98 protein-coding genes (1 of these 98 cut by a window edge) are annotated in these 115,343 nt (G+C 63.8%); 18 read left to right on the plus strand and 80 right to left on the minus strand.

All coding sequences use genetic code 11. The features are described from left to right. Window positions 1-17 precede the first annotated feature (17 nt). A complete protein-coding gene (locus tag DOM41_RS13840) occupies window positions 18-536 on the minus strand; it encodes an FKBP-type peptidyl-prolyl cis-trans isomerase (RefSeq protein ID WP_110687431.1) in 519 nt (172 codons plus the stop codon). A gap of 72 nt (window positions 537-608) precedes the next feature. Further along, on the minus strand, window positions 609-1,145 hold the full coding sequence (gene rfaH, locus DOM41_RS13845) for a transcription/translation regulatory transformer protein RfaH (RefSeq protein ID WP_110687432.1): 537 nt from the start codon (window positions 1,143-1,145) through the stop codon (window positions 609-611). A gap of 132 nt (window positions 1,146-1,277) precedes the next feature. Between rfaH and DOM41_RS13850 the strand changes: the two genes are divergently transcribed. Further along, window positions 1,278-2,669 carry an AmpG family muropeptide MFS transporter gene (locus DOM41_RS13850; RefSeq protein ID WP_110687433.1) on the plus strand — a complete coding sequence of 464 codons (1,392 nt, stop codon included), beginning with the start codon at window positions 1,278-1,280 and terminating at the stop codon, window positions 2,667-2,669. Here the strand turns inward: DOM41_RS13850 and DOM41_RS13855 are convergent. Continuing rightward, window positions 2,666-4,498, minus strand: a complete 1,833-nt coding sequence (locus tag DOM41_RS13855) for an SEC-C domain-containing protein (RefSeq protein ID WP_110687434.1) — start codon at window positions 4,496-4,498, stop codon at window positions 2,666-2,668. The two genes, DOM41_RS13850 and DOM41_RS13855, sit on opposite strands and share 4 nt — an antisense overlap. A gap of 120 nt (window positions 4,499-4,618) precedes the next feature. On the opposite strand from DOM41_RS13855, the gene DOM41_RS13860 reads away from it, so the two are divergent. Then, window positions 4,619-6,532, plus strand: a complete 1,914-nt coding sequence (locus tag DOM41_RS13860) for a hypothetical protein (RefSeq protein ID WP_110687435.1) — start codon at window positions 4,619-4,621, stop codon at window positions 6,530-6,532. A 12-nt stretch (window positions 6,533-6,544) separates the two neighbouring features. After that, window positions 6,545-8,593 (plus strand): DNA topoisomerase III, encoded by a 2,049-nt coding sequence (locus DOM41_RS13865; protein WP_110687436.1) that lies wholly within the window; start codon window positions 6,545-6,547, stop codon window positions 8,591-8,593. Between the two features lie 21 nt (window positions 8,594-8,614). Here the strand turns inward: DOM41_RS13865 and DOM41_RS13870 are convergent, their stop codons facing one another. The 6 genes from DOM41_RS13870 to cysM all read right to left on the minus strand — a co-directional run bounded on the left by DOM41_RS13870 (window position 8,615) and on the right by cysM (window position 17,718). Next, the gene (locus tag DOM41_RS13870; protein WP_110687437.1) at window positions 8,615-9,325 is read right to left on the minus strand and encodes a nucleoside/nucleotide kinase family protein; all 711 of its coding nucleotides are present in this window, start codon (window positions 9,323-9,325) and stop codon (window positions 8,615-8,617) included. Window positions 9,326-9,415: 90 nt separating this feature from the next. Then, the gene (gene ppc / locus DOM41_RS13875) at window positions 9,416-12,076 is read right to left on the minus strand and encodes a phosphoenolpyruvate carboxylase (RefSeq protein ID WP_110687438.1); all 2,661 of its coding nucleotides are present in this window, start codon (window positions 12,074-12,076) and stop codon (window positions 9,416-9,418) included. A gap of 112 nt (window positions 12,077-12,188) precedes the next feature. Continuing rightward, complete coding sequence (gene mazG, locus DOM41_RS13880) at window positions 12,189-13,061, minus strand: nucleoside triphosphate pyrophosphohydrolase (protein WP_110687439.1); 873 nt, start codon at window positions 13,059-13,061, stop codon at window positions 12,189-12,191. 72 nt (window positions 13,062-13,133) lie between these two features. Next, window positions 13,134-15,374, minus strand: a complete 2,241-nt coding sequence (gene relA / locus DOM41_RS13885; protein WP_110687440.1) for a GTP diphosphokinase — start codon at window positions 15,372-15,374, stop codon at window positions 13,134-13,136. Between the two features lie 2 nt (window positions 15,375-15,376). Continuing rightward, the gene (locus DOM41_RS13890; protein WP_110687441.1) at window positions 15,377-16,819 is read right to left on the minus strand and encodes a TRAM domain-containing protein; all 1,443 of its coding nucleotides are present in this window, start codon (window positions 16,817-16,819) and stop codon (window positions 15,377-15,379) included. 2 nt (window positions 16,820-16,821) lie between these two features. Beyond that, window positions 16,822-17,718, minus strand: coding sequence for a cysteine synthase CysM (gene cysM, locus DOM41_RS13895; protein ID WP_110687442.1), 897 nt, complete (start codon window positions 17,716-17,718; stop codon window positions 16,822-16,824). A 328-nt stretch (window positions 17,719-18,046) separates the two neighbouring features. Here cysM and DOM41_RS13900 point away from each other — a divergent pair, with 328 nt between their 5' ends. Then, window positions 18,047-20,572 (plus strand): Hpt domain-containing protein, encoded by a 2,526-nt coding sequence (locus DOM41_RS13900; protein ID WP_188112405.1) that lies wholly within the window; start codon window positions 18,047-18,049, stop codon window positions 20,570-20,572. A gap of 25 nt (window positions 20,573-20,597) precedes the next feature. Here DOM41_RS13900 and pdxJ read toward each other — a convergent pair whose 3' ends face one another. The 9 genes from pdxJ to rpoE all read right to left on the minus strand — a co-directional run bounded on the left by pdxJ (window position 20,598) and on the right by rpoE (window position 30,178). Further along, complete coding sequence (gene pdxJ, locus DOM41_RS13905) at window positions 20,598-21,446, minus strand: pyridoxine 5'-phosphate synthase (RefSeq protein ID WP_110687444.1); 849 nt, start codon at window positions 21,444-21,446, stop codon at window positions 20,598-20,600. Between the two features lie 58 nt (window positions 21,447-21,504). Then, window positions 21,505-22,218 carry a DNA repair protein RecO gene (gene recO, locus DOM41_RS13910; RefSeq protein ID WP_110687445.1) on the minus strand — a complete coding sequence of 238 codons (714 nt, stop codon included), beginning with the start codon at window positions 22,216-22,218 and terminating at the stop codon, window positions 21,505-21,507. An 18-nt stretch (window positions 22,219-22,236) separates the two neighbouring features. Then, a complete protein-coding gene (era, locus tag DOM41_RS13915) occupies window positions 22,237-23,136 on the minus strand; it encodes a GTPase Era (RefSeq protein WP_110687446.1) in 900 nt (299 codons plus the stop codon). Continuing rightward, window positions 23,133-23,828 carry a ribonuclease III gene (rnc, locus tag DOM41_RS13920; protein ID WP_110687447.1) on the minus strand — a complete coding sequence of 232 codons (696 nt, stop codon included), beginning with the start codon at window positions 23,826-23,828 and terminating at the stop codon, window positions 23,133-23,135. The genes era and rnc overlap by 4 nt, the downstream gene beginning before the upstream one ends. A 126-nt stretch (window positions 23,829-23,954) precedes the next feature. Further along, window positions 23,955-24,743, minus strand: coding sequence for a signal peptidase I (lepB, locus tag DOM41_RS13925; RefSeq protein WP_110687448.1), 789 nt, complete (start codon window positions 24,741-24,743; stop codon window positions 23,955-23,957). 10 nt (window positions 24,744-24,753) lie between these two features. Further along, on the minus strand, window positions 24,754-26,571 hold the full coding sequence (gene lepA / locus DOM41_RS13930) for a translation elongation factor 4 (protein ID WP_110687449.1): 1,818 nt from the start codon (window positions 26,569-26,571) through the stop codon (window positions 24,754-24,756). Between the two features lie 251 nt (window positions 26,572-26,822). Continuing rightward, the gene (locus DOM41_RS13935) at window positions 26,823-28,235 is read right to left on the minus strand and encodes a DegQ family serine endoprotease (protein ID WP_110687450.1); all 1,413 of its coding nucleotides are present in this window, start codon (window positions 28,233-28,235) and stop codon (window positions 26,823-26,825) included. Window positions 28,236-28,583: 348 nt separating this feature from the next. After that, a complete protein-coding gene (locus tag DOM41_RS13940; protein ID WP_110687451.1) occupies window positions 28,584-29,300 on the minus strand; it encodes a sigma-E factor negative regulatory protein in 717 nt (238 codons plus the stop codon). 272 nt (window positions 29,301-29,572) lie between these two features. After that, window positions 29,573-30,178, minus strand: a complete 606-nt coding sequence (rpoE, locus tag DOM41_RS13945) for an RNA polymerase sigma factor RpoE (RefSeq protein WP_110687452.1) — start codon at window positions 30,176-30,178, stop codon at window positions 29,573-29,575. A 335-nt stretch (window positions 30,179-30,513) separates the two neighbouring features. Between rpoE and DOM41_RS13950 the strand changes: the two genes are divergently transcribed. Then, window positions 30,514-31,596, plus strand: coding sequence for a 3-deoxy-7-phosphoheptulonate synthase (locus DOM41_RS13950; RefSeq protein ID WP_110687453.1), 1,083 nt, complete (start codon window positions 30,514-30,516; stop codon window positions 31,594-31,596). Window positions 31,597-31,695: 99 nt separating this feature from the next. Here the strand turns inward: DOM41_RS13950 and dinG are convergent, their stop codons facing one another. Further along, window positions 31,696-33,843, minus strand: a complete 2,148-nt coding sequence (gene dinG, locus DOM41_RS13955; protein WP_110687454.1) for an ATP-dependent DNA helicase DinG — start codon at window positions 33,841-33,843, stop codon at window positions 31,696-31,698. 72 nt (window positions 33,844-33,915) lie between these two features. Further along, window positions 33,916-35,217 (minus strand): DEAD/DEAH box helicase, encoded by a 1,302-nt coding sequence (locus tag DOM41_RS13960; protein ID WP_110687455.1) that lies wholly within the window; start codon window positions 35,215-35,217, stop codon window positions 33,916-33,918. A gap of 301 nt (window positions 35,218-35,518) precedes the next feature. Here DOM41_RS13960 and DOM41_RS13965 point away from each other — a divergent pair, with 301 nt between their 5' ends. Further along, the gene (locus tag DOM41_RS13965; protein ID WP_110687456.1) at window positions 35,519-35,755 is read left to right on the plus strand and encodes a hypothetical protein; all 237 of its coding nucleotides are present in this window, start codon (window positions 35,519-35,521) and stop codon (window positions 35,753-35,755) included. Then, complete coding sequence (gene xthA, locus DOM41_RS13970) at window positions 35,755-36,570, plus strand: exodeoxyribonuclease III (protein ID WP_110687457.1); 816 nt, start codon at window positions 35,755-35,757, stop codon at window positions 36,568-36,570. Before DOM41_RS13965 ends, xthA begins: the two co-directional genes overlap by 1 nt. A 154-nt stretch (window positions 36,571-36,724) precedes the next feature. On the opposite strand, the gene DOM41_RS13975 is transcribed toward xthA, so the two are convergent. The 8 genes from DOM41_RS13975 to DOM41_RS14010 all read right to left on the minus strand — a co-directional run bounded on the left by DOM41_RS13975 (window position 36,725) and on the right by DOM41_RS14010 (window position 43,890). Next, window positions 36,725-37,969, minus strand: coding sequence for a hypothetical protein (locus DOM41_RS13975; protein WP_110687458.1), 1,245 nt, complete (start codon window positions 37,967-37,969; stop codon window positions 36,725-36,727). Beyond that, a complete protein-coding gene (locus DOM41_RS13980; protein WP_110687459.1) occupies window positions 37,966-38,739 on the minus strand; it encodes a TonB family protein in 774 nt (257 codons plus the stop codon). Before DOM41_RS13980 ends, DOM41_RS13975 begins: the two co-directional genes overlap by 4 nt. Then, window positions 38,739-39,146, minus strand: a complete 408-nt coding sequence (locus DOM41_RS13985) for an ExbD/TolR family protein (RefSeq protein ID WP_110687460.1) — start codon at window positions 39,144-39,146, stop codon at window positions 38,739-38,741. Before DOM41_RS13985 ends, DOM41_RS13980 begins: the two co-directional genes overlap by 1 nt. Continuing rightward, window positions 39,139-39,681, minus strand: a complete 543-nt coding sequence (locus DOM41_RS13990; protein WP_110687653.1) for a MotA/TolQ/ExbB proton channel family protein — start codon at window positions 39,679-39,681, stop codon at window positions 39,139-39,141. The genes DOM41_RS13985 and DOM41_RS13990 overlap by 8 nt, the downstream gene beginning before the upstream one ends. Next, a complete protein-coding gene (locus DOM41_RS13995) occupies window positions 39,674-41,098 on the minus strand; it encodes a MotA/TolQ/ExbB proton channel family protein (RefSeq protein ID WP_245391853.1) in 1,425 nt (474 codons plus the stop codon). Before DOM41_RS13995 ends, DOM41_RS13990 begins: the two co-directional genes overlap by 8 nt. After that, complete coding sequence (locus DOM41_RS14000; protein ID WP_245391854.1) at window positions 41,095-41,952, minus strand: DUF3450 domain-containing protein; 858 nt, start codon at window positions 41,950-41,952, stop codon at window positions 41,095-41,097. Before DOM41_RS14000 ends, DOM41_RS13995 begins: the two co-directional genes overlap by 4 nt. Before the next feature lie 247 nt (window positions 41,953-42,199). After that, complete coding sequence (locus DOM41_RS14005) at window positions 42,200-43,126, minus strand: electron transfer flavoprotein subunit alpha/FixB family protein (RefSeq protein ID WP_110687462.1); 927 nt, start codon at window positions 43,124-43,126, stop codon at window positions 42,200-42,202. A gap of 14 nt (window positions 43,127-43,140) precedes the next feature. Beyond that, the gene (locus DOM41_RS14010; RefSeq protein WP_110687463.1) at window positions 43,141-43,890 is read right to left on the minus strand and encodes an electron transfer flavoprotein subunit beta/FixA family protein; all 750 of its coding nucleotides are present in this window, start codon (window positions 43,888-43,890) and stop codon (window positions 43,141-43,143) included. 425 nt (window positions 43,891-44,315) lie between these two features. Here DOM41_RS14010 and DOM41_RS14015 point away from each other — a divergent pair, with 425 nt between their 5' ends. Beyond that, the gene (locus tag DOM41_RS14015) at window positions 44,316-45,953 is read left to right on the plus strand and encodes an electron transfer flavoprotein-ubiquinone oxidoreductase (protein WP_110687655.1); all 1,638 of its coding nucleotides are present in this window, start codon (window positions 44,316-44,318) and stop codon (window positions 45,951-45,953) included. Window positions 45,954-46,069: 116 nt separating this feature from the next. On the opposite strand, the gene DOM41_RS14020 is transcribed toward DOM41_RS14015, so the two are convergent. From DOM41_RS14020 to DOM41_RS14095, 16 genes are all read right to left on the minus strand, one after another. Continuing rightward, window positions 46,070-46,882, minus strand: coding sequence for a sulfurtransferase (locus tag DOM41_RS14020; RefSeq protein WP_110687464.1), 813 nt, complete (start codon window positions 46,880-46,882; stop codon window positions 46,070-46,072). Between the two features lie 15 nt (window positions 46,883-46,897). Continuing rightward, window positions 46,898-49,198, minus strand: coding sequence for an ATP-dependent helicase (locus DOM41_RS14025; protein ID WP_110687465.1), 2,301 nt, complete (start codon window positions 49,196-49,198; stop codon window positions 46,898-46,900). 30 nt (window positions 49,199-49,228) lie between these two features. Next, window positions 49,229-49,759: a DUF1285 domain-containing protein gene (locus DOM41_RS14030; RefSeq protein ID WP_110687466.1), complete on the minus strand. Its 531-nt coding sequence runs from the start codon at window positions 49,757-49,759 to the stop codon at window positions 49,229-49,231. 24 nt (window positions 49,760-49,783) lie between these two features. Then, window positions 49,784-50,587: a TatD family hydrolase gene (locus DOM41_RS14035; RefSeq protein ID WP_110687467.1), complete on the minus strand. Its 804-nt coding sequence runs from the start codon at window positions 50,585-50,587 to the stop codon at window positions 49,784-49,786. A 218-nt stretch (window positions 50,588-50,805) separates the two neighbouring features. Further along, on the minus strand, window positions 50,806-51,141 hold the full coding sequence (locus DOM41_RS14040; protein WP_110687468.1) for a PilZ domain-containing protein: 336 nt from the start codon (window positions 51,139-51,141) through the stop codon (window positions 50,806-50,808). Between the two features lie 29 nt (window positions 51,142-51,170). Then, window positions 51,171-52,154, minus strand: coding sequence for a DNA polymerase III subunit delta' (locus DOM41_RS14045; RefSeq protein WP_110687469.1), 984 nt, complete (start codon window positions 52,152-52,154; stop codon window positions 51,171-51,173). Continuing rightward, a complete protein-coding gene (gene tmk, locus DOM41_RS14050) occupies window positions 52,145-52,801 on the minus strand; it encodes a dTMP kinase (protein ID WP_110687470.1) in 657 nt (218 codons plus the stop codon). The genes DOM41_RS14045 and tmk overlap by 10 nt, the downstream gene beginning before the upstream one ends. Window positions 52,802-52,873: 72 nt before the next feature. Continuing rightward, on the minus strand, window positions 52,874-53,878 hold the full coding sequence (mltG, locus tag DOM41_RS14055; protein ID WP_110687471.1) for an endolytic transglycosylase MltG: 1,005 nt from the start codon (window positions 53,876-53,878) through the stop codon (window positions 52,874-52,876). A 38-nt stretch (window positions 53,879-53,916) separates the two neighbouring features. Beyond that, window positions 53,917-54,711 (minus strand): aminodeoxychorismate lyase, encoded by a 795-nt coding sequence (pabC, locus tag DOM41_RS14060; protein WP_110687472.1) that lies wholly within the window; start codon window positions 54,709-54,711, stop codon window positions 53,917-53,919. Window positions 54,712-54,714: 3 nt separating this feature from the next. Further along, window positions 54,715-55,953, minus strand: coding sequence for a beta-ketoacyl-ACP synthase II (gene fabF / locus DOM41_RS14065; protein ID WP_110687473.1), 1,239 nt, complete (start codon window positions 55,951-55,953; stop codon window positions 54,715-54,717). Window positions 55,954-56,259: 306 nt separating this feature from the next. Continuing rightward, window positions 56,260-56,493, minus strand: coding sequence for an acyl carrier protein (gene acpP / locus DOM41_RS14070; protein ID WP_071233058.1), 234 nt, complete (start codon window positions 56,491-56,493; stop codon window positions 56,260-56,262). A gap of 96 nt (window positions 56,494-56,589) precedes the next feature. Continuing rightward, on the minus strand, window positions 56,590-57,333 hold the full coding sequence (gene fabG, locus DOM41_RS14075; protein ID WP_110687656.1) for a 3-oxoacyl-ACP reductase FabG: 744 nt from the start codon (window positions 57,331-57,333) through the stop codon (window positions 56,590-56,592). Window positions 57,334-57,340: 7 nt separating this feature from the next. After that, window positions 57,341-58,303: an ACP S-malonyltransferase gene (fabD, locus tag DOM41_RS14080; RefSeq protein WP_110687474.1), complete on the minus strand. Its 963-nt coding sequence runs from the start codon at window positions 58,301-58,303 to the stop codon at window positions 57,341-57,343. 5 nt (window positions 58,304-58,308) lie between these two features. After that, window positions 58,309-59,418, minus strand: coding sequence for a phosphate acyltransferase PlsX (plsX, locus tag DOM41_RS14085; RefSeq protein WP_110687475.1), 1,110 nt, complete (start codon window positions 59,416-59,418; stop codon window positions 58,309-58,311). A gap of 30 nt (window positions 59,419-59,448) precedes the next feature. Further along, window positions 59,449-59,619: a 50S ribosomal protein L32 gene (gene rpmF / locus DOM41_RS14090; RefSeq protein ID WP_110687476.1), complete on the minus strand. Its 171-nt coding sequence runs from the start codon at window positions 59,617-59,619 to the stop codon at window positions 59,449-59,451. Between the two features lie 28 nt (window positions 59,620-59,647). Continuing rightward, window positions 59,648-60,178 carry a YceD family protein gene (locus DOM41_RS14095; protein WP_110687477.1) on the minus strand — a complete coding sequence of 177 codons (531 nt, stop codon included), beginning with the start codon at window positions 60,176-60,178 and terminating at the stop codon, window positions 59,648-59,650. Window positions 60,179-60,545: 367 nt separating this feature from the next. Here DOM41_RS14095 and DOM41_RS14100 point away from each other — a divergent pair, with 367 nt between their 5' ends. Beyond that, complete coding sequence (locus DOM41_RS14100; RefSeq protein WP_110687478.1) at window positions 60,546-61,127, plus strand: Maf family protein; 582 nt, start codon at window positions 60,546-60,548, stop codon at window positions 61,125-61,127. 36 nt (window positions 61,128-61,163) lie between these two features. On the opposite strand, the gene sppA is transcribed toward DOM41_RS14100, so the two are convergent. Genes sppA through DOM41_RS14115 form a run of 3 tightly spaced genes read right to left on the minus strand, consistent with a single transcriptional unit; the run spans window position 61,164 to window position 63,919 of the window. Next, window positions 61,164-62,240, minus strand: coding sequence for a signal peptide peptidase SppA (sppA, locus tag DOM41_RS14105; protein ID WP_110687479.1), 1,077 nt, complete (start codon window positions 62,238-62,240; stop codon window positions 61,164-61,166). A 37-nt stretch (window positions 62,241-62,277) separates the two neighbouring features. After that, window positions 62,278-62,982: an HAD family hydrolase gene (locus DOM41_RS14110; protein WP_280951229.1), complete on the minus strand. Its 705-nt coding sequence runs from the start codon at window positions 62,980-62,982 to the stop codon at window positions 62,278-62,280. Then, window positions 62,975-63,919: an RluA family pseudouridine synthase gene (locus tag DOM41_RS14115; protein ID WP_110687480.1), complete on the minus strand. Its 945-nt coding sequence runs from the start codon at window positions 63,917-63,919 to the stop codon at window positions 62,975-62,977. Before DOM41_RS14115 ends, DOM41_RS14110 begins: the two co-directional genes overlap by 8 nt. Before the next feature lie 815 nt (window positions 63,920-64,734). On the opposite strand from DOM41_RS14115, the gene rne reads away from it, so the two are divergent. Next, window positions 64,735-68,622 (plus strand): ribonuclease E, encoded by a 3,888-nt coding sequence (rne, locus tag DOM41_RS14120; protein WP_188112406.1) that lies wholly within the window; start codon window positions 64,735-64,737, stop codon window positions 68,620-68,622. Between the two features lie 109 nt (window positions 68,623-68,731). Here rne and murB read toward each other — a convergent pair whose 3' ends face one another. The 7 genes from murB to DOM41_RS14155 form a co-directional block, all read right to left on the minus strand. After that, window positions 68,732-69,886, minus strand: a complete 1,155-nt coding sequence (gene murB, locus DOM41_RS14125) for a UDP-N-acetylmuramate dehydrogenase (protein ID WP_110687482.1) — start codon at window positions 69,884-69,886, stop codon at window positions 68,732-68,734. Further along, the gene (locus DOM41_RS14130) at window positions 69,879-70,379 is read right to left on the minus strand and encodes a low molecular weight protein-tyrosine-phosphatase (protein ID WP_110687483.1); all 501 of its coding nucleotides are present in this window, start codon (window positions 70,377-70,379) and stop codon (window positions 69,879-69,881) included. Before DOM41_RS14130 ends, murB begins: the two co-directional genes overlap by 8 nt. Window positions 70,380-70,456: 77 nt before the next feature. After that, a complete protein-coding gene (kdsB, locus tag DOM41_RS14135; protein WP_110687484.1) occupies window positions 70,457-71,215 on the minus strand; it encodes a 3-deoxy-manno-octulosonate cytidylyltransferase in 759 nt (252 codons plus the stop codon). Further along, a complete protein-coding gene (locus DOM41_RS14140) occupies window positions 71,212-71,412 on the minus strand; it encodes a Trm112 family protein (protein ID WP_110687485.1) in 201 nt (66 codons plus the stop codon). The genes kdsB and DOM41_RS14140 overlap by 4 nt, the downstream gene beginning before the upstream one ends. A gap of 64 nt (window positions 71,413-71,476) precedes the next feature. Then, window positions 71,477-72,487, minus strand: coding sequence for a tetraacyldisaccharide 4'-kinase (gene lpxK / locus DOM41_RS14145; RefSeq protein ID WP_110687486.1), 1,011 nt, complete (start codon window positions 72,485-72,487; stop codon window positions 71,477-71,479). Beyond that, on the minus strand, window positions 72,484-74,223 hold the full coding sequence (gene msbA, locus DOM41_RS14150) for a lipid A export permease/ATP-binding protein MsbA (RefSeq protein WP_110687487.1): 1,740 nt from the start codon (window positions 74,221-74,223) through the stop codon (window positions 72,484-72,486). Before msbA ends, lpxK begins: the two co-directional genes overlap by 4 nt. A gap of 98 nt (window positions 74,224-74,321) precedes the next feature. Then, window positions 74,322-76,724 carry a DNA internalization-related competence protein ComEC/Rec2 gene (locus tag DOM41_RS14155; protein ID WP_110687488.1) on the minus strand — a complete coding sequence of 801 codons (2,403 nt, stop codon included), beginning with the start codon at window positions 76,722-76,724 and terminating at the stop codon, window positions 74,322-74,324. A gap of 56 nt (window positions 76,725-76,780) precedes the next feature. Here DOM41_RS14155 and DOM41_RS14160 point away from each other — a divergent pair, with 56 nt between their 5' ends. Further along, complete coding sequence (locus tag DOM41_RS14160; protein ID WP_110687489.1) at window positions 76,781-77,311, plus strand: DUF2062 domain-containing protein; 531 nt, start codon at window positions 76,781-76,783, stop codon at window positions 77,309-77,311. A 158-nt stretch (window positions 77,312-77,469) separates the two neighbouring features. Here DOM41_RS14160 and DOM41_RS14165 read toward each other — a convergent pair whose 3' ends face one another. Next, the gene (locus tag DOM41_RS14165) at window positions 77,470-78,186 is read right to left on the minus strand and encodes an ABC transporter ATP-binding protein (RefSeq protein ID WP_110687490.1); all 717 of its coding nucleotides are present in this window, start codon (window positions 78,184-78,186) and stop codon (window positions 77,470-77,472) included. Further along, window positions 78,179-79,420: a lipoprotein-releasing ABC transporter permease subunit gene (locus tag DOM41_RS14170; RefSeq protein ID WP_110687491.1), complete on the minus strand. Its 1,242-nt coding sequence runs from the start codon at window positions 79,418-79,420 to the stop codon at window positions 78,179-78,181. The genes DOM41_RS14165 and DOM41_RS14170 overlap by 8 nt, the downstream gene beginning before the upstream one ends. A 274-nt stretch (window positions 79,421-79,694) precedes the next feature. Here DOM41_RS14170 and DOM41_RS14175 point away from each other — a divergent pair, with 274 nt between their 5' ends. The 3 genes from DOM41_RS14175 to DOM41_RS14185 all read left to right on the plus strand — a co-directional run bounded on the left by DOM41_RS14175 (window position 79,695) and on the right by DOM41_RS14185 (window position 83,028). Beyond that, window positions 79,695-80,771: an agmatine deiminase family protein gene (locus DOM41_RS14175; RefSeq protein WP_110687492.1), complete on the plus strand. Its 1,077-nt coding sequence runs from the start codon at window positions 79,695-79,697 to the stop codon at window positions 80,769-80,771. Window positions 80,772-80,945: 174 nt separating this feature from the next. Continuing rightward, window positions 80,946-81,845, plus strand: coding sequence for a carbon-nitrogen hydrolase (locus DOM41_RS14180; RefSeq protein WP_110687493.1), 900 nt, complete (start codon window positions 80,946-80,948; stop codon window positions 81,843-81,845). Between the two features lie 253 nt (window positions 81,846-82,098). Next, entirely contained in the window at window positions 82,099-83,028 is a 930-nt protein-coding gene (locus DOM41_RS14185) for a DNA replication terminus site-binding protein (RefSeq protein ID WP_245391855.1), read from the plus strand. An 89-nt stretch (window positions 83,029-83,117) separates the two neighbouring features. On the opposite strand, the gene sthA is transcribed toward DOM41_RS14185, so the two are convergent. The 10 genes from sthA to DOM41_RS14235 form a co-directional block, all read right to left on the minus strand. Further along, complete coding sequence (gene sthA, locus DOM41_RS14190) at window positions 83,118-84,509, minus strand: Si-specific NAD(P)(+) transhydrogenase (protein ID WP_110687494.1); 1,392 nt, start codon at window positions 84,507-84,509, stop codon at window positions 83,118-83,120. Between the two features lie 66 nt (window positions 84,510-84,575). Beyond that, window positions 84,576-84,833, minus strand: a complete 258-nt coding sequence (gene nqrM / locus DOM41_RS14195; RefSeq protein ID WP_110687495.1) for a (Na+)-NQR maturation NqrM — start codon at window positions 84,831-84,833, stop codon at window positions 84,576-84,578. A gap of 58 nt (window positions 84,834-84,891) precedes the next feature. Beyond that, the gene (locus tag DOM41_RS14200; RefSeq protein WP_110687496.1) at window positions 84,892-85,932 is read right to left on the minus strand and encodes an FAD:protein FMN transferase; all 1,041 of its coding nucleotides are present in this window, start codon (window positions 85,930-85,932) and stop codon (window positions 84,892-84,894) included. Continuing rightward, a complete protein-coding gene (gene nqrF / locus DOM41_RS14205) occupies window positions 85,929-87,161 on the minus strand; it encodes an NADH:ubiquinone reductase (Na(+)-transporting) subunit F (RefSeq protein WP_110687497.1) in 1,233 nt (410 codons plus the stop codon). The genes DOM41_RS14200 and nqrF overlap by 4 nt, the downstream gene beginning before the upstream one ends. A 33-nt stretch (window positions 87,162-87,194) precedes the next feature. Then, window positions 87,195-87,815 carry an NADH:ubiquinone reductase (Na(+)-transporting) subunit E gene (nqrE, locus tag DOM41_RS14210; RefSeq protein WP_110687498.1) on the minus strand — a complete coding sequence of 207 codons (621 nt, stop codon included), beginning with the start codon at window positions 87,813-87,815 and terminating at the stop codon, window positions 87,195-87,197. Beyond that, window positions 87,808-88,488 (minus strand): NADH:ubiquinone reductase (Na(+)-transporting) subunit D, encoded by a 681-nt coding sequence (locus DOM41_RS14215; RefSeq protein ID WP_110687499.1) that lies wholly within the window; start codon window positions 88,486-88,488, stop codon window positions 87,808-87,810. Before DOM41_RS14215 ends, nqrE begins: the two co-directional genes overlap by 8 nt. Window positions 88,489-88,490: 2 nt before the next feature. Then, complete coding sequence (locus DOM41_RS14220) at window positions 88,491-89,270, minus strand: Na(+)-translocating NADH-quinone reductase subunit C (RefSeq protein ID WP_110687500.1); 780 nt, start codon at window positions 89,268-89,270, stop codon at window positions 88,491-88,493. Then, complete coding sequence (locus tag DOM41_RS14225) at window positions 89,267-90,499, minus strand: NADH:ubiquinone reductase (Na(+)-transporting) subunit B (protein ID WP_110687501.1); 1,233 nt, start codon at window positions 90,497-90,499, stop codon at window positions 89,267-89,269. Before DOM41_RS14225 ends, DOM41_RS14220 begins: the two co-directional genes overlap by 4 nt. A gap of 2 nt (window positions 90,500-90,501) precedes the next feature. Continuing rightward, a complete protein-coding gene (locus DOM41_RS14230; protein ID WP_110687502.1) occupies window positions 90,502-91,851 on the minus strand; it encodes a Na(+)-translocating NADH-quinone reductase subunit A in 1,350 nt (449 codons plus the stop codon). A 377-nt stretch (window positions 91,852-92,228) separates the two neighbouring features. Further along, entirely contained in the window at window positions 92,229-93,680 is a 1,452-nt protein-coding gene (locus DOM41_RS14235; protein ID WP_110687658.1) for a glyceraldehyde-3-phosphate dehydrogenase, read from the minus strand. 289 nt (window positions 93,681-93,969) lie between these two features. On the opposite strand from DOM41_RS14235, the gene mfd reads away from it, so the two are divergent. Continuing rightward, window positions 93,970-97,431 (plus strand): transcription-repair coupling factor, encoded by a 3,462-nt coding sequence (gene mfd / locus DOM41_RS14240; protein ID WP_110687503.1) that lies wholly within the window; start codon window positions 93,970-93,972, stop codon window positions 97,429-97,431. Between the two features lie 112 nt (window positions 97,432-97,543). Here the strand turns inward: mfd and DOM41_RS14245 are convergent, their stop codons facing one another. Then, the gene (locus DOM41_RS14245) at window positions 97,544-98,662 is read right to left on the minus strand and encodes a metallophosphoesterase (protein ID WP_110687504.1); all 1,119 of its coding nucleotides are present in this window, start codon (window positions 98,660-98,662) and stop codon (window positions 97,544-97,546) included. A 172-nt stretch (window positions 98,663-98,834) separates the two neighbouring features. Here DOM41_RS14245 and DOM41_RS17535 point away from each other — a divergent pair, with 172 nt between their 5' ends. Further along, window positions 98,835-99,002: a hypothetical protein gene (locus DOM41_RS17535; RefSeq protein ID WP_157956939.1), complete on the plus strand. Its 168-nt coding sequence runs from the start codon at window positions 98,835-98,837 to the stop codon at window positions 99,000-99,002. Window positions 99,003-99,100: 98 nt separating this feature from the next. Here DOM41_RS17535 and DOM41_RS14250 read toward each other — a convergent pair whose 3' ends face one another. The 3 genes from DOM41_RS14250 to topA all read right to left on the minus strand — a co-directional run bounded on the left by DOM41_RS14250 (window position 99,101) and on the right by topA (window position 102,583). Then, window positions 99,101-99,343, minus strand: coding sequence for a hypothetical protein (locus DOM41_RS14250; protein WP_110687505.1), 243 nt, complete (start codon window positions 99,341-99,343; stop codon window positions 99,101-99,103). Window positions 99,344-99,506: 163 nt separating this feature from the next. Next, window positions 99,507-99,965: a DUF6586 family protein gene (locus tag DOM41_RS14255; protein WP_110687506.1), complete on the minus strand. Its 459-nt coding sequence runs from the start codon at window positions 99,963-99,965 to the stop codon at window positions 99,507-99,509. Next, window positions 99,962-102,583 (minus strand): type I DNA topoisomerase, encoded by a 2,622-nt coding sequence (topA, locus tag DOM41_RS14260; RefSeq protein ID WP_110687507.1) that lies wholly within the window; start codon window positions 102,581-102,583, stop codon window positions 99,962-99,964. Before topA ends, DOM41_RS14255 begins: the two co-directional genes overlap by 4 nt. Before the next feature lie 553 nt (window positions 102,584-103,136). On the opposite strand from topA, the gene pyk reads away from it, so the two are divergent. Further along, complete coding sequence (pyk, locus tag DOM41_RS14265) at window positions 103,137-104,600, plus strand: pyruvate kinase (RefSeq protein WP_110687508.1); 1,464 nt, start codon at window positions 103,137-103,139, stop codon at window positions 104,598-104,600. 113 nt (window positions 104,601-104,713) lie between these two features. Here pyk and oadA read toward each other — a convergent pair whose 3' ends face one another. After that, a complete protein-coding gene (oadA, locus tag DOM41_RS14270) occupies window positions 104,714-106,531 on the minus strand; it encodes a sodium-extruding oxaloacetate decarboxylase subunit alpha (protein ID WP_110687509.1) in 1,818 nt (605 codons plus the stop codon). A gap of 33 nt (window positions 106,532-106,564) precedes the next feature. Next, window positions 106,565-107,980: an acetyl-CoA carboxylase biotin carboxylase subunit gene (locus DOM41_RS14275; protein WP_110687510.1), complete on the minus strand. Its 1,416-nt coding sequence runs from the start codon at window positions 107,978-107,980 to the stop codon at window positions 106,565-106,567. 208 nt (window positions 107,981-108,188) lie between these two features. Here DOM41_RS14275 and DOM41_RS14280 point away from each other — a divergent pair, with 208 nt between their 5' ends. Beyond that, a complete protein-coding gene (locus DOM41_RS14280; protein ID WP_110687511.1) occupies window positions 108,189-109,181 on the plus strand; it encodes a LysR family transcriptional regulator in 993 nt (330 codons plus the stop codon). A gap of 115 nt (window positions 109,182-109,296) precedes the next feature. On the opposite strand, the gene DOM41_RS14285 is transcribed toward DOM41_RS14280, so the two are convergent. From DOM41_RS14285 to rodA, 8 genes are all read right to left on the minus strand, one after another. Beyond that, window positions 109,297-109,809, minus strand: a complete 513-nt coding sequence (locus DOM41_RS14285; RefSeq protein ID WP_110687512.1) for a GAF domain-containing protein — start codon at window positions 109,807-109,809, stop codon at window positions 109,297-109,299. Between the two features lie 194 nt (window positions 109,810-110,003). After that, window positions 110,004-111,005, minus strand: a complete 1,002-nt coding sequence (gene lipA, locus DOM41_RS14290) for a lipoyl synthase (RefSeq protein ID WP_110687659.1) — start codon at window positions 111,003-111,005, stop codon at window positions 110,004-110,006. Between the two features lie 49 nt (window positions 111,006-111,054). After that, the gene (gene lipB / locus DOM41_RS14295; RefSeq protein ID WP_110687513.1) at window positions 111,055-111,720 is read right to left on the minus strand and encodes a lipoyl(octanoyl) transferase LipB; all 666 of its coding nucleotides are present in this window, start codon (window positions 111,718-111,720) and stop codon (window positions 111,055-111,057) included. Window positions 111,721-111,725: 5 nt separating this feature from the next. Further along, a complete protein-coding gene (locus tag DOM41_RS14300) occupies window positions 111,726-112,013 on the minus strand; it encodes an HP0495 family protein (RefSeq protein WP_110687514.1) in 288 nt (95 codons plus the stop codon). Window positions 112,014-112,132: 119 nt separating this feature from the next. Next, on the minus strand, window positions 112,133-113,350 hold the full coding sequence (locus DOM41_RS14305; RefSeq protein WP_110687515.1) for a D-alanyl-D-alanine carboxypeptidase family protein: 1,218 nt from the start codon (window positions 113,348-113,350) through the stop codon (window positions 112,133-112,135). A 27-nt stretch (window positions 113,351-113,377) separates the two neighbouring features. After that, the gene (locus tag DOM41_RS14310; protein WP_110687516.1) at window positions 113,378-114,286 is read right to left on the minus strand and encodes a septal ring lytic transglycosylase RlpA family protein; all 909 of its coding nucleotides are present in this window, start codon (window positions 114,284-114,286) and stop codon (window positions 113,378-113,380) included. Further along, a complete protein-coding gene (gene mltB / locus DOM41_RS14315) occupies window positions 114,283-115,302 on the minus strand; it encodes a lytic murein transglycosylase B (protein WP_110687517.1) in 1,020 nt (339 codons plus the stop codon). Before mltB ends, DOM41_RS14310 begins: the two co-directional genes overlap by 4 nt. A gap of 32 nt (window positions 115,303-115,334) precedes the next feature. Beyond that, window positions 115,335-115,343 carry the 3' portion of a rod shape-determining protein RodA gene (gene rodA / locus DOM41_RS14320; protein WP_110687518.1) on the minus strand. Its footprint extends 1,134 nt past the window's final position, so only the last 9 of its 1,143 coding nucleotides appear in the window; its start codon lies off the right edge, out of view; the stop codon is at window positions 115,335-115,337.

Here is a 115,343-nt window from a genome sequence, read left to right on the forward strand (position 1 = left end):
CGAAGGGCCAGGCAACATCAGCTCTGTTTGCGGTCCTCGACCTCAGTGTGGGACGTCCCGGGCGGGAGCGGATGCCCCTTGGCGAGCTCGGCGCGAGTGGCCTCGCGCACTTCCTCTATCTCCAGCGCGTAGCTGAGTTCCTTCCCCGCCAACGGATGGTTGGCGTCGACGACGACATGGGAATCCGCCACCGAGACCAAGGTCACCGTTCGCGGCCCTTCCGGTCCCTGCGCCTGAAAGCGATGCCCCGGCTCCAGCGGGGTATCCCCGCCGAACGCACTTCGCGGTGACTCGCTGACCAGCGCTTCATCTCGCTCCCCGTAGGCCTCAGCGGCTGCCAGCGTCGCCGTCACTCGCTCGCCGGGCTCGGCGCCGAGCATTGCCGCCTCCAGCGCGGGGAAAAGATTGCCATGACCGTGAAGGTAATCCAGCGGTTGACGGCGTGACTTGGAATCGTCGAGGGTGCGCCCACTCGCGTCAGTGAGCGTGTAGTGCAGCGTAACGACCCGCGAGGGGGCGACGACGGGGTTATCCATGATGAGCTCCCAGCAAGCACAGCGGTTGTATCAGTCAATAATGAAGAGACGACTCAGCGACTTCGGGCCGCGCTAATCGTCGCGTCGATTCAAAGCGGCGATCGGCACGTTGAGGCGCTGGGTCTGTTGAAGCAGATTGAGCAGCACGATGGCCCGTTCCTCGCCCTGCTGGGCGTCGAACACCGCCTGAAGAGAGCGAAACGGCCCTTCGGTAATCTCGACCAGGTCGCCCTGGCGATAGTAGACGTTGGCGCGTTCGCCTCGGCTATCGGCGGCCTGACCCTCGCGAAGCGTGGTGATCAGATCGTTTGCCACGGCCACGGGCTCATGTCCGAAACTGACCAGCCTCAGAACGCCCCGGGTCGAGCGTATCGGCCGCCAGTTGCTCGCCACGCGATCGAGACGAATGAACAGGTAATGCGGGAAGAGTGGCTCCGCCACCCAGACCAGTTTCCCCCGGCGACTGCGCTGGACTTCGAGTACCGGGTGGAACACCTCGTAACCCTGATTGTCGAGATGTTCGCTGGCACGAAATGACTCCCCCCCCTTGCACTGAATCACGTACCAGCGCGGCGCGGCGTCGATCTCGGGTATCGGCTGTGAGGTCATCGGTGAACTGCCTATCTAATCGCGGTGACGATCGCGTGTTGCCGGCGCGGGCCAGGCGCAACGCGATCGATTAGAGTAGCATTTTCGCCCCGCGGCGTCCGCCGACGCCGGGGCTAGACATAGGGAGGTGCAATGCAATCCGAGCCACGCGATTGGCTGACATCCGCGCGCGTCTACTTCAGCGCACCGGTCATGACGCTACTGTTTCTCGGCTTTTCCGCCGGCCTGCCCTACCTACTGGTCTTTTCCACGCTGACCGCCTGGCTCGAGGATAGCGGCGTCGATGTCGCCGCCATCGGCTTTTTCAGCTGGGTGGGTATGCTGTACTCGGTCAAGCTCTTCTGGGCACCGATCGTCGATCGCGTTCGTCTGCCCTTGCTGGGTCGCCTGCTCGGCCAGCGGCGCAGCTGGATGCTGCTGGGCCAACTGTTGATTGCGGCCGGGCTATTCGCACTCTCCGGCCTCGACCCGGCCGGGCATTTGCCGGCGGTGGCGATGTTCGCCTTATTGACAGCCTTTGGCGCGGCGACCCAGGACATCGTCATCGATGCCTATCGCATCGAGACCGGGGAACCCGACATCCAGGCGGCAATGGCCTCGACCTATATCATCGGTTATCGCATCGGCATCGTCATGGCTGGCGCGGGTGCGCTCTATATCGCTGACGCCGCCTCGTGGTCGCTCGCCTACCTCAGCATGGCGGCCCTGGTTGGTGTTGGCATGCTGACCGTGCTGATCCGGCCCGAGCCGCCGCGCCGGCAGAGCGTCAATCGGGTACTTTACTCCGCGCGCGTCAGACAGTTCCTCACGAAAAGCCGCCAGCGGCCGCACTGGCAGCGACGCAGCGGTGCCTGGCTGATGGCTGCCGTGGTCTGCCCGATCGGCGATTTCTTTCAGCGCTACGGCAAGCTGGCCCTGGCGCTCTTGCTGTTCATTGGTATCTATCGGATCAGTGACATCGCCATGGCGGCGATGGCCAACCCGCTCTATCTGAGCCTCGGTTTCACCAAGAGCGACATCGCCAGCGTCACCAAGGTCTTCGGCGTGCTGATGACCATTGGTGGCGGATTGCTGGGGGGGCTGCTGGTCGTACGCTACGGTCTAGGGAAGATGCTGGTGGTCGGGGCGCTGGGCGTGGCACTGACCAACTTGCTCTTCGCGTTGCTGGCGCTCAGCGGTGACGAGCTGTGGCTGCTGATCGTGGCCATCACGGGCGATAACCTGGCCAATGGGCTCGCCAGCACCGTCTTCATCGCCTTCCTGTCGAGTCTGACTTCCCGGGCTTACACCGCGACCCAATACGCGCTGTTCTCTTCGCTGATGACACTGCCGGGCAAGTTTATCGGCGGGTTCTCCGGCATCGTCGTGGCGGACTTCGGCTACGCCAGCTTTTTCGTCGTCAGCGCCCTGCTGGGCGTGCCAGCCGTGGCTCTGGCACTTTGGCTTCGGCGCCGTCTGGCGGCCCTGGATACCGACGCCATCGCCAGTGAGAAGAACGAACTTGAAGGACGCTCGCCCGGTTAGGCCGGGCGGCTGGAGGCGACACAGGACTGGCGAGAGAGCCATGCCAGCGCCCCAGGCGACGCTAGCCACTGGTCGCGCATCAGCTGACGATACTGCCAAGCTTCCGCGCGGCTCCCTGACTCCGGCATGTCGACCCCGAGGCGGGCCGGGCGCGGCCGCTCCGCGCAGAGCATCTGCACGATATAGGGGTTGGCGGCGCAGACCTGCTCAAGAATCTCGATCGCGTCGTCGTGGCGCGACAGACGGTAGAGCGCGAGCACCCGCCCCATCTGCACGCCGAGCATGCTGGGGTCTTCCGGCGCTTCCTGACTGACATCGAGAACCTGCTCATCGTGGCCTTCCCGAAGGAGCTGGTCGATCACCAGTTCGCGCAGCCCCAGGCTGTCCTCTTCGTCCAGTGCCAGCAGCCGCTGGGCCAGCGCCCGCGCGCTGGAACCCGCCCCGCGCTCCATCCCGATGACCAGCGCAAGCCCGGTTCGCAGCAGCGTCGCGTTGTCACCATCGTGCCACGAGAAGGTGCCCCCCTCATCCTCGAGCTGGGTCAGCCAGCCGTTGTAACGCGCGACCAGGGGCGTGAAGAAGGTGTCGACCATCCACGGCAAACTGCCAAACCGGCTTGCCAACGCCAGCGTCAATGACTGCACCACTTTCGGCGAATCGATCCACTCAGGGTTGGCACACAGGGCCTGCAGCCACTGCGGCGCCGTCGTCCAGGGATCGCCGAGAAAGCCGAGCGCGGCGTCTTCGTCGATCTCGATCTCACACGCCGTCAGCCAATTGTCATAAAGCGATTGCTCGCGAGAGCTGGGCGTATAGAGGAGCCCGCCCTCCGGCGATCGCTCGAGAGCGAGACGGGGCGGTCGGAGATGGGTATGCAGGAGTGCCTGCAGCGCCGTCAGTGGGCCGGCAAGCTCATCCTCAGAGTGGATGACCTGCTCCGCCAGGGCCGCTTGCGGGTCATCCGCCAGCTCGGCGATGAAGTCGAGCTGGTCGGCATCGAGATTGTGCTGGCGTGCCAGGCGACGCCACCAGAATGCGGCGCGTTGGCGCGCCATGCCCACATTGCCTTCGTGCAGCAGGACCATCGCTTCGATATAGGCCAGCGACGGCGAATTCGGCAGCGTCCGCTGTGCGCTCTGGAAGGCGTCGCGGGCGCTGGCAAGATCACCGCTATCGAGGTGCATCAGGCACCGCCGTTCGAGGGCTGCGCCCTTGAGGAAATCCGGTCCATGTTCGATCACCCGCTCCAGCAGCGTTGAGCGCTTGCGCAGAAATCCCCGCTCCTGATAAAGATCCACCAGGATCTCGAAGGCAGGTTCGATCTGGTCCTCCAGCGCCGTCCAGTCACGGGCATCGGCGAATAGCGACTCGAGGATCTGCTGGGCGCGGCCGTTGTGGCCGCTCTCGGCGGAAACGATGCCTGCCTCGAGCAGCGCCTGGGCCGGCGCCTTGTCGCTGGCAAGCGCCCCTTTCAGCGTTTCGCCACGCCACTCTCGTAGCGACAGCATCCACATCAAATGCTCGGGGACACCGCTCGGCATCTCGACCCGCGCACAGCAGTCGCGGTAGGACCGACCGGAATCGCACCAGCAGGGCTCGTCGCGATGGGGCTCGGCCAGCGGCTCGCAGTCGAAGCCGCGCCGCTTCAGCGGCGTCTGGTTCCAGATCAACGGCGCCAGTGCCTGCGCCATGTCGAGGCGGCCTCCGCAGTGGTCGGCGCCTTCAGCTCGCGCCCACACCATCAGCGCGGGGTAGTGCTCATTGGCGCGAATCGCCTCGAGGGCCCCGCTGGCGTATCCCAGCAGCTGCTCGACCCAAGCTGTCAGCATGGCATTCCTCCTTGGTTGGCGATCATCCTAGCATGCGCGCCCGCGGCGCTGGCGAGTGCCTGCGCGGGGTGCTAACTTAGCCGCCCCTCGCCCCTGACGCCGTTTTTTCGAGGAGCGCTCGTGCTCTTTCCAATGCCCTTTCGCCGCAACGCTTCCAACGCCTCCAGCGATACGCCGCACGTGCGTCTGGAGCGTGAGGGCCGCAACGAAATCCGCCGCATCACCGCCGCCGTCGAAAAAGTGCCGTGGACGGTCAGCCTGCTACAGATTCTCTGGACCGCGGGGCCGGTCACGCTGCTCGGCGCCTGGGGCGGCTACCTGCTCGGCTATGGCAAGGCGCCCACGCTCGACAACTACATCTTCTTCATCTCCTTCACGGTCATCACCGGTGCCTTCGGCATCATCGCCAACCTGACCCATCACCTCACGGGTGGCGGGCGGATCGAACGCACTTCCAAGCGGATCGAGCGCGTCATCAAGACGCTGCCGGAGTTGCTGCTCGCCACCCGGAACCTGATCGTGGAAAGTCTCGAAGGGGACGCGCGCCGTCGCGAGGCGGCGGCGATGCTGCTGAGAAAGCAGGATCTCTCGCCGGAAGGGGTGGAGCTGGCCGCCCTCGAGCTGCTCGACGATAGCGACGACGCACGCTTGATCGGTCAGATCGATGTCTACCGTCGGGTCGGACTCCATGCGCGTATCGTCGACCTGATGGCGGATCACCGCGAACGACTGGAACCGCGGTTCAACGAACTCTACGACTACGCACCGCAGGCGATCACTTTGCTGCGAGAGCGCTTCGAGGGTCATGCCCCGGATCCCCGCTACGGCGTGCCCCGCGACGAGAACTTCATTGAACGTGTCATGGCGGCCATCGAGAGCGACAACGATCTGCTGATGACCCTTCAGGACGTCGAAGAGATGGTCATTCTGGCCTTCGAGCTGATCAGCGGACGGCGGATTCCGGTACTGACCTTCGAGTATCGCGGCCGCTGGAAGCTCGCGCGCGCCTTCGACAGTCTGGAGGAGGCCCGGGCGCGTCACCGCATCGCCCAGGCGACGGGGTTGTCACGACTCAAGGCACTGAACGCCTACCTTTCCGAGCAGTCCTCGGCCGATACCCTAGAGAGCGTCTCGGGCCAGCGCGCGGAAGCGCTGTTGAATCACAGCGTGACCGCGATCGATCAGCTCAGCGACAACATCCATACGCTCGCCCACGAGCTGCAAACCGGGCGCAGCCGGGATCGCCACGCCCTGCGTGAGCAGGCCGAAGTGCTGACCAATGCGATCAAACTCTACAAGAGCGTCTCCAGCGCCTACGAAGAGGTGGGTCGAAGCCATGCCCATCGACTGCGCATGGCCGAACGCTGGGAGAGCCTCAGCGCCAATCTCTCCGACAGCTCCACTCGGTTGCGACTCGGCCCCGGCCGACGCGGCCTGCGCATCCGCGAAAGCCACATTGCTCTCGACGACGAGGCAAAAGCCGCCGTCTGCAAGCACCTCGGCCGCTATCTCGAAAAAGCGAACATCGGCACGCTACGCGAGCGCCTGCGCAAGGCCGAACGGGACACGCAGCTCAGCGTCGGGGTGGATACCGCCAAGCGCGTTGCCGTGGAGGTCTTCCTGGCGCTGGAGCCCCACGTGCACCTGTCGCGTCCTGCGGTGCAACGTGCGATCAACAGCTCCAACGCGGCCGACTTCGGTCAGCTCGAACCCAACCTCTCGGCGGCCACCAAGGCCGCGATGGGCTCGTCGATGGTGCGCGAGATAGAGACCGACCTGTCTCGCACCGCCGAGTCGCTGGCGGTGGCACTGGTCCGCCACTACCGCGTCGCCCTCGAGCCCGCGGCGATCGACTTCCTCAAGCGTCAGTACGGGGCGCGAGACGCCACGCTGACAATGCTGACCAATATCAATCTCGAGCGCAGCGAGCCGGCCAACGTGAGCTATCTGAGCATGGCGCCGCCGGCGGTAGGGACACCGCACCGGCAGTGGTATCGCGCGCTGGTCCGTGCTCGACGTTATCTGGACAAGTAAGGAACCGCCCGAATGCGCCTGATCGTCGCCGAGAAACCCAGCCTCGCCCGCGCCATCGCAGACGCCCTGCCGATACCGGCCGTCCGCCGGGAAGGCTATCTGGAAGCCGGCGATACCCGCGTCAGCTGGTGTCTGGGTCATCTGCTGGAACAGGCGCCGCCGGAGAGCTACGACGCCCGTTACAAGCAGTGGCGACTCGACGACCTGCCGATTCTTCCGGGCCGGTGGCAGCTGGTACCGCGCCGCCAGGGCCGCACTCAGATCGCCGTGTTGCGCAAGCTGATCAAGCAGGCCGACGAGGTCGTCCATGCGGGCGACCCGGACCGGGAAGGTCAGCTGCTTGTCCAGGAAGTCCTCGATCACCTCGGCTGGAAAGGCGCGGTGTCGCGGCTGCTGGTGCAGGATCTCAATCGACCGGCCGTGGCCAAGGCCCTCGGCCAACTGGAAGACAACCGACGCTATCAGCCTCTGTTCGAGGCCGCTGAAGCGAGGTCGCGGGCTGACTGGCTCTACGGGATCAATCTCACCCGCGCCTGGACGCTGATCGGCCGCCAGGCAGGATTTGACGGCCTGCTCTCGGTGGGCCGGGTGCAGACGCCGGTCCTCGGGCTGGTGGTTCGTCGCGATCGCGAGATCGCCGCCTTCGCGCCGAAGTCGTTCCATCTCCTGTGGGTCGACCTGGCGGTGGCCCAAGGGGCCCTGCGGGCCTGGTGGCAACCGGGTGAGCGCCAGCCGCTCGACGATCAGGGCCGGCTCATCGACCCACGCCCGGCTTCCGCGCTGGCCGAGAGGCTGCCCGGCGCGAGCGGCACGCTCGAGACACTGGAGCAGAAGCGCAAGCGTCAGGCGGCGCCGCTACCCTACTCGCTCTCCGCGCTGCAGGTCGACGCGGCACGTCGCCACGGCATCTCCGCCCAGCGGGTGCTGGACGGCTGTCAGGCGCTCTACGAACGCCATCAGTTGATCACCTATCCGCGCTCGGACTGCCGCTACCTGCCGCGCGCCCATCACGCCCTGGCCGAGCGCACGCTGACCACCGCCTGCCAGCACGACGCAACCCTGGCGGAGTGGGTTCGCCGCGCCGACTTCTCGCTGCGCTCCAAGGCGTGGGACGACGCCAAGGTTGGCGCTCACCACGCGTTGTCTCCTACCGGCCGTCCCGCCGATCTGTCGCGGCTCAGCCAGGACGAGGCCAACCTCTTTCGCTTGATCACGCGCAATCTGGTTGCCCAGTTCTATCCGGCGCTCGAAACCTTCGAGACGCAGGCGACCTTTGGCATTCTCGAGGAGCGTTTCGAGGCGCGCGGCCGGGAAATTCTCGTGCCCGGCTGGAAACCCCTTTTCACCACCCGTGACGATGTCCCCACGCTGCCGACGCTGACCCGTGGTGAGCCAGCCACGGTGACGCAGGCGGGCGTGGAGGATCGCGAGACCCGCCCGCCTGAGCGGTTCAACGACGCCAGTCTGATCAAGGCGATGATGAACATCGCTCGTTACGTCGAGGATCCGGCGGTACGGCGCACGCTGCGTGACACCGACGGCCTGGGCACCGAGGCCACGCGCGCCGGAATCATCGAGACACTTCTCACACGGGGCTATCTGGTGCGCGAGAGCCGCTCGCTTCGCGCCACACGCACCGGCCATGCGTTGATCGACTCGCTACCGCCAGCGGCATCCCGACCGGAGCGGACCGCGCTATGGGAGCAACGACTCTCCGCCATCGCCGAAAACCGGGACGCCGCGGCGCCCTTTCTGGAGGCACTGGTGGCTGACCTTCGTGCGCTGCTCGGCCAGGCCAGCGCCGCCAGCCTCGATCAGGCGATACGCGCCTCTCGTCAAAGCCAGGCGCCGGAAGCGCCACCGGCCCGCGGCAAGAAGAGCGGTGGCAAGCGCCGCGGCACGTCCGGTCGGCGCTCGGGAAGCTCAACAGCCGGTGCCAAGCGCTCCGCCGCCAGCCGCTCGGGCGACGACCGCTCGAGCGGGTCTCGTGCCACGTCGCAGAAATCCAGCGGCGCCGCCTCGACATCGACGCGCCGACGCTCGCCCCGCAAGAAGTCGTGAGGCGAGCGCCGTGGCGCCCGCTTACGACTCGACGAACATCAGATGACGATCGCGCCAGGTCAACCGCTGGTCAGCGCGATGCGCGGCGGCGTCAATGCGCACCGCATTGGGCTGATCCGTCGTCGCCACCCACTCCCGTGCCTCGCGCTCACTTCGCCCGAATCGTTGATGGCGCGCCACCAGTCGCGACTCCCGAATCGCCGTATCGATCTCCACAAACCAGACCGCGTCGAGGCTTTCGCGCACCTCGCCCCAGCCGCTGTCCTCCAGCAACAGGTAGTTGCCCTCGGTAATCACCAGCGAGACATCGGGATCGACGGCCAGGCTCGCAGCGATCGGCTCCTCGATCTCGCGGCAGAAATCCGGCGCGAAGAGGGTCTGCGCCGATGTGGCTGGATCGCAAAGCCGGGCCAACAGCGAACGGTAGCCATCGACATCAAAGGTATCCGGCGCGCCCTTGCGCGCGGCACGCCCCAGTAACCCGAGCTGACGATTGGCAAGATGGAATCCATCCATGGGCAGGACGCAGGCTTCTTTCCCCAGCGCGGCGGCTAGGGCGCCCGCGAGCGTACTCTTGCCCGCCCCGGGGGATCCGGCGATTCCCAGGATGCGCCGCTGCCCGCCGGACGCCAGGCGACGAGCGGCGGTCACGATGGCGGGGTCGAGGGTGATCGACGCAATGACGTCCGCGGAGGACGCAGCGGTTGAAGCCGTCGGTGAAGCGTATGGCATGGCCGCCTCTTTCTTCTGTTTGAATCACGGGAAGTGACGCTCTGAGGTCACGTCTCTCATGGCGCACTCGCTCGCCCGCGGCCAACGGGACTATCCCGTATTGCGAAGCCCGGCCGCGATGCCGGCCATCGTCACCATGAGCGCGCGTGAGAGTTCCGACGAGATATCGTCGTTCTCGCGATGGCGCTGCAAAAGCTCCGCCTGCAGCGCGTGAAGTGGGTCGATGTAGGGGTTGCGCACGGCGATCGCCTGACGAATCAGCGGCATGGTCTCGAGCAGTGCCTGCTGATCGAGAATCTCCAGCACGACGCGTTCCAGCTCGGCGAGACGCTCGCGTAACGACGCCCCGAGGCGCTCAAGCTCGGGGCTGTCGACCAGACGTTTCTCGTAGTCGGCAGCGATGCGCGCATCCGCTTTCGCCAGCAGCATCTCGAGCATGTCCAGGTAGGTCGCGAAAAAGGGCCACTCGGCATGCATCTCCCGCAGACGCTCGAGTCCGCCCGGTTCGACAAGGGCCTTGGCAAACGCCTCGTCGCTGCCGAGCCAGGCCGGCAGCATCAATCGGGTCTGGGTCCAGGCAAAGATCCACGGAATCGCACGCAGCGCCTCGATGCCGCCCTCCTGTCGGCGCTTGGCCGGCCGCGAGCCAAGCGGCAGCTTGCCCAAAGCGCCCTCCGGCGTCACGGCACGAAAATACGGCACGAAATCCGGGCTCTCCCGCACTACGCCCACGTACGCGGCATGCGCGACGCTCGCCAGACGGTCTATCGTTTCACGCCATTCCGGCTTTGGCCCGGGCGGCGGCAGCAGCGTCGCCTCGAGCACCGCGCAGGTGTAGATCTCCATCGAGCGCAGAGCGATGGCCGGCTGGCCAAACTTGAACCGGATCATTTCACCCTGCTCGGTCACCCGCAAACTGGCGTTAACAGAGCCGGGAGGTTGGGACAGAATGGCGGCGTGGGCCGGGCCGCCGCCACGGCCGACAGTCCCGCCGCGACCGTGGAACAGCGTGAGGTCGACGTCACGCGCCTGGCACACGGCCACCAGTCGCTCCTGCGCGCGGTACTGCGCCCAGGCGGCCGCCAGCTGGCCAGCATCCTTCGCCGAGTCGGAGTAACCGATCATCACTTCCTGGCGCGACCCCGCGTAATCGCGATAGCCGGGAAGGTCGAGCAGGCGCTCGATCACATCGCCGGCGCGGTCGAGGTCGTCCAGGGTTTCGAACAGTGGCGCGATGGGCAGGCTGGCGCCGGCCGCCGCCTCCTTCATCAGCAGCGCCACGGCAAGCACGTCCGAGGGCTGTCTGGCCATGGAGATGACATAGGTGCCGAGCGCCTCACCCCGCTCGCCGCCGATGACGCCGAAGGTATCGAGCACCTCCCGGGCCGCGTCGGAACATGCCCAGCGAGGCGGTAACAAGGGCCGCGCCGAGACCAGTTCATCGAGCAGGAATTGCTGGCGCGCCGCCTCGTCCCAGGCGAGATAGTCACCGATGCCGAGGTGCCGGGTTAGTTCGTCGAAGAGCTCGGCGTGACGCTCGCCGTCCTGGCGCACATCGAGACGGGCCAGCGTGACGCCAAAAACCGCCACTCGGCGCAGCGTATCCAGCAGCACCCCATTGGCGATGGTCGACAATCCGACGTCACACAGTGACTGGTAGCACTCGAGCAGCGGTTCGGCGAGTTGTTCGCGAGTCTCGATAATCGTCGCCGCCGCGGCCGGCTCGCCATCGAGTCGCGCCCGCGCCCAGTCACGGGTCGCTTCCAGTGTCGCCGAGAGCTGCCTGAGCCGCGCCCGGTAGGGCTCGGGGTGATCGCCGACCTGCTCGCGCAGCGCGTCGTTCGCCTTGCCCATGGAGAGCTCGGCGCGCAGGGTGTCGAGGTCGCGAAGATAGAGATCGGCGGCCATCCAGCGCCCGAGCAGCAGCACCTCACGAGTCACCTTGGCAGTAACGTTGGGATTGCCGTCTCGGTCGCCGCCCATCCAGGAAGCGAAGCGGATCGGACTCGCCGTCAGCGCCAATCGCTCACCGGCGTGCGCAAGTAGCAGCGCATCCAAGTCGCGATGAAAATCGGGCACCGCCTGCCAGAGGGAGTTCTCGATCACCGCGAAACCCCACTTGGCCTCGTCGACCGGGGTCGGGCGTTGACGCCGAATCTCGTCGGTGTGCCAGGACTGACTGATCAGCTCCTCGAGCCTGGCGTGGGCGCGAGCCTGGGCTTCCGACTGCGCTTCCGCTCCCTCGATGACGCCGAGACAGTCATCAATGGCGTCATATTTTTGAATCAGGGTGCGGCGGATGACTTCCGTGGGGTGAGCCGTCAGCACCAGGTCGACGCGCATCTCGGTGAGGGTATGGAGCCACGCCGATGGCTCGTGCCCCGAGGCCGAGAGCCGCTCGAACAGGCGTCCGAGATCCGGCTGGGTGCCGGGGCGATAATCCTCGACGCGGCGAAAGCGAGCACGATAGTGCTGTTCGGCGATATTGGAGAAGTTGAGAAACTGATTGAAGGCCCGGGTGACCGGCAAAAGTTCGGCGTCGGGCAGCGTGCGGAGATGGTCAATCAGCGCCTGGCGGTCTTGCTGCTCGACCTGCTGCCGCCCCTGCTTGGCGAGTGCACGGATGGTTTCGATACGCTCGACGAAGGGCGCGCCCAGATCGTTGCCGATGGTCCGCCCGAGGCTGTCACCCAACAGCCTGACGTTGTCGCGAAGCGACTCGTGTAGCGAGGTGTCGGAATCCTTGGCCATGCACTCCCCCGTTGTCTGGAATCACGTGACTCGAAATCGAGTACGCCAGTGTCGAGGTTCAGCATAGCGCGTCACTCGAGGGATGAGACACGCAACACGGCAAGTAGCCGGGTCAGCCGCGGTGGGGGCTAGTTTCCAAGCGTTTGGCTGCCCGCCAATGCTGCTCCATCTCCTCCAGGGTGGCGCCGTCGAGCAGGCGCCCCTCGGCGTCGATAGCAGACTCGACATGACGAAAGCGGCGCTCGAACTTGGCGTTGGTCCCCCGCAGCAGCTGCTCCGGGTCTCCTCCGAGCTGGCGCGAGAGATTGACCACGGCGAAGAGCAGGTCTCCCACCTCCTCGCGGGCCGCCTGACGGTCACCGCTGTCGAGCTCTGCCTCGACCTCGGCGAGCTCCTCGCGAATCTTGGCGATGGCGCCGCGCTCGTCTTCCCAGTCGAATCCCTGCCCGGCAGCGCGTTTCCCCAGCTTCGCGGCTCGGCTTAGCGCGGGCAGCGTCGTCGGTACGTCGTCGAGCGCGGAAACGGCGCGCGTCGCCTCCCCCCTTGCGGCGCGCTCCTCGGCCTTCAGCGCCTCCCAACGTGCCTTGATCTCGCTCTCGGAGAGTTCACCGTCGGCGCGGCGTGAGGCGAGCGTCCCGCCCGGGAAGACGTGAGGATGACGACGTATCATCTTGGCGGTCAGCGTGTCGACGATATCGTGAAAGTCGAACCGCGCCTCCTCGCGACCGAGCTGGGCGTAGTAGACGACCTGAAACAGCAGATCACCGAGTTCACCGGGGAGCTCGGCGAAGGCGTGACGTTCGATGGCATCGGCGACTTCATAGGCTTCTTCCACCGTGTGCGGAACGATGCTCTCCCAGTTCTGACGGCGATCCCAGGGACAGCCATCGTCCGCTCGCAGGCGCCCCATCAGCGTGAGCAGATCGTCCAGCGTGTAGCGGTGCCCGGTGTCGGACCCCGGGGTGTCAGCGGCGGCCTTCGCCATTGCGGAAACTCCTCGGTCTGTCATGGGTGTTCACTTTCGCTCGTATGCACCGTAACCCCTGTGCGCCCCGCCTCAGCGCCGGCGCGCGCCCTGACGAAGGCGTTTGACGTCGATCACGTTGGGGAGCTGCTGAATGCGCGAAAATATCCGTTCGAGTGCCTCGAGTCCGTCGACTTCGAGGGTGATACGCATCCGGGCGACGTTGTCGTCCTGGTCGGTCGCGGTGTTGACGGAGGTGACGTTGACTCGGTCGCTGGAAAGCACGTGAGTGACGTCACGCAGCAGTCCCGAGCGATCCCACGCCTCGATCTCGATATCCACCGGATACTGAGCGCGGGCCTTCTCGCCCCAGCTGACGTCAACAATCCGCCGCGGCTCCTCACTGCTGAGCTGCAGGACGTTGGTGCAGTCCTGACGGTGGATGGTCACACCGCGCCCCTGGGTGATATAGCCGATGATCTGATCGCCGGGCACCGGGTGGCAGCAGTTGGCCATCGCCGTTTTGAGGTTGCCGACCCCTAGCACGGTGATGTCGCCCGCATCGCTGTTGGCCACATGCCTGGGCTTGGCGAGCAATCGTCCAAGCGCGTCCTCCTCCTCGCTTTCACCGAAGCGCTGCTGCGCCTGATGCAGCACCTGGCCGATTCGCAGGTCGCCGGCACCAATGGCGGCGTACATGTCCTCGACGCTGGTGTAGTTGACGGCTGTCGCCAGCTCGCCGAGATCGATGCCCTCGATGTCCAGACGGCGAAACTCACGGTCGAAGATGGCCTTGCCCTCGTCGAGGTTCTGCTCCCGTGCCTGCTGCTTGAACCATGCCTGGATCTTCGAGCGTGCCCGACTCGTCTGCACGTAGCCGAGATTGGGATTGATCCAGTCGCGGCTCGGCCCGCTCTTGCTCGCGGTGAGAATCTCCACCTGCTGGCCGGTCTTCAGCCGGTAGGTGAGCGGCACGATGCGGCCGTCGACCTTGGCGCCGCGACACCGGTGACCGATCTCGGTATGAACGCGGTAGGCGAAATCGATGGGCGTGGCGACCTGCGGCATATCGATGACGTGGCCATCCGGGGTAAAGACGTAGATACGATCCGGGGCGATGTCGCTGACCAGCCCCTCGCGGAAATCGTCGATCTCGCCGACCTCTTCCTGCCACTCCAGCACCTGGCGCAGCCAGGCGATTTTCTCTTCGTAGCTGCGACTCTTGGGATCGGTATCGGTGCCCTTGTAACGCCAGTGAGCGCACACGCCGAGTTCCGCCTCCTCGTGCATCGCGAAGGTGCGCACCTGAATCTCGAGCACCTTGTTCTCGGGACCGAAAACCGCCGTGTGCAGGGATTGATAGCCGTTCTTCTTGGGATTGGCGATGTAGTCGTCGAACTCGTTGGGCACGTGGTGCCAGCGCGAATGCACGACGCCGAGCGTGGTGTAGCAGTCGGTGATCTCCGGCACCAGGATTCGCACCGCGCGCACGTCATAGACCTGGGAAAAGTCGATGTGCTTGCGCTGCATCTTTCGCCAGATCGAATAGATATGCTTGGCGCGGCCATCGACCTGATAGCGAAGGATGCCCTGGCGCTCGAGCAGCATCTCCAGCGTATGCACCACCTCATGGATGTAGTGATCCCGGTCGAGGCGCTTTTCGGCAAGCTGCTTGGCGATCGACTTGTACTCGGGCTCGTGCAGATACCGGAAGGCGAGATCCTCGAGCTCCCACTTCACCTGTCCCACGCCGAGGCGGTGGGCGAGCGGCGCGTAGATGTCAAAGACCTCGCGAGCGACGCGCAGTCGCTTTTCCCGCGAGGCATCCTTCACCTGGCGTAGCGCACAGGTTCGCTCGGCGATCTTGATCAGCGCGATGCGCACGTCGTCGACCATCGTCACCAGCATCTTGCGCAGGTTTTCCTGCTGATTGTGCTGCGACAGTCCCTCCTTGGGCGCCTGGAGCTGGCTGATCGCCGCCATGCTGAGGACACCGTCGATGAGGTTGGCGACTTCCTGGCCCATCTGCTTGGCGACGCTGTCGAGCGTCAGCCGATTACGCCGGACGCTGCGATAGAGCACTGCCGCTTCCAGGGTCGGCTGATCGAGCTTGAGCTGGGCCAGAATATCGGCCATCTCGAGCCCGGTAAGCAGCGTCTGGTGCGGGGTATCGGCAGACGCGTGCTCACCGTCCGCGATGCGCGCGAGTTCGCAGGCGCGGCGCATACGTTCCGGCTCCCGCAGCCCCGCCTCCACGCGAATCTGCGCCACCCAGCGATCGAGGTCGACCCCACCGGCGGCTACCAGTGGCTGATCCTTGCGCACTTTGACCATGACTAACGCGCCCTCTGACTATCGGAAGAATCGGTGGCAGGCCGAGAACGACCGGCCGAGCGAGTGAGCAGCGCCACTGCCTCCAGATGCGCGGTATGCGCGAACATGTCCGCCATCGCCAGACGCTCGAGGCGAAAACCGCCATCACAGAGCGTGGCGAGATCACGGGCGAGCGCCGCCGCATGGCAGGAGACGTAGAGCACGCGCTCGACACCGCTCGTCGCGAGCGCCCGACAGACCGCATCCGCGCCGTCCCGCGGCGGATCGAGCAGTACCGTATCGTGATCGGCGAGCGCACTGGCAAGCGCCTCGCCGGGCACCGCGAGATCGGCCTGGAACGCCGTGACGTTGGTAATCTCGTTGCGTCGCACGTTGGCATGCAGACGCTCGACCATCGCGCGGCTCCCCTCGACTGCGCTGACCGAATGGACGTCACCCGCCAGTGCCAGCGAGAAGTTGCCGACCCCGGCGAAGAGATCCAGCAGTCGCTCACGCCCCGACAGCGCCAGCCACCCTCGCGCGGTGTCGATCAGCCGCTGATTGACCTCGGCATTGACCTGAAGGAAATCCCCCGGCTCGACGGCCAGTGACACCGTCCCCGACGTGCCCTCGACGCTCACGGCAAGCGCCGGCGGCGACACCAGCCACTCCAGGGTGCGTTTCTCCCGGCCTTTGAGCAGTGCCACGGATACCGACTCGCGGGTCGCGAAGTCCCGCCAGCGGGCGCTGTCCTCGGCAACGTCGCGCAGCTGACGCACGACGACGACTGGCTGGCCGCCGTCGGCGAGCAGCAGTTCGATGTGTCCGACGTGGCGCACCACCTCGAGCGACTCGAGCTGGTCGCGAAGTGCTGGCAACAGCGCAGAGAGCCTTGGCGCCAGCACATAGCAGTGCGCGATATCGACAAGCTGCTCGCTGCCACGGCTACGAAAACCAAGATGAATGACGCCATTGGCGTCGCGTTTGACACCCAGACGCGCCCGCCGCCGATAGCCGGCATCGTTGCCGGCGATCACTTCGATCGCGTCGCCGATGTCGCCACCACCGGCCAGGCGATTGATCGCGTGCTGCGACAGCAGCTCGGCGAGCACGCGGCGTTTGTGGTCATGCTGCGCCGTTACCGCCAGATGCTGAAGATCGCAGCCGCCGCAGCGCTCGAAGTACTCGCACGGCGGCGTGACGCGGTCGACGGCGTCGGTCTGACGCTGACGGACGTGGGCCTCGTCGAAACGCCGCCGCTGGCGGTGGACCGCGATGTCGACACGTTCGCCCGTCAGCGCCCGATCAACGAACACGGTCTTGCCATCCGGGTGACGACCCACGCCACGACCGTCATGGGCGAGCCGTTCAATGATCATGACGTCGCCGGACGCTGGCTTCGGTGCCGGCACGCTCCGATGTTCGCGTTTGGCAATCGGTGTGCGCTTTTTCCCTAGCATCGCCATGATCAGGCGTCCGGCGCGTAGAGGCCGGTGGAGAGATAGCGATCGCCACGATCGCAGACAATGAAAACGATCACCGCATTGTTCACCTGCTCGGCGACCTTGAGCGCGCCAGCGAGCGCACCCCCGGAAGAGACACCGCCGAGAATCCCCTCTTCGCGGGCGAGACGACGCATGTGTTCCTCAGCTTCCGCCTGCTCGATATCCAGCACCCGATCCACGCGTGACGGCTCGTAGATGCTGGGCAGATACGCTTCCGGCCAGCGGCGAATACCGGCGATACTGGCACCGTCGGCAGGCTGCAACCCGACGATCTCGATCGATGGGTTGCGCTCCTTGAGGTAGCGAGACGTCCCCATGATGGTTCCGGTCGTGCCCATGGAACTCACGAAATGGGTGATACGCCCGGCCGTCTGCTCCCATAGCTCGGGACCTGTGGAGCGATAGTGGGCCAGCGGGTTGTCGGGGTTGGCGAATTGATTGAGCGGCTTGCCCTCGCCGCGGGCGATCATTTCATCGGCGAGATCACGCGCCCCTTCCATCCCCGCATCCTGGCTGACACCGATCAAGGTCGCGCCGTAGGCGGCCATCGCCTGTTTGCGTTCGCTGGACGCGTTGTCGGGCATGACGAGGATCATGCGGTACCCCATGACCGCCGCCGCCATTGCCAGTGCGATTCCGGTATTGCCGGAGGTCGCCTCGATCAACGTGTCACCGGGAACGATGTCGCCACGCGACTCCGCCTCGCGCAGCATCGACAGCGCCGGGCGGTCCTTGACCGAGCCGGCTGGATTGTTCCCCTCGAGCTTGGCAAGCAGCGTGTTGTCACGCCCCGCCGAGATGCGGGCGAGCCGGACCAGTGGCGTGTTGCCGACGGTTTGCGCGAGCGTGGGAAAAGCCATAGCGGATATCCTAGAGACAGTATCGCAGCGCTTCGCAGCACACCCGAGGCGGCCGCCGGAGCGCCGATGGGAATCGACGATGTAGTGATTGGTGACAGTATATCGAAGCTCGCCGGGGGCATGACAGCTCGGTAGCGTCAGCCAACGCGGTGAGGTGCGACCCAGCGGCCGCGTAAAAGTCCCTGAAAGCGCCAACGAGGCCCGCTCATTGCGGTTTTGGCCATGGACGTGAGTGCTACGCTTTCGCTCACTCTCTTTGCCACGGCCGCTCTGAACTCCCATGTCATCCAACGCGCTGTCCCGGTGGACGCTAGTCGTCGGTGTCCTTATGTCCATGGCAATCGGCTGGCACCTTTTCGAGTTGCACGGCGCCGAACAGCGCCAGATTCGCCAACGCCTCGATGGCATCACCCACCTCATGCTTCCCTCACTCAAGGAAGCTGCCGACGTCGGCGACACGGCTCGATTGCACGCGCTGCTCACTCGCCTCGCCGAAAGCGACAGCGTGGCTGGCACGACCTTGTGGGGAACCGACGGCAGTGTCGAGCGTCGCATCGGCGTCGCGGTCAACGCGCCGGCATCGTTCCCGGACGCCGGCAACTGGCAGCCTGTCGAGACCTATCGCTGGATCACCCCCCTTCGACCGGCGCCGCGTTCGCTCTGGCTCGATCTCACTTTCAAGGATGCAGCGCTCGGCTCGCCGCAGAGACGAGCACGACTTTCGCTCGCGGTCGCCCTTGCTGTCGGACTTACCCTGCTGGGCCTGCGGGTGATCGTGCGGCGCCGCGAACGGACCGGCGTCTCCACCGCGCCCGACAATAGCGCCGCCACTGGGCCGGCTTCCGGCAATGGCGCGAGAGACCGCAAGGCTCAGGCATTGTCACCGGCGACGGCGGCAACCCCCAGTCAGCGACAGCTGGCTTTTGCCAGCCACGAGCTGCGGGCGCCGCTGTCCGGCCTGCTGGGTTTCTGCCGCCTGCTCGAAGGCAGCTCACTCAATGCACGCCAGCGCGAGTGGCTGCGACATATCGACCTTGCCTCTCGCGGGCTGCTGGAGACGGTCGATCACGTGCTCGGTGATACCCGACACCACTCCGACGAGGTGTTCGACATCGCGGATTTGGCGTGGGAGGTCGCTTGCCTTCAGGCTCCCCTGGCCCAGGCCAAGCGCATTACGCTGTTGCCACTGGTCTATGACGAGGTGCCGCCACGTCTTCTCGGCGCCAGCCTGCCCGTTCGCCAGCTGCTCACCAATCTGATCAACAACGCGATCAAGCATGGCCGAGCCGGTGACGTGGTGATCTGCGTCCGGCTCGAGCGTCGCGACAGCAAGGGTGTACGCCTGCGACTCAGCGTGCGCAACGAAGGCGCACTCTGCGCCGACCAGCACCGACGCTTGAAACAGCGCTTGGCGACGGCAGCCGACATGCCTCAGGAGGTCATGCCGGATGAGGCAGACCGACTCGCCAGCGGCCTCGCGATCTGTCGGGAGCTGGTCGCCACAATGGACGGCTCGGTGGACATCGAGACCGGCCAAGGCTGGACGACCCTGACGGCCTGCTTTGCGCTACGAGCCTGTGAGCCGCTCACACGCCTACCCGAGTTCGACCTCGACGGCGCGCGCATCGCGGTGCATCAGCCGCACCGCCGGTTGGCACGCCTGCTCGACCACACGTTAAAACGCTGGTCCGCCGCGCCGTCGGCCTCCCTAAATGTCGATGCCCTTGCCGCCGGGCCCGAGCGCCCCGATCTGATCGTCGTAGGCATCGAGCGCAGTGATCTGGAGAGTGACGCCGCCGCCGACTGGCAGCGCCGCTTCGATGAGATCGCCACACCCTGCCTGCTACTGGTCAACGCCGGGCCGACCGAAGCGCTTGAGTGGCGGCTGCCGCCCGGCAGTCGTATTCAGCGCCTGCCGATGTCGCGCTACATGTTCGGCCGCGCACTGACCAGCATGTTGAGCGAGCACCGTCTGGCGACCCGCGCCGATCGCCCGCAGGTGCTGGTGATCGACGACGATGAACTCTCTCAACACTATCTCGATGCGATGGTCTCGATCGTGGGTGCCCGACCACTGATCGCCGAGACGTTCGCAGGCGGGTTGCAGATCGCCCAGCAGCAGCGCATCGACCTGGTGCTGATGGACCGCCATCTACCGGACGCCTGCGGTGACGAGCAAGTGGCGACCTTGAAGGGATTGGGTGAGCGCTGGCAGCAGATTCCGATCGTGCTCATGAGCGCGGATCTGGATCAAAAATGTGCGACCCAGCCACTGATTCGCCGCCCGGACGAGCAGGTCGGCAAGCCGCTCAACGAGCAACGGCTGCGCCAGCTCCTGGCGAGGCATCTACCCGCGACGATCGCCGCCACGGACGTGCAAGCCGACACTGTCTTCGAAGCTTCGGCGTCTCACTCCCCCGATCACGCCCCGGCAACAGATTCGGCCAACCACTGGCGATCCGATCCATTCGAGTCTGGCGCTGCCAGGGTCGACACGAACCAGCTCGGGGCTGATGCACTGGCGTTGCCCGTGATCGACCCTGCGCTTTCGCTGCATCTCGCCGGCGGACGCCAGGCTCTCGCCGATGACATGCTGGCGTTGCTTTGGAAGGAGTTACCCGCCCATCGGCGCGCGCTGGAAAATGCCTGGACCGGGTCCGACGAAGCGGCGCTCGCCGAGGCGGCTCACAAGCTCAACGGTGGCTGTCGCTACTGCGGCGTACCGGCATTGAGCGAGGCGTGCGAGGCTCTCGAACGGCGCCTGAACCACCATGGCATCCATGCCTGTGTCGAGGAATGGCATGCGCTGCAGGAGGCCCTGCAGCGCACCCTGGCTCACATCACAAGTCAATAGAAAGGATCAACCGCACATCGAACCACTACGCGTGCGTTGCGTGGTCGTGGTCGTGGTCGTGGTCGTGGTCGTGGTCGTGGTCGTGGTCGTGGTCGTGGTCGTGGTCGTGGTCGAAGGATTCTATCTGCGCGACGAGGCCTGCTTCTTGCCCCGCCACTATCAGCTTCTTCATCTCGGCGACCGCCTCTTTCAGCCCCACGAACAGCGCCCGCGAGATGATGGCGTGGCCGATATTAAGTTCCTGGACGCCGGCGATTGCGGCAATCGACTCCACGTTATGGTAATGCAGGCCGTGACCGGCATTGACTATCAACCCAAGCTCGCTGGCGAACTCCGCCGCCGCCGTCAGACGAGCATATTCGATTCGCTTCGTCTCACCCTGTGCTTCGGCGTAGGCGCCCGTGTGTAGCTCGACCACCGGGGCGCCAAGCGCGTGAGCCTTCTCGATCTGATCCGGTTCCGGGTCGATGAACAGGGACACTCGACAGCCCGCCGCGCTCAGCCGCCGGCACGCTTCACCGATCACGGGCTCGCCGGCGATGAGGTCGAGCCCGCCTTCGGTGGTCAGCTCTTCACGCTTCTCCGGTACCAGACAGACGTCGGCTGGCTGTAATTGCTCGGCCAGTGCGATCATCTCTTCGGTGACCGCCATCTCCAGATTCATCCGCGTATTGATCACCGCGGCGACGAGTTCGACGTCGCGCGGCTGAATGTGGCGGCGGTCCTCACGCAGGTGCAACGTAATGCTGTCGGCACCGGCCTCCTCGGCCAGCAGCGCTGCCTGCACCGGGTCGGGATAGCGAGTGCCCCGGGCCTGCCGCAAAGTCGCGACGTGATCGATATTGACGCCGAGCTGAATACGAGTGGCCGTCATGGGGTGACTCCTTGCGGGTGATCGTTAGAGCGGGGAGAAATTCGAAACGTTGCGGGAGTCAGTCACGCTGGCGGCGCGAGCGCAGCCGCTGCATGAGCTCTCGCGAGCGCAGTGGCTGCTGCCCGATGAGCGGCGCCAGCGCCGCGCGGGTCAGTGCCTTGCTGAGCCCGGCAAGTCCCGGCGCGTCCCAGTCTCCTCGGCCCAGCAACTTGAGGCTACGTCCATCCCAGCCAGGCGATGTCGTGTCATCGGCCGGTAAACGCACGAAGCGACGCTCGCCCGGGCTGTAGCGATAGCGCGCGGCCGGGTCGAGAGACTGCTCGTCGACATCCACGAAGACCGGGTCGGCATCCAGCGCCTCGAGCAGCGTGACCTCCAGACGGCGTAACGCGCTTGCACGCTCGGCGGGCCGCGTCAGGCGTTCGATGGTCCAGCCATAGATGGCGAAGACTTCGCTGACCGGCAGACCCACCGGCAGCGCCCGGGTCAAGAGTTCATTGGCGTAGAGCCCGCAGAGCAACCCTTCCCCCGCCAACAGAACGGCGCTCTGCGTGGTCTCCATCATCCGTAACCGCTTGAGATCGCTTTCGCCGACCCAAGTCAGATGCAGCGGCGCAAACGGCTGCAGCTTGCTACGCGACTTGCTGCCGGCCCGCTGTACCCCCTGAGCGATGGCACGAACGTGACCGTGTTCGAGGGTGATCACATCGACCAGCGCACTGGTCTCGCGATAGGGACGTTTGTGCAGCAGATAGGCCGGCTGAGGTTGCATGGGCGGGACGCGACTCGGCTAGTCGAGATCGTAGCCGAGACTTCTCAGCGCACGGTCGTCGTCAGACCAGCCTCGCTTCACCTTGACCCAGAGATTAAGCATGATCTTGGCATCGAAGGCCCGCTCCATCTCCTGACGCGCTTCGGTACCGATCTTCTTGATGCGATCGCCCTTGTCGCCGATCAGGATCTTCTTCTGACCCTGGCGTTCCACGAGCATCAGCGCGCTGATATGAATCACGCGTCCTTCGTCGCGAAACTCCTCGATCTCCACGGTCATCTGATACGGCAGCTCGTCACCCAACTGGCGCATCACCTTCTCGCGGACCAACTCCGCGGCGAGAAAGCGCTGGCTCTTGTTGGTGATCTGGTCTTCCGGAAAATAGTGCACGTTTTCCGGCAGGCACTTGGCCACTTCCGCCTCGAGCTCCGGCACGTTGGTGCCATGCTTCGCCGACAGCGGGAGGATCGCGGCGAATTCACGCCGTATGGACAGCGACTCCAGCCACGGCAGCAGTGTGGTCTTGTCCTCGAGCCGGTCGACCTTGTTCACCGCAAGAATGACCGGCGCCTTGACGTGGGTCAGCTTGTCGAGCACGACCTGATCTTCATCGGTCCAGCGAGTGCGGTCGACGATGAAGACCACGCAATCGACATCACGCAGCGCCTGGGACGCGGCCTGATTCATGAAGCGGTTGATCGCTTTGTTGCGATCTTTGGTCTGCTGGTGCATGCCCGGCGTGTCGACGTAGACGAACTGAGACTCACCCTCGGTCTTGATCCCCATGATCTGATGACGCGTCGTCTGGGGACGACGCGAAGTGATCGAGACCTTCTGGCCGAGGATTCGATTCATGAGGGTCGACTTCCCAACATTGGGACGGCCGACGATCGCGACGAAACCGCAGGTCTGTGTCATTTGCGTCGACTCTTGTTGGGTTCGAGTTGTACAAGCGCCAGCTCGGCGGCCTGCTGTTCGGCGAGCCGACGACTGGTGCCCTCGCCGATGGTGGGGGCTTCGCCGAGCATGGCGACATGGCACTCGACGCTAAACGTCTGCGCGTGCGCCTCTCCCTCGACCGAGGTGACCTCGTAACGCGGTAGCGCCTGTTGGCGCGACTGCAGAAACTCCTGCAGTCGCGTCTTGGGATCTTTCTGCGTGTTATGCAGATCAATGGCGTCCAGGCGCGTCTCGAACCAAGCCAGCACTCGGCTACGCGCCACGTCCATGCCGGCGTCCAGATAGATCGCGCCGATCACTGCCTCCAGCGCGTCGGCGAGGATGGACTCACGGCGGTGACCGCCGCTCTTCATCTCGCCGGAGCCCAGACGCAGACACTCGCCGAGATCGAACTCCTTCGCCACGACGGCCAGCGTCTGGCCCTTGACCAGGCCGGCTCGAAGCCGCGATAGCTGGCCTTCCCTCGCCGCCGGAAAGCGCTCGAACAGCGCCTCGCCGATAACGAAGTTGACGATGGAGTCGCCAAGAAATTCGAGTCGTTCGTTATTACCGCCACCGACGCTTCGGTGCGTCAATGCCAGCTCCAGCCGCGTTCGGTCACGAAACTCGTAGCCAATACGGCGACTGAAACCTACCAGAGGATCACTCACGTCATTCCCACTTTAGGTTGTACTGTGTGTCGCGACTCGCCTGCACGGTGAAGCCGATCGGGACGGCAGTGCGAGCGAAGAATCACGACGGTCGGCGAGCCGGCGCGCGGCGGCGCCGGGCGAATTTCAGTGTATCTGGCGCACCGTGCTGAAGCTAGGCAGCCCGCCGTCCCAGTGCATCCAGACCGCGAACGCCTTGCCGACGATGTTACCTTCCGGGACGAAGCCCCAATAGCGGCTGTCGTTGGAGTGGTCGCGGTTGTCACCCATCATGAAATATTCGTTGTCGGGCACCACGATTTCACGCATCTGCGGGCCCGGCGTCTGCGGCGTGTTGTAGATGCTGTGATCGACGTCGCCAAGCTGCTCCAGCAGCTCTTCTTCGCCGGGGGCGGTTTCCGGGTCCGCATCGATGACCGATTTCGGGACCGGCTCGCCGTTGACGTAGAGCTGCTTGTTCTCATAGCGAATCCGATCGCCCGGCAGCCCAATCACCCGCTTGATGAAGTTGACCGACGGGTCGTTGGGGAAACGAAAGACCATGACGTCCCCCCGTTCGGGCTCACCCAGATCGGCGACTTCGGTGTTGGTGACCGGCAGTCGGAGCCCGTAGGCGAATTTGTTGACGAGGATGAAATCACCGATTTCCAGCGTCGGGCGCATCGATCCCGAAGGGATCTGAAACGGTTCGACGATGAAACTTCTCACGACCAGCACGATCAGCAGCACCGGGAAGAACGAGCGGGCGTAGTCGATTGGCCAAGGCTCTTTGTACTCCACTCGGGATTCGTGGCCCTGTGCCTTCGCCGCCTCGCGTTGACGTTCACGGCGTTTGCGTCGCCAGAAAAGACGGTCGAGCAGCCAGACGACTCCGGTCACAGCGACCGCAAGCACCAACAACAACGAAAAATTCATGCGAGATTTCCTACTCGTTCACTTTGAGAACGGCAAGGAACGCATCCTGAGGGATCTCGACGCGTCCTACCTGCTTCATCCGCTTCTTACCGGCTTTCTGCTTCTCGAGCAGTTTCTTCTTACGGCTGGCATCGCCGCCGTAACACTTCGCCGTGACGTTCTTGCGTAGCGCCTTGACCGTCGAGCGAGCGACCACGTGCCCGCCGATGGCGGCTTGAATCGCGACATCGAACATCTGGCGCGGGATCAGCTCCTGCATCTTCTCGACCAGAATCCGGCCGCGAGCATGGGCGTGATCACGGTGGATGATGACCGCCAGCGCATCGACGCGATCGCCATTGATGAGGATGTCGAGACGCACCAGCTTGGCTGCATCGAAACGCTCGAAACTGTAGTCCAGCGACGCGTAGCCCTTGGAGATCGACTTCAGGCGGTCGAAGAAGTCCATCACTACTTCCGCCATCGGCAGCTCATACACCAGCTGCATCTGATTACCCAGCACCTGCATGTCGAGCTGGACACCGCGGCGGTTGACGCAATCGCTGATGACCGCACCGACGTACTCCTGCGGCACCAGAATGTTGGCGCGAACGATCGGCTCACGCATTTCGGTGACGTTGGCGAGATCGGGCAGCTTCGACGGGTTGGAGATGTACTCGAGCTCACCGTCATCCATCAACAGCTCATAGATGACCGTCGGTGCGGTCGTCAGGAGATCGAGGTTGTACTCGCGCTCCAGCCGCTCCTGAATGATCTCCATGTGCAGCGTACCGAGACAGCCGACGCGGAAGCCGAATCCCAGCGCGTCCGAGTTCTCGGGTACGTAGTCGAGCGAGGCGTCGTTGAGCGCGAGCTTCTCGAGCGCGTCGCGGAAATCTTCGTACTCGTCCGAGCTGACCGGGAACATGCCGGCGTAGACCTGCGGCTTCACTTTCTGGAAGCCGGGAAGACGAGCCACATCCCGGGTCTTGGCGTGGGTGATGGTGTCACCCACCGGCGCCCCGTGAATGTCCTTGATGCCGGCGATCACGAAGCCCACTTCGCCCGCGCGCAGCATCCCGGTGGAGTGCTGCTTGGGGTTGAAGAAACCGATGTCGCCGACTTCCCAGTCGCGACCGGTCGACTTCATGTGAATCTTGTCGCCCTTCTTCAGGGTGCCGTCAAACAGACGAACCAGTGACACGACCCCCTGATAGTTATCGAACCAGGAGTCGATGATCAGCGCCTGGAGGCTGCCTTCGCGATCTCCCTGGGGCGGCGGAATATCCCGCACCAGGCGCTCGAGTAATAGGTCGACGTTAAGCCCGCTCTTGGCCGACACCTGAACGGCGTCGTGGGCGTCCAGCCCGATGATCTCTTCGATCTCGTGGGCTACCCGGTCCGGGTCGGCCTGGGGCAGATCCATCTTGTTGAGAACCGGCAGCACCTCGAGGTTCTGCTCGATCGCGGTGTAGCAGTTGGCGACGGACTGTGCCTCGACACCCTGCGCGGCATCGACCACCAGCAGCGCACCCTCGCAGGCGTAGAGCGAGCGCGACACTTCATAGGAGAAGTCGACATGTCCGGGCGTGTCGATGAAGTTGAGCTGGTAGGTGTGGCCGTCCTTGGCTTGATAGTCGAGCGTCACCGACTGCGCCTTGATGGTAATGCCACGCTCACGCTCGAGATCCATGGAATCGAGCACCTGCTCCTTGAGCTCACGCTCGGTCAAGCCACCGCAGACCTGAATGATGCGGTCGGCCAGCGTGGACTTGCCGTGGTCGACGTGCGCGATGATCGAGAAGTTCCGGATGTACTTGAGCTGTTCGTTGCTTGCGGCGTCTGCCATTGAATCCTTACCGATCGTTTGTACGCGCAGACGAACACAGGCCATGGCGGCGAGTCGCGCGGGGAAGAGTGACGAAATGGCGGCATTGTACCGACATGGTCAAGGCAAAGACAGCAGCGTGCCGAGGGTCTCGACATCGCTGGCCGCCGGTTGATCAGAAACGAAACAAGCGCCGATCGGCCCCGGTGACGGAACGGATCGGCGCTTGTCGTGACTCGCCGACGCCGGACGGCGTCGGCTTACCCTGTCGATCAGGAGTCGTCGGCGCCCAGGCGCAGTGCGACGAAGAGTGCGTTGCCGTCGCGCTGGATGCGTACCGGCACCGCTCGGTTGCCGTCGATGGACTGGACGGCATCGATCAACGCATCCGCGGTTTCGACGTTTTTCTGATCGAAACTGACGATGACGTCACCGGACTCGATACCGGCTGCGGCCGCTGCACCGCGGGGATCGACACGACGTACCAGCACCCCGCTATCGACGCCGAGCTGCTCTTTCTGCTGATCGTCGAGGTCGCTCACCGCGATACCCAGACGCCCCTGCTCGGCCGAGGAGGATTGGCTCGGCGAGCCATCGGCGTTCAGCTCCTCCGGCCATTCACCCACCGTGACATCGAGCGTTTGCGTCTCGCCCGCGCGCAGGATCTGGAGTTCGAGGTCGTCGCCCGGCGCCACCTGCCCCACCAGTCGTGGCAACGTGGTGGAGTCCTCGATCTCTTCGCCGCCCGCCTTGAGCACGACGTCACCGGCTTTCAAACCGGCTTGCTTCGCCGGACTGTCATCGCTGACGTCAGAGATCAGCGCGCCACGCGTATCGTCGAGGCCGAAGGATTCCGCCAGATCCTTGGAGACCGGTTGAATCACCACGCCCAACCAGCCTCGGCTGACGTGACCTTCGGTTCGAAGCTGGTCGGCCACATTCATCGCTACGCTGATCGGCACCGCAAAGGAGAGCCCCATGAAGCCGCCACTGCGAGTATAAATCTGGGAGTTGATCCCCACGACCTCACCGTCGAGGTTGAACAACGGACCGCCGGAATTGCCGGGGTTGATCGCGACGTCGGTCTGAATGAACGGCACGTAGGTTTCGCTCGGCAACGTCCGGTTGATCGCGCTGACGATACCGGCGGTCACGGAGTGATCGAAGCCGAATGGCGAGCCGATCGCTGCCACCCACTCGCCGGCTTCGAGATCGTCGGAGTCCCCGACGTTGAGCGTCGGCAGGTCGTCAGCATCGACCTTGAGCAGTGCTACGTCAGTCCGCGGATCGGATCCGACCAGAGTGGCCGGCAGTTCGCGCCGATCGTTGAGACGCACCATGATCTCGTCGGCGTCCTTGACCACGTGGGCATTGGTCAACACGTACCCATCAGCGCGAATCACGAAGCCCGACCCCAGAGACTTTCGCTCGCCCTCGCTACCCGGCGAACCGGGCATCGGCGGCATCTGGTCGCCGAAAAAACGGCGGAAGATTTCCGGCATTTCCTGCTGGCCGTAGTCGCTGCGGCTGACGGTACTCGTCGTCGCGATGTTGACCACGCCCGGCGCGGCCTGCTTGACCAGCTCGGTGAAATCAGGAAGCTCCCGCGCCTGCGCCGTCTGGAAGGCGGTCAACATGACTGCCATTAAAAGCCAGGTCGACAACCACTTCGTCATGCGTTGCATAAACACTCCTAACCGTCGTGAAGACTCGTGTAATCGCAAATGGGTTACCCGCCGGGGGATGACAACATGGCTTGAACCCCGACGAGCTCGGGCGAGTCAATCTTGCAGCATCGTCCTCGCCCTTAACATTGATACGAAAAAAACGCCCGAGTTCAATCGGATGTAAATTTTCTTTACCTGATCGCCCTGGACCGGGGTCGCCAGCGGCTTTCGTGTAACGGCTATCGGCTGGCACCGTCGGACGCGAAGAGCGCCTGGCGCGAACGGGAGAGGATGAGAAACGAAAACGCCGCCGTGTCTCTCGACACGACGGCGTTGAAGGCCGAAGTAAAAGACTTCCGGTCAGCGCTACTGGGTCGCGCTGGCCTGATGCAACTGGCTGGCGTAGGCGCCGCTGGAGCGCAGCAACGGCGCCCACTCATCGCTGCCCATCGCATCACTCGTGGCGTGACGCTCGAAGAACGGCCGCAGAGAAGCGCTACCGTCCGCGGGCAGATAAGCCGGGTTGCCCACGCTGTCACCGATGGTCATCAGCCCGTTACCGGCGCCTCCCATCGAGGAGTATGGCATGCCGTCCGAAGCCGGTGCCTGCATCGAAGCGGGCATGACGCCATTTTGGCCGCCCTCTCCACCGCTCTGTAAAGTGAAACCGGGTGCCGAGTCGCGCGCAGGCGAGCTGGCGATATCTTGGGTCACGCCGTTATCGGCAAAGCGACCGTTATAGACCTGTACACCCGTGATCACCATCAGTGAGACGGCTGCCGCCACGGCCGCCCCGCCCATCATGGAGAACGAGTGCCGTTTCGGCGACGTCGCCGTTTCCGGCTGGGTAGACGCCTGATCCGAAACGTGCGGCTCATCGTGAAGTGCCGCCAGCACATCCCCGGAAATATCCACATCGACGACGCTGTCGCGTTCGCGACGCATCATGCTTCGGGCGAGGTGGTAGCGCCGCCAGACATCATCGCTCGCTCCCGTCTGCCCACGCTTGAGCACACGGCGAAGATCGAACTCGTCGCCTTCGTTATCCATCAATGCGGAAAACGATTCGTTTAACTGCTTCATAGTCACACCCTCACACTCGGCCTTGCCATGTGTTGAATGACGGCGACGTCCATCCTGCGGCGAACCCACGAAAATCTGCTTATCGCGCCGCTCTACCACCTGTCGCGATCGCTACCATGCGCCTGCGAGCGTCGCCGTTCAACGACTGCATGTTGCTGCTTCCGGTACTCAGACGACAGAAATCGCCAACAGTTCATTTTCGGTTCATCTAGACCGCAGAAATTTCTGCCACCCGAGGTCGACCCCGCTGTCCTGCCGCCTCGACAACGCCCTCAGGCGCCATCGGCAGCGTCCGTCGGGCTATGCTCGAGCAGCGGTGCGATGTGCTTGTCGACGGACTCTCGCGCCCGAAAGATGCGCGACCTCACGGTACCGACGGGGCACTCCATGATCGTGGCGATGTCTTCGTAGGAGAGACCATCGAACTCGCGCAACGTGATGGCCGTACGAAGATCGTCAGGCAGCGCTTCGATGGCTTGAAAGACGGCGGCCTCGAGCTGATCACGCGCAATGGCAGCTTCCGGCGTTTCGATATCGGAAAGACGCCCGCTCTGATCGACGATCTCGGCATCGCTGATGTCGAGATCGCTACCCGGCGGGCGACGGCCCCGTGAGACGAGATAGTTTTTCGCGGTGTTGATGGCGATGCGGTACATCCACGTATAGAAGGCACTCTCTGAGCGGAAGCTACCGAGCGCACGGTAGGCCTTGATGAAGGCCTCCTGCGCGACGTCCTGAACTTCTCCGTGATCCTGCACGTAGCGACCGATGAGACCGAGTATCTTGTGCTGGTATTTCTTGACCAGAAGATCGAAGGCTCGTGTATCCCCTCTCTGCGCACGCTCGACGAGCTGTTGATCGGTTTCCCTGGCCCCCATTCAGCTCCTCCCCATTAACAGGGACGCGGCGCACTGTGAAAACGACGGACAATATAAATGACAAAACAATACGCTCATGACTCTACCTGGAGCTCGAGGACTCGCGATTCAGTGATAGGCGTGCAACTTATAACAGAACGATCTCGTTCGCACGCGTCGGCGGCATCACAGTGTTCCCGTTTTAACTTGGGGCATCAAGCTGATACCAACGCACGTTCCCCGCCAACGCGGCCATGCGACAGCGTCTTCCGGCGCTCCGAAGTTGATTTTCTGACCCGCCAGCCTCCATAGTACGCGCTCAACGCGCCCCCATTAGAACAGTCAACGAGCCCAGAATGTCGGAACAGCAGGTCAACAATCTCAACGTTCTCTCACAGGACGTCCTGATCACCCCGGAGCAGCTCAAGCAGAACGTCCCCTTGAGCGACGCCGCCGAACGGACCGTGATCGAAGGTCGACAGACCATCCAGCGCATTCTCGACCGAGAAGATCCGCGCTTGCTCGTGGTAGTCGGCCCCTGCTCGATTCACGATCCCGACGCCGCACGGGACTATGCCAAACGGCTGCGTCAGCTCGCCGATGCGGTCAGCGACAGTCTCTACATTGTCATGCGGGTCTATTTCGAGAAACCGCGCACGACCACCGGCTGGAAGGGCCTGATCAACGATCCGCATATCGACGACACCTTCGAGATCGAGGAGGGATTGCACACCGCGCGGCAGCTGCTGGTGGATCTCGCCGAGATCGGTTTGCCGCTGGCGACCGAAGCACTCGACCCGATCTCGCCGCAGTACCTTCAGGACTGCATCAGCTGGTCAGCGATCGGGGCGCGAACGACCGAATCACAGACACACCGCGAGATGGCCTCAGGACTCTCCGGGCCGGTCGGCTTCAAGAACGGCACCGACGGCAGCCTGGATGTCGCGGTCAACGCGCTGAAATCCGTCGCCAGCCCGCACAATTTCCTCGGTATCGATCAGGCCGGCCAGGTCGCGATCATTCGCACCCGCGGCAATGCTTACGGCCACGTAGTCCTGCGCGGCGGCAACGGCAAGCCGAACTACGACAGCGTCAGTGTCACCCTCGCCGAACAAGAGCTTGCCAAGGCGAAGCTGCGCGCCAATCTGATGATCGACTGCTCCCACGCCAACTCCAACAAGGATCCGTCTCTTCAGCCACTGGTCATGGAGAACGTCGCCCAGCAGATCATGGATGGTAACCGCTCGATCATCGGGCTGATGATCGAGTCCAACATCGGCTGGGGTAGCCAGAAGATCCCGGCGGCGCTGGAGGAGCTGGAGTACGGCGTATCGATCACTGATGCCTGCATCGACTGGCCGACGACAGAGCAAGCGTTCCAGCAGATGGCGAGCCAGGTCACCGCGGCGCTCAAGACGCGGCAGCAGGCCAACGACTGACGGTCTCACACACTGTGACGGCCGACCGATAGCACGATGCCCGGGATGNNCATCCCGGGCATCGTCGTTTGGTGGCGGCATCGTTTCAGCGCGTCGAGGCTAGGAGGCCTCATTCATCGCGACGCCGTCGATCTCCCGGCGAAATGGCGGCAGAGCGTCAAGCAGTGCCTGACCATAGCGGCGCGTCAGCACGCGACGATCGAGCAGTGAAATCCGCCCACTGTCCTCTTCCTTGCGGATCAGTCGGCCGCAGGCCTGGACGAGCTTGATCGAGGCGTCGGGCACCGAGATACGCATGAAAGGATTGCCGCCCTGGCTCTCGATCCACTCCGCCAGCGTTGCCCCCACCGGGTCGTCCGGCACCGAAAACGGTAGCCGCGTGATCACCACGTGGGTGAGATACTGCCCCGGCAGATCGATTCCCTCGGCGAAGCTCGCCAGGCCGAAGATCACGCTCCCCTTGCCCTCATCCACCGCCTTGCGGTGCCGCTCGAGCAGCTCACGCTTGGGCAACCGGTCCTGCGCCAGCAGACGCGATGCCCAGGGTTCAGGCAGCGCCTCGGCCACGCTCTTGAGCTGGCGACGCGACGAGAAGAGCACCAGCACGGCCTCATCGTCGCCGAGCGCCTCGATGAAGGAGACGATGGCCCGCTCATGAGCCGCGCCGTCACCGGGATCGACCGCTTCCCGCGGCACGCTCAGCGTCGCGCGCGAGTAATCGAAGGGGCTGGGCAGGCGCTGATAGCGGTAGCGGTTGGCAAGCCCCGCTCGCTCCTGCAGCCGCTCGAAGCGATTGAGTGCCGTCAGTGTCGCGGAGGTAACGATCGCGCCATGACAGGTGCCCCAGAGATGGCGTGCCAGCGTTTCCGCCGCTGACACCGGGCTCGCCGAGAAGGTCAGCTCCGGTTCGCTGCCGAACGTCTGAAACGTCAGCCAGCGTGCCTGCGGCTTCTGATCCGCCGGGTCCTGGGTGCTCATCGCCTGCCATAGCGCATGCGCCTCCAGCGCTCTGCCGTGCAGCAGGGCCGCCAGCGGTAGCCAGGGCTCGGCCTGCTCACGCGCAAGCCCCGTCGACTTCTCGGGGTCGAGACTCTCGCGCAGAATACCGGTCATCGTCTCGAGATCGCGGGAGAGCTCGGCGAAGGGAATGACCAATTGCCCGGCAAGCTCGACCAGCGGCTCCGGCGCGCGACCGTTGGGAAAACGGAAGTGCTGCGTCTCGCCTCCCGCTCCCTGCGACAACCCGGCAATTTGGTGGCCCATCGAGTAGGCGTCGCCAAGGCGCGGCTCGAGCGCGGCGATACGCTCCGGAAACGCCGCCAGCATGCGATTGAGCGCCGGCTGCGTCCCCAGGGCAGTGGTCAGCTCCGGCAACGACTTCTTCAGCGTGCGCAGCCAGCGCAGCGTGGCGTTGACCCCGAAACGGTGATGGAAATGATCCAACGCCTTGTCGGGGAGGTGGTGGCCCTCGTCGAAGACGTAGATACAGTCCTTCGGCGGCGGCAAGACCATCCCGCCGCCGAGCGCGAGGTCCGCCAACACCAGATCGTGGTTGGCGACGATGATATCCGCCTGCTCGAGATGCCGACGCGAGCGAAAGTAGGCGCAAGCGCCGAAATGACCGCACCGCCGATTGGTGCACTGGCGATGGTCCACCGTCAGGCGCCGCCAGTCCCGGTCATCGATCGCCACCGGCCAACTGTCACGGTCGCCCTCCCAGCTACCGGACGAATAGCTGTCTGCCATCTCCTGAATCAACTGCGGAAAATCGCCACCGGCGTCCGTCGCGATCGTCTGCTCGAACAGTGACAGTGTCGGGTTGGGTTCGGCGCCTTCCAGCGCCTGATCCAGCTTGGCGACACAGAGATAGCGGCCGCGCCCCTTGGCAAGCGCGTAGCCGAAGTCGAGGCCACTGTGCTTCTGCAGCATCGGCAGATCCTGATTGAGCACCTGCTCCTGCAGCGCCACGGTAGCGGTCGCGATGACCAGACGCTTGCCCCTCGCCTTGGCGATGGGAAGCGCCGCCAGCAGATACGCCAGCGTCTTGCCGGTGCCGGTCCCCGCCTCCAGCACGCAAACGTGCTCGTTGGAGGTGCGCCGCCCCTGATCGTCGGACTCGATGGCCCCCAGGGTGCGAGCGATTTCGGCAATCATCAGGCGCTGACCGTAACGCGGCGTGAGTTCGAGCCCCTCGAGCACGCGCCGATAGGCGTCCTGAATCTCCTGCTTGAGGGTCTCGTCGAGCATGCCGGTTCCATCGAAAGGAGAAGCGCAGGGAAAACGACCGCTCGCGGAGGGAGCGGTCGGAAAGCGAGGGCGTTAGTCGATCAGCCCTTCCGGCGGATGCTCACAGGGGAGCTTGCCGTTGATGTAGGTCTCGATCTCCGGCAGGGAGAAAGCATCCTCCTCGCCCACGAAGCTGATCGACACGCCTTTGGCACCGGCACGACCGGTACGCCCGATACGGTGGACGTAGTCTTCCGGATCTTCCGGCAGCGTGAAGTTGACCACATGGCTGACGTCTTCGATGTGGATGCCGCGACCGGCGACGTCGGTCGCTACCAGCACCTGAATCTCGCCGTCACGGAACTTCTCGAGCGTGCTGATGCGTTGATTCTGCGGCACGTCACCCGAAAGCATGGCCACGCTGATGCCAGCCTCGCGCAGCAGCTGATCGAGTTCGCGCACCAGATCGCGACGGTTGCCGAAAACGATCACCCGCTCCATCGACTCCTGCTTGAGCAGATTGACCAGAAGCTTGCGCTTCTCGGCGTCACTCACCAGGTAGACACGCTGGTCGATATTGGCAGCATTCTCGTGGGTCACCTCGATCTCGACGTGGCTCGGGTTCTGCGTCCACTGCTCGGAAAGACTGAGAATGTCCGGCGTAAACGTCGCCGAGAACAGGAACGTCTGACGCTCTTCACGCTTCGGCGTGTATCGGATGATCCGCTTGACGTCCGGAATGAAGCCCATCGAGAGCATGCGGTCCGCTTCGTCGAGCACCAGCACTTCGACCTGGGAGAGATCGATATCACGCTTCTGCTGGAAGTCCAGCAGGCGTCCCGGCGTGGCCACGAGAATATCGAGGGTCTTGCCGAGCGCCGTGCGCTGCGTCTGGTAGTCCATGCCGCCGACCACGCTCGCCACGTTGAGCGAGGTAAACCGCGCCAGCGACTTGGCATCTTTTTCGATCTGCAGCGCCAGCTCGCGGGTCGGCGCGATGATCAGCGACCGCGGCGCGCCCGGCTTCTGGCCGTCCGGCGCCTCCTCTTCGAGGAAATAGGCCAACAGCGAAATGAGAAACGCCGCCGTCTTGCCCGTCCCCGTCTGCGCCTTGCCGACCACGTCACCACCGAGCAGCGTCTGCATCAGCGCCTGCGCCTGAATCGGGGTGCAGTATTCGAAGCCTTCCGCTTGGATGGCGCGCATTAGCGACAGCGGCAGATCGAAGTCATGGAAACGCCAGCGACCGGCAACGGGCTCGACCTTGAACTGTTTCAGCGACCACTGGGAAGCACCGCCCGACTGCGTTTTGCGAGGCTTGCGTCGACGCCGCTTGGGTCTGCGGTTCTGTGCCGGGGCCGTGGCCTGGGCCTGGGTGTTGTCCGACTCACTCATAGTAATGACGAATGTCCGAATTCGATTGACGATGACGTATGCGATCCCGAGATCGGTCGCATCACCGAAGATGCCACCGCTGGTTCCCGGCTTATCGTTTTTCGGGCTGGCCGGGCCACTCGATCAGAATCGCAAGCAAGCGCCCATTGTATCAGTCCCACCCCGCAACGTCGCGAGCCCAGTCGAACACGTCGCTTGCCTGGCGCTGTCAGCCGCCGACGCGGCTGTTAGAATGGCATACCGACATTTTTCCCCGAGCGGCGCCGCGTCGCCGTTCGCGCTTACGCCATAGGTCACGCGCATGACACGTAGAAAAAAGACTCGCTCTCTGGCCGACAAGGTGACGATCCGCACCGGCAAACGAAAGGACTACCGGCGCTGGCGCCACGACAACCCCGACGAGGTCTCGACCACCGCGCGACGCTACGTCAGCAAGAAGACCGAGCAACGCAAGGCGCAGGCCGAACGCAAGCGGCAGCGTCAGAGCGCCCCGCCGCTGCCGCTTCACAAGGGCGACGAGCCCGAGGGTTCCCGCTGATGCGCCTGGTCTCGTTCAATATCAACGGCATCCGCGCCCGGCTGCACCAGCTTCAGGCGTTGATCGACAGCCACGCGCCGGACGTCATCGGGCTGCAGGAGACCAAGGTTCAGGACAGCGAGTTCCCGCTCGATGCGGTCGAAGCGATGGGATACCACGTCCATTTCCACGGCCAGAAAGGTCATTACGGCGTGGCGATCATGACGCGCCTCGCACCCAGTGCGGTGTACCTGGGCCTGCCCCATGACGATGACGATGCCCAGCGCCGCCTGATCGGCGTGACACTCGAGCTTCCGGACGGCGGACCGCTGACGATCTACAACGGCTACTTTCCGCAGGGTGAAAACGTCGAGCACCCGACCAAGTTTCCCAACAAGCGCGCTTTTTACGCCGATCTGAACGCGATGCTCGAGGCGCGGCACCGCCCTGACGAGCGCCTGGCGATCATGGGAGATTTCAATATCTCGCCGGAAGATCGCGACATCGGCATCGGCGAAGCCAGCCGTAAGCGCTGGCTGCGGGAAGGCAAGACGAGCTTTCAACCGGAAGAGCGCGAATGGCTCTCGACGCTGAAGGCGTGGGGTCTTTCGGATAGCTACCGTCGCTGTTACCCGGAGCGCGACGACACGTTCAGCTGGTTCGACTACCGCTCGAAAGGCTTTGACCGGGAGCCCAAGCGAGGCCTGCGGATCGACTACCTGCTGGCGACGGAGTCGCTCGCCGAGCTGACCCGCGACGCGGGTATCGACTACGCTCTGCGTGGAATGGAGAAACCCTCCGACCATGCGCCGGTCTGGACCGAATTCGCGCTCTGAGGCCGATCGACCGGAACCGACTTCGTGTCTGCCCGATCCTGGCAGACCAAGATCGCGGGCGGCGCCCATAGCGGGCGCCGCCCGTTTTTTCGCCGGCTCTCAGCGGCGGATACCATCGTGATCACGGGCTTGCCAGCCGGCGGCCTGTCGAACGCTAGGCCGACCCGAGCGAGTCCAGCCACTGCTGTGCCTGCTCGACACCGATGGCCTGGGCCTGACGAAACGCGTCCCGGGCATCGTCCGTTCGCTCCAGCTGAGCCGCGGCGATGCCGTAGAGCAGCCAGTCGCGGTCGGCGAAATCGCCGCCAGCGTCTCGCATCGCGTTCAACGCCTCCAGCGTCGTCTGCCACTCCCCCCAGCCATAGGCAATATCCGCCAGCTGATGCCAATCGTCGGGCGCTTGAGTTCGCTGGGCGAGCTGACGCCAGGCCGCGAGCGCCCTGTCGCGCTCACGCGCCGCCGTCCACGCCTGCGCCAGCAGACGCCGATGCCCCACGCTATCGTCGAGCTGCCCATTCTCCAGCCAGTCGCTCAGATGCTCGCCGGCCCGAGCCGGGGTGCCCCCCGCGAGGTGCAGCTTGGCGAGCTGCTCGAGATCCTCGGGCGCGGTCAAGGCGCCACGCCGCCAGCCGCTCTCCCAAATCGCGGCAGCGCGGCCCACGTCTCCGGCGCGCTGCGCCATTCCCGCCATCCGCCGCCAGAGATCGCCGCGCCCGGCATCACGCTCAGTATCGGTGTCGATCAGTGACAAGGCCTGGCCGAACTGACCGGCCTGCTGGTAAACGGCCTCTGCGAGCTGACGCTGCGCCGATGTCCATGAATCGGTATCCCCGGACTCACGAATACGCGCCAGCGAATTGGCGGCTGCCGACCAATCACCGAGTGACGCACGGGCCTGAATCAGCAGCCATCGGGAGGCGTCATCGCCCCCGCTTCGCTCGACCCAGCGGGTCAGCAGATCGGCACCGGCCTTGGTCTGCCCGGCCCGAAGCCGGAGCTTCGCTTCTTGCTCGAGCCAGGCGAGTCGACGTGACGCGGGCACCTGATCGATGGAGCGCGCCGTCGCCAATAGATCGGCTGCCGAGCCGGGCGCTTGTTGTCGCGCTTCGGCCGTGGCCGCAAGCTGCAGGAACAGCGCCCGCGCCCAGCGGTCGGCGGCGTTGCCGCCGGCGAGGCGCTCGGCTGACGCTTTGGCACGGGTCGTGACACGCTCAAGGTCACTGTCCTGCAGCGCTTGCTGCATTGACTCAAGCGAAGCGATCATATCGGCGCGCAGCGCAGGACCTTCGGCATTCGCCAGTGGCGACAGGCCGAGCCCCACGACCAGAGCCAGCGCAGCCCATCGCCCAGCGCGATGAGGCGAGCGGCGCGCCTCTCGTCGGTTGGCGACTGCGATCATCCTCGCCCTCCCAGCTTGAACTCGATTCGCTGTGTGACCCGGCGATAGTCATCGGCCTGCGGGAAGCGCCACTGCGCCATGGCCCGTTTGACCTCCCGGTCAAACATCCGTGGCGGGTCGGCGTCGATCACCTCGAGCGATCCCGCGTCGACCCGTCCATCGGGCTGGATGGTGAACCGCACCTGCACGTAGCCTTCGATACCCCGACGCTGCGCACGCGAGGGGTAATTCGGTTGCTGCCGGCTGACCGGATTGAGCTGGCCCACGTCTCGCGGTGACGCCTGGGTGCCCTGGGGCGGCTGCGAGGCCGCCGGTGCGGAACTGGCGCTTTCGGTACTCGCTACCTGCGTCTGAGCGGGCGCTGTCGACTGCGGCGCGGGCTCGGCTTCCGGCTCGGGCTCGGGCTCGGGCTCGGGCTCGGGCGCCGGCTCAGCTTCGTCCAGTGCGGGGAGGTCGCTGTCCAGCGTCACGTCCGGCGTCTCCATCGGCGGCGTCACGGGCTCGGGGATTTCCACCGAACTCGGGCTTTCGGCGGCCGGGACCGGCGCCGCCGCGGGCGGCGGTGGAGGCTCGACGGGGGGCGGCGGTGGCGCCGGAGCCGACTGCGCGGGCACCGGTTGCTCCTGTGGGGTCGCCTCTACCATCGCCATGGCCGTCGGCTCGACGACCTGGGTCTGCTCGGGCGACGGCGGCACTACCAGCAGGGCCAGCAGATAGAAGAGCAACAGCGCGAGCAGCGCGCCACCACAGAGGCCGGCAAGCCGTCGCATCAGCTATCGCTCCGGTTCGCCGCCACGGCGACATTCTCGACGCCGGCGTCGCGAATGCGATCCATCACCTCGATCAGCGTGCCGGTGGTCGAGCGACGGTCCGCCTGGACCACGACGCTACCGCTCCCGGAAACCAGCTCCGCGACCCGGGCGCCGACGCGATGGGCATCCACCGCCTCGCCATCGACCCAGACTGCTCCCTGATCGGTAATCGCCACCAGCACTTGCGTGTCCGGCCGGGCAGTGGCCGCACTGGACTCCGGCCGCTCGATCTCCACGCCGCTCTCCTTGATGAAGCTCGTGGTGACGATGAAAAAGATCAGCATGATGAACACGACGTCGAGCATCGGCGTCAGATCGACCCCGGTGCTCTCGTCGCTGGCTTCTCGTAAGCGGCGCCTACGCATGAGATTCCTCCACGGCGCGCGCCATGCGATCGTGCAATCGCTGATCCTCGCGCCGAATAATCTGTTCTAGCCGGCTGACGAACAGCAGCCCGACCACGGCCACCGCCATGCCGACCAGCGTCGGGAGCGTCGCGCGAGCCACGCCGTCGGCCATCGCTCGCGCCTGCCCGCTCTGGGTCAATGCCAGGCTGTCGAAGACCTGGATCATCCCGGTCACCGTTCCCAGCAACCCCAGCAGCGGACAGATCGCCACCAGCAATTTGAGCCACGGCAGCGGCATGCGAAGCCGGGCGATGAGTTCGCGGGTCCAAACTTCGCGCAGCGTCAGCGCGCTCCAGGTCGCGTGGTCACGACGCTGAATCCACGCATCGATCAGCGCCCGACGGGCGCGACGGTGGGTAAAACGCCAGTAGAAGAGCCGTTCCAGCGCCAGTGCGAACAGCACCATGGCCACCAGCATGATCATCACCAGCACCTCGCCGCCGGCATTGATCAGCCAGCGGATCGGGTCAAGGACGGTCATCAGCTCAGACATGAGCGCCATGCGGCCGCTCCTGCGCGTCGGCAATACGGGGCCCGGCCTCGAGGTGCTCGGCGAGCACGGCACTCGCCCGGCCCTCGAGCTGACCCAGTAGACGCCGACTGCGACTGCTGAGCGCGGTGTTGGCGAATAGCAGCGGCACGGCCGTGATCAGACCCAGCACCGTGGTCACCAGTGCCTGACTGATCCCCCCCGCCATCAGCTGCGGATCGCCAGTCCCGAAGACGGTGATCGACTGAAAGGTAATGATCATGCCGGTCACCGTACCCAGGAGCCCGAGCAGCGGCGCCACCGCGGCGATGAGCTTGACCACCGGTTGGCCGCGCTCCAGCCGCGGCTGTTCGGCCAGCAGCGCCTCGTCAAGTCGCGCTTCCAGCGCTTCCGGGGCGTGATGATGACCGAGCGCGGCGAAGCGGCCGAGCACCCGGCCGAGAGGGTTGTCCTCGCTGAGCGACTCGGGGTGCTTCATCTGGCGATACGTCCGCCGACTCACCCCCAGCAGGTAGAGATATTGCGCCAGCGCCACGAGAAGGCCGACGACACCCAGCGCGATGATCACGTAGCCCACGTAGCCGCCCTGATTGAAGCGCTCCCACAGCGTTGGCTGCTGGGCAAAGGCGTCGAGCACGTCGCCGTCAGTGGGATCGACGACGACGGTATCGTGATCTCCCCGCTGAAAGTCCTGCAGCACGTCCTGGACGCTACCGGGCGTTCGCGGATAGGCAGTGAGCCGCCCTTCGTCCCCGGTGCGCTCGAGCAGCGCGCCGTCGCTGAACGCCAGCGTATCGCCCAGACGGATCACCTCACGTTGCGTGACATCGCCGTCGGTGCCTGCAACGGGTGCGGTGAAGCGCACGCCGCGGCCGCTCTCGGCAATCAGCCCGGCGAGATCACGACGCAGCCGATCAAGCGTATCGATGTCGATGAGCCCGCGATCGTCGAGGCGCGGAGGCAGCTCGGCATCGCCCCCCACGGTGACCCACGCATTGCCCAGGGCGTCACGAATCTCGCCGGCCTGGCGCTTGACGATGCCCGAGACCTGCTCGATATCGCCAGCGTCGTCACCGCGGGACTGCTGAAGTTCAGCGAGGCGAGACTGCTGCGCCTGCTGGCGCGCCTCGAGCTCGTCGCGCCGCGCCTGGGCATCCTGCAGCCGCGACTGCGCGTCGGCGACGGCCTTGTCGAGAGCGTCGCTGTCATCGAGTAGCGCCTGCAGGCGCTCGGCATCGCGCGCTTCGGCAGCCTGGCTCTCCTGCTGGAACCGGGCAACCACCGACTGCAGCGACGTCGCCTCACCGCTGTCGGCATTGGCGGACTGGCCGTCCGGCGACTGCGCCAGGGCGGTGTGCGCCAGGAGCGAGAGTGGCAGCGTCAGTGACAGCGCCAGCATGACCGATGAACGGCGCTTCATGACTCACCTCCCGCGTCGCGACCGGACTCGACCGCTACCGAGGCCGGCAGCTCGAGCAGCTCGGGCGCGCTCTGATCGTCACTGATACGAATACCGCGGCGGACGGCGTCGATCTGCTCTCGCGTCAACGCCTGCCACTCGCCCTCGGCGACCCGCCACACCCCGCCGGCGTGATCATCCGGCGTCACGTAGTACCAGCCGGTGCGGCCGACTCGCAGATAATCGACCTCACGAGCGAACTGACTCTGCGCCTGCGCGCTATCGGACTGCGCGCCGTTAAGCGGACCGCGCCAGTGGTCCATCTCCCGACCGTAGTCGAGCTCGGTGCGCCAGGCGGAGAAAATGCGTTCGAGCTTGTCGGCGGACGAGGCTTCGTCGTTGGCGAGCAGCGACGCCAGATCGTCGACTCGGGCCAGGCGCTCGCGCTTCAGAAACGGCATATCGGCCTCGATCAGCGTGCGAAGCTGGGCGACCATGTCGCGCATCTCGCCGGGCAGCGCTTCGCGGGTCGTCGAGATCTGGGAGAGCGCCTGCGCCTGACGCGCGATGCGCTCGGACTGACTCTCGACGACCGGTTCGAGCTCGGCGTTATAGCGTTCCAGGCGATCGGCCTGCTGGCGGGTCTGCCGCAGTCTGGCCAGCGCTTCGCGGGTCGCATCGTCGGCGCTGTCGATTTTCGACTGCAGTTCGGCCTGCGCCTGCTGTGCGGCGATACTCGCCTGACCGAGACTGGCCTGAGAGGAGGCGTCCTGAGCGACGGCAGGACTGGCGAACGACGCCAGGCCAAGGGCAGCGAAGCCGAACGCCAGCGCGTGACGTCGACGACCTCGCAACCGCGGAAAGTGATACACCACGCCATCTCCTTGCGAATGGGGCGAAAGAGCCGGGGAAAACACCGCTCGAGGCGGTGACATGCGGCTAAAGCGAGCGTCAAGCTAATACAAACAAGAACAATTATCAATACGATACAGCGCCCGCCCGATCACGCTCATGCAACGCCAGAACACAAAAAAGCCGATACCCGGGGGTATCGGCTCATGAAGGCTCGGTGCCGCTCCAATGCGATCGACTGGAGCTGCGATCGACGCGAAGGTCTATCGACTAGAGCTTCTGCTCCAGCGCCGGCAGGATTTCGAAAAGATCCCCAACCAGGCCGTAGTCCGCAATCTGAAAGATGGGGGCCTCGTCGTCTTTGTTGATCGCGACGATCACCTTGGAATCCTTCATCCCGGCCAGGTGCTGGATCGCGCCGCTGATGCCGACCGCAATATAGAGGTCGGGCGCGACGATCTTGCCGGTCTGCCCCACCTGCATGTCGTTGGGTACGAAGCCTGCATCGACGGCGGCGCGGGAGGCTCCGACCGCGGCGCCGAGCTTGTCGGCAAGACCTTCCAGCAGCCTGAAGTTCTCGCCGTTACCCATGCCCCGGCCGCCCGAGACAACGATGCGTGCCCCACCGAGTTCCGGGCGATCGTTCTGGGCAAGCACTTCGTCGACGAAGCGCGAGGTCTCGTTGGTCACTTGGCCCTCGACCGACTCGACCGGCGCCGATCCCGTGCGTGAGACGGCATCGAAGGCCGTGGTGCGCACGGTAATGACCTTGAGTGCGTCCTCGGACTGAACGGTGGCGATGGCATTGCCGGCGTAGATCGGTCGCTTGAAAATGTCGGTGCTGACCACCTCGAGGATTTCGGAGATCTGGTTGACGCCTCTGAGCGCCGCCAGCCTCGGCAGCACGTTCTTGCCACTGGTGGAAGCCGCGGCGAGTACATGAGTGTAGTCACTGGCGAGATTCACCAGCAGATCACCCAGCGGTTCGGCGAGCTGATGCGCGAAGACAGCGGCATCGGCCAGACGGACACGGGCCACGCCCTCGAGCGTGGCGGCGGCTTCGGCGACGCCCTGGACGTTCTCCCCGGCCACCAGCACATCGACGTCACCGCCGATCGCCATGGCCGCAGCGACAACATGGGCCGTACCGTCACTGAGTTGGCCGTCGTGATGTTCGGCCAGAACCAGAATGCTCATTCGATCGGCTCCTATCAAAGCACTTTGGCTTCGTTCTTGAGTTTGTCCACCAGCTCGTCGACGGAGCCTACCTTGACGCCGCCCTTACGCTCCGCGGGCGTCTCGACCTTCAACCGCTTGAGCCCGGCCGGCAATGTCACGCCCAGCGCCTCGGGAGTGCGGTTCTCGAGCGGCTTTTTCTTCGCCTTCATGATGTCGGGCAGCTTGGCGTAGCGCGGCTCGTTCAAGCGCAGGTCGGTGGTGACTACCGCCGGCAGCTTGAGCGCCACGGTCTGGTGTCCGCCATCGATCTCGCGAGTGACACGGATCTCGCCCGCCTCGATGACGACCTCGGACGCAAAGGTGCCCTGCCCCATACCGGTCAACGCCGCCAGCATCTGGCCGGTCTGGTTATTGTCGGTATCGATCGCCTGCTTACCCAGCACAACGAGGTCCGGCTTCTCTTCGTTGACCACACCTTCGAGGAGCTTGGCCACGGCGAGCGACTCTACCGGCTCGTCGGTCTCGACATGAATGGCGCGGTCGGCGCCGAGGGCGAGTGCGGTGCGAAGCTGCTCCTGCGCGGCCTTGGGTCCGACGGTAACGGCAACCACTTCGGTGGCCACGCCCTTTTCCTTGAGTCGCACGGCCTCTTCGACGGCGATCTCACAGAAAGGGTTCATGGCCATCTTCACATTGGTGAGATCGACGTCGGAGTGGTCCGGCTTCACTCGAATCTTGACGTTGTAGTCGATGACGCGTTTTACCGCGACGAGTACTTTCATGGGTGTCCTCGCAGGCTGAATACGGAGCGATCCGCCCAGACCGTCTTGCGGGCGTGGGCCGAGGATCGTCGGCGCCACCGGGCGCTTGTCGACAGCGTACCTTCACGCCGTACTGTGAGGAAATGACGAGGCGACGACTGCCTGACATCCTCTGCGCCGGGGGCCGGTTCGCCGCGCGTGCCAGCCCTGTCGGGCCGGGACAGCGGCGCGCGAAAGATGCGATGATAGCGCATACCCCAGGCCGGGCCGAAGCGGCGCCTCGGCATAAGAAAAGCGCCCCGCCGAATAAGCGGCACTCCGCCGGCAGTGCGGCGCATTCCAAGCGGCGGTGAGACAGCGTCATGGCGAACCCGAGCCGATGACAACGTCTGTCTCGACCCGCTCGTGAGTAGAAGACAAGGAGAGACGGTTTGGAACGTGAATCCATGGAATTCGACGTGGTCATCGTTGGCGCGGGCCCCAGTGGCCTCGCCGCGGCCTGCCGACTGATGCAACAGGCCGAAGAGAGCCAGCGCGAACTGAGCGTCTGCGTCGTGGAGAAAGGCTCCGAAGTGGGCGCCCATATTCTGTCAGGGGCACTCTTCGACCCGCGCGCCTTGACCGAACTCTTCCCGGACTGGGCCGAGCGCGGCGCACCGCTCAACACCCCCGTGTCGCGAGACGAAGTGCATCTGCTCAAGGATGCCGAGACGACCCAGAAACTGCCGAACGCGCTGGTGCCGAAGACGATGCACAACGTCGGCGGCGAGACACCGAACTACGTGATCAGCGCCGGCAACCTCTGCCGCTGGCTGGCCGAGCAGGCCGAAGCGCTGGGGGTGGAGATCATCCCGGGCTTCGCGGCGCAGGAGGCGATCGTCGATGAGGCAGGCGTGGTTCGCGGCGTGATTACCGGTGACATGGGGGTCGCCGCCGACGGGAGCGAAACCGCCAACTACATGCCGGGCATGGAGCTTCGCGCCAAGTACACGCTGTTTTGCGAAGGAGCCCGCGGACATATCGGCAAGCGCCTGATCGAGCGCTTCGATCTCGCCGACGGGCGCGACCCGCAGCACTACGCCATCGGCTTCAAGGAACTCTGGGACGTGCCGGCGGATCAGCACCAGCCGGGGCTGGCGCTGCACGGTGCCGGCTGGCCGCTCTCCGGACAGAATCACGGCGGCTGGTTTCTCTACCACGGCGACAACCAGCAGGTAATGGTCGGCCTGATCGTCGATCTTGGCTATCGGCAGCCCTATCTCTCGCCCTTCGATGAATTCCAGCGCATGAAACATCATCCACTGCTGGCGAAGACGCTGGAAGGCGGCTCGCGGGTCGCCTATGGCGCTCGCGCGATCACCAAGGGTGGCGCCAACTGCCTCCCCAAGATGACCTTCCCCGGCGGGCTACTGCTCGGCTGCGATGCCGGCACGCTCAACTTCGCCAAGATCAAGGGCATCCACACCGCAATGAAGTCCGGCCTCCTCGGGGCAGAAAGTGTCTTCGCCGCGCTGGCGGATGACGCCGACGGCGGGCGTGAGCTGACCGAATTCACGGTGGCGTGGCAGTCGAGCTGGGCCTGGGCGGAGTTGCAGGCGAGCCGCAGTTTCGGTCCGGCGATCCATAAGTACGGGACCCTCGGCGGCGGCGCGTTCAACTTTGTCGACCAGCTCACCGGCGGCAAGCTGCCGACGCTCCACGATACCGCACCGGATCACGAGATGACGCCGGCCCAGGACGCGGAGAAGATCGACTACCCCAAGCCGGACGGCAAGCTATCCTTCGACAAGGCCTCATCGGTGTTTCTCTCCAACACCAACCACGACGAGAACCAGCCTTGCCATTTGAAGCTGAGCGACCCGTCGATCCCCATCGACAGGAACCTGCCGGACTATGCCGAGCCTGCGCAGCGCTACTGTCCCGTTGGCGTCTACGAAGTCGTGGAGAGCGAAGCCGGACCGCGCTTTCAGATCAACTTCCAGAATTGCATCCACTGCAAGACCTGCGACATCAAGGATCCGTCGCAGAACATTACCTGGGTGGCGCCCGAAGGCGGCGGCGGACCGAACTATCCCAACATGTAGCGCTTGACGGCCAGCCCCCTGCGCCGAGGGGCAGCAACACTGCGTCAAGGGACAGCAACACGGGTGGCAACCCAAGAGGCCTCGCGAGGCCTCTTCGTCAGTCTCCCGCTGGCGGCTCAGCTGCCGGTCGCGACCGGGCGTAGCGGGTCGCGCACCCACTCGCTCCAGGAACCGACGTAGAGCCGGGGTAGCGGCAGACCGGCAACGGCGTAGGCGAGGATGTTATGACAGGCGGTCACTCCGGAACCGCAGTAAGCGGTTAGCACCTCGGCCTTCGGCAACGCGGCTGCCAGTTGCCGAGTGGTCTTGAAGCGCCCTGAGGGGTCGAGGTTATCCGCGCACGGCCGGCATACCGCTCCCGGGATGTGACCGGCGACGGGGTCTAGTGGCTCCTCCTCGCCGCGAAAACGCGACGCCGTTCTGGCGTCGATGAGCTGCCCGCCCTCCTGGGCCAGCCGCTCCCGCCGGATCCAAGCCGATTCGTCATAATCGGGCACCCAAGCAGACACATCGGAAGGCGACGCTACTGGCATCGGGCCAAGCCCCGCGATCTCCGCATGCCACGCCTGAATGCCACCATCGAGAACGCGCACGTCAGGGTGTCTTGCCCAGCAGGCAAGCATCCACCAGCCCCTGGCCGCCGCAAGCCTGCCGCCCTGATCATCGAAAACCACGACGGGCCGATCCGGAGAGATGCCCAGCAGTTGCAGTGTCGCGGTGAACGCCTGACGCGTCGGCAGAGGGTGTCGCCCGGCATCGCCAGGTGCACTCGACATGTCGCGTTCGAGATCGAATGGCTGACTTCCCGGCACGCCCCTATCTTCAGCACGACTCTCTCCTCGGCTGACACGGCAGTCGAGTACCAGCGGTGGCAGCGCCGACGCCATGGCCGCAACCAGTGTCGGCGAATCGATCAGGCTATCTTGCACGGGCTCTCTCCTGGATTAGCGCGGTCGCGCGCGTGACAGGCGTTCAACCGGTGCACGGGCCGCGATCAGACGCCGCCGCCCCGCCGAGTCGAAACGCACATCAATGACCGGATTGGTGGATGAGCCTTCGACGACGACCACTTCACCGTCACCGAAGGTGGCGTGGCGAAGACGGTCACCGACCTGCCAGCTCGACGGCGCGAGCCCCGCGGCGCCGACCTTTGCCACCTCCGCGGCCGACTCGTCACGACGCGTGACCGCCAGCGAGCTGCCCACGCGAGCGAGATAGCGCTCGACCAGTGCCGGCTCACTGACGGCGAGCGCCGTCTCGGTGGCAGACCCCACGTCGCCGGCCAGCGCCCGGGCGACGCAGCCGGCATCGGCGACGGCGGTCTCTTCGAGAAAGCGGCTCGGTCGATGTTCGCCCCCATCCTGAAGCAGAAGGAGCCGCTCTCGGGCGCGAGTAATCCCCACGTAGTAAAGCCGGCGCTCCTCTTCCTGGCGCTCGGGTGAGAGCGGGTTCTCCCGACTGTAGTGCGGAAAGTCCTCTTCGTTGAGGCCCGCCAGCACCACCAGCGGCCACTCGAGCCCCTTGGCACCGTGAACGGTGCTGATGAGCACGCCGTCGTCGCGATTCTCCACCGGATTGCGCAGCAGTTCGATGAACGCATCCGGATCGTTGGCAAGCTCGCCGGCCTGCTCGATCAATACATCAAGCAGACGCACATCATCGTCCCCTTTCTCTCGCCGCGAGGCGGAGCGGCGCAGCACTTTTTCAGCATCGATGGCGTCGACGACATGCTCGAGCAGCTTCGCCGGCGGCCAGTTGGCAAGCTTTGGCAGCTCGCAGAGTAACTGCCAGCGCCGCTTCAGATTCCGCCGCTGACCGGGCCGCAGCCCGCCAAGCACGTTGGCGTCTTTCGCCGGCCAGTGCTGGGTATGCGCAAGCTCGTCGACCAGTGCGCGCAGACGATCCTGGGCGACGAAGGTGGTCGGCTGAGAGAAGAGCAACGCTAGATGCGCCGGATCGTTGAGCAGTCCGGGGGCACGCGCGAGCTGCAGGTAGCCGGCAAGCGCCTGCACCAGCGGCAACCGAAAGACGAACCGCTCCTCCTGAGCGAGACGAAAAGGGATGCCGGCACGAAGTAGCTGCAGCTGGACCGAGACCGACAGCGACCAACTGCGGACCAGCACGCACGCCTCGCGACTCTCCCGGCCTTCCTCGTGCCAGCGCGCCAGCGTTGCCAGCAGCGCGTTGGCACCGGTACCGGCCTCCAACGTCGTCGCCGGGTTGCCGGGCGCGGCCAGGCAGAGCTGATCGCGGCGCTCGCGGTTGCCGCGGATGGCGTGATTCGCCGCCAGCGCCAGGGCGTGACCATGACGGAAGGTGTAAGAGAGCGGATAGTCTCGGGCGTGGCCGAAAAGCGAGTCGAAGCGCGCGAGCATGGCGTCGGGACGCGCCCCTCGCCACTCGTAGATGCACTGATTGGCATCCCCCACCGCCATCACCTGGGCGCTGTCGCCGGCCAGAAGGCGCAGCAGTCTTAGCTGCGCTTCGTTGATGTCCTGATACTCATCGACGATGACGTGAGTGAGAAATCCCTGCACCCGCTGACGCGCTTCAGGAACGGATTCCAGACAGCACAGCGGGCGATAAAGCAGGTCGGCGTAGGTCATGCTGTTCGAGGCGTCGAGCAGCGATTCGGCGATGCCATACGCCTCGACGAAGTGGCGCTCGCTGTCGGCGTAGTCCAGGCGCTCGAACAGCGCTGCCGGCTCGGCGACCTCGGCTTTCACCAGGTCGCAGAACTGGCCGAACGCCTCGAGCCGGTCAGCATCGAGTGCCGCTTCTCGGGTTTCGCCATCCGCCTGATCCAGACTCTGCATGACGGCCTGTCGAAAAAGCCGCTCGCGCTGCCAGTCGGCCTGCAGAAGCTGACGCGATGCCAGATAGCCCCAGCGGGTCAGGCTCTGAGTCAGACGGTGCCCGATCGAATGGAAGGTTCTCACCTCCGGGAGCAACGTACCGGGACTCGCCTCGCGCTCGAGCTTGAGCCGGAAATCATCACGGGCGGCGCGATTGAACATCAGCACCAGCACCCGGCGGGGGTTCTCGCCCGCGGCCAGTAGCTCCAGCACACGGCGCACCAGTGTGGTCGTCTTGCCCGCCCCGGCAACCGCCGCCACCCGCGCGTGACCCTCGCCGTGAGCGATTACCGCGCGCTGCTCGTCGGTCAGACTGCGGTCCTCGTCGGTCGAAATAACGCTGGCCGACGAGGCCTCGTGAGTGGCTTGGGGGCTAACGGCATCAGTCATGAAAGAGCGCGACTCGCGAATTCGAAAGTGTTAAGCGTCGACATCGAGCCGACCCAGCGACTGCCAGGCGCCGTCGCTCCAGAGGCCGATCTCGCTGCCCTCGACGTCGGCGCATTCGACCAGGCGATAGAAGAGGTTGCGGTGCAACCGCGCCCATAAGCCGCGATCCACGGCCACCGCCGGCAGCGGATCGCCGCTGGGTGATGCGACCAGCATCAAGCGTCGGCTGGCGTCGAGTCGAAGTTGCTCCCCCCACTGGCCGACCAGCGTCCAGCCAGCGGCGTCGGCCTCCGCGTCATGTATCGACAACGGCAGGTCCTCGACCCGAATTCGCAGCTTTTCACCGGGTGTCACCAGATAGTAGTCACCGTCGGACTCTCGGCGCAGCACCCGCGCCAACAACTGAACGAGCTCTGGACGGGTGATTGGCGAGCCTTCGTGGATCCAATCGCCGCTCTGGGTGATCACAAGATCCATCTCCCCACAGACCGGCGGGTCCCAGCGCTCGATCGGCACCCGTGCCTCGGCTTTGACTTGCTGAAACAGTGCGTCCAACCGCATGGCCGCTACTCCCAGACGCTGGCGTTAGACAAACGGATTGGGCGCCCCATCGCTGACGCTCGCCGCGAAGAGCCGGTAGAAGTTGGCCCGAGTCTGCATGGCCACCTCGTCGACGGTGATGCCACGAGCCTCGGCGATGCATTCCGCCACCTCGACGACATACTGCGGCTCGTTACTGCGGCCGCGATACGGCACCGGGGCAAGGAAGGGGCTGTCGGTCTCGATCAGGAGCCTGTCCAGCGGCACCTGGCGAGCCACGTCGCGAAGCGCTTCGGCACTGGCAAAGGTAACGATGCCGGCAAGCGACACATAGAGGCCCAAACGAATCGCCTCTCGCGCCATGTCGATATCTTCAGTGAAGCAATGGAGCACGCCTCCGACATTGGGATCGGTATGCTCGCGGACCAGTGCCAGCGTCTCTTCTCGGGCCTGGCGAGTGTGGATCACCACGGGAAGTTCCAGCGCATGCGCGGCCTGAAGATGCGCCGCAAAGCGCCGCCGCTGGATGTCAGGGGCGATGCTCTCATAGTGAAAGTCGAGCCCGGTCTCGCCGATAGCGACGGCGCCACACTGCTCGGCACACTCGATGATCGCCTCGACGCTCGGCTCTTCAGGGACGTCGGCCAGCGGATGAACGCCGACGCTCATGACGACGTCCTCGTGATCACGGGTGATCTGCGCCATCGCCGGTGCGCTCTCAAGCGTGGTGGCGATGGAGAGAAATCGCTGGACGCCGCGAGTCCGGGCCGCGTCCAGCGCCGCTTCCAGGCTGCCTTTATGGGGCGAGAGGTCGAGCCGATCCAGATGACAGTGGGAATCTACGAACATGCAGTATCCAAAAAGCCGATGCCGCCGCCACTCACGCCGCGATTCTCGGGGCGGTGGCGGCGACAGGAGTCATTGCAAAACGCGGTGGAGGCGCGCGACAGAGGCCATTGACGTGCCTGCCGTTGACGGCACGACCTGAGCAGGATCTCGGGATTGGCCAGCCGAGGATTCTACACGCCCGTGATTCGCTTGTGACCGCGCCCGGTCTCTTCCACGTGTCAAAGCGTATGGCTCAGCGTGACGTTGTCCGGCGCCGACGAGGCCAGCCGGGCTTCGATGCGGTGGCGAAGTTCCCGTCCCGCTTCGTCGAAGTGAACACCGATACCGGCGACACGACGGTTCGTTCCCTGCGGCGTGATCCAGACCACGTCGCCTTCGACGGCGGACCGCTCACTCTCGCCCGGCAGGGTGATCAGCAGATAGGCACGCTGACCGATCCCGTAGGTGTCACGGGTCGGGACGAACAGGCCGCCGTGGGTGAGCCACGGCAGATAAGCGCTTTGCAGCGTCTCGTCATCGCGAATCTTCAGCGACAGGGCTTTGGGCGCACTCATTGACTTCACCTCGGCCGCGTTTGCGGCAATCAGGATCTCAGCAGCGCGGACCAGCGAACGAGCCAGGCCTCCATGACGAGCTGCGGGTTGGGGTTGCCACCGGCTGCCAGCAGACGGCGCTGCTCGCGAGCATAGTCCAGCAGCCGGAACCAGTCGCGCACCCGAGCATTTTTCACCGCCTGACGGTAGAGCGGCAACAGGTCACTGTTGCGCACCCGCGCCGGGTCACCGGAGAGACCGAGACGAATCAAATCTTCGAGCCACGCGATGCCATACCAGAGCACACGATCCAGCGACTGGGCATCGAGTCTCGCCGCTTCACCGATGGGTTCGCCGCCCCGAACCAGCGAGTCGAAGAGTTCGCGCAGGTCCTGACGCAGTTGACGCGCCTCGCCGCTGGCGAGTTCCTCGGCCAGTAGCGGCAGCCCACCGGCAACGCGCAGCCAGAATCGCGCGTCTTCCACCCCGCCCAGCCGCTCGGCGAGCCAGGTTTCGGCGGCTTCGGCAGCCGGGATGCCGAGACTCCACTGCTGGCATCGCGAACGTATCGTCGGTAGCAGGCGCGATGGCACATCGGCGATCAGCACGAAAAGGGTTCGGCTCCCCGGCTCTTCCAGGCTCTTCAGCAGTGCGTTGGAAGCGGCGACGTTCATCGCCTCGGCGGGCTCGATGCGGATAACGCGGTGGCCTCCCTGCTGCGCGGTCTGGGAGACGAAACCGTTGACGCGCCGAATGGCATCGATACGAATCTGCCGCGACTTTTCGGTGAGCGACACGCTCTGGAGATCAGGATGATAGCCCGACAGCAGCATGCGACAGCTATGACACTCGCCGCAGGCCGTGGCATTCGGTGCACGACAGAGCGTGCGCGCGATCAACGCCTCCGCCAGTGGTTGCTTGCCGATCCCACGCGGGCCCGAAAGCAGCAGCGCGTGCGGAAGCTTGCCCCGGTCCTGAAGATCGATGAGCTGCTGCCAGCGTTCGTGCTGCCAGGGAAGCGGGGTCAGGACCATGCGGCGACTCGCTCGCGCAAGCAGTCACCGATCGCCTGCTGCACCGTCTCGAGATCGGGACGCGCATCGATCACCGCGAAGCGTTCGCTCCGAGCGGCGCGCTCGAGGTAGGCCTGACGCACCGACTCGAAGAACGTGCTTTGTTCCTGCTCGAAGCGATCCAGCGGCGCCCCGCGCCCGGATACACGCTCGGCGGCCAGCGCCACCGGCACGTCGAGCAGCAGGGTGAGATCCGGCTGCAACGACTGCTGGACCAGCTGCTCGAGGGTTTCGATCCGCTCCCGGGCCACACCGCGCCCCCCGCCCTGGTAGGCAAAAGTGGCGTCGGTGAACCGGTCACAGACGACCCAGGCGCCTCGCGCCAGCGCGGGCCGAATCTGCTCGGCGAGATGCTGGGCGCGGGCGGCAAAGACCAATAGCAGCTCGGCATCATCACACCATGGCGCGTCGCGGCTCGGATCCAGCAGAAGCTCGCGAATTGCCTCGGCGCCTGGCGTTCCACCGGGCTCGCGAGTCCGCACGACCTCCAGGCCTCTCGCCGACAGCCAGTCGCAGACGAAGCCGACATTGGTGGTTTTGCCAACCCCTTCGCCGCCCTCGAGGGTAATGAAGCGGCCGCAGCGTTGCGTCTGAGTCTCTGCACTCATGAGTTGTCGCCTCGTGGAGTCGTGAACCACCGGTCGCCCACCGGCCTGAAATGACGATGAATTCGCGGCCGTTCAATCACCATTGAGAATGTACCGCCTTACCGCTGCGTTGTGCGCCGCCAGCGTCGCCGAGAACTGATGGGAACCGTCACCCTTGGCAACGAAGTACAGCGAATCCCCGTCATTGGGGTGAACGGCAGCATTCAACGAGCCGGCACCGGGCATGGCGATCGGCGTGGGTGGCAATCCGGCGATGACGTAGGTGTTGTAGGCCGTCTGGCGTCGCAGATCGGCGCGGGTGATGTTGCCGACGTAGGCATCGCCCATCCCGTAGATCACGGTGGGATCGGTCTGCAGCCGCATGCCCTTTTCCAGCCGACGCGTGAAGACGCCGGCGATCTCGCTGCGCTCTTCGGGCACGCCGGTTTCTCGCTCGATCAGCGAGGCGAGAATCAGCGCCTGATAGGGCGAGTCGATGGGCAGGTCATCGTCGCGGTCCGCCCACACCGACGCCAGCGTCGATTGCATGCGGTCGAACGCCTGGCGAAGAATGTCGAGGTCACTGACACCCTTGTGGTAGCGATAGGTGTCGGGGAAAAACTGCCCCTCGGGATGCGTGTCTGCGTGATCCAGTGCCGCCATGATCTCCTCGTCACTGAGGTCAGACGTCTGGTGATCGAGCTTTTCGGCCTGATTCAGTCGCTGGCGCATCTGGCGAAACGTCCAGCCTTCCGGCACGGTCAGCCGATAGGTGACGACGTCATCGCTGGAGAGCTTGGACACCAGTTCGCGTCCACTCATGCCAGGCTCGAGCTCGAACTCGCCGGCACGCAGGCCGTTGACGGCGTCCGGCTCGACGCGCGCCAGCACGCGGTAGGGCCAGGCGGACTCAATGATGTCGCGCGCCTCGAGCGACTGAACGATCTGGCCGAACGCTGCACCGCGCGGTACCTCGAAAAGCGTGTCGGTGTCGATGGCGATCGGGCTTTCGAGCTGAGCGAGCCAGTAGCGATAGCCGCCGAAGGCAACGGCCGCGGCGAGCGCCAGGAGTAGCAACAGTATCTTGATGGCGCGCATGTCGCGTCCTTATCGGGCTTGAGTATCAGAAAAGGGAATTAGATGGGATGGCCAAGCAGCGAGGCCGCGAGCTGGCGCACATCGTCTTCAGACGGCAGCGTCCAGTGACGCAGGTGGCCGCCCTTTGCATCGAGCAACGTACGGATCGGCCAGGCTCCCTGAACGCTATTGAGCAGCCATGCGGCTTCGGCGTGCCGCAGCACATCCGGCTCAACGCGAACACGGCGTATCGGTAGCCGCGCCTCAAGCGCAACAAGCAGCGTGCCTTCCACGCCGCAGCGATCGAGCATCGGCGTCTCCAGACGGCCTTCACGACGCCAGATCAGATTCATCGCCGTGGCTTCCACCAGATTGCCGTCGCTGTCGCAGAGCACGCCCTCGGCAATCGCGTCGTCCTGCCATTCGCGGCGGGCCATCACGTTCTCGAGACGCGCCATGTGCTTGAGCCCGGCGAGGGCCGGCTGGATGCCCAGCTGCAGCCGGCAGAGACGCACGCTAACGCCGTTCTCGGCACGTTCGCGCGAGGGTGAGAAAGGTGTCGCACTCCAGCGCCACTGCATCTGGGCCGCTGCGGGCGGACGATACCCCCGCCCGCCGGCGCCACGCGTGACCACGACCTTGGCAACGACGAGACCGTCGCCGCACTCACCGAAAAGTGGCTCGAGGGCCTCGATGGCCGGCGGTGTAATGCCCAATCGGCGACAGCCATCGACCAGCCTTGCGTAGTGCTCAGCCCACAACTGGGGGCGGCCGTCCCGGACCAGGATCGTCTCGAACACCCCGTCACCGTAGGCGAGTCCGCGATCGTTGAGGGCCAGCGTCGCGTCACGCATGGGTCAAACCCGCGAAAAGATCAGCGAACCGTTGGTACCGCCGAACCCAAACGAATTGGAAAGCGCGGTGTGAATCGGCATCTGGCGCGCGGTGTGCGGCACATAGTCGAGTGTGCAGCCGTCGCTCGGATTGTCGAGATTGACCGTGGGCGGCGCCACCTGATCGCGAATGGCCAGGACGCAGAAGATCGCCTCGACCGCACCGGCTGCGCCCAGCAAATGGCCGATCATCGACTTGGTCGAACTCACGGCGACCTGACGCGCGGCTTCACCCATCACCCGCTCGATCGCTCGGCTCTCGGCGATATCGCCTGCCGAGGTCGAGGTGCCGTGGGCGTTGATGTACTGGATGCTCGCCGGGTCAATGCCGGCGTCGCGAACCGCGTTGTCCATCGCTGCCGCAGCGCCCTGACCATCTTCGGGCGGTGAGGTCATGTGGAAGGCGTCGTCGCTCATGCCGAAACCGGTCAGTTCGGCGTAGATCGTCGCACCACGCTGCTTGGCGTGCTCATACTCCTCGAGCACCATCACACCCGCGCCATCGGAGAGCACGAAACCGTCACGGTCGCGATCCCAGGGGCGACTTGCCGCCTGAGGGTCATCATTGCGCGTGGAGAGTGCTCGTGCGGCGGAAAATCCGCCGAGACCGAGCGGCGTAGTGGCCATCTCCGCCCCGCCGCAGAACATGACATCGGCATCACCGTAGGCGATGGTTCTCGCGCTGTAACCGATGTTGTGTGTTCCCGTCGTGCAGGCGGTCGTGATGGCGATGTTCGGGCCCTTGAATCCGTACTGAATCGCGAGACTGCCCGAAATCATGTTGATGATGGACCCCGGAACGAAAAACGGCGAAATGCGTCGCGGACCGCCCTTGTTGAGGGAGTCGTGGTTGCGCTCGATCATCGGTAGCCCCCCGATACCGGAGCCAATAGCGACGCCGATCCGGTGGGCGTTCTCCTCGGTACACTCGATACCTGAGTTGCGCATCGCCTGGGTGGCGGCGGCAACACCGTATTGAATGAAGAGATCCATCTTGCGAGCATCCTTGGGATTGAGATACTCGCCGATGTCGAAGTCTTTCACCGCGCCGCCGAAGCGCGTGTTGAACTCGGCCGTGTCGAAGTGCTCAATCGGCCCAATACCGCTCTTGCCGGCTAGCAGGCTGCTCCAACTCTCCTCGACCGTGTTCCCGACGGGGGTTACCAACCCCATCCCAGTCACGACTACTCTTCTACGCGGCATCGAATCCTCCGAGCTCCCTGACGGTCCTGTTCAATCGATCGTCTTCCCTGATACTAGGGCACTTGTTTGTCGCGGCGAATTTCAGGGAAGGCTCGCCGCTCGATTGGTGCGAATTATACCCGATCCGGCGCGCCACGGGGCCCCTCTCCGGGGGTTTGATTCACGCGCGACGATCAGCCGTCATCGCCACATTTCACCCACTCAAAAACGCAGAAAGCCGCTCTCGATAAGAGCGGCTTTCTGCACATCGACCAGCCAGCTGGTCCACCCTTAGGCCGAATGATTCAGCCTGGCAGGTGAAAACGCTTACTGATGCGCGACGATGTAGTCGATCGCTTCCTGAACGGTCGTGATCTTCTCTGCTTCTTCGTCGGGAATTTCGGTATCGAATTCCTCTTCGAGCGCCATCACCAGTTCGACGGTATCCAGCGAATCCGCGCCGAGGTCTTCAGTGAAGGAGGAAGAGTTCTGGATGTCTTCTTCCTTGACGTTCAGGCGTTCGGCAACAACCTTCTTAACGCGCTCTTCGATGGTGCTCATTATGTCGTTACTCCTAGTGTACGAATCCGCCAGCTAAAAAGCTGCGGGTAGTTTATAGACCACCCCCAAACGACGCAACCTGCGTCAGTTGGGGATTTACCGCATGTTCATACCGCCATTCACCTGAAGCGTTTCACCGGTAATGTAGCCCGCTGAATCGCTGGTGAGAAAGCCGATTGTCGCAGCGATCTCTTCGGGCTGACCGAGCCGCGCGAGAGGAATCTGGCCCAGCAGCGCTTCACGCTGCGCCTCGGGCAGCGACTGCGTCATGTCGGTATCGATGAAGCCAGGCGCGACGGCGTTGACGGTAATCGCCCTCGATGCCACTTCCCGGGCCAGCGCCCGAGTAAACCCCTCGAGCCCCGCCTTGGCAGCAGCGTAGTTCGCCTGCCCCAGATTGCCCATCATCGCAACGACCGAACTGACATTGACGATACGGCCGTAGCGTGCACGGGTCATTCCCTTGAGGCTCGCCTTGGAAACGCGATAGACCGACTTCAAATTGGTGTCGAGAACCGCATCCCACTCCTCCTCTTTCATACGCATAAGAAGGTTGTCCCGCGTGATGCCGGCATTATTCACGACAATGGTCGGAGCGCCAAAAGCTTCGGTGATTCGCTTGAATACCGCATCCACGCTTGCCGCATCAGTCACATCGAGTGCAAGCCCCATTCCCTGGATGTCATGGGCCTTGAGATCGTCATCGATCGCCTGGGCGCCGCCTTCACTGGTCGCGGTAGCCACCACGATACGGCCCTGCCGACCGAGCTCACGCGCGACGGCGCGGCCGATTCCGCGGCTAGCCCCGGTTACCAGTGCGACTCTGGGTTCGGTCATGATCGTCTCCTCAAGGTTCCTGTACATCCAGCGCTTCCCGCGAGAGCTCGAGCGCCGCGGTCAGCGTATCGGGATCGTTCACCGCCAGCCCCTTGGCCTGACGCTGAATGCGCTTGTTCAACCCGGTGAGCACCTTGCCGGGGCCGCACTCGACGAACACGCCGGCGCCGTCGGCGGCCATGGCGTTGACACAATCGGTCCAGCGAACCGGACGATAAAGCTGCTCGACGAGACCCTGGCGCAGCGCCGCGACGCTCTGGGGCACTTCGGCGTTGACGTTCTGGTAGACCGAATAGCGCGGCAGTCGAAACTCCACAGACTCCATCGCCGACTCCAATTGCTCGGCGGCAGGCCGCATGAGCTCGCAGTGCGACGGCACGGAGACCGGCAGCGGCATGGCGCGCTTGGCACCGGCCTCCTGGCACAGCACGATCGCACGATCGACGGCAGCCTGATGCCCGGCAATCACTACCTGACCCGGCGAATTGTAGTTCACCGCCGCCACGACGCCGTTCTCGGCAGCGTCACGGCAAGCTGCCTCGACCGCAGCATCGTCGAGCCCGAGCACAGCCGCCATGGCACCCACACCCTGAGGCACCGCAGCCTGCATCGCTTCGCCACGCAGGCGAACGAGACGCACACCTTCGGCGAAGCTCAACGCTCCGCTGCAGACCATGGCGCTGTATTCCCCGAGGCTGTGCCCAGCCATCATGTGGGGTCGCGGCCCCTCGAGCTCCTGCCAGACGCGCCAGATGGCGACGCTGGAGGTCAGCAAGGCAGGCTGCGTGCAGGCCGTCGCGTTGAGGGCCTCATCGGGACCTTCCTGCACGACGTGCCAGAGATCATAGCCAAGCGCTTCGGAAGCTTCGTCGAACGTGGTGCGAACCACGCTGTATCGTTCGGCCAGCTCGCGCAGCATTCCCACTTGCTGCGATCCCTGACCGGGAAAAATCAATGCCAGTGATTGCGTCATCGCGCTCACCCTTGAAGTGATGAATCGTCGGCTTTCGCGGCGTCACGAAACCCGCTATCCACTCGGCCGACAGCGTCGACCGACGAGACAGCAGACGTCTTGCCGGAGATCGCCCAGGCATGCCTCAAATGGTCGGGCAGGCCGACCTCGACCTCTCGCATGGCACGCTCGATGGCGAACGCAAATGATCGCTCACCGGCATTGCCGTGACTCTTCACCACAATATGGTTGAGACCGAGAAGGCTTGCGCCGTTATATCGCACCGGATCGAGCTGGCTCTTGAGTCGCTTGAGTGCAGGACGCGCCAACACACTCAACAGACGTGTGCGCCAGTGAGCCTCGAAAGTACTCTGCAGACGCTTCAGCAGCATCTTGGCCACACCCTCGCTCGCTTTGAGCACGGCATTGCCGACGAAGCCGTCGCAGACCACGACATCAGCATCACCGGAGAAGATCGTATCGCCCTCGCAGTACCCCACGTACTCAAACGTGCAGTCATCGCGGGCACGCAGGTCGGCGTCCGCCTCACGTACACGTGCGACGCCTTTCCCGGCTTCGACACCAATATTGAGCAGTGCGACCTTGGGGCGTTCGATGCCATCGACCGCACTCGCCATGAGCGCTCCCATATAGGCGAAGTCGACCAGGTGACGCGCATGCACATCGACGCTGGCGCCGAGATCGAGCAGATAACAGCGCCCGCCATCACGCGTTGGCACCGCCGTACTGATGGCAGGTCTCGAAACGCCCGGCACGCTGCCAAGTTCACGTCGCGCCAACGCCATCAGCGCGCCGGTGTTGCCGCAGCTGACGCCGGCCGCTACCCGCCCGTCCCGTACCGATTCGAGCATCGACAACATGCTGGTCGATGCCGGGTTCTCCAACGCCTCCATGGGGGGCGTCGACTGCAGAATCACGCGAGGCGAATCGACGAGCTGAACCCTCCGCACGAGCCTGTCGTCGGCATTTAGACTGTCCAACAAGGATTGCAGCTCAAGCCGGGGACCGAAAACCGTCGGCTCCAGACTGACATGACGCTCGAGGGCCAGAAGCAAACCCCCAACGGTCGAACGGGGACCGAAGTCCCCGCCCATGGCATCAATGGCGATGCGCATTATCGTCGCGCCAAAGTCGTTCGAAGACGCTTATACGTCGACGACCTTGCGGCCACGATAGTAGCCGTCCGGCGCCACGTGGTGACGACGATGCGTGGTGCCGGTTTCCGGATCCTTGGAAAGGGCCGGAGTGTTCAGCGCGTCGTGAGCGCGGCGCATGCCACGCTTGGAGCGGGATTTACGGTTCTGTTGAACGGCCATGGTGATGACTCCAACGTCGGTCGGTTAGTTAAAGTTTACCCTTGAGCGACTTAAGCGCATCGAAGGGATTGTCGGTGCGCGAGGAGCTCTCTTCTTCCGGGAGCTCTCCGCTACTCAGTTGCTCACGCGAGACTGCACACTCCGCCTCGTCGTGATAGACCACCTGGGGGAGGCTGAGGATCAACTCGTCCTCGATCGCCCCCAGCAGGTCCAGCTGTTCATCGCGAACCAGAACCGGCTCGTACTCGCTAGGCACTTCTGCCGCCGAGGCATCGCTACTGACGATGGCGAGCTGAAACTCGCTCGCGACCGCGACACTCATCGGCTCAAGGCATCGACGACACGGAATGCTGAGATTCGCTTCCAGCTCTCCATCGATCAGATGCCGGCGCTGCGCGTCCAGCGAGAACTGTAGCGTGACGATTGCATCTCCCTGCTGCTCCCCAACCTCGTCGGCCAGTCGCTTAAGCTCGTGAAGAGCCACCAGGCCCTCGAGGCGTTCATGATTCGCCGCGAGCCGATACGGCTCAACGGCTGAAGGAAGTCGTCTGGTCAACATAGGCGCGCCATAATAGGGATTACCCACTCTCGTGTCAAAGTTGCCGGCGGCGCATTCATTGTCTTCACAAACGCCGAAGCTGGCGCCCTGAATCGTTGATGGCCCACTCATTGGACGTGCTCGATTCCCCGGTTCGTGGCGGGATGCATCACTATAACAAATCCCCCTCGCCCATCGGTCAGTCTTGATCGACGCGGTATTGTCCTGGGTGACGACTTTCATGAGCCCGTGCAAGAACTCTCTGTCGCCATCAAGACTCATAATTGTCTGCCGTGATGACACAATACGCCTTTCCGACACGGCAGAAATCTTATCGAGCAGTTCGACTCTGCCCCTACTGACGACTGACAACGCATCAGGACATCACATGCCCCGCTTGGTACTCGCCTCCAGCTCGCGCTACCGCCGAGCGCTTCTCGACCGACTCGAACTCGACTACACCTGGACCGCCCCCGAGATCGACGAAACCCGTCGCCCGGACGAAGACGCGGTCACGCTGGCGCACCGCCTCGCGCTCTCCAAAGCGCAGGCCGTTGCCGAGAATTACCCTGAACATCTGATTATCGGATCCGACCAGCTGGCGCTGTTCGAGGGTGACGTTCTGGGCAAACCCGGCAACTTTGCCACCGCCTGCGCCAACCTCAAGCGGTTCTCGGGCCACCGAGTAACATTCATGACCGGGCTCGCACTGCTTGATACCGCAGCGGGCCGCCACCGCGTGGTGCACGAAACCTACGATGTCATCTTTCGCACCCTGAGCGATCATGAGATCGAGCGCTACGTCGCCCGGGATGAGCCGTATGACAGCTCGGGCAGCTTTCGCATGGAGGGACTGGGCATCGCCTTGTTCGAGCGCTTCGAAGGGCGCGACCCCAACACCTTGATCGGACTCCCCCTCATGCAGCTCTGCGACCTGCTTCGCGACGCGGGACTGGACCCGCTGGCTTAAGCCATCGCCCATTTCCCGTCGCCCATCGCCTCGGCTTCAGGGTAGCTGGTAGCGCAGCGGTGAGGGCGACGCCTGCAGTCCCAACCAATGAGCGGCAGCGCTGGTGAGTCGATCGGAAAAAATCGCCCAGGGATCAAGGGCGGGCGTGTACTCCTCGAGACTGATCTCTCCGAGGCGCTGACGAGAGAGCTGCTCGAGGTTGGCCGTCTCATCGACCAGACCTAGATCGACGGCCTGTTCGCCGGTCCAGACCAAACCGGAAAAAAGTCGCGGGTCGTCGCTGAGACTATCACCGCGACCGGTCTTGACCGCCTCGATGAACTGTTGATGCGTGGCGTTCAGCACCGACTGCCAGAAGGCCCGTTGATCCGGCGCAATCTCCGAAAACGGATCCAGAAAGGCCTTGTTCTCGCCCGCGGTAAAAACGCGCCGCTCGACACCCAGCTTGTCGATCGCCTCCTCGAGACCAAAACTTGCACTGATGACGCCGATCGACCCCACCAGACTCGAGGGCGACGCATAGATGCGATCGGCCGCCGACGCCATATAGTAGGCGCCACTGGCGCCGATATCCTCAATCACGGCAAGAATGGGCTTATCACCCTGTGTCTGTAGATAACGGATCTCTTCATAGACCCGCTGGGACTGCACCGGGCTACCGCCCGGGCTATTGATGCGCAGCACGACCGCCTCGGCTGCGTCGTCGTCCCAGGCACGATGCAACCCCTCGATGATGCGCTCGGCGCTGGCAGGCCCTCCCGCATCGATCGGCCCATCCACATCGACGATACCCAGGTGGCGCTGACTGTCCGTGACACCGGCCCCCTGCGCAAGAAACATGGCGTAGACGGTCAACGCCAGTCCGGCCAACAGGAGCGAGGCAAACAGCAGCCGAAAGAAGATCTTCCAGCGCCGCGACCGGCGCTGCTCGGCGAGCACGCCGCCAATCCAGCGATCCATCAGCCGAACCTGAGCGAGCTGGACGTCTGCAGGCGTCGCCGAATCTCCCCCCTGTTCGACATCATCGCGGGCGGGTTCGCGTTGCGCTTTCGTCGCCGCCCGGTCCACTTCAGGGCCCTGGGTCCAGGCATCATCCTTGCGTTCGTCGCTCATGCATTACTCTCCTGGGTTTCTTACCGCAGCGTGAGTCTCAACGATCGGCGCCCAGCAGCCAGTCGACAACGGCCCGAAAATCGTCAGCGACGAGAATCGGCTCGCTTCGCTCAAGCCGGTGGCGATCATGGACACCGTAGGTCACCGCGATGCGATCCATCCCGATGGCCCGCGCCATCTCCAGATCGTATTCGGTGTCGCCCACCATCACGGCGTCGGCGACAGCCACTCCCCAGGCATCGAGCAACTCTTCGAGCATCAGCGGGTGCGGCTTCGAACGAGTCAGGTCCGCCGTACGGCTGTCGACAAACCAGCGTGACGCCTCGGTATGGGCAAAAGTGCGATCCAGCCCTCGACGACTCTTCCCGGTCGCCACCACCATGTGACATCCACCCACACCGTGAAGCCGCTCCAGCCCCTCGGCAACGTGGTCGAAAAACGGTGCCGGCGACTGATCGGCGGCGCGAAACGCTTCGCCGTAAGCCTGCTGCAGCGCTTCCCTATCGCGGTCACCGGTGCCGGGATAGAGCCTCTCGATCGCTTCAGGCAAGCCCAGGCCGATGATGTCGCGAATCGCCTCAGCGGATGGCACAGCCCACCCGAACGCCCTGGCGGCTCGCTGCATGCAGGCGACGATGCGCGGCGCGGAGTCCATCAGCGTACCGTCCCAGTCGAACACCAACAGACGATAGCGACAGCCTGTCCAGACGGGGCCAGCGCTGTCAGGTTCCGCGTCAGCCACGACGCGCACGCTCCAGCACCTTTTCTAAGCCCGGCTCCAGTGCGGCACGCGCCTGCACGGTGCGGCCGCTCTTGGGATCGGGAAACGCCAGCGTTGCGGCATGCAGAAACAGCCGATCGAGACCCAGCGAGCGCGCCAGGCGAAAGCTCTCGGGGCTGCCGTATTTGTCATCCCCCAGGAGCGTATGTCCAGCATGCGCCGCATGAACGCGAATCTGGTGCGTTCTGCCCGTCACCGGCTCGGCCTCCACCAGCGTCACCTTCGGGAAGGTCTCCCGCACCCCGAACCGGGTGCGCGACACCTTGCCTTTGTCATCCACCCGAACGCGACGCTCACCGTTACCTGCCTCGTAGCGCTCGAGACGCGCACTGACGTAGTCGCGCCTGGCAGGCCAGCGTCCCTCGACCAGAGCCAGATACCCTTTCTCCATACGCCGCTCCCGCATGGCATTGTTCAACGACAGCAGCGACTCACGATTTTTCGCCAGCAGCAGACACCCAGAAGTGTCGCGATCGAGCCGATGGACCAGCTCGAGAAAATCGAGATCCTCACGAACCTGGCGAAGCGCCTCGATCAGCCCGATCTTCACGCCGCTACCACCGTGGACCGCGAGACCCGACGGCTTATTGATCACCAGCCAGTCCGGCCCCTCGACAAGCACACTCCCGGCGAGAAGATTACGCAGACTTTCGCTTGCCTCCTTGACTGCACTCTCGGGTGTGAGACGCAGGGGCGGCACGCGAACCACATCACCGGCCTGAACCCGGTAGTCCGCCTTGATGCGTTTTTTATTGACCCGCACTTCACCCTTGCGAACGATGCGGTAGATCAGCGTCTTGGGTGCCCCCTTGAGCCGGGTACGCAGAAAATTGTCGATCCGCTGGCCCTGCTGGGACTCGCTGACCTCGATAAATTGAACTTCCTGGCCTTCGGCCATGCACGACTCCCTTGACGACACCTCGATGCGACGCCACAGCGCCGCCGGCGCCATTCTAACCCAGGGACACTCCGTGCCGTTACCGCCTCGGGCAACGCCGGCTTGATCTCCCCGCCCGAGCGCCCCTATCGGGCCGCGCCGGCTCAATTGCTGCTCCAATAGCATTACTGTTATATTGCGACCTCGCTCGATGGGCTTTAAGTCCATTCATGCGCCGGCGCTTGGATATGCCGGCCGGAGCGAAAAAATGTCTCGATCGTTCAGCGCCGCCCAAAGTGGCCGCGTTGAAAGGATCAAAGCACGTTTGGAACGCCAACCCCGATCTCCCGCGACTCGACGGCATGGGCCGAGGGGGCTGATCAGGGAAACCCACAAGTACCGGTGGAAGGCGTCGCCGAACCGAACAATGCCAAGTGACATAGACGGCAGCCAGCGAAACCGGATGCGCTCGATCGCGCACCGCAACATGTTTCGCCACCGTTTCGTTCTCACTCATGTTCGTGCAGCACTCGACAAGCAGGTCGTGACAGTAAAGATGTAACCGTGATGGGCGGGTGTGCCAACGGGCTCGACGCACGTCGATTAGAACCGCATCGCAGGCTCAGCCAGTCGATCCGCGGTTCCCGGACATCCTTATCGCGTCCCCACGCGAGCCCTTGTGATCCTCGACGCCCGACCGAATCTGGGCGCACATCGCACTGACTCCTCCTGCCGGGTCGCTTCACTAACGTGCACGAGCACAGCACGACCGCTTGCGGTTCGTCGTCGCCGATTGCGGCTTGCCTTCCACCGGCACGCTCAATTAGCGAGACCCTATGAAAAGAATGCTCATCAACGCGACCCAGCCGGAAGAGCTGCGCGTTGCACTCGTCGATGGACAACGCCTCTACGACCTGGACATCGAGTCCGGCGCCCGAGAGCAGAAAAAAGCCAATATTTACCGCGGCCGAATCACCCGGCTCGAGCCCAGTCTCGAGGCGGCTTTTGTCGATTTTGGTGCTGACCGCCACGGGTTTCTCCCGCTCAAGGAGATCTCCCGCGAGTACTTCTCCAAAGAGCCCTCGGGTCGCCCCAACATCAAGGAAGTGCTGAAGGAGGGCCAGGAGGTCATCGTTCAGGTCGACAAGGAAGAGCGCGGCAATAAAGGCGCGGCGCTGACGACCTTTATCAGCCTGGCCGGGCGCTTTCTGGTCCTGATGCCCAACAACCCCCGTGCCGGCGGCATTTCGCGACGCATCGAGGGTGAAGAACGTACCCAGCTCAAAGACGCGATGAACCAGCTGACGCTCCCGGACAAGATGGGCGTCATCGTCCGGACCGCCGGCATCGGCCGCTCGTCGGAAGAGCTGCAGTGGGATCTGGACTACCTCGTCCAGGTGTGGGAAGCGATCACCACCGAAGCGGTCAAGCGCCCTGCCCCTTTCCTGATCTATCGCGAATCCAACGTCATCATTCGCGCGATGCGCGACTACCTGCGCCAGGACATCGGTGAGGTACTGATCGACAGCGAGAGCGTCCACGAAGAAGCGCTCGCGTTCATTCGCCAGGTGATGCCGTCGTATCAGCAGAAGATCAAGCTCTACACCGACGATGTCCCGCTGTTTTCGCGTTTTCAAATCGAATCGCAGATCGAAACCGCCTATCAGCGCGAGGTCAAACTCCCTTCCGGCGGCTCGGTAGTCATCGACCATACCGAGGCCCTGGTCTCCATCGACATCAACTCCGCGCGCGCCACCCGCGGTGCCGACATCGAAGAGACTGCGCTGCAGACCAACGTCGAAGCCGCCGACGAGATCGCGCGCCAGCTTCGCCTGCGGGACATCGGCGGCCTGGTGGTGATCGATTTCATCGACATGTCTCCAGCGCGCAACCAGCGCGAGGTCGAAAACCGTGTGCGCGATGCGCTCAAGCTCGACCGCGCGCGCGTGCAGATCGGCCGTATCTCCCGTTTCGGCCTGATGGAAATGTCGCGCCAGCGCCTGCGCCCATCGCTCGGCGAAACCAGCGGCGTGGTCTGCCCGCGCTGCGACGGACAGGGCACCATCCGTGACGTTCGATCGATGGCACTCTCCATTCTGCGACTGATCGAAGAAGAGGCGATGAAAGAGCGCAGTGCGCAGATTCGCGCCATCTTGCCGGTACCGGTGGCGACCTACCTGCTCAACGAAAAGCGCAACGTGCTCTCCGAGGTTGAGCGGCGACAGGATGTGCGCGTCGTGCTGCTGCCGAATCCCGAGCTCGATACGCCGCACTACGACGTTCAGCGCTTCCGCGACGACCATGTCTCCGAAGACGGTGAGGAACAGAAGTCGAGCTACGAGCTTTCCCTCGAGAGCGAAGCCTTCAAGGAGCCGGAAACGACCCTCGCCAAGCCGATCCAGCGGACGCAGGCGGCGGTCCAGAGCGTCGCGCACACGGCACCGGCACCGGATTCACTGCGCAAGGAAGCCGAGGCCCTCGAGAGCGCGCCGGAGGCACCCGCCAAGGCGCCGAGCCAGCCGACCCAGCAGGCAACCGAGACCCAGACGCCTTCGCAAGCGCAGACGAATGGCGCCAATGGTGGGCTGATTCAGCTCTTCCGCGGCTTGTTCGGCCGCCGCCGGCCCGAAGAAGAGCCGACGCCATCGGCCGAGCCGGCTTCCAAGGAGCGCAACACCAGCGCCCAGCGCGAGAGCGAGGCATCGGTGAACGGCCATCAGGGCGGTGACGGCGCATCGCGCCAGAATCGCGGCGACGGCAACCCGCGGCGTGGCAACAACAGCGCCCGCCAGGGCAACAGCGGCAACCGTCAGAGCAATGGCAGCAATCGTCAGGGCGAGAACGACAACCGCCAGAGCGAGAATGGTCGTCAAAGTGAAAACGGTGACCGCCAGAACGACGGTGGCGGCCGCCAAAACGGCAATCGCCGCCGGCGCTCGCAGGATAATCGCCAAGGCGGCGAGAACCGTAACAGCGGAGACGGCCGTCAAGGCGGTGGGCGCCAGAAAGGCGATAGCCGACAGGATTCGGACGACCGTCAGGGCGGTGGAAAGCGCTCGGAAAGCAACGCCTCGCCGAAGAGCGATAACCGTCAAGACTCGCGTGGCCCCAAGTCCGACAAACCCAGCGCCGGTAGCAAAGGTGATGCCACCAAGGGCGGCACCACTAAGGGCGAAAGCAACAAAGGCGATGGCAACAAGGGCGACAGTCATAAAGGGGATCGCAAGCCCCAGGCCAAAGCCAGTTCCGAGGTCACCAGCGAAGACGCCGCCGTCGCACCGAGCGCCGTGGACACGACGCCGAAGCGCACCCGCAACAATCCGCGCAAGCGGTCGCGCCAGCACGCGCTGAACCCGGCTGCGGTCGAGCAGCAGCAGCGGCTCGAGGCAGAAGCGGCGCAGGCTCCGGAAGCGAGCGCGTCCACCGAAGAGCCGTCGCAGAACGTGCCATCGACCCCAGAGACCGCGGATGCCAGCCACGCCCAGGCAGCGGAATCCCCCGTCTCGGAAGCGGCTCAGGACCCGACGGCGAACGCGCCAGAAGCGACATCTTCGACTGACGTCGACTCGACCGCCGACAAGACGGCACCGGCCGAGAACGGCCCGAAACCCAAGCCCAAGCGAAGCGCTAAGCCGACGCGATCGACTGCAACGGCCGACACTGCTCAAGCGTCGACCCGCACCGAGCAGGAAGTGAGCAGCACGCCCCGCGACGAGGTGCGTAACGCCTCCCCGGCGGACGCCGGTCAGGCCGAAACGCAGCCGGAGGTCGCCGCAAGCGAAGGCGATTCGCCGACGCAATCGGCCGCAGCCGTCGACACGGCGAACATCGACGCGGACAAGGCGGCAGCGGTACCGTCGCCGATCGCCGCGACCGACGAGCCGAAGGCTGAGCCGGCATCGACAGATGCGGCTGAAGAAGCGTCCTCGACCCATGGCACGCCGAGTCAGTCTAGCACTGGCCCTGCGCAGTCAGCGCCGGTAGCCGAGAAAGCCGGCAAGCCGAATGCGACCGATGGCAGCGAGACAGCCAGCGAGCGCCAATCGCAGGCGACGGATAAACCGTCGGTGGAAGACGCAAGTCAGGACGGCAAGACGACTCAGCATGACGTGACGGCTGCAGCGTCCAAGCCTGAGGCGGTGGAAACCGTGGCTGATACGCCTAGCGCTGCCGACGCCCCGTCGGAGCAAGGCCACGCCAAGTCCGAGTCGAGCGAGAACCGCGCTGCGGTAACGCCATCCGCGGCCGACGCCTCAGCGCCCAAGGCTGCAGACGCCGCCGCATCCGACAAGGCTGCAGACGCCGCCGCATCCGACAAGGCTGCAGACGCCGCCGCATCCGACAAGGTTGCAACGCCGACGCCTTCCAGCGCGGCAGACAGCGCGACCCCGTCGAGTGAGCCGACGACGGCTGAGAGCGACGTCACGCCGGTGACCGCTGACACGTCATCGAACGGTGACCCGCTGGCCGAACCGACGTCACCGGCGAGTGGCGAAATCTCCACTGCCGAGTCACCCGTGTCAGCGGCCGAGCCGAGTGACAAGGTGGCGCCGACAGCCGAAGCGATCGAGTCCACGACCGCCAAAGCGCCGGCGGCGAGCGAGAACGCCGGCACGGCCGCTGAGGATCGCACCAAGCCGGAAGAACGGCCGGCACCGCGACGTCGCGCGCACAATGACCCGCGCGAGAAGCGTCGCCGCGAGCGCAGCGGTGACGGTAGCTGATGCCTTAAAGGCAAAGCCGCCGCTAACGAAAAAGCCCAGACCTCGGTCTGGGCTTTTTTTATGCCGACATGAGCAGCGGCACAGTTCACGGCGCTGGCTCGTTTCGCCCTCAGCGTTCGGGGCGCGCCGACCCCGGGAGGCTAAAGGCATCACCGCTCGCCACGCCCCCTCCACTCTCACCTGGCTTCGGTTCAGGCTTCGCCGCACGGTGGTCGACTGCGCCATGCTGACTCAACGCCTGTTCGTCGATGAGCCTTGGCTCACGCTCGAGGGCAACGCCGAAACGGGTGCTGACTCGCTCGACGATGCCGGCCGCGAAGGCCAGAAGCTCGTCGAGGCTCCCTCCGCCGAAATGCACCAGCACCAACGCCTGTTGGTGATGAACGCCAAAGGCGCCCTGACGCCAGCCCTTTAGATCACACTGATCGATCAACCAGCCCGCAGCCAGCTTCACATGATCGTCAGCCTGAGGGTATCTCGGCATGGCGGGCGACTCAGCGGCCAACCTCTCGGCCTTGGCGCGGGAAACGACCGGGTTTTTGAAGAAACTGCCTGCATTGGGCAGCTCGCGCGGATCAGGTAGCTTCTCGCGACGGATCGCGCAGACGGCATCGACAACCGCACCTGGGGTCAACGGCGCAGTGACCCGCTCATTGAGCACGCCGTAGTCGAGGCGCGGCGCTGGGTGGCGCGACAGCGCAAGGCAGACGCGAGTGATGACGACCTGGTTAGCCAGCTCGCCCTTGAAGATGCTATCGCGGTAGCCCAGACGGCATTCGTCCCGCGTCAGGCGGTAACAGCGAGCGTCGCGCCGGTCGACAAGCTCGACCCAGGACAGCACGTCGGCGAGCTCGACCCCATAGGCACCGATATTTTGAATCGGCGCGGCACCGACCCAGCCGGGTATCAGCGCCAGATTCTCGATGCCCCATAGGCCTCGCTCAACGCAGGCGATAACCAAGGCGTGCCAGCGCATGGCGGCACCGGCAACGACCTCGACAAGGTCGCCCTGCTGAGGGGTGAAGCTGACCCCCTCAATGTCCGGTGCCAGCACCAGACCGTGCAGTCTCGGCGGCAACAACAGATTACTGCCACCACCCAACACGGTGAGCGGCCATTCCTGTTCGTTGGCCTGACGCAGTCCGTCGATGACGTCCGCATCGCTTCGCGCTCGCCAGAAACGAGATGCCGTGCACGGCAAGCGCAGCGTGTTGTCACCGGCAAGATCGCGCTCGAACTCGAGCCCGTTGGCGACCTCAAGCATCGTCAACCGCCATACGCCGCATCAACGCTGTCGCCACGCCGTCCACCGCAGCCTCGATCTGATCGAGCGCATAGAGAAACCCGGCCTCGCCGCCAAAATAGGGATCCGGGACGTCCGCATCGGGCTGGCCGGCGTACGCCATCAAGCGCAGCACCTGGGCTCGAGCGTTGGCCGGTTTCCGCGCAGCGACGTCTGCGAGATTGGCGGCATCCATGACCAGGATTTCATCACAGGTGGCGAAGTCTTCGCTGGCAAGCTGCCGCCCGCGTAGGCCGGAGATATCGATACCCCGTGCCGAGGCCGCCTCGATCGCTCGGGGATCCGGCGGGTCGCCCACGTGCCAGGCACCGGTGCCGCAGGAGTCCACCTCGACACGCTCCTCGAGGCCGAGCTGCGCCAGACGCTGGCGCAGCATCCCTTCGGCCGTTGGCGACCGGCAGATATTGCCGAGGCAGACAAAAAGGATACGCTGCGGCACGCTCGTTTCACTCATGATTTGGCTCTCTCATTCTCAATGCCCCCCGCTCTCCAGCGGCGACGATGGTGGCGTCGGGCTGCGGCATGCCTGCGCTATAAAAAGACCTGGCGCACACGCTCGAGATCCTCAGGCGTATCCACGCCGCCGGGGTAGGGTTCGGTCACGGTTGCGACCTGGATACGATGCCCCTGATAGAGCGCCCGCAGCTGTTCAAGCTGTTCGAGCGCCTCGATCGGCGCCGGCGACCAGGTGACGTAGTCCGCCAGAAATCCCGCGCGATAGGCGTAGAGACCGATATGGCGTAGCCAGCCCTCGCTCTCGATACGCACCGGCGGCTGCGTCTTCCAGGCATTGCGATCCCATGGAATCGGGGCACGGCTGAAGTAGAGCGCGCGCCCGGTGTTGTCGACCACCACTTTGACCACATTTGGATTGAAGAGTGTGTCGACATCCTCGATCGCTTCGGCAAGCGTGGCGACAGATGCGCCGGCGTCTGCCGCCAATCGCTCGGCAACGCAATCGATCGCGCTGGCCGGCAGCAGCGGCTCGTCGCCCTGCACGTTGACGACCAGCGTCTGCGTCGGCAGCCCGAGCACCGCGGCGACCTCGGCGAGACGGTCGGTGCCGGAGTGATGGTCGGCGCGGGTCATCACCACCTCGGCGCCGAATGCCCGAGCGGCCTGCTCGATCCGCGCGTCATCGGTGGCGATGATCACGCGGGCCGCCGCGCTTTCGCGAGCGCGCTGCCAGACGTGCTGAACCATCGGTAGCCCGGCGATCTCCAGCAGTGGCTTCCCCGGCAACCGAGTGGAGCCGTAGCGGGCCGGAATGACGACGACGAAATCGCTCATGGAGCGGGTGCCGCCTTGCCGAGTTTTTCCTCGGTCGTCATCGTGCGCGCTTCGCTCTCCAGCATGACCGGAATCCCGTCGCGAATCGGATAAGCCAGCCCGCTGACGCGGCTCTTGAGCTCCTGGCGCTCGCGATCGTAGACCAGTTCGCTCTGGCTCACCGGGCAGACCAGCATGGCTACCATTTCCTTATCCATTGGAACTCCTCGCAGTGAAATCGTCGTGCCTCGGGCGGATGCCCGAGCTGTGCTCATTCCGTCATTATGGGACCGCGCCGTCACCGACGCGTTCTCGCCACCAACTATCGAAAGCGTCGTCGAGTTCGGCCTCGACATCCAGCACCCAGCAGCGCTCGTCTGCCCAGGATTGGCATTTGACCCCATCTTTGGCAGTCATCACCACCGTCGCTTCGCCGACGGGCAGATCGTCGGGGACGAAGCGGTGGTGGTCACTGAAGGCATGCGCGCGATGGACCACCCCCAGTGCCGTCAGCGTATCGAAGAATCGCTGAGGATGGCCGATGCCCGCCAGCGCCTCGACCCGCTGCTCACCGAACGGCGGCGATGACACCGGCAGTACACGACCACTCGCGAGATGACGCCACTGACGCGGCACGACCCGCATGTCGAATCGCGGCACGCCGGCACCATCCTGCGCATCGATCGCCTCGAACCCGCCATTTCCGATCAGGGCATCGACTTCCTGCAGCCGGCTTACCGGCTCCCTCAGCGGTCCGCGGGGCAGGCAGTGGCGATTCCCTAGACCGCGCTTACCGTCGATCACCACGAGCTCCAGTTTACGCGCCAGCGCATAGTGCTGAAGACCGTCATCGGAGATCACGATGTCGCAGCCACGCTGCTCGAGAAGTAACTGGGCCGCTCGCGGGCGGTCTGGATCCACGGCGACGGCAACGCCGGTCTGCTGGGCAAGCATCAGGGGCTCGTCGCCGCTCTGGGCAACAGGCGTCTGAGACGTGACCAGCAGCGGGTAGCGGGCACCCCGCCCCCCGTAACCCCGGGAGACGATACCGGGACGCCACCCCGCTGCAGAGAGATCGCGCACCAGCCTCGCTACCAGCGGCGATTTGCCGGTTCCCCCTACCGTCAGATTGCCGACAATGACCACTGGCACCGGCGTCCGCCATGTCCTCCGCTGGCCGCTCTCGAACTGCGCCCGGCGGCGTTTCACCCCCCATCGATAGAGTGTTTCGAGCGGTGCCAGCAGCGAGAGCCAGCCGGCATTGCGATACCAAGCACGCTCGAGCCTGGTCACGCCTTCTCCTGGAACTGAAGCTGATGAAGTGACGCGTAGGCACCGCCTTTTTCCAGCAGTTCAGCGTGACTGCCCATCTCGATCAGCTCGCCCTGCTCCATCACCACGATCCTATCGGCACGCTCGATGGTCGATAGCCGATGGGCGATGACGAACGTCGTCCGATCGCGACAGACCACCTCGAGGGCGCGCTGGATGTAGCGTTCGGATTCCGTATCGAGCGCCGAGGTCGCTTCGTCGAGTATCAGAATCGGGGCGTCCTTGAAGATTGCCCGAGCGATCGCCAGGCGCTGACGCTGCCCGCCGGAGAGCATCACGCCATTATCGCCGACCAGCGTGTCATAACCCTGCGGTAGTCGGTCGATGAACTCATGGGCGTAGGCGGCCTTGGCGGCCTCCACGACCGACTCGCGGCTCGATTCCGGGGCGCCGTAGGCGATGTTGTCGGCGATGGAAGTGTTGAACAGCGTCACCTGCTGCGAGACCAGCGCAATCTGCTGTCGCAGCGGGGAGAGCTGATACTCCTGAATATCGACGTCGTCGATCAGGATGCGACCCTCGGTGGGCCGGTAGAAGCGTGGCAGCAGCCCCATTAACGTGGATTTGCCGCTGCCCGAGCGCCCGACGATAGCGACCATCTCGCCCGCGGGCACCTCGAGGTTGATCTGCTTGACGGCTGCCGGCTGATCCTCGGCGTAGGCAAAGTCCACCCCTTCGAAACGCACGTTGCCGATCAGGCGGTCGGGATTCCGTTCGCCCTCGTCCACTTCCTTGGGCTGATCAAGCAGTCCGAAGAGTTCTTGGGACGCGGAGAGTCCTTTCTGAACGATGCTATTGACGTCGGTCAGCGAGCGGATCGGTTTGGCCAGGAGCGAAGCCGCGGTGATGAAGGCGACGAACTCACCCGGCGTCATGGTGTTCATCAGCTCGGGCGCCATCGCCAGCCAGACCAGCCCCGCCAGCGCCAGCGCCACCAGTAGCTGGATGACCGGAGTGCTGGTCGCCTTGGTCATCGCTATCTTGATGCTCTGCTCGCGATTGTAGTTGCTGGCCGCTTCGAACCGGCGTTTCTCGTACTCTTCCGCCCCATGAGTCCGCACGACGCGATACCCGCTGAGCGCCTCCGAAGCGACGTGCGTGACCTCCCCCATCGAGTTCTGGATACGATGCGAAATCTTGCGGAATCGCTTGCTGGTATAGCGCACCACCAGGCCGATCAGCGGGGTAACGGCCAGAAAAATCAGCGTCAGTACCCAGTTGGTCCACAGCAGATAACCGATCAGGCCGATGACGAAGAGGCCTTCCCTGAGAATCACGGTAATGGCGCTGGTGGCCGCGCCGGTCACCTGCTCGACGTGATAGGTCACGCGCGAGATCAGATGCCCGCTCGAGTGCATGTCGAAAAAGCGCCCGGGCAGATGGAGCATATGATTGAACACGTTGCAGCGCAGCCGATGCACCACGTTGCGCGCGACGTTGCTCATGAAGTACGTCCCGAGAAAGGTTCCCACCCCGCGGGCGGCGAACATGCCAATCACGAACAGCGGCAGGAAGTAGCGAAACGCGGCGTCCGGCTCCTGTATGCCGTCGATCAGCCGTTTCATCATCTCCGCAAGGGCCGTGCTCGAGGCGGCATAGATCGCATAGCCGACCACTGCCAGCGCGAAGGAGCGCCACTCCGTGCGGACGTATTCGAGAAGCTGACGATAGAGAGCCCAGCTGGAAAATCGTGACACGGTAACTCCGTCCGACCGTGGAAAAAGAGCCCGGCCGAGAGCCGAGAGGCGCCCGCCGGCGCCGAGTCGAAGCCGACCGCTCTGCGGCTCGGGTGCGTTCAGGGGCTGGATTCTACCCCAACCGCTTCGCCCTCGACAGCGGACCGCCGCTGCCAGCCGGGCTTACGTCGGGTCTGAACGTCGATTCCCGATGGCGACAGCGTGAATCGCACGGCGCCGTCGAACGCCGTATTCCAGATTCGACTGCCGGCCGCGACGAAGCGCGCCACGATCTCAGGGCTGGGATGATGGTACGGATTGCCCCGACCGCTGCTGAAGACCACGTCCTGGGGTCTGCTGGCCGCGATGAAAGCCGGTGACGAGCTGCTGCGGCTACCGTGGTGTCCGGCGACAAGCAGATCGATGGGTGCCGTGCGCAGCGTATCCAGCCACGCCTGCTCCTGAGCCGTACCCGCATCGCCGGTGATGAGTACACGATGCTGGCCCAGCGTAACGAGCAGCACGCAGGAGCGCGCATTGCGCGAAAGCCCCTCGACCGCCGCCGGCGGGGAGAGAAAGCGCCAGCTCGAGTTACCGTCCGCCCATCCGCTACCGGCCTGGCAGTGTCGCGAGGGCAGGCCCAGATCATTGCCCGTCGGCGCCCACCATCGTGCGACGTGGTGCTCTGCTTTCAGTGCTTCGATGCCGCCGGCGTGATCGATGTCGCTATGAGTCACCACGACCGCATCGAATGTCTGGCCCGGTCCCCAGAGCGTCGAGGCCGGCATGAAACCACTGGAAAAGCGCGGACCGGTGTCCACCAGCACGCGCTGACGAGCGGTCTGGAGCTCGACAAGCTGCCCCTGACCGACATCGTGAACGGTCACCACCAGCGAGGCCTCGGCGGGCGTGGGCGTCTTCAACTGGAGCAGCGTGACCGCCACCGCACCGCTCACGGCCAGGCGCCATCGGCCACGAAAACCTGGCAGTACCCACAGGGCGCCCCACAGCGCGAAGCCCAGCGCCAGGGGCAGGCGCTGGCTCGGTGTCGGCTCCCACAGCGGCATCAGATCCGCGGCGGTCGCCAGGGCACTCGCCAGACCGGCCACGAGCTGCTCGAATGGCCACCAGAGCATCGCCGCTAGCGGCGTCCAGACGATACCCAACCAGCCGACGAACCCCGCGGGCACCAAAGCGACACTCACCAGGGGTACCGCGATCAGGTTGACCAACGGGGCCGCCGGCGACAGACGTCCGAACGCCAGTAACACCGCTGCCGCCATCACCGGCGCCAGCAGCCACTGACTACGCAACAAACCGTAGCACCAGCCGACAACGCCTCGCGGTGCGCGTCGTCCGGACCAGGCAACGATCAGCACCCCTACCGCCGTGAAAGAGAGCCAGACACCCGGTCGCCACGGGGCAAGTGGATCCACCAGCAACACCAGGGCGAGAGCCAGCCACCAGGCCTGCCACCAGCCAGGGGCATGGCGCCCACTCGCCGCCCACAACCCGACGCCGGCCATGATCGCCGCGCGCATGGCAGGGGGCTCGAAGCCGGCGAGCGCGGCGTAGCCGAACGCGGCCGCCCCAGCACCTAACCAGGGCCACAGCGCCATCCGCCAGGCAAACGGCTGCAACAACCGCGACAGCGCGCGTAGTAGCCACAGCACCAGCGTGGCAACAAGTCCCACGTGGAGCCCGGAGATCACCATCAGATGGGTGGTGCCGGTGGCGTTGAGGAGCGCCCAGTCATTATCACTGAGTCGGTCCCCCGCCCCCAGGGTCAAGGCCGCCAGCCAGCGCTTGCCTCGGGGCGTGAGGTCGACGGCATCGAGACGACTCAACGCCTGCTGTCGAAGCGAGAATGGCGCCGCCTCGCGCCGAACGGCCTCGTCCTTGCGCACGTAGCCCAGGGCATCGATGCCCTCCCGCCAGAGCCAGGCGCCGTAATCGAAAGTGTCGAAGTTGGCGAAGCCGATGGGCTCGCGCAGGCGTGCCGTCAACACCCAGCGCTCCCCGTCGCGCAGTGCGGGCGCGCCATACCAGGAGAGCCTGACCTTGTGTAGCGGCGGGCAGTCTACCAGCGCCCCGGACGCACTCGACTGCGGCATGCAATCGCCGATAAGTAGCCGGAATCGGGTACGCCCCGCCTCTACCTGAAGCGCTTGGATCTCCCCCTCGAGGCGAAAGTCACTGCCCGCCAGATCGCTCGGCAAGCGGCGGCTGACGTGATCCTGGACCTGCCAGTGGCAAAAAAGAAACGCCAATAGACAGAGCCCGACACCCCAGCGACGGCGCCACGCCGACAGTCCCAGCGACACCGCCAGCAGTAGCCAGACGACGAGGACCCAAGAGCCATCGGGGCCAGCCCACAGGCGACCGAGCAGTGCGCCGGCCAGGGCCGCAAGCGCGACCGGCATCGCCAGTCCGCAGCGGGGATGAATGACCCTCGTGCTGACATCGACCGTCGGGACATCGACATCGACCGACGGTCCGTCGCGAGGGGCTCTGCCAGACATGGCGAGACCTCAGCGTTGTATGGATAATGGACCGACTTCGTACAGCGAGCGGCCCCATGTCTCGTCGATGGCTACAACGCTTCGTCCCTACCCGAGAGAAATTGCAGCACGCTCGCTCACTGCGCTTCATGCGGCACTGGCTCGACGATCCGGCGCTCTGGGTGCTGACCCGACGTAGTGTCGCCGGCGCCTGCACGGTGGGGCTCTTCGCCGCCATGCTGCCGATCCCTTTTCAGATGGTTCTGGCAGCGGTTGGCGCGTATGGCTTTCGCGGCAACCTGCCGCTGGCCGTGAGCCTTGTCTGGCTCACCAACCCGCTGACCATGCCGGTGATTTTCTACTTCAATTACCGGGTCGGCGCCTGGCTGCTCGACTACCCGGCTCGCGAGGTGCCCCAGCACATCAGTACCGCCTGGATCGCCGACCAGATGGCGCATGTCGTGGTGCCGCTCTACGTCGGCTCGGTCGTCGTCGGGCTACTGCTGGCCTTGATCAGCAACGTTCTCGTGCGGCTGATCTGGCGCTGGCAAATCGCCCGGAGCTGGCGCCGTCGCGCCCGCCGGCGCCAGCGTCGGCAACCGCGCTGATCGCGGCGAATCCCCCCGCCTGCCACCCACCAACGAAAACGCCGCCCTGGACTGTTGATCGTCCAGGGCGGCGTCATCTTGAGTGAGGCTGGCTAGCGCATCACGCAAGTCAGGTCGGCAAGCGCTCGCGTGGCGACGGCTAGCCGCCTTTGAGTGGACTAGGCGGCGGAGAGTTTGCCCTGATCCAGACGCAGCATACGATCCTGGTGAGCCGCCAGCGATAGGTCGTGGGTGACCACGACAAAGGCGCACTCGGTGGTCGCGGCCAGTTCGTCCATCATCGCCAGGATATTGCCAGCGGTGGTCTGATCGAGATTGCCGGTGGGTTCGTCCATCAACACCAGGCTCGGATCGGTGACCAGCGCGCGGGCTATGGCGACGCGCTGGCGCTCGCCGCCAGAGAGCTCACCGGGCTTATGGGTACCGCGAGGGCCCATGCCCACCCGCTCGAGCAGCGCCATGGCCCGCTGGGTCGCCGCCTTGCGCGACTGACCGCGCACGATCAGCGGCAGGGCGACGTTCTCCGCCGCGGTGAACTCCGCCAGCAGATGGTGGAACTGATAGACGAAGCCGATATACCGATTGCGAAACCGACCGAGGTCCGCCTCGTTCAGGCCGGCGAGCGACTGGCCGCCGATGATGACCTCGCCGCCGGAGGGGCGATCGAGCCCACCCAGCAGGTTGAGCAGCGTCGTCTTCCCTGACCCGGAGCTGCCTACTACGGCCACGCGCTCCCCGGCTCGTACCTCGAAGTCGAGATGGTCGAGCACGGTCAGGTTCTGAGGCCCTTCGCTATAGGTTCGAGTGAGTTGACGACAGTCGAGCATGATGGCGCTTTCCTTGGTCCCGCGAGGCTTGAGATCGGGTTCATTCATAGCGCAACACCTCCGCCGGCTGAATACGCGCCGCTCGCCACGCGGGATAGAGCGTCGACAAGAACGTCAGCCCGAAAGCGCTGGAGATGATGACACCGACGTCGCTCCACTCGAGCCGTGACGGCAGGTAGCTGATGAAGTAGACGTTGGGATCGAGGAACTGAATACCGGTGACCGACTGCACCCAGGCGATGATGTCGGAGATACTCAACGCCAGCGCGATACCGGCGACCACACCGATCACCATGCCGATGATTCCGATCGCCATTCCCTGCACCACGAAGATGCCCATGATCGATTTGGGCGTCGCCCCGATGGTGCGCAGAATCGCGATATCGGCATGCTTGTCAGTGACCACCATGACCAGCGTCGAGACGATGTTGAACGCCGCTACCGCCACGATGACCATCAGCAACAGGCCGATCATGTGCTTCTCCATCTGGATCGCCTGGAACAGGTTGCCGTGGGTGTAGGTCCAGTCCAACCCGCGATAGCCGGCGCCGAGCGAGGAGACGATATCCCGCGTCACCGGGCCGGCCTCAAACAGATCGTCGAGTTCGAGTCGCAATCCATCGACGTTGTCGCCCATCCGCGCCAGCGTCTGCATGTCACCGATGCTCGCGTAGGCCAGATTGGCATCGAGATCGGCCCCCACGCTGAAAATACCGCTGACGGTGAAGCGCTTGAGTCTCGGGAAGACGCCCCCCGGCGTGATCGAGGCCTCCGGCACCAGCAGCGTGACGCGGTCACCGACGCCAACGCCGAGGTTGCGAGCCAGCAGGCTCCCCAGCACCACGTTCCAGCTGCCGTTGCTCAAATCGTCGAGGCTGCCCGCTTGCATGTGCTGATCGATGATCGAGACGTGACGCTCGAACGACGGTTCGACGCCGGTGACCATCGCCCCCTGGGTGCGCCCCTGAGCAGAGAACATGCCCTGCTGTTCCACATAAGGCGCTACCGCCTGAACGTGACGGTGCTGGCTGACCCGTTCGGCCAGGGCTTTCCAGTCGCGCATGCCGCCCTGTTCCTCGATCCGGCTGTGCGGCACCATGCCCAGCACGCGGGAGCGCAGCTCGTGGTCGAAGCCGTTCATGACCGACAGCACCAGGATGAGCACCGCGACGCCGAGCGCAAGTCCGAGCATCGACGTCAGAGAGATGAAAGAGATGAAGTGATTGCGTCGTTTGGCCCTGACGTATCTCAGGCCCAACAGAAAGGGTAATCGGTCGAGCATTGGAGTCGCATCCTTGTCAGCAGCGGGCCATGTTACGGGTTTTACCCCCGGCCGCAAACGCCTGGGTCAGCCCATCGACCGACGCACCGAGTACCGGGTGGCGTCGTGTGCAGCGATCTCGTCGTTGAACGCTCTCAGCCCCTGTGACAGGCGGCCCATCCCGGGACCTCGACCTTTGCATCGCTGGCATCAGGCCCTACAATTCCGCCCCGCGAGCCGGCCGCACTGACGACGGTTCAGCGCCTTAGACGATGACGCCCCATGGAGACCTGTCATGTCACTACGCCTGCTTCCCGAGTGGCATCCACAGGACGCCATCCAACTCACCTGGCCAACGCCGAGCAGCGACTGGGCGCCGATGATCGAGTCTATCGAAGCCACACTGGAATCGATGGTGGTTGCGATCGCGCGCTATCAGCGCGTACTCATCACGGTCCATGACAGCATCCAGCGCCATCGCCTTGCCTCACGCTTCGAGCATCTGGGCGTCCCGGCGTCCCGGCGACACTTCATCATCGCCGAGAGTGATGATACCTGGGCACGAGACCATGGCCCCCTTGCCATCGAACGCGACGGTCACCTGACGCTTCTGGATTTCACCTTCACCGGCTGGGGCGGCAAATTCCCCGCCGAGCGCGACAACCGTCTATCGCGGTCGCTTGCCGACGCCAATGTCTTCGACGTCCCTCTCGAGACCCGCGACTGGGTGCTCGAAGGCGGAGGCGTCGAATCCGACGGCGAGGGGACACTGCTGACCACCAGCGCGTGCCTGCTCAACCCCAATCGCAATCCGGCGGAGACACGAGCGTCGATCGAGAGACGCTTGCAAGTCGACTTTGGCGTCTCTCGAGTGCTCTGGCTTGAAAACGGCCATCTCGAGGGTGACGACACCGATAGCCACATCGACACGCTGGCACGCTTCTGCGACCCGTCGACCATCGCCTATGTGCGATGCGACGACCCGGAAGATCCTCACTATGCGGCACTCAAGGCAATGGAAGCGGAGCTTGAAGCGCTCAGCCGGGAGGATGGATCGACCTATCGACTACTGGCACTCCCCTGGCCGAAGGCCTGTTTCGACCCCGACGATGGCCATCGACTCCCGGCGACCTACGCGAACTTCCTGATCCTCAACGGTGCCGTGCTGGTGCCGACCTACGCCGATCCCGCGGATGTGCACGCGCTCAACGTGCTTCACGACGCCTTTCCGGGCCGCGACATCGTGCCTATCGACTGCCGCTCGGTGATCCGTCAGCACGGCAGCCTGCACTGCCTGACCATGCAACTGCCGCGAGGCACTCTGTCAGCTACCTCGGATCACTTCATTGAGGGCGCCACGCCTTCGCCCTGACCGTCAATCAGTGCCCGGTTCGAAAAACCTGTAGCCACCCACACCGGGCGTCGCATTCATCCAAGTAAGCCGTGGCTGCCCATCGATTCACCGACGTTTTCCGGTAGGATCAGTGCGGCGTTACCGGGGCGCGAATGGCGCCACCATCGATATAGCCTGTCGGGAGGAGACCGCATGGCCAAGACACTCAAGGTAGGCCTGGTTCAACAGCAGGCCTGGCCGGACAAACAGCAAAGCCTGGCAGTCAGCGAAGCCGCGATTCGCGAGCTCGCCGAACAGGGTGCCGAGCTGGTGCTGCTTCAGGAGCTCCACGCCACTCACTACTTCTGTCAGTGCGAGGATGCCGACCTCTTCGATCTCGCCGAGCCGCTCGACGGTCCGACGGCGCAGCGACTCGAAGCGTTGGCCAGCGCTCTCGACATCGTCATTGTCGGCTCGATCTTCGAACGCCGCGCCCCCGGGATCTATCACAATACCGCCGTGGTAATGGATAAGGCGCAGGGGCGCGTCGGACACTACCGCAAGATGCACATCCCCGACGACCCGGGCTTCTACGAGAAGTTCTACTTCACGCCAGGAGACGGGGACGACAAGCAAGGGTTCGAGCCGATCGACACCTCGGTGGGCCGCCTCGGCGTACTGGTGTGTTGGGATCAGTGGTACCCCGAGGCGGCGCGACTCATGGCGCTGGCCGGTGCGGACCTGCTGCTGTACCCCACCGCTATCGGCTGGCACCCGCCCGACGACCAGCCCGAGAAACTGCGCCAGAAAGAGGCCTGGACTCTCATCCAGCGCTCTCATGGCGTGGCCAACGGTCTCCCGGTCATTGTCGCCAACCGTGTCGGCCATGAGCCCGACCTGACCCAGGTCAGCGCCGGCATCGATTTCTGGGGTGGCAGCTTCATCTGTGGCCCCCAGGGCGAACTTCTGGCCCACGCCGGTGAAGCGAGCGAAAACTTGCTAGTGGAAGTGGACCTATCGAAAAGCGAGCAGGTGCGTCGCATGTGGCCCTACCTCAGGGACCGGCGTGTCGATGCCTACGGCGATCTCACCAAGCGCTATCGCGACCGCTAGGGGACCCGGCGGCAATCGCCGCCGCCATCTCGGTGCAACCAGCCTTTGCCCCACCTAGTCATGCCCGACCCGGACATCAGTCGTCAGGGTCGGGCGTGTGCGTCGTCCACGGCACTGTCCGGTAGCCGATAGGCGATCAGTCCGGCACCGATCGCCGCTGTCAAGACGTCATGTCACGTCCGCCATCGATTGCCTCTTTCGCCAGCGGCCCGGTTAACCTTAATATAACGGTATAACTGCAATCGAGACCGCCATGGACCCCCAATATCAACTGCTTGCCGAACTCGAGGCCGATTTCGACCGGCTAATCGACGCGGTCGTGCATCTGGCGGATGCCTACGCTGCCAATCCCTCCCCCGCCTGGGCGCTGGGCGATGAGGCGATCGATGCGCAATGGCTCAGGCGCGCGCTGACTGATTTCTGGTATCAGGATGGGCAGGACGGAAGGGAAACCCGCACCTACGTGGCAATCATCGTCGCCAGCGACGAGCTGATGAATCACGTCCACGCCGTCAATGCGCAAAAGACGCAATTTGCGGCAACGCTGAAGCGAATACGTGAATCCAGCCCCCAACTGATCGCCGAAGCCAAGGCAGTACTCCCCTTTCGCCATCCGGTCCTGCACGATCATCTTCGTGGGCAGGGCCTTGCCCGGCTGCATCTCAAGCAGTGCTGGCGCCACCTGCCCATTGCCGATGCGCCGCTGGCGAAGGTGCGTCTTGCCTGGTACACCAGCGGGCGCTCGATCAAACGACTCAGCGTGGCGGACGCCGAGGCCAAGCTCAAACGCATGGACGTGGACGCTTCGCACATCCGCATTCAGCTCAGAAAGCTGGGCGATATCCCCGATGGCGAACCGCTGGCGCAGATCCAGCAACAGGCGCCGGTCATGCGCGCCAATCTGTTCTTTCGTGAAGCGCTGGAGGACGGCCGCACGCGACGCGCGATGAATCTGCCGCTGCCACTATTCATCCCCGATCCGGCGCTCAAGCTGCCTCATCGAAATGATCCCCCGACCGCGCCCCCGGCTACACGAACGCGAGCCAAGCGTTCGGATCAGAAAATCGAAGAGACGCCGTTTTTGCCAAGCCTGCGAGTTTATCGCTACCGCAATCCCTCACTGCAGCTGGCCGAGGAGCGGGAACGAAAACAGGATAAGGAAAGTGACGCGCGCGACGTCTGAATCGTCGCCCCGGAGACGACGTCGGTCCGCGTAAAGAGAGACTGTGAAGGGACCTCAAGCCCGCCCATACAGGCTTGAGGAATCCTGACCTAGAACAGTCGATTGAGACCGTTCTGAGCGGCGATACGATACGCCTCGGCCATGGTGGGGTAGTTGAACGTGGTATTGATGAAGTAGCGCAGCGTATTCGCTTCGCCCTCCTGCTGCATGATCGCCTGACCGATATGCACGATCTCGGAGGCCTGGTCCCCGAAACAGTGGATCCCCAGAATCTCCAGTGACTCGCGATGAAACAGGATCTTGAGCATGCCAGCGGTGTCACCGGTGATCTGCGCGCGCGCGGTATCCTTGAAAAACGCCTGCGCGACTTCGTAGGGCACCTTCGACTCGGTCAATTCCCGCTCTGTCTTCCCTACGGAACTGATCTCGGGGATGGTATAGATCCCGGTAGGAATATCGTCGACGTAGCGAAATGACTGCCCCAGAAACTCGTCACTGGCACTGCGGCCCTGATCGTAGGCCGCACTCGCCAGACTGGGCCACCCAATGACGTCGCCCACCGCGGAGATGTGCGGCATCGCCGTTCGGTAGTGCTCATCGACCTGGAGCTGTCCACGACCGTTGGGTTCCAGGCCCACCGTCTCGAGACCCAGCTCATCGGTGTTGCCGGTGCGACCATTGGCCCACAGGAAAGCGTCCGCCCGCAGGCGCTTGCCAGACTCAAGGTTGACGACCACGCCGGACTCATCGCCCTCGACGCTGCGATACGCCTCGTTGTGCCGGATCAGGACTCCATTGTTACGAAGTTCATAGGAGAGCGCGTCGCTGATCTCGTCGTCCAGGAACGACAACAGTCGCTCGCGAGTATCGATGAGATCGACCTTTACGCCGAGACCGGAGAAGATCGATGCATACTCCGACCCGATGACCCCGGCACCGTAGATGATCATGGTCTTCGGGGTGTGCGAGAGCCCCAGAATCGTGTCGGAGCAGTAGATCCTCGGATGACGGAAATCGACGTCCGCCGGGCGATAAGGCCGGGAGCCGGTGGCGATGACGAACTGCGGGGCGCTAAGCTCTTCAACCCCTTCATGGTTGTCGCGCACGGTGACGGTATTGTCGTCGCGAAACCGGGCCACGCCGAAGTACAGATCAATGCGATTGCGCGAGTAGAACTTGGTCCGCAGCTCGACCTGCTGATCGATGGTCACTCGCGAGCGCTCGAGAACCCGGGGAATGGAGAACCAGCGAGGCTCTCCGATATCGCGGAACATGCGATTGGTGTTGAACTGCATGATCTGCTTGACCTGATGGCGAAGCGACTTCGAGGGGATCGTCCCCCAGTGAGTGCAGTTGCCACCGACCGATGACTGGCGTTCGATCACGGCAACTCGCTTGCCATGCTTGGCCGCGTTGATCGCGGCGCTCTCGCCCGCCGGTCCCGAACCGATCACTACGACGTCGTATTGAGAAACTGCCATGGGTTTCGCCTGCTCCTTAGCGTGGCTTGAAACGTTGACTTTTCACCGCCGGCGGCGGGCCCCGCCTCAGCGCTTGATGGCGTCGTAACCGAGATCGGCGCCGCGATTCTCGTCGCTGCGGCGCTGGGCGCCCGCCGCATTCTTGCGACTCTCCTCCTCGCATACCTGATCGTTGCCGCCACAGATATCGCAGCCGTTCTTGAGCCCGAGGTTGTTGAGCCCGCCGCAGGAGCCGGCGATGGGCTTGCGGCCAACAATGACGCCAACCGCCATCCCCGCCGTCAGCAACAGCATCAAGGCGAAAGCCAGAATCCAGATCGTCATGGGTAATCTCCTCTACGCGTTGCCCTTCGGAGCACGCAGTTCGCGTGCCAAGAGGGGCTCAGTCGGTATCCTGCAGAAAGTCCTCGAACGCCTTTGACGTGCGCGTTTCGAAACCCTGAGGTGTCTTGACCACGAGATAGACCGCCAGATTCTCGCGTCGTGCCATATCGAAGCCGGCATCGGGGCCGAGGACCTCGATGGCGGTCGCCAGACCATCGGCAGTCATGCAGTCGTCGGCAATGACCGTTACCGATACGAGATGATGCGTGATCGGTCGGCCGGTGCGCGGGTCGATCGTGTGGGAATAACGGTGGCCGTCGTCTTCGAAGTAGTTGCGATAGTCACCGGAAGTCGCGACCGCCGCATCGTCAAACTCAATGATACGCTGCACGCTTCGCTCGTTCGAGACCGGCTTTTCGACCGCCACCCGCCAGGGTTCGCCACCGGGCTTCGTTCCTCGCGAGCGAATTTCGCCCCCAACCTCGATGAGATAGCTCGTCACCCCGAGATCGTCTAGCGAACGCGCCACGGCATCTGCGCCATAGCCCTTGGCGATCGACGAGAGATCGACGTAAACCGGTTTGGTCTTGGTTAGCGTGTCGCCATCCAGGTTCAGCGCACGATAGTCAACGTCAGCCAGCGCGTCAGCGATCGCCGCATCCCCGGGCACGCGATCCGGATGCTTGTCAGGGCCAAAGCCCCAGAGATTGACCACCGCACCCACGGTGACATCGAGGGCACCGTGAGACATCTCACCGATGCGAATCGCTTCACGCACCACCTCAGCCGTTTCCGGCGAGAGGTCGAAAGGCTCACCCACAGGGGCACGGTTGAACTTGGAAAGCTCGGAATCCGGCTTGTAAGTCGACATCAGGTTATCGACCCGATCCAGCGATGCCTTCACCCGGTTCTCGATACGAGCGAGCTGATCGTCGTCGTAATCGCCGAAGAAAGTGACATGAAAGCCGGTGCCGAAGATCGGACCCTCCAGCCGGTAGGATTCCGGCTCGCGGTCGCAGGCGGTGAGTACGATCAATAGCAGCAGGGCCAATCCCAGAAGGATCGGCCCTGTCGGTTTACGCGTTGACGCCTGCCTCATCCGCCGAAGTCATCCAGCATGATGTTCTCCGGCTCCACGCCAAGATCGGTCAGCATCTTGATCACCGAGGCATTCATCATCGGGGGGCCACACATGTAGTACTCGCAGTCCTCCGGCGCCGGGTGATCCTTGAGATAGTTCTCGTAGAGCACGTTATGGATGAAGCCGGTCGGCCCTTCCCAGTTATCCTCGGGGAGCGGATCGGACAGCGCTAGGTGCCAATCGAAGTTGTCGAACTCCTCGGCCAACTGATTGTAGTCGTCGTTGTAGAACGTCTCGCGCCAGGAACGCGCCCCGTACCAGAACGACATCTTGCGCGATGACTTCAGCCGCTTGAGCTGGTCGAAGATGTGGCTACGCATCGGCGCCATCCCCGCCCCACCGCCGATGAAGACCATCTCGGCGTCGGTGTCCTTGGCGAAGAACTCACCGAATGGCCCCATCACAGTGACCTTGTCGCCCGGCTTGAGACTGAACACGTAGGTCGACATCAACCCCGGCGGATGATTCGACTTGGGCGGCGGCGTGGCGATCCGGATGTTGAACTTCAACATCCCTTTCTCTTCGGGATAGTTCGCCATCGAGTAGGCGCGAATGATCTCTTCGTCGTTCTTGTGCGCCACGTCGAACAGGTTGAATTTCTCCCAATCGCCGCGGTACTCCTCTTCGATCTCGAAGTCGGAAAACTTGACATCGTAGGGCGGTGCCACCAGCTGCACGTAACCGCCAGCCCGAAACGCCACTTCTTCACCCTCGGGCAGCTTCAGGTTGAGCTCCTTGATGAAAGTCGCGACGTTGGGGTTCTCGACGACCTCGCACTCCCACTTCTTGACGCCAAAGACCTCTTCAGGCACCTGCACCTTCATATCCTGCTTCACCGGCACCTGGCAGGAGAGCCGCCAGCCATCCTTCTTCTCGCGCATGGTGAAGTGGGACTCTTCGGTCGGCAAGATCGAGCCGCCGCCTTCTTCGACCTGGCACTTGCACTGCGCGCAGGAGCCACCGCCACCACAGGCGGATGAGAGAAAGATGCCGTTGGCAGCCAGCGTCTGCAGCAGCTTGCCGCCAGCCTGCGTCGTCACGGTATTGTCGGGATCGCCGTTGATCTCGATGGAGACGTCCCCGCTGCTCACCAATCGGCTTCGTGCGGCCAGAATCACACCCACCAGCCCTAGCACGATGGCGGTGAACATGACGACGCCGACCACGATGACAGATGTATCGATCATGTCGGTTTCCTGTATTCCGTATTCGTGTTGGGGTTAGAGCTGAATGCCGGAGAAGGACATGAAGCCCAGCGACATCAGACCCACCGTGATGAAGGTGATACCCAGCCCCTGCAGGCTGGCAGGCACATCACTGTACTTCAGCTTCTCGCGAATGCCCGCCAGCGCCGTGATGGCCAGCGCCCAGCCAAACCCCGCCCCGGCGCCGTAGATCACTGACTCACCGAAGGAGTAGTCCCGCTGCACCATGAAGAGGGAGGCCCCCATAATGGCGCAGTTCACCGTGATCAACGGCAGAAAGACGCCCAGCGCGTTGTAGAGCGCCGGTACGAACTTATCGAGGAACATCTCGAGGATCTGCACGATCGCCGCGATGACGCCGATATAGCTGAGCAGACCGAGGAAGCTCAGGTCGATATTTTCCGCACCCTCGAGCCCGGTCCAGCTCAACGCGCCGGCTTTGAGGAGGTAGTTAAGGATCAGGTTGTTGACCGGGACGGTGATCGTCAACACGACGATCACCGCAATTCCCAGACCGATCGCCGAAGAGATCTTCTTGGAGACGGCCAGGAAGGTACACATCCCCAGAAAGAAGGCGAGCGCCATGTTCTCGACGAAGACTGCCTTAACGAACAGGCTGACATAATGTTCAAACATTGGCGGTCTCCTTGATTTTGGCCTTGCTGTTGGCAACGATGCGGTATTCCGTCTTTTCGACCTGATCCGGGTTGAACCAGCGCAGCACCCAGATCAGCAGGCCGATGACAAAGAACGCCGACGGCGGCAGCAACATCAGGCCGTTGGGAACGTACCAGCCACCATTCTGCACGGTCGGCAGCACGGTCAGACCGAACACGCTGCCCGAACCGAACAGTTCGCGAACGAAGCCCACCACCAGCAGGATGACGGCGTAGCCCAGACCGTTACCGACCCCGTCGAGAAAACTCATCACCGGACCGTTCTGCATCGCGTAAGCCTCGGCGCGGCCCATGACGATACAGTTGGTGATGATCAGGCCGACGAAGACCGAGAGCTGCTTGGACATCTCATAGGCGAAGGCCCGCAGCACCTGATCCACCACGATCACCAGCGACGCGATGATCGTCATCTGGACGATGATACGAATGGAAGACGGGATGTGGCTGCGGATCAGCGAAACGAACAGGTTGGAAAACGCGGTAACCGCGATGACCGCGAGCCCCATGACCAGCGACACGCTCATCTGATTGGTCACGGCAAGCGCGGAGCAGATTCCCAGAACCTGCAGTGCGATCGGGTTGTTCTTGAAGACCGGGGATAGGACGACGTCTTTAACCGAGTCGGTAGCCATCTTCAAGCTCCTCCTTGTGAATCGTCATGGAAGCGCGCGAGATAGGGCGCGTAGCCCTGCTCACCCATCCAGAACCGCAGCATGTTGGTGACGCCGCGACTCGTGAGCGTCGCACCCGAAAGCGCATCGACCTCATAATCGTTGCTGGCACCGCCCTTGACGAGTGCGATCTCCGGATCGCTGTAGTCGCCATCCTGGTAGATCTTCTTGCCATCCCACTGCGCCTTCCAGCGCGGGTTCTCGACTTCGCCGCCGAGACCCGGCGTTTCGGACTGATCATAGTAGGAGAGCCCGACGATGGTATTGCCATCACCCCGCACCGAAAGGAAGCCTTCCATCAGCCCCCACAGCCCCTGGCCGCGAATCGGCATGACGATCTGGTCCGGGTCTTCCGGGTCGCCCACCAGGTAGACGGTGGAGAAATTTTCCTGGCGACCGATACCGGCAATGTCATTGTCGCCCGAGAGCGTACGCGACGTCGCAGGATCCTGCGCCGCGTCGAACTGATCGTATGACGCCGGGTCGAGATCATGTGAGTACTCGCCGGTCTTGAGATTGACCACTTTCGGGGTGATCAGCTCGGCGTACTTCTCGTCGACATCGTCACCCGGCTGGTAGAGCTCGGTGACCTGCAGGATGTTGCTCTTGCGATCGAGCGCCTGGTTCTCGAGCTGCTTGGGCTTGAGCACAACGGCAGCGGACGACACCACCACCGAGCAAACCACGCAGAGCGAGAACGCGACGATAAGCGTCTTCTTGATCGAGTTATTGCTCGCCATCAGACAGCCTCCTTCTGGGCCGGCGCCAGCGCCGCCAGGCGTTTCTGACGTCGTTTGACGTTGGCGTTCACGAAGTAGTAATCGATCAGCGGCGCGAACAGATTGGCGAAGAGAATCGCCAGCATGATGCCCTCGGGGAACGCGGGGTTGACCACGCGAATAAGCACGGTCATGACACCGATTAGCGCCCCGAAGATCAGCTTACCGCGGTCGGTCATCGACGCCGAGACCGGGTCGGTCGCCATGAACACCATACCGAACGCAAAGCCACCGACGACCAGATGCCAATACCACGGCATGCCGAACATGGGATTGCTTTCCGACCCCACCAGGTTGAATAGCGAGGCCGAAGCGGCCATGCCCAGCAGCCCGCCCAGCATGATTCGCCAGGAGGCCACACGGGTCAGCAGCATCACGGCGCCCCCGATCAGGATGGCAAGCGTCGACGTCTCGCCGAGCGACCCGGGGATGAAGCCGAAGAAGGCATCGAACCAGCTGTACTGCTGATGAACCGCGTCCATGCCGCCGAGGGAGGCGTGAGACAGCGCGGTGGCGCCGGTGTAGCCGTCGGCGGCGACCCAGACGCTGTCCCCGGAGATCTGACCCGGATAGGCGAAATACAGGAAGGCGCGGCCGGTCAGCGCCGGATTGAGGAAATTCTTGCCGGTACCGCCGAAGATCTCCTTGCCGACCACCACGCCGAAGGTAATACCGAGCGCCACCTGCCATAGCGGGATCGTCGCCGGCAGCGTCAGCGCGAAGAGCACGGAAGTCACGAAGAAACCTTCGTTGACCTCGTGACCGCGTTTGATCGCGAAGAGCACTTCCCAGAAGCCACCGACGATGAAGGTGACCAGATAGATCGGTAGGAAGTAGGTCGCACCGAGCACGAAATTCGACCACAGGCTCGCCGGGTCGTGGCCGCCGGCCAGCGCCAGCGTTAGCGTTTCACGCCAGCCGCCCAGCGCCTGATAGCCATCCGCGATGGCCGTATTGGCCTGCAGGCCCGCGTTATACATGCCGAAGAACATGGCCGGGAAGGTGCACATCCAGACCGTGATCATGATGCGCTTGAGATCGATACCGTCGCGGACGTGCGTCATGCTCTTGGTGACGCTGGGCGGCGAGTAGAAGATCGTGTCTACGGCTTCATAGAGCGCATAGAACTTCTCGTATTTGCCGCCCTTCTCGAAATGAGGCTCAAGCTTGTCGAGCGTGTTGCGAATCCCCATCGTCAGGCCTCTTTTTCGATCGTGTTCAGGTTGTCGCGAAGGATGGGACCGAACTCGTACTTACCCGGGCAAACGTAAGTGCAAAGCGAGACGTCCTCCTCATCCAGCTCCAGGCAGCCTAGCTGCATGGCACTCTCGATATCCCCCACGATCAGTGAGCGCAGCAACTGCGTGGGCAGAATATCCAGCGGCATGACTTTTTCGTAGGCCCCGATCGGTACCATCGCGCGTTCCGAGCCGTTGGTCGAGGTGTTCGGCGCGTAGTTGTTCAATCCCAGAAAACGCGAGATGTAAATGCCCGTGACCGAGTGGCGATGACGGCCTGGCGAGAGCCAGCCCAGAAACGCGCGTTTGTTGCCCTCTTCGAGCATCGAGAACTGACGGTGGAAACGGCCGAGATAGCAGCGGCTGTCTTCGCACTCCGTCCCTCCGAAGATCGAACCGGAGATGACGCGGGTATCTTCCGGGCTCTCTACCTCGCCTTCGAGCAGCTCTTGGCTACTGGCTCCTATACGCGTGCGGACGAGCCTTGGATTCGTTGCCCGCGGCCCACCGATCGCGACCACGCGCGTCGGATCGAGACGGCCCTCGGCGAAGAGCTTGCCGATCGCGATGACATCCTGATAGTCGAGATACCAGACCTGGCGGTTGAGGCCGACCGGCGACAGAAAGTGAATATGGGTACCCGCAAGCCCTGCCGGATGCAGGCCCTCGAACCCTTCGGCCCGCACGCCCTCGAGATCATCGCCCGGTAGCGCGGTGTCGCCGCGGCGGCAAACGAAGAGTTTGCCCGGAGTCAGATGGCGCAGCGCCTGCAGACCCTGTTTGAACGCCTCGCCGTCGGCCTCGATGATCACCTGCGGGTCGGCGCTGAGGGGATGGGTATCGATGGCGGTGACGAAGATATCGGCGGGGACGGCATTGACCGCCGGCGTGCGCGAGAAAGGCCGCGTCCGCAGCGCAGTCCAGAGTCCCGAGTCAAGCAGCTGGTCGACGACCTGCTGCCGCTCGAGCTTGGCGATCCCGTCGGCGCCGTAAGCCGTGTACGTTTCGCTCTGCTCGTCCTCGTCGAGACGGATCACGACCGACAGCAGCCGACGCTTTTCCCCCCGGTTGATGGCGACGACCTCGCCTCCACCGGGTGAGGTAAAGCGAACGCCCTCGACCTTCTTGTCGGTGAACAAGAGCTGCCCGCGCTTTACCCGATCACCTTCACGCACCTCCATGGTCGGCCGCATACCGACATAGTCGGTCCCGACCAGCGCGACGTGACGCACAACGCGCCCCTCGTCGATACGCTGCGACGGCGCTCCCATCACGGGGAGATCCAGGCCTCGTTTGACTTCGATCATAGTCTCGCCCAGTTGTCGAATCTGATGTGATAGAGGAAAGAGGCTCGATGGACGTCTGACAGGTCCAGCAACCAGCGCCGTTGCGGTGGGCAGGAGATGACGTCTCGGAACTCGAAAGCGTTTCTTCTCAGAAGAGGTGACTTTCATGGCCGCGCCTTGAGCGGTCCACGCCAAAAAACGCGCACCATTATAATGAGCGGGGCCTTGAAAGGCCACTCACCACGCGGCCGCCAAAAGGCTTCAAAAACGCCAAAACCCCGACTAAATCGGGGTTTTGTAAGACTAAGGTCTAAGGTCGTGCTTCGCCAATGATCTCTCGCCGTCGCTATCGCGACGCTTTTAGACACCGTGGAATTGTTCGCTCATACACCATGGGCTTACCGGGTGGCGGGCAGATAGCGATGCCGAACATTGGAGACATACTGCAGAATACGCACCACCTGGCAGCTATAACCGAATTCGTTGTCGTACCAGACGTAGACCACGGCCTGCTTGCCGTCGGCGATGGTCGCCTTGGCATCGATGATGCCGGCATGGCGATTACCCACGAAGTCCGATGACACCACTTCCGGCGAATCGACATAGTCGATCTGTTTGTGCATCGGCGAGTGGAGCGCCATCTGACGCAGATAATCGTTGAGCGCCTCACGGTCGGTGTCGCGCTCGAGCGTCAGGTTGAGAATCGCCATCGAGACATTGGGGGTCGGGACACGGATCGCGTTACCGGTGAGCTTGCCCGCGAGCTCCGGTAGCGCCTTCGACACCGCCTTGGCCGCGCCCGTCTCGGTCAACACCATGTTGAGCGGCGCGCTACGGCCACGCCGGTCCCCCTTGTGATAGTTATCGATCAGGTTCTGGTCGTTGGTATACGAATGCACGGTCTCGACGTGGCCGTGAGCGACGCCGAACTCGTCCTGTATTGCCTTGAGCACCGGGACAATCGCGTTCGTCGTGCAGGACGCCGCAGAAATGATGCGATCGTCTTCACCGATCATGCCGCTGTTGATGCCGTGGACGATATTCTTGAGATCCCCCTTGCCCGGCGCCGTCAGCAGAACCTTGGCCACGCCTTTCGATTCGAGATGCTGCGCAAGCCCCTCGCGGTCGCGCCACTTGCCGGTATTGTCGACGACGATGGCGTTGTCGATGCCATAGGCGGTGTAGTCGATCTGAGAGGGGGAGTCCGCATAGATGATGCGGATGGTATGACCGTTGGCGATCAGCGCCTGATTGTCGCTGTCGACATCAATGGAGCCACCGAAAGGGCCGTGAACCGAATCGCGCCGCAGCAGACTCGCCCGCTTTTCGAGATCGTCCCCGTCGCCGCGGACCACGATGGCGCGCAGGCGCAGCAGGTTACCGCCGCCCGCCTTCTCGATCAGAATTCGCGCGAGGATACGACCGATCCGTCCAAACCCGTAAAGCACCACGTCCTGCGGTTCGCCGCCCATGCCACTGCCGTCGTGGCCCTCGACGATATCGGCGAGCTCACGCTTGAGAAAGGCGGCAACATCCTGCTCGCCGGACTGCTTGAAGGCCACACCCAGCCGACCGATGTCGATATGTGCCGGCCCCGGATTGAGATCGAGAATCGCCTTGACCATCGGCAACGTATCGCAGACCGACAGCTCCGTGTCCTCCACCTTACGCACATAGCGATGATTCTTGAGGATGCGCAGCACAGAACGATTGATCAGCGAGCGTCCGTACAGCGAGGGAATCACGTTGTACTCGCGGTAGAGCTTGCCCAGCAGCGGAATCATCTCCTCTGCCCGCGCCTCGTTGTCCTGCCACTGCTGAAAAACGCTGTCGTTCGACTGTTCGCTCACGGACCGGCCTCGCTTGAAGTGGATCGATGACATTGGCTGACTCGCGCCTCGACGCAGATGCCCTGCTATCGACCGCCAGTCGCTCACCAAAAACGTGAGCATTATCCGCGGGCTACAAAAGCCGCCGCAATCGCCGCGTAGTCGCAAGCGGTGTAGTTTCACTACACTGGTCCAAACCCGAACGCGCTGGCATCGGTTTGCCCTGCCGGGCACCCCCCGCGGCGGCGATCAGCCTGCTATCATCTCTGCAAATTCCTTCTCGCCTCCCATCTACGCCATCGAAAGGTCCATGTCGCAATTCAGCCCTCTCTCGCCCCCGCGCCCCCGCGGCGTGCGCGAAACGACCTACTGCCAGCTTCCCTACGGTAGCGCCAGCGCCCTGACGCTCGCCCGCCTGGCAGAGGACGCGCCGCTACTCGTCATCACGCCGGATACCGCCAGCGCCCAGCGCCTGGAAACCGCGCTTCGCTTCTATGCCGATACGCCGGTGATGCCGTTTCCCGATTGGGAGACGCTGCCCTACGACAGTTTCTCGCCTCACCAGGACATCGTCTCCGCTCGCCTGCGCACGCTTCGCGAACTGCAGGAGGGTACCCGGGGTATCGTCCTGGTACCGATCAACACGCTGATGCAGCGCCTGCCGCCGCGAGAGTACGTTGCCGGCCGGGTACTCACGCTGGCCAACGGCGATCAGCTCGATCGTGAAGGGTTCCGAGAACGCCTCTCGCGTGCCGGATATCGCGCAGTGGAAACGGTCTACGAGCCAGGCGAATACGCTATGCGTGGCGCGCTGATCGACCTCTTCCCCATGGGAACGGATGCACCGCTGCGCATCGATCTTTTCGACGACGAGATCGACTCGCTGCGTCGTTTCGATCCGGATTCGCAGCGGTCAGGCGACAAGCTCGAGCGCATCGAACTCCTGCCCGCCCACGAGTACTCACTGTCGCGTTCCGCGATCGCCTGCTTTCGAGAAGGGTTCGAGACCCTTTTCGATGTAGATCCACGCCAGTGCCCGCTCTATGTCGACGCCATCAAGGGAATTCCCTCCCCGGGCCTCGAGCAGTATCTGCCGCTGTTCTTCGAGGAAACGGCGACCCTCTTCGAACACCTCGCCGATGACACCCGTGTCGCGCTGCTCCCGGAAGTGCACGCCGCCGCGGAGAGCCACTGGCGCGCCATCGAGAGCCGCTACGAGAACCTCGGCGTGGACCCCACCCGACCGCTTTTGCCGCCAGCACGCGCCTTCGTGCCCGTCGCCGAGGTGTTCGCCGCGATCAAGCGCCATCCGCGTCTGGAGTTCACGCCGGCAAGCGACGACAACGCTGTCGGCGACAACGTGCATGCCAGCACCACCCAGATGCCGCCGACGGTCGCCATCAATGCCCGCGCGCAGCAACCGCTGTCGACACTGGAGCAGTTCCTAGGCGCCCATCGGGATCTTCGCGTGCTGTTCGTCGCCGAGTCTCGCGGCCGCCGGGAGGCACTCGACGAAACGCTCTCGCCGCTGGTCCGTGAAATGCCGCACGTCGAGAACTGGCGCGAGTTCCTCGAGGGCGACAGTCACTTTGCGATTACCGAGGGTGGGCTCGACGAGGGACTATGGCTCGGCGACCCGGCGGTCGCCGTGATCACCGAGACCGAACTTTACGGCGAGGTGGTGCGCCAGTCGCGACGCCGCGCCAAGGCGACCGATGACAACGAGCTCGCGGTGCGACATCTGTCGGAGCTCAAACCCGGCTCGCCGGTGGTTCACCAGTATCACGGTGTCGGCCGCTACCAGGGACTCGAGACGATCCACGCCGGCGGTCTGGCGGCGGAATTTCTGGCACTCGAGTACGCCAACGGCGCCAAGCTCTACGTCCCGGTGGACAATCTTCAGCTGATCTCGCGCTATGCCGGCGCCAGCGACGAACTCGCACCGTTGCACAAGCTCGGCTCCGACACCTGGGACAAGGCCAAGCGCAAAGCCGCGGAGAAGGTACGCGACACGGCTGCCGAACTGCTGGACATCTACGCCCGCCGCGAAGCGCGCGAAGGGTTCGCCAGTGATGCGCCGGGGGATGACTATGCTCGCTTCGCCGCAAGCTTCCCCTTCGAGGAGACCCCAGACCAGCTCGCCGCCATCGAAGCGGTGATCGATGACATGACCGCGCCTCGCCCGATGGACCGCGTGGTCTGCGGTGACGTCGGCTTCGGTAAGACCGAGGTCGCCATGCGCGCAGCCTTCCTCGCGGTCAACTCAGGGCGTCAGGTGGTGGTGCTCGTACCCACCACACTGCTGGCTCAGCAGCACTACGACAATTTCCGCGATCGCTTCGCCGACACTGCCGTACAGATCGAGATGCTCTCTCGCTTCACCGGCGGCAAGGGCGAAAGCGACACCATGGCGCGAATCGCCGAAGGCCGCGCGGACATCATCATCGGCACCCACAAGCTGCTCTCGAAGTCGTTCAAGGTGCCCAATCTCGGCTTGATGATCATCGACGAGGAGCACCGCTTCGGGGTCTCGCAAAAAGAGCGCCTCAAGCAGCTACGAGCCCAGGTCGACATTCTCACGCTCACGGCGACGCCGATTCCCCGCACGCTCAACATGGCAATGAACGGGATTCGCGATCTCTCGATCATCGCCACGCCGCCGGCGAAACGACTGTCGGTCAAGACCTTCGTCCAGAGCCGCAACGAGCCGGTCATCAAAGAGGCGATCCTTCGCGAGATCCTGCGCGGTGGCCAGGTCTACTTCCTGCACAACGAAGTCAAGACGATCGAGTCGAGCGCCGACAAGATTCGCGAACTGGTGCCGGATGCCCGCGTCGGTGTCGCCCACGGCCAGCTGCCGGAGCGCGCACTGGAGCGGGTGATGTCGGACTTCTACCACAAGCGCTTCAATGTTCTGGTCTGCTCGACGATCATCGAAACCGGGATCGACGTCCCCAGCGCCAACACCATCGTCATCGAGCGCGCCGACAAGTTCGGCCTCGCCCAGCTGCACCAGCTCCGTGGCCGCGTGGGGCGCAGTCATCATCAGGCCTACGCCTACCTGCTGACGCCGCCCCCCAAGGCGATGACCAAGGACGCCATGAAGCGACTCGAGGCGATCACCCAGAGCGACGACCTGGGGGCAGGTTTCACTCTCGCCAGTCATGACATGGAGATCCGCGGAGCGGGCGAGCTGCTCGGCGATGAGCAGAGCGGCCAGATGGAGACCGTCGGCTACAGCCTTTACATGCAGATGCTCGACCGCGCGGTCAAAGCGATTCGCTCAGGCAAGACGCCCAACATCGAAGCGCCTCTCGATGACGGGACGGAACTGAGCCTCAACCTGCCTGCACTGATCCCCGACGATTATCTGCCGGACATTCAGCAGCGTCTGGTGATGTACAAGCGAATCTCGAGCGCCGAGAACGAGGGTGCGCTCAAAGAGCTTCAGGTCGAGATGATCGACCGCTTCGGGCTACTGCCCGGGCCCGTGAAGACGCTGTTCCAACAGACACAGCTACGTCAGAGGGCCGAACGCCTGGGCATTGCCAAGCTGGAAGCCGGCGCGGAGCGCGGCCGCGTCATTTTCAGCCCCGAGCCGCAGATCGACCCCATGACGCTGGTCGAGCTGATCCAACGCTTCCCGCAACGCTACAAACTGGAGGGCGCCGACACGCTGCGCTTCTACGCGGACATGGAGCAAGCGGCCGATCGCCTGTCCTGCATCGACGAGCTGCTGAATACGCTCAATCGCAAGGCCAAGGCGGCTTGAGTGCTGATCGTCGCGAGCGTCCGGCCGGCGACACCAAAAAAAACCGCGACAGTGTCGCGGTTTTTTTCAGGCTGGCGTTGCTGTGATGCCGATGCGATCGTCGCTCGCGTCGTCACTCGGCTCGACGCAGCCGTAGTCGCGTAATCTCGGCCGGCGCCCCGAAGCGCATCGGCGGCCCCCAGTAGCCGGTACCCCGACTGGTATAGACCCACATCGCCTCTTCATGCCCCAGCCCCGCAAGAAAGCGATTGGCGCGTCGTGCCAATAGCGTCCACGGCCAGATCTGGCCGCCATGGGTGTGTCCCGAGAGCTGCAGATCGAACCCCGCTTTCGCCGCCGCCGGTGCGGAGTTCGGCTGATGCGCCAGCAGCACTCGAGGTACCGACGCCGGAATCCCGGCTGCCGCCACCACCGGATCGCTACGATGCGCCGCCACGTAGTAGCCGGCGGTGAAATCCGGCACGCCGGCGATGGCGAGCATCGCGCCGCGGTGCTCGAGCAGTACGGACTCATTGACCAGCATCTGTACCCCAGCGCGCCGAAACGCCTCCACCCAGGCTTCGGCCTCGCTGTAATATTCGTGATTCCCAGTGACACCGAAGGTGCCGTGACGCGAGACCAGCTCAGCCAGAGGCGCGATCTCCGGCTCCAGCTCGTTGACGCGCCCATCCGTCATGTCACCAGTAATCGCCACGAGATCCGGATTGAGGGCGTTGACCCGGCGCACGATCGCCGCGAGGTGTCCTCGCTTGATCGTTGGTCCGACATGGAGATCACTCAACTGAACGATCGCAAAGTCTTCCAGTGCCGGCGGCAGTTGGGCGATGGGAACCGACACCTCGACGACTCGGGGAACTCGCCGCGCCTGATACAACGACCAGGCGGAAAGTACCAGCGTCACCCCCACCACCGCCCAGGCGCTCGGGGTGCCCAGATTGGTGACCGGTAGTGCGAGCGCCACCAGTAACACCAGATCTCGCAGCAACGTCGACCAGAGCAGAAACGAGAACGCACCGGTCATGACACTGATCGGCCAGGCCAGCCAGCGATCATTGAGCCAGCTCACCCGCATCACCAGCGGCAGGGCCACCGCGCTAAGCGCGAGATAGCTCCCCACCACCACCGAGCCCCAGGCCGGCAGGGCCAACCCGGTCAGTAGCCGAATCCCGATATAAAGATGAAGGACAACAACGATTACGCGAATACGGAGAAAGAATCGATGGTGGCGCACGTTCTAAACCATCCTTGGTTTTGAATCAGTGAGTGACGAATGGCGCAGGCCGGTGCCGATAGACCCCACGGAGGGAATAACCAACGGACGCCCGCGCGGGGGTTTGATCTGTATAATGCGCGTCGACGGGCCAACCCGTCACACGTTCATCCTCAACGTCCCAGGAGCTCTCATGTCACTGGCGAATGCCGCTTGGCTGGTCTCGGTCGTGGCGACCACGATTGGGTTCGCCGCCTTTTTCATCTTCAGTGCCACCCGTCGACGTTGGCTGCTGCCAACGGCTCTGATCTCGGTGGCAATCGCCATTGCCGCGTCGCTCATCGCCGCGCTCAACCAGTAATCGTCAGCGTCGGCCTCGACAACCCGGGTTGAGATGACGGGCTGGCGTTCGAGCGCGGCGGGCCCGACCTGCAGCCGCAGACGTGCCAGCCATGACGGTCAGTGGACCGTGGCGGGAACCTGAGCCTCTTCGTCTTCCTCTTCGCCATCCCAGAGGTGTGTCCGGGTGATGGCGTGGTCCAGCATCTCGCGTGCCACGTCGAAGCGGCTGCGCTTCAGAAGCTCCACGGCTTCCTCGGAGAAACGGATCGATACCAGCGGTTCGCCGCTGGCTTCAGCCGGGCGCAGCACGACCTCTCCATTGGCAAGCTCGACGATTTCCAGAATCGCGGTATCTGACATGGCTATGGCCTCCTAGTCTCGACGACCCGAAGCGTCTGAACGCCCCAGAGCGTCGTTACACCCCAAAACAAGTATGACAAGCAATAAAAAACGACCAGAGCCTGAGCCCCGGTCGTCTTGCACTAGTCATAAGATTAACACGCGGGTCACGAAGCGGTCACGCTCACCACTCCTGACTGCCTTCCCGCAGTGATGGCAGCAGGGCTTTGAACTCACGGTGGCACCAGCAGAGCTGGTCCGCCAGCGCCGGCGACTGGCCGCTAGCGATCAAGCCTTTTTGAGGGCGCCTCGATGACGCCCCGCGATCGGCGTGTAGCGATTCGACGTGCGTGAGCAATACGGCCAGCCAGCTCTCTTCAGCCGCCGCCAGCTCGCGCAGACGGTCCAGTTCGGCCACCTGGACGTCTCTCGCCTCGAACCAGGCGCGCCACCCCCCCAGCGTCTGGCTCGTGTGCTCGGTGACTTCTCTGAGCAGCGAGTCGAGGGCGAGCTCGAGGGTCGCCAGCGCCGCCTCCTCGAAGGCCATGCGGCGCGCCATTACCTGCTCGTCACTGCCGCCCTCTTCGGCCAGGAGCAGCTCAGCATGATGCAGGAGCTGATTGGTACGCGCCGGTGAACTCACTTTCGCTTGTCCTCGACCTGCCAGTGACCGTTGTCGTAGGTCGCTCGCCAGCCCGTCGCCTTGCCATCCTGGTCGGTCATGACGAATTGGCTCTTGGTCTTGCGCGAGAACCGAATCTGCGCTGGACGGCCGTCCGGGTCCTCGCTGGGCGCCTGAAGTAGAAAGTGGTACTTCTCCGGCAGCTCCTTGGCGTGCGCCTTGAGTTCCTTGACCAGCGGCGGACGTGTCTCGCGGTTCTTGGGGAACTGACTCGCCGCCAGGAATAGACCGCTGGCACCGTCACGCAGCACATAGTGATCCTCGACCTTCTGGCACTCGAGCTCAGGCATCGGGATCGGATCGATCTTGGGCGGTGCCACTTCACCGCTCTTGAGCAGCTTGCGCGTATTGCCGCACTCCTCGCTGGTGCAGGCGAAATACTTGCCGAACCGCCCGCTTTTGAGCTGCATCTCCGAGCCGCACTTGTCGCACTCGATCACCGGGCCGTCGTAGCCCTTGATCCGAAAGCGCCCTTGCTCGATTTCGTAGTAGCCGTCGTCGTCGTTACTGATATAGAGCTTGCGGCTCTCGTCGATGAGATAGCTGTCCATCGCCGTGCCGGTGTTGGGGTTACGGCGCTTGGCGAGCAGGGCATCCGTCTCGGCGGCTTCGTCGGCATCGGCCGGCACGGCCTCCTCGCCGGGGATCAGATCGATGGTCGTCTTGCAGCGCTCCTTCGGCGGCAAATTGTAGCCGGAACACCCCAGGAACACCCCGGTCGACGCGATGCGGATCTGCATCGGCCGGCCACAGGTGGGACAGTCGATATCGGTCTCGATCGGCTCGTTGGGCCGCATGCCATCGTCGCCCTGAGCGTGCTCGAGCTGCGCCTTGAATTCAGCATAGAAAGCGTCGAGTAGCTCCCGCCAGTTCTCCTGTCCGCCAGCGACCTCATCGAGTCGATCTTCCATCCGCGCGGTAAAGCTATAGTCGAGTAGATCGTTGAACGACTCGACCAATCGGTCGGTCACGATCTCGCCGAGCTTCTCGGCGTAGAAACGCCGGTTGTCGAGCTTGACGTAACCGCGATCCTGGATAGTCGAGATGATCGCCGCGTAGGTGGACGGCCGTCCGATCCCTCTTTTTTCGAGCTCCTTGACCAGGCTGGCCTCGGTGTAGCGCGCCGGCGGCTTGGTGAAGTGCTGCTGGGGGTCGATCTGCTCGAGATGCAGGACATCGCCTTTGGCGATATCGGGAAGCTGGGCCTGATCGTCCTTCTTGCCCATCGGCTTCATCACGCGAGTGTAGCCGTCGAACTTGAGCACGCGGCCGCGGGCCTTGAGTTCGAAACCTTCGACCTCGATGGTGAGCGTGGTCGCCAGATACTGGGCCGGCACCATCTGACACGCCACGAACTGGCGCCAGATCAGCTCGTAGAGCCGCTGCGCATCACGCTCCACCGACAGATCATCGGCGCGCTGATTGACGTTCGAGGGCCGGATCGCCTCGTGCGCTTCCTGCGCGTTCTGCTTGCTGGAGTAGCGAATGGGCGACTCCGGCAAATATCGCTCGCCAAACTCACCCTCGATGTACTCGCGCGCATGAGCGACCGCATCCTGCGAGAGATTGGTGGAGTCGGTTCGCATGTAGGTAATGTAGCCCGCCTCGTAGAGGCGCTGCGCCAACGTCATCGTCTTCTTGACCGAGAATCCGAGCCGACCGCTCGCCGCCTGCTGCAGCGTCGAGGTAATGAAGGGCGCGCTGGGCTTGGAGCTGGTGGGCTTGGTGTCGCGGTCGGAGACGGTGTAGCTGTCTCCGCGCAGCTTGGCGATCCGCGACATCGTCTCCTGCTCGGAGGTCGGCCGGAAGGCTTCACCGTTCTCTCGCACCACTTCGAAACGCACGGCTTCGCCGTCGGCAGTGACGGTATCAGCGTGCACGTCCCAGAACTCCTCCGGGACGAAGGCGCGAATATCACGCTCGCGGTCGACGATCAGACGCACGGCGACGGACTGCACCCGCCCGGCAGAAAGACCGCGGGCGATCTTGCTCCACAGCAACGGCGAGACCATGAAGCCCACGACGCGGTCGAGAAAGCGCCGGGTCTGCTGGGCCTCGACGCGGGCGAGGTTCAGATCGCCCGGCTCCTTGAACGCTTCCTGGATCGCATTTTTGGTGATCTCGTTGAAAACCACTCGCTTGTAGCGCGAGTCATCACCACCGATGGTCTCCTTGAGGTGCCAGGCGATCGCTTCCCCCTCGCGGTCCAAGTCGGTCGCGAGGTAGATGGTGTCGCTCTTGTCGGCGAGCTTCTTAAGCTCCTCGACCACCTTCTCCTTGCCGGGCAGCACCTCGTAATTGGCGCGCCAGTCATCCTCGGGGTCGATCCCCATGCGCCGGATCAACTGATCCCACTGCTTGCGCTTCTGATAGACCGCCTTCTCGTCGGGCGACATCTTGCGTGTCGCGGCGGCCTGGCGACCGCGCTCCTTGGGATCGACCGGCTGCTTCGAAGAGCCACTGGTCGGCAGGTCACGAATATGCCCGACGCTCGACTTAACGACGAAGTCGTTACCGAGATATTTGTTGATGGTCTTGGCCTTGGCCGGCGACTCAACGATTACCAGTGACTTGCCCATAGCGCTCCTGCTTCATTGAACTAGCGTCGATTCCGGCCGCCGTAAATGTAGGGCCATCGTTATGAGATAGCCATCCCGTGCTGTTAGACAAAGATCACGCAGAGACTCGCTGGGGCCGCACTGCGCCCGCCAATGACAGACATTCGGCAAGCCAGACAGCGAGCGATATCACGCGGATAAACGGGGCCGGACCGGAAAATGCGCCTACCCTACCCTAGCCGTTGCCGAGGCGCCAGCCAGGCTAAGGCCGGTTAGAAAGCCCCCCTGCCCGCCTGCGCCGCCATCACCACACCCCGGTCGGTATCGGCCAGGGACGGGCACTCCTTGATCCTGGAACAGGACGCACGACGTCCCCCTCGCCTCTCGCACGGCTTTCTTACCTTGGACCCGACGGCGAGTCTGCGCCAATCAGGGATGCAGTCGGCACCACCTCGGACATCCGCGCCGCCGTGATGTAAAATCACGGTTCGTTTCGGTCGTCGGTGGCACCATCCAGGCTTAGCCGGATGTCAACCTCCGGCGTGACGACCCTTCAGTTGCCAGGAGTTTCCCCATGCAGCACGCGTTTCACGGTCCGATTCGCCGTACCAAGATCGTTGCCACCCTCGGCCCTGCCACGGATCGAGAAGGCGTTCTGGACGCTATTATCGAAGCCGGGGTCGACGTCGTTCGCCTGAATTTCTCCCACGGCAGCTCGGACGATCACCGCCGACGGCTGGAAGCGGTCCGTGAAGCTGCCGAGCGTCAGGGCCGTGCCGTCGCCGCTCTCGGTGACCTTCAGGGCCCCAAGATTCGTATCGCTCGCTTCGCCGCCGAAGGTGGCGTGAAACTCGCCAAGGGCCAGTCGTTCGTGCTCGACGTCTCGCTCGACCGCGATGCAGGAGACAGCGAACGGGTCGGCTGCGATTACGCCGAACTCGCCGATGACGTCAAAGCCGGCGACGTGCTGCTGCTCGACGACGGCCGCCTGGTGCTCAAGGTAGACCGTATCGAGGGGCCCCAGATTTTCACCACCGTCCAGGTGGGCGGCAAGCTGACCAACAACAAGGGCATCAACAAGCAGGGTGGCGGTCTCTCTGCCTCGGCACTGACCGAGAAAGACAAAGAAGACCTCAAGACCGCCATCGACATCGGCGTCGACTACCTGGCGGTCTCGTTTCCCCGCAGCGGCGCGGACATGCAGTACGCGCGTGATTTGCTGGGCGAGGCCGGTCAGAACATTGGCCTGGTCGCCAAAGTCGAGCGCGCCGAAGCGGTCGCCGATGACGAGACGCTCGATGACATCATTCGCGCCTCCGAGGCAGTGATGGTGGCCCGTGGCGACCTCGGCGTAGAGATTGGCGACGCCCAGCTGATCGGCGTGCAGAAGCGCATCATCGGCCGCGCTCGCAGTCTCAACAAGGTCGTCATTACCGCCACCCAGATGATGGAGTCGATGATCGAGTCGCCGCTGCCGACCCGCGCCGAAGTCTTTGACGTCGCCAACGCGGTGCTCGATGGCACCGACGCGGTCATGCTGTCGGCGGAGACCGCTGCCGGCGACTATCCGGTAGAAACGATCGACGCCATGAATCGCCTCTGCCTCGGCGCCGAACGCGAGCGCAGCGCGCAGGAGTCGAAGCACCGCATCCATGAAGGCTTCACGCGCATCGACGAGACGGTGGCGCTGTCGGCGATGTACGCCGCCAACCATCTCTCCGGTGTCGTCGCCATCGCCTGCCTGACCGCGACCGGCTACACGCCGCTGATTGCCTCGCGCATCCGCTCGGGCCTGCCCATCGTGGCACTGGCAGCGACGCCGGAAGTCCAACGACGCATGGCGCTGTATCGCGGCGTTGTCTCGCTGGTCTTCGATGCCTCTGCGCTACCGCTGACCGAGATCAATGCCGGTGCCGTCGGCGAGCTGGTGGGCCGCGGCCTCGCCAGCGCCGGCGACCACGTCATCCTGACGCGCGGCGATCACATGAACGCCCACGGCGGCACCAACGCGATGAAGATCGTTCAGGTCGAAGGCTGACAGTCAGGCAGAACGGGTCGCCATCGGCGGCCCGGCTCGCAGGACGACGACGCGGGGTTTCGGCCCCGCGTCGTCGCAGTTTTGCCTGACCTGCAGCCTTTCTCGCTGGCGTCTCACTCGATCTCGACGAGCACCTCGCCCGGGGTGACACGATCGCCCTTGGCGACGTGAACCGCCTTCACCGTTCCCCCCACGCGCGCCTGAACCTCACTCTCCATCTTCATCGCCTCGGTGATAAGTACTGCCTGCCCCTCCGTGACGCTGTCGCCGACCGCTACCAGCACATCGACGATATTGCCCGGCATCGACGTGGTGACGTGCCCCGGCGAGCTCGCCTGAGCACGCCCGCCGGACTTCTCGGCCGCCACGAACTCGTCCTTCGCCTCGAAAACGACCTCCTCAGGCATGCCGTCCAGCGTCAGATAAAGTCGGCGGCGACTGCCGCTGCCACTACCGACGCCGGTGATCTGCACCTCGTAGGACTCGCCATGAACGTCGATCACGAACTCTGTCGGCACACCCTCGGTCACCGGTCGCTCCGCGCTGGCGTCGGCAGGCGCCGGCATCGCCTCCGGCACCAGCGTGCCGTCGCGCCGTCCCTGAAGGTACTCGCGACCAAGGTCAGGGAACATGGCGAAGGTCAGAACGTCCTCCTCGTTGTCGGCAAGATCGCCGATATCGGCGGTCAGCCGCGACATTTCCGGTTTAAGCTGATCGGCTGGACGCCCCTCTTCCACCTCGGCCTTACCGATGGCTTGGTCCCGAACCCGGGCATCGACCGGCGCAGGGGGCTGGCCATAACCGCCCATCAGATAGCGCTTCACCTCATTGGTGATCGTCTTGTAGCGCTCGCCGGCGAGGACGTTCATCGCCGCCTGCGTTCCCACGATCTGCGAAGTCGGCGTGACCAGTGGGGGGTACCCGAGATCGGCGCGGACACGGGGAATCTCATCGAAGACATCGCGGATACGCCCGAGCGCATTCTGCTCCTTCATCTGATTGGCCAGGTTGGACATCATGCCGCCAGGCACCTGCCAGATCTGTACACCGACGTCCTCACGCGTGTATTCACTCTCGAAGCCCGCGTACTTCTTGCGCACCTCACGGAAGTAGTCTCCCACCTCCTTGAGGGCGATCAGGTCGAGCCCGGTGTCGTAGGGTGTTTCCTGGAAGGCAGCGACCATCGCCTCGGTGGAGGGGTGGCTGGTACCGCCGGCAAATGCCGAGATACAGGTATCGAGATGGCGACAACCGGCCTCGACCGCCTTGATCTGGCTCATCGCCGCGAGCCCGGAGGTCGCGTGAGCGTGCAGGTGGATCGGAACCTCTACCGCGCCAACCAGTGCCTCGACCAGCTCCGAGGTGGCGTAAGGCGTCAGGAGCCCGGCCATGTCCTTGATCGCGATGGAATCTGCACCCATTTCGACGAGTCGCCTGGCCTGATCGACGTAAGTTTCCCGCGTATGAACCGGGCTCACTGTGTAGCAGATCGTCCCCTGGGCGTGCTTCCCGCTTTTCTTGACCGCCTGCATCGCGACTTCCAGATTTCGCAGGTCATTGAGCGCGTCGAACACTCTGAAGATATCGATGCCGTTGTCGGCGGCACGCGCGACAAACCGCTCGACCACATCGTCAGCATAGTGACGGTAGCCCAGCAGATTCTGACCGCGCAACAGCATCTGAAGCGGGGTATCAGGGATCGCCTCACGCAGTGAGACCAGTCGCTCCCACGGATCTTCCTTGAGAAAGCGTACGCAGGCATCGAAAGTGGCCCCGCCCCAGACCTCGAGGGAATGGAAACCGATGGCATCCAGCTGGCCGCAGATCGGCAGCATGTCCTCGGTGCGCATGCGCGTCGCGATCAGGGACTGGTGACCATCGCGCAGCACGACGTCGCTGAGTTTGACGGTGGCAAGGTTGGCGTCATTCATGTGAAAGCTCCTGCAGCGTTTCGCGAGGCGATGTCAGATACCGGCGTGGGCGGCAATGGCCGCCGCAATGGCAAGCGCGACCGCTTCCGGGTTGCGCTTGACGGAGTAGTCGAGCAGTTCCGGATGCGCCGGGACGAACCCCGTGTCGAACCGGCCACTCCGAAAGTCCGGGTGACGGAGGATTTCCTGATAATACGGCGCCGTGGTCTTCACCCCCTGCAGCCGCATGTCATTGAGCGCCCGGATGCCACGATCCAGCGTCTCCTCCCAGGTCATGGCCCAGACGATGAGCTTCAGACACATGGAATCGAAATAGGGGGGAATGGTGTAGCCGGTGTAGATGGCCGTATCGGTGCGAACCCCCGGCCCGCCCGGCGCGTAATAGCGAGTGATGCGGCCGAAGCTGGGAAGGAAATCGTTCTTGGGGTCTTCGGCGTTGATACGGAACTGGATGGCGTAGCCGTGGTGAACGATGTCCGCCTGGCGATAGGCGAGTCGATCACCGGCAGCAATCCGCAACTGCTCGCGAACGATATCAACACCAGTGATTGCCTCGGTGATGGTGTGCTCGACCTGCACCCGAGTGTTCATTTCCATGAAGTGGACTTCATTGTCCTTGACCAGAAACTCAACGGTGCCGGCGTTCTCATAGCCCACCGCCTCGGCCGCGCGCACGGCCATCTTGCCAACATAGCTGCGCTGCTCTGGCGTGAGCTGCGGGCTCGGCGCAATTTCGATGAGCTTCTGATTGCGCCGCTGAATGGAGCAGTCACGCTCGAACAGATGAATCACGCCGCCATGCCGGTCGGCGAGGATCTGCACTTCGATGTGATGCGGGTCGACGACACACTTTTCCAGGAAAACCTCGGCGCTGCCGAAAGCCTTGGTCGCCTCGGAGATGACCCGATCCCACCCCGATGTCAGCTGCTCCGGTGTATCACAGCGTCGAATGCCGCGCCCGCCGCCGCCCGACGTTGCCTTGAGCATGACCGGATAGCCGATGGTCTGCGCCACTGCGAGCGCCTCTTCGCGATCGGCGAGATTACCCTCGGAGCCAGGCGTCACCGGCACGCCCGCGTCACGCATCGCGGCACGCGCCGCGGTCTTGTCGCCCATCTTGGCGATCACCTCGGCACTCGGGCCGACAAAAACGATGCCTGCCTCACTGCAGATACGGGCGAACTCCGCGCTTTCGGAAAGAAATCCGTAGCCCGGATGGATCGCATCGCAGCCCGTCTCGCGGGCGAGGTTCACCAGCCGGCGCGGATCGAGATAGCCCCCCAGCGGGTCGTCGCCGATGAAATGGGCCTCATCGGCGCGCTTGACGTGCAGCGAGAAGCGATCCGGTTCGGTATAGATCGCCACCGAACGGATGCCCATCTCCGCGCAGGCCCGTACAATACGTACGGCAATCTCGCCGCGATTGGCGATCAGCAACTTTTTGAACATCGACTGCCTCCGAGTGATGCCTGGCACTGTTCGTGGTGTTCGTTACCCCAGCGGTCGTTTTCCGGCTCGGCACCGCCCGCCGCAACACGATCAGCCTCACTGCGGCGTCGTGCGTTTTAACGCTAACCAGCCTCGGACCAATAGCAAAATTGATATTTCTTTGCCAACCTATAAGCAATCCCTTATAGCCGCTGCCTAAAGGCGCCCTATGTCCCGACCCAACCTGCTCAATCGACTGACGTTTCGTCAGCTTCAGGTGTTCCAGGCAGTCTATCGCCAGCAGTCCTACTCACGGGCCGCGGAACAACTCGGGCTGACGCAGCCCGCCGTCAGTGCGCAGATACGACAGCTCGAACAGGCGCTCGAACAGCCCCTGTTCAAATATGCTGGCAAGACGCTGCACGTGCTGCCCGCGGCCGATGCCCTGGCGGCGTCGGCGCAGTCGATCTTCGGTCAGGTGTCGAGCCTGCAGATGGAGCTATCGGAGCTGGCCGGCACGGTACGCGGCGAGCTGAACATCGCCGCGGTATCGACGGCTCAATATGTGGTGCCACACATACTGGCGCGCTTTCGAGCACGCTACCCGCAGGTGCAGATTCGTCTTCGCGTTTGCAATCGGGTGCAGGCGCTGGAGCGCCTGGCGGAGCGGCGTGACGACGTGGTCATCATGGGCATGGTGCCCGACGACCCCAACCTGGTCTTCATGCCGATTCTGGACAACGAGCTGATCCCGCTGGTGTGGCCGGGGCATCCCCTGGCAAGCGCGGAACGGCCGACGCTGGAAGACTTCGCCCGCCACTATCTATTGATGCGCGAGCCGGGTTCGGGTGCGCGAACGGCGCTGGAGGAGTTTGCCGCCCGCGAGCGGGTATCGCTGAATCATGTGATTGAACTGGGGACCAACGAGGCGATCAAACAGGGGGTCATGGCGCACCTGGGCGTGGCGGTACTGCCCAAACTGGCAGTTCAGCTGGAGCTGGCCTCCGGCCTGCTGGCGAGCCCCAATATTCCTGACTTCCCGCTGCGACGCTCGTGGTGCACGGTCTACCCCAAGGACCGCTATCCAACGCCAGTCACGGAACTGTTCCTGCGCTGTGTGCGCGAACTGCTTCCCGAGCTCAACGCCCATTTCCGCGCCCCCCTCACGCCAATCGACCACCCGACACTTCTCTGCCTCCCCCCCGAAGAGACGCCTTCCTGACACGACAACGCCGGCGCGAGAAGCTCGCGCCGGCGTATCGGTCATCGCTCGATGCTACTCCAGCCGCGCTGGCGGTCGGTCAAGACCGCAACGCTACACGCTGGCTACAGGTAGCCTATGTCGAACGCAGCAAAACACGGCTAACGTGAAGCTGAATCAGCTCCTCCGCCTGCCCAGCCAGCAGCGCCAGCCGCTCCATGTCTTCTTCCTCGAATGCCCGCGGCATCGTGCCGATCAGACATAGCGTTCCGACGCAGACGTCTTTGGACACGAAGAGCGGGTAGCCCGCGTAAAACCGGATGAATGGAGATCCCGTTACCAGCGGATTGTCCGAGAAGCGTGGATCCTTCAATGCATTTCGAATCACCATCGGCATGCCGTCGGCCACGACGTGGCCGCAGAAAGAGATACGCCGCGGCGTCTCGCAGACACTCAGCCCATGGTGCGACTTGAACCATTGGCGATCCTCGTCGACCAGCGTGATCATCGACATGGGAACGTCAAAGATCTTGGTGGCAAGCTCGGTGAGACGATCGAAGCCCTTGTCAGCGCCCGTATCGAGGAGCTGTAAATCGCGCAATGCGGTGAGACGTTCGGCTTCGTTACTCGGCAGATCGGGTGCGTTCATGAAGGTGACTCGTGATGTCGCGACGAAATTGGGCCCATGGGCTGACGTTCTCGAGAGTCGCTGCCGCGACCCGTTCTGCGACGCTGCCCCTTGGGTAAGAGCGACGCCTCAAGGCGCCACCCAGCGATTGTTTTGTGAGTGGCTGTCGCCATCGGCCCTGACGCGATAGCGTCGTGGGGCCGTGAATCCGGACGTTACTTGACCTCGACGCCATGGGCCTGCTTGTCGGCATGATAGGAAGAGCGCACCAACGGGCCGGAAGCAACATGTTTGAATCCCATTGCCTTGCCCTGCTCGGCAAACCAGTCGAATGTGCTGGGATGCACCCAGCGATCGACCGGCAGATGATTGCGCGATGGCTGCATGTACTGGCCCAGCGTCAGCATGTCGACGTCGTGAGCGCGCAGATCCCGCATCACTTCGATCACCTGCTCGTCAGTCTCGCCAACTCCTAGCATCAACCCGGACTTGGTCATGACATCCGGACGTCGTGCCTTGTACCCCTTGAGCAGATCTAGCGACCACTGATAGTCCGCACCGGGGCGCACACGACGGTAGAGCGACGGCACGGTCTCCAGATTGTGATTGAAGACGTCCGGCGCCTGGCCTTCCAGGATGTCCAGAGCCACTTGCATGCGACCGCGAAAGTCCGGCACGAGCACTTCGATCTCGATGTCGGGACTGTCCTGTCGAATCTCGCGGATACAATTGACGAAGTGGGTCGCCCCGCCGTCGCGCAGATCGTCTCGGTCGACGGAGGTCACTACCACATAGTTGAGCCCCATCTCGGCAATCGCCTCGGCGAGCTCCCGCGGCTCGTTCTCGTTGAGCGCGTTGGGTCGCCCATGCGCGACGTCGCAGAACGGGCAGCGACGCGTGCAGATGTCGCCCATGATCATGAACGTCGCCGTTCCGCCGCTGAAGCACTCACCCAGGTTGGGACAGGACGCCTCTTCGCACACTGTATGCAAACCATGCTTGCGCAGCGTCTGCTTGATGTGAGTCACCTGTGGCGAGGCCGGCATCCGCACGCGCAACCAGTCCGGCTTTTTCGGCAGCGTTTCGGTAGGGATGACTTTGACCGGGATGCGGGCGACCTTCTCGGCACCACGGAGCTTCACGCCGCGTTCGGCACGCGACGGCTTCTTGGCCTCGGCCTTGGCGGCATCGGCGGGTCGAGCGTCGGGCGATTGCATGACGGTTGTCTCGGTCATAACCCTTCCTTAATTCGTTGAGTGCCGGCGGTCAGCGGGCCGCCATATCGAAAGCCTGGGGACGGCCATGCTGCGGTTCCAGCGTGGCGTCGAGCCGGCGGGCAAAACAAGTGGCAAGCCGCTCTGCCTCGGCGTCTAGCGCAACGGGCAGCGACGAGTGCTCACTCAGCTGCGTCATCCTTAGCCCCGCATACCCGCAGGGGTTGATACGGTCGAACGGCGCGAGATCCATGTCGACGTTGAAAGCAACGCCGTGAAAGCTGCAGCCGCGCCGAATTCTCAGGCCGAGTGAAGCGATCTTGGCACCGTCGACGTAGACGCCCGGGGCATCGGCTCGCGCGCAGGCTTCGATACCGTGTTCGGCGAGCACATCGATCACCGCCCCTTCCAGTGCGCTGACCAGATCGCGAACGCCCAGCTTCAATCGGCGAACGTCGAGCAGCGGGTACATCACCAGCTGGCCTGGACCGTGGTAGGTGATCTGCCCACCTCGGTCACTTGCCACCAGCGGAATATCACCCGGCATCAAGAGATGCTCCGGCTTGCCGGCACGCCCCTGCGTAAAGACCGGCTCATGCTCGACGAACCAGAGCTGGTCAGGCGCCTGCGGGCCACGGACGTCAGTCCAGTGCGACATCGCCTGCCAGACAGGACGGTAGGACCGTCGCCCCAGATCGAAGCGCTCGAGAATCGCCATGCAGGCTAAAGCACCATGTGCACGCGGCCGGTTGCCTTGAGGTCCTCGAACAGTGCGTTCAATTGCGCTTCGCTCGTGGCCCGGATAACGACTCGGGCGGAGCAAAAGCGCCCATTACGACTGTCGGAGAGCGTAATGCTTGCCCCGTCGGACCCGGGAGAGTGCTGCTCGATCACCTGGCTCACACTCGCCACGAAATCATCGGCGGCATCGCCGACGATCCGAATGGGGTAGTCACACGGAAATTCGATCTTGGGACGCGGGAGATCGACGTCGCTGGGTGTCTGGGTCATCGTTAATTCAGTCGCTAGCCGGCGGAGTTCAATGTCCGACCATTCTACTCAACATTGGCCCGCCCACCAACTCATGGGCGGACCGTCAAGCCGTGTCGACACCCCGACGTAAAGAACGGTTAGTCAAAAAAACCGGTGATGAAACGCAAGATGCTGTCCCAGATGCGCTTGAAGAAGCTGCCCTCTTCTACCGCCTCGAGCGCCACCAGTGGCTGCTCGCCAAGCACCTCGTCGCCCGAGCGAATCTCGAGCTTGCCGATCTGCTGGCCTGCCTGAATCGGCGCGGTCAGATTCTCCGGCACGTTGAGCCGCGCGGTGAGGTCATCGGCGCTGCTGCGCGGGAGCGTCATGCTGACGTCATCCTGCACCCCGAGACGGACCGTATCCTTGGCGCCTCCCCAGACACGCGCCTCATTGAGGACGGAGCCAGCATCGTAGAGCTTTCGCGTCTGGAAGAAGCGAAATCCGTAATTGAGCAGCCGCTGCGTTTCGGCCGCTCGCGCTTCATCCGAGTCGGTACCCATGACCACGGCGATCAGACGCGTGTCCTGCTTTTTCGCCGATGCCACCAGACAGAAGCCTGCGGCCTCGGTATGACCTGTTTTAAGGCCATCGACGTCTGGATCACGCCACAGTAGACGGTTTCGGTTGGGCTGACGAATGCCGTTGTAGGTAAAGAACTTTTCCGAGTAGACCTCGTAGTGATCCGGGAAATCACCAATGATGTGGCGCGCCAGAATCGCCAGGTCATGAGCCGATGAGAAGTGGTCGTCGTGGGGCAGACCGGTCGGGTTCATGAAGTGCGAGTTATTCATGCCCATCCGACTGGCCTGCTGGTTCATCAGATCGGCGAAGGCCGTCTCGCTGCCGGCGACATATTCCGAGAGTGCGACGCTGGCGTCGTTACCGGATTGAATGACGACACCGTGCAGCAGATCCTCGACGCTGACCTGCGTGCCCTCCTTGATGAACATGCGCGAACCGCCCGTGCGCCAGGCATTTTCGCTGACGCTGACCTGGTCGGTATCGCTGATGTTGCCCTGCTCGATCTCCTGCTCGACGATGTAGGCGGTCATCATCTTGGTCAGACTCGCGGGCGGCACGCGCTCATCGGCATTGTGCTCGACCAGCATTTTGCCGGTCGCTGCATCCATCAAAACCCAAGAGGAAGCGGCAAGCTCTGGCGGCGACGGCACCAGCTGGCCCGGCCGTGGATTGGCGGCCATCTGGCTATCCGGCGTCGGCTGCTGCGCACCGGCCGGCGAGGAGAGCAGGCCCAGACAGAGTGACGCCGAGGCGACCAGACGAGAGATACGGGATGTGAACAGCGATGTCATGACGATCGAATTCTCGTTGAAAGTAAATTACTGAGCGGGCGCCACGACGAACGTCTGGGCAAAGCCCGCGTCACGTAGCGTTGCCCGGATGGCTTGAAGCGAGGCGATGTCGTCGACCGGACCGACCTGCACACGATAGAGAGAGGCGGCATTGTCGATGCGCACAGGCCGGGACAGCAACCCTTGCAGACGGCTTTTGAGCGCCCGCGCCTTGTCGGGTGACCCCAGCGCTGCAACCTGTAGGTAACGCTGACCACTGCTGCGACTCGTCGGCGCACCGGGTGAGACAGCACGCGACGGGCGTTCGATGACGGGATCGAGCTTGCCCGCGTCAACTTGGGGGGGCGTCGACGCCGCGGAGGCTGCGACCGCAGGGTCAGGCTTGTCACCGTCACCGTGTTCTTTCGACCACGCGACCGGGTCGATCGCTTCCACCTTCACGCGTCCCGTCCCCCCCTTGAGAATGTCGAGCCTGGCGGCAGCGGCATAGGAAAGGTCGATCAGCCGGTCCTCATGAAAAGGCCCACGATCGTTGATGCGCACGATGACCGTGCGGTCATTGTCGAGATTGGTGACACGCGCATAGCTCGGCAGCGGTAGCGTGCGATGAGCCGCCGACATCTTGTACATGTCGTAGGATTCACCGTTGGCCGTGTCGTAACCCTGGAATTTGGTGCCGTACCAGGAAGCCTGACCGACCGCTTCGTACCCCGTCGGATCGCTCAGGACATGATACGTCTTGCCCCAGACAGTATAAGTGGAGCGGTTGCCGCCCCGAGAGCGAGGCTCCACCCTGGGAACGGCATCCGGCACGTTGGCGACATCCTGGGGCGACTGTGGGTAGGCGTCATGCGTCTGGGCGTATCGACCGCCCCCCCCGCCGCCGGCGCAACCGGCCAGAGCGACAAGTAGCATCAGTACCAGTACCCCCCTCATGCCCCACCGTCTCGCGCGGTCTGGATTCGCTGCGCCAGCGTCGCGACCGCCATGGCATAGAGATGACTGTGATTGTATCGGGTGATGACGTAGAAATTGTTGAGCCCCAGCACGTAGCGGCTATGGCCATCCGCGAAATCCAGCGCAATCGGCATGACCGTATCTGACGGCATCAGGTCACCGGCGGTGGGCTGAATGCCTACCTCGCGCAAGGCGTCGACCCGAGTGTCGGGTGGCTGCGTGCGGTTGAACGTCAATGAAGGCGGCAGCGCGTCCGGCCCGCTCGCTTCGACCAGCACTGCCTGATTGCGGCGCCAGCCGTGCTCCGCAAAGTAGTTACCGATGCTGCCGATCGCATCCACCGGGTTATCCCACAGATCCTTGAGCCCATCGTGGTCGAAGTCCACGGCGTAGGCCTGATAGCTGGTCGGGATGAATTGAGGGTAACCCATGGCGCCCGCGTAGGAGCCGTAGCGCGAGGCGGGGTCGACACCCTGCCCGAGGGTGATCGCCAGATAGGCTTTGAGCTCACCGCGAAAGAACTTTCCCCGGCTAGGGTGGTGAAAAGCGAGCGTCGCGAGCGAATCGAGCACGCGATGCGTCCCCTTGTGCCGCCCGTACTGCGTCTCGACGCCGAGAATCGCCACGATCACTTCCGGCGGCACGCCGTATTCGCGTTCCGCACGCTCCAGCGTCTCCCGATGCGCGTTGAGAAACGCCACGCCCTGACGGATGCGCTCGGGCTGAATGAAGATCTCGCGGTACTCGTCCCAGCGCAGTCGGCGCTCGGCGGCATGGTTCATCGCCTCGAGCACCTGCGGACGATAATTCGCCTCGCGCATGGTGGACACCAGCGATGCCTCCTCCAGGCCCTGCTGCTCGAGCGCGTCGAGCATCGTGCGCACCTCGGGGTGGGTCTCGGGGTCGAAATCGTCGTCGGCCGACGCCAGGTTACCCAGCATCGTCGAGACGACGAGCGCGCCCATCAGCCATCCTCTGCTCCAACGCATCGCCATGCGCGGCAAACTCCTTGTAATGGCACTCGTCATTAATGATT

The organism is Salinicola aestuarinus (genome assembly GCF_003206645.1).
GTDB lineage: Bacteria > Pseudomonadota > Gammaproteobacteria > Pseudomonadales > Halomonadaceae > Salinicola > Salinicola aestuarinus.

Bases quoted from the DNA above. Each gene is read 5' to 3' on its own strand.
- DOM41_RS14165 (WP_110687490.1), bottom strand. From the start codon at position 78,186: ATGAATGAACCCGATCTCAAGCCTCGCGGGACCAAGGAAAGCGCCATC.
- dinG (WP_110687454.1), bottom strand. From the start codon at position 33,843: ATGCTCGACGAGACCCTCAAGCAGGAGATTCAGGACGCCTATCGGCGC.
- DOM41_RS14180 (WP_110687493.1), top strand. From the start codon at position 80,946: ATGGCCAAGACACTCAAGGTAGGCCTGGTTCAACAGCAGGCCTGGCCG.
- era (WP_110687446.1), bottom strand. From the start codon at position 23,136: ATGACACAGACCTGCGGTTTCGTCGCGATCGTCGGCCGTCCCAATGTT.
- pyk (WP_110687508.1), top strand. From the start codon at position 103,137: ATGCAGCACGCGTTTCACGGTCCGATTCGCCGTACCAAGATCGTTGCC.
- DOM41_RS13960 (WP_110687455.1), bottom strand. From the start codon at position 35,217: ATGAGTGAGTCGGACAACACCCAGGCCCAGGCCACGGCCCCGGCACAG.
- DOM41_RS14025 (WP_110687465.1), bottom strand. From the start codon at position 49,198: ATGACTGATGCCGTTAGCCCCCAAGCCACTCACGAGGCCTCGTCGGCC.
- DOM41_RS14155 (WP_110687488.1), bottom strand. From the start codon at position 76,724: ATGTCTGGCAGAGCCCCTCGCGACGGACCGTCGGTCGATGTCGATGTC.
- DOM41_RS14310 (WP_110687516.1), bottom strand. From the start codon at position 114,286: ATGAGGGGGGTACTGGTACTGATGCTACTTGTCGCTCTGGCCGGTTGC.
- lipB (WP_110687513.1), bottom strand. From the start codon at position 111,720: ATGGCGATTCTCGAGCGCTTCGATCTGGGGCGACGGTCCTACCGTCCT.
- DOM41_RS14250 (WP_110687505.1), bottom strand. From the start codon at position 99,343: ATGTCAGATACCGCGATTCTGGAAATCGTCGAGCTTGCCAATGGAGAG.
- topA (WP_110687507.1), bottom strand. From the start codon at position 102,583: ATGGGCAAGTCACTGGTAATCGTTGAGTCGCCGGCCAAGGCCAAGACC.
- DOM41_RS14035 (WP_110687467.1), bottom strand. From the start codon at position 50,587: ATGTTCGTAGATTCCCACTGTCATCTGGATCGGCTCGACCTCTCGCCC.
- oadA (WP_110687509.1), bottom strand. From the start codon at position 106,531: ATGAATGACGCCAACCTTGCCACCGTCAAACTCAGCGACGTCGTGCTG.
- nqrM (WP_110687495.1), bottom strand. From the start codon at position 84,833: ATGACGATCTGGATTCTGGCTTTCGCCTTGATGCTGTTGCTGACGGCG.
- relA (WP_110687440.1), bottom strand. From the start codon at position 15,374: ATGGTCAAAGTGCGCAAGGATCAGCCACTGGTAGCCGCCGGTGGGGTC.
- lipA (WP_110687659.1), bottom strand. From the start codon at position 111,005: ATGCAATCGCCCGACGCTCGACCCGCCGATGCCGCCAAGGCCGAGGCC.
- DOM41_RS14130 (WP_110687483.1), bottom strand. From the start codon at position 70,379: ATGAGTGAAACGAGCGTGCCGCAGCGTATCCTTTTTGTCTGCCTCGGC.
- rfaH (WP_110687432.1), bottom strand. From the start codon at position 1,145: ATGACCTCACAGCCGATACCCGAGATCGACGCCGCGCCGCGCTGGTAC.
- rpoE (WP_110687452.1), bottom strand. From the start codon at position 30,178: ATGGGGGCCAGGGAAACCGATCAACAGCTCGTCGAGCGTGCGCAGAGA.
- DOM41_RS13840 (WP_110687431.1), bottom strand. From the start codon at position 536: ATGGATAACCCCGTCGTCGCCCCCTCGCGGGTCGTTACGCTGCACTAC.
- DOM41_RS14200 (WP_110687496.1), bottom strand. From the start codon at position 85,932: ATGAGGCAGGCGTCAACGCGTAAACCGACAGGGCCGATCCTTCTGGGA.
- DOM41_RS13990 (WP_110687653.1), bottom strand. From the start codon at position 39,681: ATGTCTGAGCTGATGACCGTCCTTGACCCGATCCGCTGGCTGATCAAT.
- DOM41_RS13870 (WP_110687437.1), bottom strand. From the start codon at position 9,325: ATGCCATACGCTTCACCGACGGCTTCAACCGCTGCGTCCTCCGCGGAC.
- DOM41_RS14225 (WP_110687501.1), bottom strand. From the start codon at position 90,499: ATGGGGATTCGCAACACGCTCGACAAGCTTGAGCCTCATTTCGAGAAG.
- ppc (WP_110687438.1), bottom strand. From the start codon at position 12,076: ATGGCCAAGGATTCCGACACCTCGCTACACGAGTCGCTTCGCGACAAC.
- nqrE (WP_110687498.1), bottom strand. From the start codon at position 87,815: ATGTTTGAACATTATGTCAGCCTGTTCGTTAAGGCAGTCTTCGTCGAG.
- DOM41_RS13980 (WP_110687459.1), bottom strand. From the start codon at position 38,739: ATGCGACGGCTTGCCGGCCTCTGTGGTGGCGCGCTGCTCGCGCTGTTG.
- DOM41_RS14185 (WP_245391855.1), top strand. From the start codon at position 82,099: ATGGACCCCCAATATCAACTGCTTGCCGAACTCGAGGCCGATTTCGAC.
- pabC (WP_110687472.1), bottom strand. From the start codon at position 54,711: ATGCGTGACGCGACGCTGGCCCTCAACGATCGCGGACTCGCCTACGGT.
- DOM41_RS13940 (WP_110687451.1), bottom strand. From the start codon at position 29,300: ATGAAGCAGTTAAACGAATCGTTTTCCGCATTGATGGATAACGAAGGC.
- DOM41_RS14275 (WP_110687510.1), bottom strand. From the start codon at position 107,980: ATGTTCAAAAAGTTGCTGATCGCCAATCGCGGCGAGATTGCCGTACGT.
- DOM41_RS14005 (WP_110687462.1), bottom strand. From the start codon at position 43,126: ATGAGCATTCTGGTTCTGGCCGAACATCACGACGGCCAACTCAGTGAC.
- mltG (WP_110687471.1), bottom strand. From the start codon at position 53,878: ATGCGCGCCATCAAGATACTGTTGCTACTCCTGGCGCTCGCCGCGGCC.
- DOM41_RS14115 (WP_110687480.1), bottom strand. From the start codon at position 63,919: ATGGCCGAAGGCCAGGAAGTTCAATTTATCGAGGTCAGCGAGTCCCAG.
- lepA (WP_110687449.1), bottom strand. From the start codon at position 26,571: ATGGCAGACGCCGCAAGCAACGAACAGCTCAAGTACATCCGGAACTTC.
- cysM (WP_110687442.1), bottom strand. From the start codon at position 17,718: ATGGCTTTTCCCACGCTCGCGCAAACCGTCGGCAACACGCCACTGGTC.
- nqrF (WP_110687497.1), bottom strand. From the start codon at position 87,161: ATGATCGATACATCTGTCATCGTGGTCGGCGTCGTCATGTTCACCGCC.
- sthA (WP_110687494.1), bottom strand. From the start codon at position 84,509: ATGGCAGTTTCTCAATACGACGTCGTAGTGATCGGTTCGGGACCGGCG.
- DOM41_RS13890 (WP_110687441.1), bottom strand. From the start codon at position 16,819: ATGGCGATGCTAGGGAAAAAGCGCACACCGATTGCCAAACGCGAACAT.
- DOM41_RS13900 (WP_188112405.1), top strand. From the start codon at position 18,047: ATGTCCATGGCAATCGGCTGGCACCTTTTCGAGTTGCACGGCGCCGAA.
- DOM41_RS14040 (WP_110687468.1), bottom strand. From the start codon at position 51,141: ATGAGTGCGCCCAAAGCCCTGTCGCTGAAGATTCGCGATGACGAGACG.
- plsX (WP_110687475.1), bottom strand. From the start codon at position 59,418: ATGCGCATCGCCATTGATGCCATGGGCGGGGACTTCGGTCCCCGTTCG.
- DOM41_RS13865 (WP_110687436.1), top strand. From the start codon at position 6,545: ATGCGCCTGATCGTCGCCGAGAAACCCAGCCTCGCCCGCGCCATCGCA.
- DOM41_RS14230 (WP_110687502.1), bottom strand. From the start codon at position 91,851: ATGATCGAAGTCAAACGAGGCCTGGATCTCCCCGTGATGGGAGCGCCG.
- DOM41_RS14170 (WP_110687491.1), bottom strand. From the start codon at position 79,420: ATGCTCGACCGATTACCCTTTCTGTTGGGCCTGAGATACGTCAGGGCC.
- mazG (WP_110687439.1), bottom strand. From the start codon at position 13,061: ATGGCGAAGGCCGCCGCTGACACCCCGGGGTCCGACACCGGGCACCGC.
- lepB (WP_110687448.1), bottom strand. From the start codon at position 24,743: ATGAATTTTTCGTTGTTGTTGGTGCTTGCGGTCGCTGTGACCGGAGTC.
- mfd (WP_110687503.1), top strand. From the start codon at position 93,970: ATGTCGCAATTCAGCCCTCTCTCGCCCCCGCGCCCCCGCGGCGTGCGC.
- DOM41_RS14280 (WP_110687511.1), top strand. From the start codon at position 108,189: ATGTCCCGACCCAACCTGCTCAATCGACTGACGTTTCGTCAGCTTCAG.
- DOM41_RS14045 (WP_110687469.1), bottom strand. From the start codon at position 52,154: ATGGTCCTGACCCCGCTTCCCTGGCAGCACGAACGCTGGCAGCAGCTC.
- murB (WP_110687482.1), bottom strand. From the start codon at position 69,886: ATGCTTGAGGTCGCCAACGGGCTCGAGTTCGAGCGCGATCTTGCCGGT.
- DOM41_RS13950 (WP_110687453.1), top strand. From the start codon at position 30,514: ATGTCGGAACAGCAGGTCAACAATCTCAACGTTCTCTCACAGGACGTC.
- DOM41_RS17535 (WP_157956939.1), top strand. From the start codon at position 98,835: ATGTCACTGGCGAATGCCGCTTGGCTGGTCTCGGTCGTGGCGACCACG.
- rpmF (WP_110687476.1), bottom strand. From the start codon at position 59,619: ATGGCCGTTCAACAGAACCGTAAATCCCGCTCCAAGCGTGGCATGCGC.
- DOM41_RS13935 (WP_110687450.1), bottom strand. From the start codon at position 28,235: ATGCAACGCATGACGAAGTGGTTGTCGACCTGGCTTTTAATGGCAGTC.
- sppA (WP_110687479.1), bottom strand. From the start codon at position 62,240: ATGAGCGACGAACGCAAGGATGATGCCTGGACCCAGGGCCCTGAAGTG.
- DOM41_RS13855 (WP_110687434.1), bottom strand. From the start codon at position 4,498: ATGCTGACAGCTTGGGTCGAGCAGCTGCTGGGATACGCCAGCGGGGCC.
- DOM41_RS13995 (WP_245391853.1), bottom strand. From the start codon at position 41,098: ATGAAGCGCCGTTCATCGGTCATGCTGGCGCTGTCACTGACGCTGCCA.
- DOM41_RS14300 (WP_110687514.1), bottom strand. From the start codon at position 112,013: ATGACCCAGACACCCAGCGACGTCGATCTCCCGCGTCCCAAGATCGAA.
- DOM41_RS14015 (WP_110687655.1), top strand. From the start codon at position 44,316: ATGGAATTCGACGTGGTCATCGTTGGCGCGGGCCCCAGTGGCCTCGCC.
- DOM41_RS13965 (WP_110687456.1), top strand. From the start codon at position 35,519: ATGACACGTAGAAAAAAGACTCGCTCTCTGGCCGACAAGGTGACGATC.
- mltB (WP_110687517.1), bottom strand. From the start codon at position 115,302: ATGGCGATGCGTTGGAGCAGAGGATGGCTGATGGGCGCGCTCGTCGTC.
- DOM41_RS14095 (WP_110687477.1), bottom strand. From the start codon at position 60,178: ATGTTGACCAGACGACTTCCTTCAGCCGTTGAGCCGTATCGGCTCGCG.
- fabF (WP_110687473.1), bottom strand. From the start codon at position 55,953: ATGCCGCGTAGAAGAGTAGTCGTGACTGGGATGGGGTTGGTAACCCCC.
- DOM41_RS13975 (WP_110687458.1), bottom strand. From the start codon at position 37,969: ATGATCGCAGTCGCCAACCGACGAGAGGCGCGCCGCTCGCCTCATCGC.
- recO (WP_110687445.1), bottom strand. From the start codon at position 22,218: ATGCAACCTCAGCCGGCCTATCTGCTGCACAAACGTCCCTATCGCGAG.
- kdsB (WP_110687484.1), bottom strand. From the start codon at position 71,215: ATGAGCGATTTCGTCGTCGTCATTCCGGCCCGCTACGGCTCCACTCGG.
- DOM41_RS14285 (WP_110687512.1), bottom strand. From the start codon at position 109,809: ATGAACGCACCCGATCTGCCGAGTAACGAAGCCGAACGTCTCACCGCA.
- DOM41_RS14305 (WP_110687515.1), bottom strand. From the start codon at position 113,350: ATGACATCGCTGTTCACATCCCGTATCTCTCGTCTGGTCGCCTCGGCG.
- DOM41_RS14140 (WP_110687485.1), bottom strand. From the start codon at position 71,412: ATGGATAAGGAAATGGTAGCCATGCTGGTCTGCCCGGTGAGCCAGAGC.
- DOM41_RS13850 (WP_110687433.1), top strand. From the start codon at position 1,278: ATGCAATCCGAGCCACGCGATTGGCTGACATCCGCGCGCGTCTACTTC.
- fabD (WP_110687474.1), bottom strand. From the start codon at position 58,303: ATGACGCAATCACTGGCATTGATTTTTCCCGGTCAGGGATCGCAGCAA.
- DOM41_RS14175 (WP_110687492.1), top strand. From the start codon at position 79,695: ATGTCACTACGCCTGCTTCCCGAGTGGCATCCACAGGACGCCATCCAA.
- DOM41_RS14160 (WP_110687489.1), top strand. From the start codon at position 76,781: ATGTCTCGTCGATGGCTACAACGCTTCGTCCCTACCCGAGAGAAATTG.
- DOM41_RS14030 (WP_110687466.1), bottom strand. From the start codon at position 49,759: ATGCGGTTGGACGCACTGTTTCAGCAAGTCAAAGCCGAGGCACGGGTG.
- tmk (WP_110687470.1), bottom strand. From the start codon at position 52,801: ATGAGTGCAGAGACTCAGACGCAACGCTGCGGCCGCTTCATTACCCTC.
- rne (WP_188112406.1), top strand. From the start codon at position 64,735: ATGAAAAGAATGCTCATCAACGCGACCCAGCCGGAAGAGCTGCGCGTT.
- pdxJ (WP_110687444.1), bottom strand. From the start codon at position 21,446: ATGACGGCCACTCGTATTCAGCTCGGCGTCAATATCGATCACGTCGCG.
- acpP (WP_071233058.1), bottom strand. From the start codon at position 56,493: ATGAGCACCATCGAAGAGCGCGTTAAGAAGGTTGTTGCCGAACGCCTG.
- DOM41_RS14010 (WP_110687463.1), bottom strand. From the start codon at position 43,890: ATGAAAGTACTCGTCGCGGTAAAACGCGTCATCGACTACAACGTCAAG.
- DOM41_RS13985 (WP_110687460.1), bottom strand. From the start codon at position 39,146: ATGCGTAGGCGCCGCTTACGAGAAGCCAGCGACGAGAGCACCGGGGTC.
- xthA (WP_110687457.1), top strand. From the start codon at position 35,755: ATGCGCCTGGTCTCGTTCAATATCAACGGCATCCGCGCCCGGCTGCAC.
- DOM41_RS14100 (WP_110687478.1), top strand. From the start codon at position 60,546: ATGCCCCGCTTGGTACTCGCCTCCAGCTCGCGCTACCGCCGAGCGCTT.
- DOM41_RS14215 (WP_110687499.1), bottom strand. From the start codon at position 88,488: ATGGCTACCGACTCGGTTAAAGACGTCGTCCTATCCCCGGTCTTCAAG.